This window comes from Rhodophyticola sp. (assembly GCF_965284195.1).
Taxonomy (GTDB): Bacteria; Pseudomonadota; Alphaproteobacteria; order Rhodobacterales; family Rhodobacteraceae; genus Rhodophyticola.
On record NZ_CBDIRM010000001.1, the window covers coordinates 1,514,908 to 1,626,516 of the forward strand.

110 protein-coding genes, 5 tRNA genes, 1 other RNA gene and 3 pseudogenes (2 of these 119 cut by a window edge) are annotated in these 111,609 nt (G+C 64.8%); 46 read left to right on the forward strand and 73 right to left on the reverse strand.

The genetic code is table 11. The features are described 5' to 3' along the window. The 4 genes in view from ACQ651_RS07520 to ACQ651_RS07535 are tightly spaced (at most 16 nt apart) and all read right to left on the reverse strand, a layout consistent with a single transcriptional unit that may run on beyond the window. On the reverse strand, positions 1-374 hold the 5' end (the start) of the coding sequence (locus ACQ651_RS07520) for a dimethylsulfoniopropionate demethylase (protein WP_430448946.1). It extends 736 nt beyond the left edge of the window; the window shows 374 of its 1,110 coding nt (coding positions 1-374); it begins with the start codon at positions 372-374; its stop codon lies off the left edge, out of view. Further along, positions 365-886 (reverse strand): DinB family protein, encoded by a 522-nt coding sequence (locus ACQ651_RS07525; protein WP_430448947.1) that lies wholly within the window; start codon positions 884-886, stop codon positions 365-367. Before ACQ651_RS07525 ends, ACQ651_RS07520 begins: the two co-directional genes overlap by 10 nt. Then, entirely contained in the window at positions 883-1,599 is a 717-nt protein-coding gene (locus tag ACQ651_RS07530; RefSeq protein ID WP_227286560.1) for a DUF1326 domain-containing protein, read from the reverse strand. The genes ACQ651_RS07525 and ACQ651_RS07530 overlap by 4 nt, the downstream gene beginning before the upstream one ends. Positions 1,600-1,615: 16 nt before the next feature. After that, positions 1,616-2,332 carry a DUF2182 domain-containing protein gene (locus tag ACQ651_RS07535; protein WP_430450316.1) on the reverse strand — a complete coding sequence of 239 codons (717 nt, stop codon included), beginning with the start codon at positions 2,330-2,332 and terminating at the stop codon, positions 1,616-1,618. A 140-nt stretch (positions 2,333-2,472) separates the two neighbouring features. Here ACQ651_RS07535 and ACQ651_RS07540 point away from each other — a divergent pair, with 140 nt between their 5' ends. Together ACQ651_RS07540 and ACQ651_RS07545 are read left to right on the forward strand one after the other, a co-directional pair. After that, positions 2,473-3,210, forward strand: coding sequence for a FadR/GntR family transcriptional regulator (locus ACQ651_RS07540; protein ID WP_430448948.1), 738 nt, complete (start codon positions 2,473-2,475; stop codon positions 3,208-3,210). Positions 3,211-3,299: 89 nt separating this feature from the next. Then, positions 3,300-4,343, forward strand: coding sequence for an extracellular solute-binding protein (locus ACQ651_RS07545; RefSeq protein WP_430448949.1), 1,044 nt, complete (start codon positions 3,300-3,302; stop codon positions 4,341-4,343). A gap of 141 nt (positions 4,344-4,484) precedes the next feature. On the opposite strand, the gene gcvA is transcribed toward ACQ651_RS07545, so the two are convergent. After that, entirely contained in the window at positions 4,485-5,399 is a 915-nt protein-coding gene (gcvA, locus tag ACQ651_RS07550; protein WP_430448950.1) for a transcriptional regulator GcvA, read from the reverse strand. Positions 5,400-5,725: 326 nt separating this feature from the next. Between gcvA and ssrA the strand changes: the two genes are divergently transcribed. From ssrA to ACQ651_RS07585, 7 genes are all read left to right on the forward strand, one after another. Next, positions 5,726-6,080: a transfer-messenger RNA gene (gene ssrA, locus ACQ651_RS07555) on the forward strand. A 200-nt stretch (positions 6,081-6,280) separates the two neighbouring features. Next, on the forward strand, positions 6,281-6,649 hold the full coding sequence (locus ACQ651_RS07560; RefSeq protein ID WP_121897841.1) for a DUF4345 family protein: 369 nt from the start codon (positions 6,281-6,283) through the stop codon (positions 6,647-6,649). An 81-nt stretch (positions 6,650-6,730) separates the two neighbouring features. After that, positions 6,731-7,237, forward strand: a complete 507-nt coding sequence (locus ACQ651_RS07565; protein WP_227286568.1) for an SspB family protein — start codon at positions 6,731-6,733, stop codon at positions 7,235-7,237. A 92-nt stretch (positions 7,238-7,329) separates the two neighbouring features. Continuing rightward, positions 7,330-7,908, forward strand: coding sequence for a class I SAM-dependent methyltransferase (locus tag ACQ651_RS07570; protein WP_227286569.1), 579 nt, complete (start codon positions 7,330-7,332; stop codon positions 7,906-7,908). Positions 7,909-7,995: 87 nt separating this feature from the next. Further along, positions 7,996-9,387: a class II fumarate hydratase gene (fumC, locus tag ACQ651_RS07575; RefSeq protein WP_430448951.1), complete on the forward strand. Its 1,392-nt coding sequence runs from the start codon at positions 7,996-7,998 to the stop codon at positions 9,385-9,387. After that, positions 9,384-9,563, forward strand: a complete 180-nt coding sequence (locus ACQ651_RS07580; protein ID WP_430448952.1) for a DUF4169 family protein — start codon at positions 9,384-9,386, stop codon at positions 9,561-9,563. Before fumC ends, ACQ651_RS07580 begins: the two co-directional genes overlap by 4 nt. Next, positions 9,560-9,778 carry a ribbon-helix-helix domain-containing protein gene (locus ACQ651_RS07585; protein WP_227286571.1) on the forward strand — a complete coding sequence of 73 codons (219 nt, stop codon included), beginning with the start codon at positions 9,560-9,562 and terminating at the stop codon, positions 9,776-9,778. The genes ACQ651_RS07580 and ACQ651_RS07585 overlap by 4 nt, the downstream gene beginning before the upstream one ends. Positions 9,779-9,824: 46 nt before the next feature. On the opposite strand, the gene ACQ651_RS07590 is transcribed toward ACQ651_RS07585, so the two are convergent. The 3 genes from ACQ651_RS07590 to ACQ651_RS07600 are packed head-to-tail and all read right to left on the reverse strand — an operon-like array spanning position 9,825 to position 13,191. Next, positions 9,825-11,165: a cytochrome P450 gene (locus tag ACQ651_RS07590; protein WP_430448953.1), complete on the reverse strand. Its 1,341-nt coding sequence runs from the start codon at positions 11,163-11,165 to the stop codon at positions 9,825-9,827. Continuing rightward, positions 11,162-12,397, reverse strand: coding sequence for a hypothetical protein (locus ACQ651_RS07595; protein WP_430448954.1), 1,236 nt, complete (start codon positions 12,395-12,397; stop codon positions 11,162-11,164). Before ACQ651_RS07595 ends, ACQ651_RS07590 begins: the two co-directional genes overlap by 4 nt. A 41-nt stretch (positions 12,398-12,438) precedes the next feature. Beyond that, positions 12,439-13,191 carry a cytochrome c biogenesis CcdA family protein gene (locus tag ACQ651_RS07600; RefSeq protein WP_227286574.1) on the reverse strand — a complete coding sequence of 251 codons (753 nt, stop codon included), beginning with the start codon at positions 13,189-13,191 and terminating at the stop codon, positions 12,439-12,441. 95 nt (positions 13,192-13,286) lie between these two features. Here ACQ651_RS07600 and ACQ651_RS07605 point away from each other — a divergent pair, with 95 nt between their 5' ends. After that, the gene (locus tag ACQ651_RS07605) at positions 13,287-13,514 is read left to right on the forward strand and encodes a sulfurtransferase TusA family protein (protein WP_227286770.1); all 228 of its coding nucleotides are present in this window, start codon (positions 13,287-13,289) and stop codon (positions 13,512-13,514) included. A 69-nt stretch (positions 13,515-13,583) separates the two neighbouring features. Here the strand turns inward: ACQ651_RS07605 and ACQ651_RS07610 are convergent, their stop codons facing one another. The 8 genes from ACQ651_RS07610 to ACQ651_RS07645 form a co-directional block, all read right to left on the reverse strand. Next, positions 13,584-14,666, reverse strand: a complete 1,083-nt coding sequence (locus ACQ651_RS07610; RefSeq protein ID WP_121897849.1) for an ABC transporter ATP-binding protein — start codon at positions 14,664-14,666, stop codon at positions 13,584-13,586. 8 nt (positions 14,667-14,674) lie between these two features. Then, the gene (locus tag ACQ651_RS07615; RefSeq protein WP_227286575.1) at positions 14,675-15,475 is read right to left on the reverse strand and encodes an ABC transporter permease; all 801 of its coding nucleotides are present in this window, start codon (positions 15,473-15,475) and stop codon (positions 14,675-14,677) included. After that, on the reverse strand, positions 15,472-16,356 hold the full coding sequence (locus tag ACQ651_RS07620) for an ABC transporter permease (protein WP_430448955.1): 885 nt from the start codon (positions 16,354-16,356) through the stop codon (positions 15,472-15,474). Before ACQ651_RS07620 ends, ACQ651_RS07615 begins: the two co-directional genes overlap by 4 nt. A 65-nt stretch (positions 16,357-16,421) precedes the next feature. Continuing rightward, the gene (locus tag ACQ651_RS07625; RefSeq protein WP_227286577.1) at positions 16,422-16,742 is read right to left on the reverse strand and encodes an antibiotic biosynthesis monooxygenase family protein; all 321 of its coding nucleotides are present in this window, start codon (positions 16,740-16,742) and stop codon (positions 16,422-16,424) included. Positions 16,743-16,989: 247 nt separating this feature from the next. Then, positions 16,990-17,499 carry a 30S ribosomal protein S9 gene (gene rpsI / locus ACQ651_RS07630; protein ID WP_375552182.1) on the reverse strand — a complete coding sequence of 170 codons (510 nt, stop codon included), beginning with the start codon at positions 17,497-17,499 and terminating at the stop codon, positions 16,990-16,992. 2 nt (positions 17,500-17,501) lie between these two features. After that, positions 17,502-17,963, reverse strand: a complete 462-nt coding sequence (gene rplM, locus ACQ651_RS07635) for a 50S ribosomal protein L13 (RefSeq protein ID WP_121897853.1) — start codon at positions 17,961-17,963, stop codon at positions 17,502-17,504. A gap of 177 nt (positions 17,964-18,140) precedes the next feature. Then, positions 18,141-18,497 carry a DUF5368 domain-containing protein gene (locus ACQ651_RS07640; RefSeq protein WP_227286579.1) on the reverse strand — a complete coding sequence of 119 codons (357 nt, stop codon included), beginning with the start codon at positions 18,495-18,497 and terminating at the stop codon, positions 18,141-18,143. A gap of 18 nt (positions 18,498-18,515) precedes the next feature. Next, on the reverse strand, positions 18,516-19,841 hold the full coding sequence (locus ACQ651_RS07645) for an NAD(P)/FAD-dependent oxidoreductase (protein WP_430448956.1): 1,326 nt from the start codon (positions 19,839-19,841) through the stop codon (positions 18,516-18,518). A 169-nt stretch (positions 19,842-20,010) separates the two neighbouring features. On the opposite strand from ACQ651_RS07645, the gene speD reads away from it, so the two are divergent. Continuing rightward, positions 20,011-20,388 (forward strand): adenosylmethionine decarboxylase, encoded by a 378-nt coding sequence (speD, locus tag ACQ651_RS07650; RefSeq protein WP_430448957.1) that lies wholly within the window; start codon positions 20,011-20,013, stop codon positions 20,386-20,388. Between the two features lie 3 nt (positions 20,389-20,391). Here the strand turns inward: speD and ACQ651_RS07655 are convergent, their stop codons facing one another. Continuing rightward, positions 20,392-20,814, reverse strand: coding sequence for a PaaI family thioesterase (locus tag ACQ651_RS07655; RefSeq protein WP_375552180.1), 423 nt, complete (start codon positions 20,812-20,814; stop codon positions 20,392-20,394). A gap of 65 nt (positions 20,815-20,879) precedes the next feature. Here ACQ651_RS07655 and ACQ651_RS07660 point away from each other — a divergent pair, with 65 nt between their 5' ends. The 3 genes and pseudogenes from ACQ651_RS07660 to ACQ651_RS07670 form a co-directional block, all read left to right on the forward strand. Further along, entirely contained in the window at positions 20,880-21,674 is a 795-nt protein-coding gene (locus tag ACQ651_RS07660) for an enoyl-CoA hydratase (RefSeq protein ID WP_430448958.1), read from the forward strand. Between the two features lie 73 nt (positions 21,675-21,747). Beyond that, positions 21,748-22,467: a hypothetical protein gene (locus ACQ651_RS07665; RefSeq protein ID WP_430448959.1), complete on the forward strand. Its 720-nt coding sequence runs from the start codon at positions 21,748-21,750 to the stop codon at positions 22,465-22,467. Positions 22,468-22,622: 155 nt separating this feature from the next. Continuing rightward, positions 22,623-22,774: pseudogene (locus ACQ651_RS07670) on the forward strand (IS5/IS1182 family transposase); the annotation flags it as partial. Positions 22,775-22,786: 12 nt separating this feature from the next. Here the strand turns inward: ACQ651_RS07670 and ACQ651_RS07675 are convergent. The 3 genes from ACQ651_RS07675 to ACQ651_RS07685 all read right to left on the reverse strand — a co-directional run bounded on the left by ACQ651_RS07675 (position 22,787) and on the right by ACQ651_RS07685 (position 26,285). Beyond that, positions 22,787-24,259, reverse strand: a complete 1,473-nt coding sequence (locus ACQ651_RS07675; protein WP_430448960.1) for a carboxypeptidase M32 — start codon at positions 24,257-24,259, stop codon at positions 22,787-22,789. A 5-nt stretch (positions 24,260-24,264) separates the two neighbouring features. Beyond that, the gene (gene ctaA, locus ACQ651_RS07680) at positions 24,265-25,392 is read right to left on the reverse strand and encodes a heme A synthase (RefSeq protein ID WP_430448961.1); all 1,128 of its coding nucleotides are present in this window, start codon (positions 25,390-25,392) and stop codon (positions 24,265-24,267) included. Positions 25,393-25,550: 158 nt separating this feature from the next. Continuing rightward, positions 25,551-26,285 (reverse strand): RNA methyltransferase, encoded by a 735-nt coding sequence (locus ACQ651_RS07685; RefSeq protein WP_227286587.1) that lies wholly within the window; start codon positions 26,283-26,285, stop codon positions 25,551-25,553. A gap of 99 nt (positions 26,286-26,384) precedes the next feature. Between ACQ651_RS07685 and ACQ651_RS07690 the strand changes: the two genes are divergently transcribed. Then, positions 26,385-26,999, forward strand: a complete 615-nt coding sequence (locus ACQ651_RS07690; protein ID WP_227286589.1) for a thiamine phosphate synthase — start codon at positions 26,385-26,387, stop codon at positions 26,997-26,999. Here the strand turns inward: ACQ651_RS07690 and ACQ651_RS07695 are convergent. From ACQ651_RS07695 to ACQ651_RS07705, 3 genes are all read right to left on the reverse strand, one after another. Further along, on the reverse strand, positions 26,980-27,804 hold the full coding sequence (locus ACQ651_RS07695) for a lysophospholipid acyltransferase family protein (protein WP_430448962.1): 825 nt from the start codon (positions 27,802-27,804) through the stop codon (positions 26,980-26,982). The two genes, ACQ651_RS07690 and ACQ651_RS07695, sit on opposite strands and share 20 nt — an antisense overlap. Then, positions 27,801-28,574 carry a GNAT family N-acetyltransferase gene (locus tag ACQ651_RS07700; RefSeq protein WP_375552175.1) on the reverse strand — a complete coding sequence of 258 codons (774 nt, stop codon included), beginning with the start codon at positions 28,572-28,574 and terminating at the stop codon, positions 27,801-27,803. Before ACQ651_RS07700 ends, ACQ651_RS07695 begins: the two co-directional genes overlap by 4 nt. A gap of 147 nt (positions 28,575-28,721) precedes the next feature. Continuing rightward, the gene (locus tag ACQ651_RS07705; protein WP_121897866.1) at positions 28,722-28,907 is read right to left on the reverse strand and encodes a DUF3553 domain-containing protein; all 186 of its coding nucleotides are present in this window, start codon (positions 28,905-28,907) and stop codon (positions 28,722-28,724) included. A gap of 15 nt (positions 28,908-28,922) precedes the next feature. On the opposite strand from ACQ651_RS07705, the gene ACQ651_RS07710 reads away from it, so the two are divergent. Further along, entirely contained in the window at positions 28,923-29,534 is a 612-nt protein-coding gene (locus ACQ651_RS07710) for a histidine phosphotransferase family protein (RefSeq protein ID WP_227286592.1), read from the forward strand. On the opposite strand, the gene ACQ651_RS07715 is transcribed toward ACQ651_RS07710, so the two are convergent. The 3 genes from ACQ651_RS07715 to ACQ651_RS07725 are packed head-to-tail and all read right to left on the reverse strand — an operon-like array spanning position 29,531 to position 31,579. Continuing rightward, complete coding sequence (locus ACQ651_RS07715) at positions 29,531-30,052, reverse strand: gamma carbonic anhydrase family protein (protein ID WP_227286593.1); 522 nt, start codon at positions 30,050-30,052, stop codon at positions 29,531-29,533. The genes ACQ651_RS07710 and ACQ651_RS07715 overlap by 4 nt on opposite strands. Continuing rightward, positions 30,049-30,699: a guanylate kinase gene (gene gmk, locus ACQ651_RS07720; protein ID WP_227286594.1), complete on the reverse strand. Its 651-nt coding sequence runs from the start codon at positions 30,697-30,699 to the stop codon at positions 30,049-30,051. The genes ACQ651_RS07715 and gmk overlap by 4 nt, the downstream gene beginning before the upstream one ends. 4 nt (positions 30,700-30,703) lie before the next feature. After that, positions 30,704-31,579 (reverse strand): YicC/YloC family endoribonuclease, encoded by an 876-nt coding sequence (locus ACQ651_RS07725; protein ID WP_430448963.1) that lies wholly within the window; start codon positions 31,577-31,579, stop codon positions 30,704-30,706. 212 nt (positions 31,580-31,791) lie between these two features. On the opposite strand from ACQ651_RS07725, the gene ACQ651_RS07730 reads away from it, so the two are divergent. Further along, complete coding sequence (locus tag ACQ651_RS07730) at positions 31,792-32,421, forward strand: PAS domain-containing protein (RefSeq protein WP_227286596.1); 630 nt, start codon at positions 31,792-31,794, stop codon at positions 32,419-32,421. Between the two features lie 129 nt (positions 32,422-32,550). Here the strand turns inward: ACQ651_RS07730 and ACQ651_RS07735 are convergent, their stop codons facing one another. Further along, positions 32,551-33,924, reverse strand: a complete 1,374-nt coding sequence (locus tag ACQ651_RS07735) for a class II 3-deoxy-7-phosphoheptulonate synthase (protein ID WP_430448964.1) — start codon at positions 33,922-33,924, stop codon at positions 32,551-32,553. A 169-nt stretch (positions 33,925-34,093) separates the two neighbouring features. Here ACQ651_RS07735 and ACQ651_RS07740 point away from each other — a divergent pair, with 169 nt between their 5' ends. Continuing rightward, positions 34,094-35,083 carry a GlxA family transcriptional regulator gene (locus ACQ651_RS07740; protein WP_227286599.1) on the forward strand — a complete coding sequence of 330 codons (990 nt, stop codon included), beginning with the start codon at positions 34,094-34,096 and terminating at the stop codon, positions 35,081-35,083. Positions 35,084-35,119: 36 nt separating this feature from the next. Here the strand turns inward: ACQ651_RS07740 and ACQ651_RS07745 are convergent, their stop codons facing one another. Genes ACQ651_RS07745 through ACQ651_RS07755 form a run of 3 tightly spaced genes read right to left on the reverse strand, consistent with a single transcriptional unit; the run spans position 35,120 to position 38,575 of the window. Next, a complete protein-coding gene (locus tag ACQ651_RS07745) occupies positions 35,120-35,395 on the reverse strand; it encodes a hypothetical protein (protein WP_227286601.1) in 276 nt (91 codons plus the stop codon). Beyond that, positions 35,392-38,193, reverse strand: coding sequence for a glutamine-synthetase adenylyltransferase (locus tag ACQ651_RS07750; protein WP_430448965.1), 2,802 nt, complete (start codon positions 38,191-38,193; stop codon positions 35,392-35,394). Before ACQ651_RS07750 ends, ACQ651_RS07745 begins: the two co-directional genes overlap by 4 nt. 22 nt (positions 38,194-38,215) lie before the next feature. Then, a complete protein-coding gene (locus ACQ651_RS07755; RefSeq protein ID WP_227286604.1) occupies positions 38,216-38,575 on the reverse strand; it encodes a nuclear transport factor 2 family protein in 360 nt (119 codons plus the stop codon). Between the two features lie 77 nt (positions 38,576-38,652). Between ACQ651_RS07755 and ACQ651_RS07760 the strand changes: the two genes are divergently transcribed. Further along, positions 38,653-39,123, forward strand: coding sequence for a YbaK/EbsC family protein (locus ACQ651_RS07760; RefSeq protein ID WP_227286606.1), 471 nt, complete (start codon positions 38,653-38,655; stop codon positions 39,121-39,123). Positions 39,124-39,171: 48 nt separating this feature from the next. Here ACQ651_RS07760 and lpxB read toward each other — a convergent pair whose 3' ends face one another. The 13 genes from lpxB to pyrH all read right to left on the reverse strand — a co-directional run bounded on the left by lpxB (position 39,172) and on the right by pyrH (position 51,413). Then, entirely contained in the window at positions 39,172-40,344 is a 1,173-nt protein-coding gene (gene lpxB, locus ACQ651_RS07765; RefSeq protein WP_430448966.1) for a lipid-A-disaccharide synthase, read from the reverse strand. Next, the gene (locus ACQ651_RS07770; protein WP_227286608.1) at positions 40,341-41,123 is read right to left on the reverse strand and encodes an LpxI family protein; all 783 of its coding nucleotides are present in this window, start codon (positions 41,121-41,123) and stop codon (positions 40,341-40,343) included. The genes lpxB and ACQ651_RS07770 overlap by 4 nt, the downstream gene beginning before the upstream one ends. Before the next feature lie 4 nt (positions 41,124-41,127). Beyond that, on the reverse strand, positions 41,128-41,928 hold the full coding sequence (gene lpxA / locus ACQ651_RS07775; RefSeq protein ID WP_227286610.1) for an acyl-ACP--UDP-N-acetylglucosamine O-acyltransferase: 801 nt from the start codon (positions 41,926-41,928) through the stop codon (positions 41,128-41,130). Further along, positions 41,925-42,401 (reverse strand): 3-hydroxyacyl-ACP dehydratase FabZ, encoded by a 477-nt coding sequence (gene fabZ / locus ACQ651_RS07780; protein WP_121897880.1) that lies wholly within the window; start codon positions 42,399-42,401, stop codon positions 41,925-41,927. The genes lpxA and fabZ overlap by 4 nt, the downstream gene beginning before the upstream one ends. Positions 42,402-42,521: 120 nt before the next feature. Further along, a complete protein-coding gene (locus ACQ651_RS07785) occupies positions 42,522-43,190 on the reverse strand; it encodes an OmpH family outer membrane protein (RefSeq protein ID WP_227286611.1) in 669 nt (222 codons plus the stop codon). 12 nt (positions 43,191-43,202) lie between these two features. After that, the gene (gene bamA, locus ACQ651_RS07790) at positions 43,203-45,515 is read right to left on the reverse strand and encodes an outer membrane protein assembly factor BamA (protein WP_430448967.1); all 2,313 of its coding nucleotides are present in this window, start codon (positions 45,513-45,515) and stop codon (positions 43,203-43,205) included. Positions 45,516-45,695: 180 nt separating this feature from the next. Then, a complete protein-coding gene (locus ACQ651_RS07795) occupies positions 45,696-45,833 on the reverse strand; it encodes a hypothetical protein (protein ID WP_199709316.1) in 138 nt (45 codons plus the stop codon). 133 nt (positions 45,834-45,966) lie between these two features. Further along, the gene (gene rseP / locus ACQ651_RS07800) at positions 45,967-47,298 is read right to left on the reverse strand and encodes an RIP metalloprotease RseP (RefSeq protein WP_227286613.1); all 1,332 of its coding nucleotides are present in this window, start codon (positions 47,296-47,298) and stop codon (positions 45,967-45,969) included. 1 nt (position 47,299) lies between these two features. After that, positions 47,300-48,478, reverse strand: a complete 1,179-nt coding sequence (dxr, locus tag ACQ651_RS07805) for a 1-deoxy-D-xylulose-5-phosphate reductoisomerase (protein WP_430448968.1) — start codon at positions 48,476-48,478, stop codon at positions 47,300-47,302. A 9-nt stretch (positions 48,479-48,487) separates the two neighbouring features. After that, the gene (locus tag ACQ651_RS07810; RefSeq protein WP_430448969.1) at positions 48,488-49,279 is read right to left on the reverse strand and encodes a phosphatidate cytidylyltransferase; all 792 of its coding nucleotides are present in this window, start codon (positions 49,277-49,279) and stop codon (positions 48,488-48,490) included. A 14-nt stretch (positions 49,280-49,293) separates the two neighbouring features. Continuing rightward, entirely contained in the window at positions 49,294-50,031 is a 738-nt protein-coding gene (locus tag ACQ651_RS07815; RefSeq protein WP_227286616.1) for an isoprenyl transferase, read from the reverse strand. A gap of 37 nt (positions 50,032-50,068) precedes the next feature. Continuing rightward, positions 50,069-50,632: a ribosome recycling factor gene (gene frr / locus ACQ651_RS07820; RefSeq protein ID WP_121897885.1), complete on the reverse strand. Its 564-nt coding sequence runs from the start codon at positions 50,630-50,632 to the stop codon at positions 50,069-50,071. 49 nt (positions 50,633-50,681) lie between these two features. Then, entirely contained in the window at positions 50,682-51,413 is a 732-nt protein-coding gene (pyrH, locus tag ACQ651_RS07825; protein ID WP_227286617.1) for a UMP kinase, read from the reverse strand. Positions 51,414-51,541: 128 nt separating this feature from the next. Between pyrH and miaA the strand changes: the two genes are divergently transcribed. The 7 genes from miaA to ACQ651_RS07860 all read left to right on the forward strand — a co-directional run bounded on the left by miaA (position 51,542) and on the right by ACQ651_RS07860 (position 60,953). Continuing rightward, the gene (miaA, locus tag ACQ651_RS07830) at positions 51,542-52,411 is read left to right on the forward strand and encodes a tRNA (adenosine(37)-N6)-dimethylallyltransferase MiaA (protein ID WP_430448970.1); all 870 of its coding nucleotides are present in this window, start codon (positions 51,542-51,544) and stop codon (positions 52,409-52,411) included. 81 nt (positions 52,412-52,492) lie between these two features. Continuing rightward, on the forward strand, positions 52,493-53,281 hold the full coding sequence (locus ACQ651_RS07835) for a helix-turn-helix domain-containing protein (RefSeq protein WP_227286619.1): 789 nt from the start codon (positions 52,493-52,495) through the stop codon (positions 53,279-53,281). 216 nt (positions 53,282-53,497) lie between these two features. Further along, entirely contained in the window at positions 53,498-55,141 is a 1,644-nt protein-coding gene (locus ACQ651_RS07840; RefSeq protein ID WP_375552161.1) for an ABC transporter substrate-binding protein, read from the forward strand. Positions 55,142-55,275: 134 nt separating this feature from the next. Continuing rightward, complete coding sequence (locus ACQ651_RS07845; protein WP_430448971.1) at positions 55,276-56,364, forward strand: ABC transporter permease; 1,089 nt, start codon at positions 55,276-55,278, stop codon at positions 56,362-56,364. A 16-nt stretch (positions 56,365-56,380) separates the two neighbouring features. Continuing rightward, a complete protein-coding gene (locus ACQ651_RS07850; RefSeq protein WP_227286625.1) occupies positions 56,381-57,805 on the forward strand; it encodes an ABC transporter permease in 1,425 nt (474 codons plus the stop codon). Positions 57,806-57,932: 127 nt separating this feature from the next. Continuing rightward, positions 57,933-60,020, forward strand: a complete 2,088-nt coding sequence (locus tag ACQ651_RS07855) for an ABC transporter ATP-binding protein (protein ID WP_227286627.1) — start codon at positions 57,933-57,935, stop codon at positions 60,018-60,020. A gap of 90 nt (positions 60,021-60,110) precedes the next feature. After that, positions 60,111-60,953 carry a DUF1206 domain-containing protein gene (locus ACQ651_RS07860; RefSeq protein WP_430448972.1) on the forward strand — a complete coding sequence of 281 codons (843 nt, stop codon included), beginning with the start codon at positions 60,111-60,113 and terminating at the stop codon, positions 60,951-60,953. 181 nt (positions 60,954-61,134) lie between these two features. On the opposite strand, the gene ACQ651_RS07865 is transcribed toward ACQ651_RS07860, so the two are convergent. The 6 genes from ACQ651_RS07865 to pdxH all read right to left on the reverse strand — a co-directional run bounded on the left by ACQ651_RS07865 (position 61,135) and on the right by pdxH (position 67,723). Further along, complete coding sequence (locus ACQ651_RS07865; protein ID WP_227286630.1) at positions 61,135-61,485, reverse strand: GrlR family regulatory protein; 351 nt, start codon at positions 61,483-61,485, stop codon at positions 61,135-61,137. Between the two features lie 159 nt (positions 61,486-61,644). Then, positions 61,645-65,346, reverse strand: coding sequence for a vitamin B12-dependent ribonucleotide reductase (locus ACQ651_RS07870; RefSeq protein ID WP_430448973.1), 3,702 nt, complete (start codon positions 65,344-65,346; stop codon positions 61,645-61,647). 475 nt (positions 65,347-65,821) lie between these two features. Then, positions 65,822-65,898: transfer RNA gene (locus ACQ651_RS07875), tRNA-Pro, on the reverse strand. 49 nt (positions 65,899-65,947) lie between these two features. Further along, complete coding sequence (locus tag ACQ651_RS07880) at positions 65,948-66,418, reverse strand: DUF192 domain-containing protein (protein ID WP_227286633.1); 471 nt, start codon at positions 66,416-66,418, stop codon at positions 65,948-65,950. A 1-nt stretch (position 66,419) separates the two neighbouring features. Continuing rightward, on the reverse strand, positions 66,420-66,941 hold the full coding sequence (locus tag ACQ651_RS07885; RefSeq protein WP_227286634.1) for a cold-shock protein: 522 nt from the start codon (positions 66,939-66,941) through the stop codon (positions 66,420-66,422). Between the two features lie 176 nt (positions 66,942-67,117). Then, positions 67,118-67,723 (reverse strand): pyridoxamine 5'-phosphate oxidase, encoded by a 606-nt coding sequence (gene pdxH, locus ACQ651_RS07890; protein ID WP_227286635.1) that lies wholly within the window; start codon positions 67,721-67,723, stop codon positions 67,118-67,120. 153 nt (positions 67,724-67,876) lie between these two features. Between pdxH and fabI the strand changes: the two genes are divergently transcribed. Next, positions 67,877-68,689, forward strand: a complete 813-nt coding sequence (gene fabI / locus ACQ651_RS07895) for an enoyl-ACP reductase FabI (RefSeq protein ID WP_227286637.1) — start codon at positions 67,877-67,879, stop codon at positions 68,687-68,689. A gap of 2 nt (positions 68,690-68,691) precedes the next feature. Beyond that, positions 68,692-69,198, forward strand: a complete 507-nt coding sequence (gene gpt, locus ACQ651_RS07900) for a xanthine phosphoribosyltransferase (protein ID WP_121897900.1) — start codon at positions 68,692-68,694, stop codon at positions 69,196-69,198. A 74-nt stretch (positions 69,199-69,272) separates the two neighbouring features. On the opposite strand, the gene aroB is transcribed toward gpt, so the two are convergent. Then, on the reverse strand, positions 69,273-70,391 hold the full coding sequence (gene aroB / locus ACQ651_RS07905; RefSeq protein ID WP_430448974.1) for a 3-dehydroquinate synthase: 1,119 nt from the start codon (positions 70,389-70,391) through the stop codon (positions 69,273-69,275). Beyond that, on the reverse strand, positions 70,388-70,954 hold the full coding sequence (locus ACQ651_RS07910) for a shikimate kinase (protein ID WP_227286641.1): 567 nt from the start codon (positions 70,952-70,954) through the stop codon (positions 70,388-70,390). Before ACQ651_RS07910 ends, aroB begins: the two co-directional genes overlap by 4 nt. Before the next feature lie 107 nt (positions 70,955-71,061). Between ACQ651_RS07910 and ACQ651_RS07915 the strand changes: the two genes are divergently transcribed. From ACQ651_RS07915 to ACQ651_RS07930, 4 genes are all read left to right on the forward strand, one after another. Continuing rightward, complete coding sequence (locus ACQ651_RS07915; RefSeq protein ID WP_286193429.1) at positions 71,062-71,196, forward strand: hypothetical protein; 135 nt, start codon at positions 71,062-71,064, stop codon at positions 71,194-71,196. Then, complete coding sequence (locus ACQ651_RS07920; RefSeq protein ID WP_430448975.1) at positions 71,186-72,703, forward strand: hypothetical protein; 1,518 nt, start codon at positions 71,186-71,188, stop codon at positions 72,701-72,703. Before ACQ651_RS07915 ends, ACQ651_RS07920 begins: the two co-directional genes overlap by 11 nt. Position 72,704: 1 nt before the next feature. Beyond that, positions 72,705-73,655: a tyrosine recombinase gene (locus tag ACQ651_RS07925; RefSeq protein WP_430448976.1), complete on the forward strand. Its 951-nt coding sequence runs from the start codon at positions 72,705-72,707 to the stop codon at positions 73,653-73,655. A gap of 108 nt (positions 73,656-73,763) precedes the next feature. Further along, positions 73,764-75,062: an HlyC/CorC family transporter gene (locus ACQ651_RS07930; protein ID WP_227286645.1), complete on the forward strand. Its 1,299-nt coding sequence runs from the start codon at positions 73,764-73,766 to the stop codon at positions 75,060-75,062. 34 nt (positions 75,063-75,096) lie between these two features. On the opposite strand, the gene ACQ651_RS07935 is transcribed toward ACQ651_RS07930, so the two are convergent. Further along, positions 75,097-76,362 (reverse strand): DUF2254 domain-containing protein, encoded by a 1,266-nt coding sequence (locus tag ACQ651_RS07935; RefSeq protein WP_430448977.1) that lies wholly within the window; start codon positions 76,360-76,362, stop codon positions 75,097-75,099. Between the two features lie 110 nt (positions 76,363-76,472). Here ACQ651_RS07935 and ACQ651_RS07940 point away from each other — a divergent pair. Together ACQ651_RS07940 and ACQ651_RS07945 are read left to right on the forward strand one after the other, a co-directional pair. After that, positions 76,473-78,893 (forward strand): annotated as a pseudogene (locus ACQ651_RS07940) (GcvT family protein). 91 nt (positions 78,894-78,984) lie between these two features. Further along, positions 78,985-79,557, forward strand: a complete 573-nt coding sequence (locus ACQ651_RS07945; protein ID WP_430450317.1) for a nucleotidyltransferase family protein — start codon at positions 78,985-78,987, stop codon at positions 79,555-79,557. Positions 79,558-79,618: 61 nt separating this feature from the next. Here the strand turns inward: ACQ651_RS07945 and ACQ651_RS07950 are convergent, their stop codons facing one another. Together ACQ651_RS07950 and ACQ651_RS07955 are read right to left on the reverse strand one after the other, a co-directional pair. Continuing rightward, positions 79,619-81,271: a Hint domain-containing protein gene (locus ACQ651_RS07950; protein ID WP_430448978.1), complete on the reverse strand. Its 1,653-nt coding sequence runs from the start codon at positions 81,269-81,271 to the stop codon at positions 79,619-79,621. Beyond that, positions 81,243-82,961, reverse strand: a complete 1,719-nt coding sequence (locus ACQ651_RS07955) for a calcium-binding protein (RefSeq protein WP_430448979.1) — start codon at positions 82,959-82,961, stop codon at positions 81,243-81,245. The genes ACQ651_RS07950 and ACQ651_RS07955 overlap by 29 nt, the downstream gene beginning before the upstream one ends. Before the next feature lie 321 nt (positions 82,962-83,282). Between ACQ651_RS07955 and ACQ651_RS07960 the strand changes: the two genes are divergently transcribed. Next, positions 83,283-83,519, forward strand: a complete 237-nt coding sequence (locus ACQ651_RS07960; RefSeq protein ID WP_430448980.1) for a hypothetical protein — start codon at positions 83,283-83,285, stop codon at positions 83,517-83,519. Between the two features lie 197 nt (positions 83,520-83,716). Here the strand turns inward: ACQ651_RS07960 and ACQ651_RS07965 are convergent. The 5 genes from ACQ651_RS07965 to ACQ651_RS07985 all read right to left on the reverse strand — a co-directional run bounded on the left by ACQ651_RS07965 (position 83,717) and on the right by ACQ651_RS07985 (position 88,272). Further along, positions 83,717-83,801: transfer RNA gene (locus tag ACQ651_RS07965), tRNA-Leu, on the reverse strand. Positions 83,802-83,898: 97 nt separating this feature from the next. Next, positions 83,899-85,266 carry a TRAP transporter large permease gene (locus tag ACQ651_RS07970; protein ID WP_227286654.1) on the reverse strand — a complete coding sequence of 456 codons (1,368 nt, stop codon included), beginning with the start codon at positions 85,264-85,266 and terminating at the stop codon, positions 83,899-83,901. Beyond that, positions 85,263-85,847 carry a TRAP transporter small permease gene (locus tag ACQ651_RS07975; RefSeq protein ID WP_227286656.1) on the reverse strand — a complete coding sequence of 195 codons (585 nt, stop codon included), beginning with the start codon at positions 85,845-85,847 and terminating at the stop codon, positions 85,263-85,265. The genes ACQ651_RS07970 and ACQ651_RS07975 overlap by 4 nt, the downstream gene beginning before the upstream one ends. Before the next feature lie 33 nt (positions 85,848-85,880). Then, positions 85,881-87,134, reverse strand: a complete 1,254-nt coding sequence (locus ACQ651_RS07980; RefSeq protein ID WP_227286657.1) for a flavin-dependent oxidoreductase — start codon at positions 87,132-87,134, stop codon at positions 85,881-85,883. Between the two features lie 85 nt (positions 87,135-87,219). After that, on the reverse strand, positions 87,220-88,272 hold the full coding sequence (locus ACQ651_RS07985) for a TRAP transporter substrate-binding protein (RefSeq protein WP_227286658.1): 1,053 nt from the start codon (positions 88,270-88,272) through the stop codon (positions 87,220-87,222). A gap of 256 nt (positions 88,273-88,528) precedes the next feature. Here ACQ651_RS07985 and ACQ651_RS07990 point away from each other — a divergent pair, with 256 nt between their 5' ends. Then, on the forward strand, positions 88,529-89,107 hold the full coding sequence (locus tag ACQ651_RS07990; protein WP_227286660.1) for a YqaA family protein: 579 nt from the start codon (positions 88,529-88,531) through the stop codon (positions 89,105-89,107). After that, positions 89,104-89,583 carry a disulfide bond formation protein B gene (locus ACQ651_RS07995; protein ID WP_430448981.1) on the forward strand — a complete coding sequence of 160 codons (480 nt, stop codon included), beginning with the start codon at positions 89,104-89,106 and terminating at the stop codon, positions 89,581-89,583. The genes ACQ651_RS07990 and ACQ651_RS07995 overlap by 4 nt, the downstream gene beginning before the upstream one ends. A gap of 4 nt (positions 89,584-89,587) precedes the next feature. On the opposite strand, the gene ACQ651_RS08000 is transcribed toward ACQ651_RS07995, so the two are convergent. After that, positions 89,588-90,022 (reverse strand): Lrp/AsnC family transcriptional regulator, encoded by a 435-nt coding sequence (locus ACQ651_RS08000; protein WP_375552141.1) that lies wholly within the window; start codon positions 90,020-90,022, stop codon positions 89,588-89,590. A 117-nt stretch (positions 90,023-90,139) separates the two neighbouring features. Between ACQ651_RS08000 and rocF the strand changes: the two genes are divergently transcribed. Together rocF and ACQ651_RS08010 are read left to right on the forward strand one after the other, a co-directional pair. After that, complete coding sequence (rocF, locus tag ACQ651_RS08005; RefSeq protein WP_430448982.1) at positions 90,140-91,072, forward strand: arginase; 933 nt, start codon at positions 90,140-90,142, stop codon at positions 91,070-91,072. Beyond that, on the forward strand, positions 91,069-92,121 hold the full coding sequence (locus ACQ651_RS08010) for an ornithine cyclodeaminase (RefSeq protein ID WP_227286664.1): 1,053 nt from the start codon (positions 91,069-91,071) through the stop codon (positions 92,119-92,121). Before rocF ends, ACQ651_RS08010 begins: the two co-directional genes overlap by 4 nt. 65 nt (positions 92,122-92,186) lie before the next feature. Here the strand turns inward: ACQ651_RS08010 and ACQ651_RS08015 are convergent, their stop codons facing one another. Beyond that, positions 92,187-92,456 (reverse strand): usg protein, encoded by a 270-nt coding sequence (locus tag ACQ651_RS08015; protein WP_227286665.1) that lies wholly within the window; start codon positions 92,454-92,456, stop codon positions 92,187-92,189. Positions 92,457-92,651: 195 nt separating this feature from the next. Between ACQ651_RS08015 and gyrA the strand changes: the two are divergent. From gyrA to gluQRS, 5 genes and pseudogenes are all read left to right on the forward strand, one after another. After that, positions 92,652-95,406 (forward strand): annotated as a pseudogene (gyrA, locus tag ACQ651_RS08020) (DNA gyrase subunit A). A gap of 530 nt (positions 95,407-95,936) precedes the next feature. Beyond that, on the forward strand, positions 95,937-96,554 hold the full coding sequence (locus ACQ651_RS08025) for a DoxX family protein (RefSeq protein WP_227286667.1): 618 nt from the start codon (positions 95,937-95,939) through the stop codon (positions 96,552-96,554). Between the two features lie 132 nt (positions 96,555-96,686). Continuing rightward, positions 96,687-98,060, forward strand: coding sequence for a methylenetetrahydrofolate--tRNA-(uracil(54)-C(5))-methyltransferase (FADH(2)-oxidizing) TrmFO (gene trmFO, locus ACQ651_RS08030; RefSeq protein WP_430448983.1), 1,374 nt, complete (start codon positions 96,687-96,689; stop codon positions 98,058-98,060). Between the two features lie 22 nt (positions 98,061-98,082). Continuing rightward, positions 98,083-98,694, forward strand: coding sequence for a class I SAM-dependent DNA methyltransferase (locus ACQ651_RS08035; RefSeq protein ID WP_430448984.1), 612 nt, complete (start codon positions 98,083-98,085; stop codon positions 98,692-98,694). Further along, complete coding sequence (gene gluQRS / locus ACQ651_RS08040; RefSeq protein WP_430448985.1) at positions 98,691-99,581, forward strand: tRNA glutamyl-Q(34) synthetase GluQRS; 891 nt, start codon at positions 98,691-98,693, stop codon at positions 99,579-99,581. The genes ACQ651_RS08035 and gluQRS overlap by 4 nt, the downstream gene beginning before the upstream one ends. Positions 99,582-99,616: 35 nt before the next feature. Here gluQRS and hisI read toward each other — a convergent pair whose 3' ends face one another. Continuing rightward, entirely contained in the window at positions 99,617-99,973 is a 357-nt protein-coding gene (hisI, locus tag ACQ651_RS08045) for a phosphoribosyl-AMP cyclohydrolase (protein ID WP_227286672.1), read from the reverse strand. 68 nt (positions 99,974-100,041) lie between these two features. Between hisI and ACQ651_RS08050 the strand changes: the two genes are divergently transcribed. Continuing rightward, positions 100,042-100,494 carry an iron-sulfur cluster assembly scaffold protein gene (locus tag ACQ651_RS08050; RefSeq protein WP_430448986.1) on the forward strand — a complete coding sequence of 151 codons (453 nt, stop codon included), beginning with the start codon at positions 100,042-100,044 and terminating at the stop codon, positions 100,492-100,494. 221 nt (positions 100,495-100,715) lie between these two features. On the opposite strand, the gene ACQ651_RS08055 is transcribed toward ACQ651_RS08050, so the two are convergent. The 5 genes from ACQ651_RS08055 to ACQ651_RS08075 form a co-directional block, all read right to left on the reverse strand. Further along, positions 100,716-100,847, reverse strand: coding sequence for a hypothetical protein (locus tag ACQ651_RS08055; RefSeq protein ID WP_267898149.1), 132 nt, complete (start codon positions 100,845-100,847; stop codon positions 100,716-100,718). A gap of 97 nt (positions 100,848-100,944) precedes the next feature. Continuing rightward, a complete protein-coding gene (recG, locus tag ACQ651_RS08060; RefSeq protein WP_430448987.1) occupies positions 100,945-103,041 on the reverse strand; it encodes an ATP-dependent DNA helicase RecG in 2,097 nt (698 codons plus the stop codon). Further along, complete coding sequence (gene ligA, locus ACQ651_RS08065; RefSeq protein ID WP_430448988.1) at positions 103,034-105,316, reverse strand: NAD-dependent DNA ligase LigA; 2,283 nt, start codon at positions 105,314-105,316, stop codon at positions 103,034-103,036. Before ligA ends, recG begins: the two co-directional genes overlap by 8 nt. A gap of 98 nt (positions 105,317-105,414) precedes the next feature. Further along, the gene (ctrA, locus tag ACQ651_RS08070; protein ID WP_227286680.1) at positions 105,415-106,128 is read right to left on the reverse strand and encodes a response regulator transcription factor CtrA; all 714 of its coding nucleotides are present in this window, start codon (positions 106,126-106,128) and stop codon (positions 105,415-105,417) included. Between the two features lie 118 nt (positions 106,129-106,246). Then, positions 106,247-106,522: a DUF1153 domain-containing protein gene (locus ACQ651_RS08075; RefSeq protein ID WP_227286682.1), complete on the reverse strand. Its 276-nt coding sequence runs from the start codon at positions 106,520-106,522 to the stop codon at positions 106,247-106,249. Positions 106,523-106,656: 134 nt separating this feature from the next. On the opposite strand from ACQ651_RS08075, the gene mnmA reads away from it, so the two are divergent. Further along, on the forward strand, positions 106,657-107,802 hold the full coding sequence (gene mnmA, locus ACQ651_RS08080) for a tRNA 2-thiouridine(34) synthase MnmA (protein WP_430448989.1): 1,146 nt from the start codon (positions 106,657-106,659) through the stop codon (positions 107,800-107,802). 181 nt (positions 107,803-107,983) lie between these two features. Here the strand turns inward: mnmA and ACQ651_RS08085 are convergent. The 6 genes from ACQ651_RS08085 to ACQ651_RS08110 form a co-directional block, all read right to left on the reverse strand. Then, positions 107,984-108,060: transfer RNA gene (locus ACQ651_RS08085), tRNA-Asp, on the reverse strand. 37 nt (positions 108,061-108,097) lie between these two features. Continuing rightward, positions 108,098-108,174, reverse strand: a tRNA-Asp gene (locus ACQ651_RS08090). Positions 108,175-108,409: 235 nt separating this feature from the next. Next, complete coding sequence (locus tag ACQ651_RS08095; protein ID WP_227286685.1) at positions 108,410-109,366, reverse strand: DMT family transporter; 957 nt, start codon at positions 109,364-109,366, stop codon at positions 108,410-108,412. A 220-nt stretch (positions 109,367-109,586) separates the two neighbouring features. Next, on the reverse strand, positions 109,587-110,525 hold the full coding sequence (locus ACQ651_RS08100) for a pirin family protein (protein WP_430448990.1): 939 nt from the start codon (positions 110,523-110,525) through the stop codon (positions 109,587-109,589). 268 nt (positions 110,526-110,793) lie between these two features. Further along, positions 110,794-110,869 (reverse strand) — tRNA-Val (locus tag ACQ651_RS08105). Between the two features lie 178 nt (positions 110,870-111,047). Continuing rightward, a protein-coding gene (locus ACQ651_RS08110) for a histidine phosphatase family protein (RefSeq protein WP_430448991.1) crosses the window boundary here: on the reverse strand, positions 111,048-111,609 show its 3' portion. It continues 29 nt past the right edge of the window; only the last 562 of its 591 coding nucleotides appear in the window; its start codon lies off the right edge, out of view; the stop codon is at positions 111,048-111,050.

Here is a 111,609-nt window from a genome sequence, read left to right on the forward strand (position 1 = left end):
TCGCTGTCGGCAATGGAGATCCACCACCGATCCTCGGCCAGCTTCACGGCCACCGGATCGTTCAGCATACCGCCCGTTTCATCGACGATGGGCACGTAATAGCATTGGCCGGGCAGCATCCCGCGCAGATCGCGGGGCGTCAGCATCTGCATCAGACGGGCCGCATCGGGCCCGCGCAGTTCCACCTGTCGTTCGCAGGCGACATCCCAGATCTGCACCGCCTCTTTCAGATGACGGTAATCCTCTTCGACACTGCGGAAAACCGTTGGCAGCAGCATGCGGTTGTAAACCGAATACGCTGTCACGCCCGCCGCTTCGACACCGTCGGAAAACGGCGTGCGGCGGATCCGGCGGGAGGGCGAAATCAGCGCCATTCCGGTATCTCCCCGGGCATGTAGGGCAGATCGGTGGGCTCGGTTGCGCAGCCCGCGGCGGTCAGCATCGCGTGGACCTGGCCCCGGTGATGGGTCTGGTGGTTGAATATCTGCATGACGCAAAGGGCGCGGCTGCAGGTCATCTGGGTGCCGGTCGACCCCGAGATCCAGCTCAGATCGCCCTCAAGGTCGCCTTGCCCGATGGACCATGCCCAGGATGCGATCCGCGCGTCGAGCTTCGGGCGTTCCGCCATCAGGGCGGGCCAGTCATAGGCCTCCGCCGTTGCCTGAGAGGTATCAACCTTCACCGGCCCCGGCCCGCCGTCGAACCGCGCTATCCAGAGCATGTCTCCCCACAGCAGATGGCTGAGCGTGCCTTCGATCCCGCCGAAGAACGCGCCGCGATCCCGGCGCCGCGCCTCGGGCGAAAGCGCGTCGGCCGCCTGAAACATCCATTGGTTCTGCCAGGCATTGTAGCGCGCCATGGTCTGGCACCATGCGGGGGTGATCATCTGCCCCCACCCGCGCTGCCGCCCCAGTCAATGGGACAGATTTCCGCCGATTTCCCGCCGAAATCCCAGATCCGTCCGAAATCGCGCACCTTGGACTTCAGGCCCACGGCCGCGATGATATCCGGGCCCATCCAGTATTTCGAGTTGGAGATCATCACCGGGTGATCCGGGCTGGCGCCATCGATCATCTCGATCTCGCCCTGGATCTTGCGGCCCACATACAGCCCGCGTTTCCTGCCCTCGCGCACGATCTCCACCTTCTCGCGCTCGGCCCCGACGATGTCGGACACCAGCATGGTGAAAAGGCCCGTCGTGCCCCCCGCCGCGCCCGAGAAGATCTGCAGGATACCGTTATAGGCCTTGCCGCTGGCGCGCTCGTCCACATAGGCCGCGACCTTCCAGCCGCCTTCGGCCATCCGCCCCGGGATCTCGACCATCAGGCCCACATTCAGGCCCGAAAGATCCTCGCCCTCGTAATGCCCCTCGTCGATGGCGATGGCCATCCAGGCGCGGCAATCCCCCTCCGTCGGGGGGTGTTTGCCAAGCGACACCACGCAGGGGCAAAAAACCGTGCAGGAGCAGTTCAGGAACAACTCCCCCTTGATCGCCCAATCCGTGGGTCGCATGCGCCGCCGCTTCGGATTTTCCATGCGCTGGTCGATCCGCTGGCTGATCGGCAACCGATCCGCATCGGGGCGTTTTCTGGCGGGCATCGGGTCTCTCCCTCTTCTATCCTTGAAACAACGGGCTGGCGATCACGGCGATCCCGCTCAGGATCAGAAGCGCGCCAAGCGGTCGGGTGACGTGGTGGCCGATCTGCGGCAGCTTCTCCAGCACCATGAAGAACGTGGCGAGGCCCATCCAGAGCAGGTTCATCACGCCACCGGCGAAGCCGAGCGCCATGAAGCCCCAGCAACAGCCCACGCAGAATACGCCAAGCCCCAGCCCCATGCGCAGCCCCCCGGCGGCTCCGCGGCGCCAATGGCCCAGGAAATAGCCCATCGGCGAATGGCAGACGCCGTGACATATCTCCTTGGTGCGGGTGAACTGGAACAGGCCCACGGCAAGCAGCAAACCGCCGGCGACCAGCGGCGAACGGGCGATCCCCAGCATGTCGATCACACCGCCGAACAGCAGCGCCAGCTGAACGCTCGTGATCACCGCCGCGAAGCAGAGCCAGACAAGGAAATAGCCCGCGAGCACACCGATCCAGCCCATGCGGGTGCCATCGGCGCTGAGGATCAGGTCGTCATAGGCGCGCAGGGTCGGCACCATGGTGGGCAGCATCATCGCGGCCATCATCACCGCCCACATCCCGAAAAGCGGCCCGAACTCCGCCATCGGCATGGCCATGTCCATCCGCGGATCCATCGCCGCCATGCGGGCGGCCATCTCGTTCGGGCGGCCCAGCAGATCGAGCCCCATGCCCGTGGACATGGAATACATGATCCACCACGCCCCGAGGATCAGGGCGAAAACCCCGAGCCAGAGCGTGGTTCGAAACGGAATGCGGGTCAAATCTGCCCCTCCCAAAGAGCGAGACTCAGCTTGCCAACCTTAATGTCAGACCTTTAAATGTCTGACAAATGAAAATCGATCCGAACAGCACCGCCGATCTGTCGGCCCAGATCGCCAAGGCGATCCGCGATGCGATCGTCTCCGGCGCGCTCATCGTCGATGCGCGTCTGCCGTCGGAGGCGGAATTGGCCGAGCAGTTCGAGGTGTCGCGCCCGACCGTGCGCGAGGCGCTGAAGCGGCTGGCCGCGCAATCACTGATCCGCACCCAGCGCGGCGCCTTTGGCGGGGCCTTCGTGAACCGGCTGAGCTACGAGGAGGCCTATGGCCAGCAGATCACGACCTCCACGCTGCTGTTGTCGATGAACTCGGTCGGGTTCGAAACCGCCTGCGAGGCGCGGTTCGCGCTGGAGCGCGCCTGCGCGCCCCTGTCGGCGGAGCGGCGCAGCGCCGATCATCTGGCGACGATGCGCGCCGAGATCCACCGCCAGTCGCAGCCCGGCCTGACGGACGAGGCGTTCTGCGCCTCCGACGTGGCGTTTCACCGGGCGCTGGTCGATGGCGCGTGCAATCCGGTCCTCAGCTACCAGCTGGCCGGCGCGGTCGAGGCGATGCAGCCGCTGATGAACATGATCACCTTCACCGCCCGGTCCCGCGGCGCTATCGTGGAGCTGCATACCGGCATCGCCGACGCGGTCGAGGCGCATGATGGCCCGCGCGCCGTGGCCGGGCTCGCGTCGCTGGAGGCCCATACCCAGGATCTGGCCCGCACCGTCATCACCGCGCGCGCCAGATCCCGCGACGGCTGAACCCGCTCTTTGCTCTTGCGAGCGACCGTGCGCTTTCCTAACCTCTGCTCTGGTTTTTCACCTCTTTCATCTCATGAGGACCAGACACCATGACCCACCGATTTCTGCTTGGCACGGCGACCGCGCTTGCGTTTGCCCTTCCCGCCTTTGCCCAGGATGATGACCTGCTGGTCTTCGATTACTCGGGGTTCGAGGATCCGAGTTTCCACCAGCCCTATATCGATCAGCATGGGGAAAGCCCGACCTTCGTGTTCTTCGGCGACGAGGACGAGGCGTTTCAGCGGCTCGTGTCCGGGTTCCGCTCCGACGTGACCCATATCTGCGCCGGATCGGTACCGCGCTGGCAGGCATCCGGGATCATCGAGGCGTGGGATACCGGCCGGATCCCGGCTTTCGGCGATCTGGACGGCAGTCTGCTGGGCGAGGACGTGATGGCGGGAACGGCGGAGCTGTTCTTCCTGCCGACGGATTACGGCTCCACCGCGGTCACCTACAACACCGATGAGGTGACCGCCGAACAGGTGGCCTCGCTGCAGGTGTTCAACGATCCCGCCTTTGCGGGCCGCCTGTCGATCCCGGACAATGTGGATGATGCCTATGCGCTGGCCTATCTCGCCACCGGGGTGAGCGACTGGTCCGATGTGAGCGACGCTCAATTCGAGGCGGCGACCGATTGGCTGCGCTCCATTCACGAGAACCTGCGCACCTACTGGACCGATCCGGGCGAGCTGGGCCAGCTGATGGGGTCTGGCGAGGTGCTGGTTGCCTGGGCCTGGAACGAAGTGCCGGTGGCGCTGGCCGATGAGGGCTTCCCCGTCGGGTTCGAGCGCAACACCACGGAAGGAACCTCCGTCTGGCTCTGCGGCTACGTGAACATGGCCGACGGCCCGGGCAGTGAGGACAAGACCTATGATTACGTGAACGCGCTTCTGGATGTCGCCTCCGCCCAACCGCTGATCGAAGGCGGCTTCGGCTCGGCCAACACGGTGGCGCTGAACGCGCTCGGGGCCGAGACGCTGGAGGCCAACGGTCTGGGTGAGGTCACGGTGCCGGTTCTTGCACAGCTTCCGATCTCGAACGAGCAGCGCCAGCGTCAAGCTGAAGCGTTCGAGCGGATCAAGGCCGGGTTCTGATCCGCCGCTGACAGGGCGAAAAGGGCGTCGCGCAACCGCGGCGCCCTTTATCCTTTGGCCCGGTCGCCTTCTTTGGCCCGGTCATCGGCGCGGGCGCAACCGCCTGCCCAATGCGCGGCGCCCGCCTGTCAGGTCACAAGCTCAGCCATGCGCCGCAAGCGCGTTGTCGGCTTCCGCCTCGGCCAGGATCCACTGGCGAAAAGCCCGTATCTTCGGCATGTTGCGCCGCGCGGTCGGATAAATCAGCCAGTAATGACCGCCATCGGTGCTGACCCGGTCGAAGGGCTGCACCAGACGCCCGGTTTCCAGCTCGTAGCGAAAGAACCTCGGCGTCAGCATCGCAACGCCCTGACCGGACAATACCGCCCTGACCTCAAGCGTCTGCGCCCCGAGATGGCTGCCCACCCGATCCGACAGACCGTCGGTCGCGACGCCCGCCTCGGCCAGCCAAATCTTCCAGAACGGATCTGCCGGGTCGATGAGTTGCAGGTTCAGAAGATCCGCGGGGCTTTCGATCGGGCCTTCCGCCTCAACAAGCTCAGGACTTGTGATGGGCGTGAATTCCGACGGGAACAGCGCATGCGCCACCACTCCCGGCCAGTCACCCGTGCCATAGCGGATCGCCAAATCGATTTCATCCTGAGCGAAATCGATAAGCTTCGGATCGGATTCCACGCGCACGGCCAGATCGGGATGGGCCATTTGGAACCGCCCGATGCGGGGCGCCAGCCAATTGGTCGCAAACGTGGGCAGCGCGCTGATCGCCAGCGTTCGGTTCAGGGCGTCCTGATCGGCGCCATAGGTTGCGCGCAACCTGTCGAACGCCTCGATCGTCGGGGTGGAAAGCTGGCGGCCGATCGCGGTCAGCGTCACCTTGCGGGCCTGCCGCAGGAACAGGGGCGCGCCGATCCGCTCCTCCAGCATCTTGATCTGATAGCTGACCGACGCCTGGGTCATGCCCAGCTCCGCCGCCGCCTCGGTGAAGTTTTCATGGCGGGCGGCGGCCTCGAACACCCGTATCGCCGCAAGCGGCGGCAGCCTGACGACCTTCTTCATAAGCCCACCTTATCCATGAGACGGTCCGTTCAATTGGTAACAGATGCTTTCCCGTATCATATTCAGTTCCAGAGATTGAAACCACCTATATCAGAGGTATCGCACATGTTTCTCCGAGACCTATCAACCCACGCCGCCAGAACCGCCCGGCGGATGCGCCGCTCCCTGACCGGTCACATCAGGCACACCCCCTCGCAGGATCTGGGGGATCTGCCGCCGCATATCCGGCGCGATATCGGGATCGACACAAGTCGGGGGCCCTTCCGTCCGCTGGACCGCCGCTGACACCTTGCCCGCGCGGCGGGCAAGTCTTTCCCCTGTCGAGCTTGCTTGAAATCCGGCCCGCGAACCCCCATAGTCAGAGTGTTCCGGCAACGGGACTATGGACATAAACGCGCTCGCAATAAGCGGATCGGACCCGGGGGCGGTACCCGGCGGCTCCACCAAACCTCGCTCATTTGGCGATCATGGGGCCGAAACAGGATCGACGAACGTCTAAAGGGGTTAGCTTTGTCCCGGTGAGGTACCACCGTTATCGGTCCGAAACGTACAGTTGCAAATGACAACCGTGCTCCGGCAATGGCTCTGGCAGCGTAAGCTGCTTAAGTCGCCGACTTTAAGCCCTTGCGCCTAGCAGCGTAAGGCGGGGTTCGCAGGCACCTGGCAACAGAAGCCTGCACTTCCCTCCCCCCTTCCTCGCTCCTCCTTCATCTGTCTTGCCCATGCGGGCGGGCCATCCGGCGACGCCTCGCTCCATCGGGGAGCCGCCCTGCGGATGCCCCTCCGATCCCGGCCCTCGCGCGATGTTTTTTCAACTGCAAGTGATCCATCCCGACACCCCGCCCGTTTAAGTGGAAACTTGGCAATGCAGGGAGAGCCATATGCTTGGCGCACTGACAACGGTCGATATCGTCAACATGCTGGTGGCGTTTCTGACGATTGGTCTGGGTCTCACCGGCTGGCTGGCCCCCCGCTGGACGATGGACCTGCTGGATATGCGTGCCGGGCCCAGCAACATGGCCTATACGGAGATTTCCGCCGCGTCGGGCTGTCTCTTCGTCGGGCTGGCCGGTGGTGCGCTCCTGCTTAACGAACCCCTCGGCTGGCTGGTCATGGGCTTTGCCTATGCGGGCGCGGCAATCGGGCGGATCACGTCCATTTTCCGCGACGATGCCGGATCGCGCCAGAGTTGGACCTTTTTCGGTTGCGAGGCATCGCTCGCGGCATGGCTGGTTCTGGCCAATATCTAGCGGCGGCGCAAAGCCCATCGGCTTTCAATCCGAAACGAATCTTCTATGGTGAAAGGGCATATGCCGCCAGCCGGGGAAGAAATGCCAGACACACCGCCGGACACCATCGCCTATGGCCGCCTGATGCACCGCGCGATGCGGGGTCTGATCCAGACCGTCTTGCAGGATGTGGCCGATCACGGCCTTCCCGGCGAACATCATTTCTTCGTCACATTCGACACCCGGCACCCCGAGGCGGATCTGGCCCCCTGGCTGATCGACCGCTACCCCGAAGAGATGACCATCGTCATCCAGCACTGGTATGACGGGCTCGAGGTCGATGACGAAGGGTTTTCGATCACCCTGAATTTCGGTGACAACCCGGAATCCTTGCGCATTCCCTTCGATGCGATCCTGACTTTCGTGGACCCGTCGGTGGAGTTCGGTCTGCGGTTCGAGACAAGGGGCGCCAAAAGCGACGACCCCGAAGACGACCCGCCGCCGCCCGATGGCGACGCGCGCCGGACCCGCGCCGACGATACCGCAGAACCCCCGGCGGTTCGCGATGCCGAAGTGGTCAGCCTGGACCGGTTTCGAAAACCTCACTGAATGCCCCCCGCGCCCGAGCTTTGATCTTGCCTGACGGGCGCATTCATGACTTGTGACCGGCAACGCCTTTCAGCACCCGAGGACGTCCCCCGATGGCAAGCGATTTCCGGCTTTTCATGACCCAGCTTCTGAAACGGCCGCATCAGGTCGTGGCCCTTGCGCCCTCTTCCGAGGGGCTGGCGCGCGAGATGGCCGCGCGGGTCGATCCGGCGGCCGGGCCGGTGATCGAGCTTGGTGCGGGCACGGGCAAGATCACGAGGGCGATCCTTGACCGGGGCCTGCCGCCGGAACAGCTTCATTCGATAGAGATGAACCCGGTGTTCTGCGATCGCCTCCGCGCGGCGTTTCCGGGCCTGAACGTCTATCAGATTTCCGCAGGCGATGTGGGCACCCTGCCGGTCGAAGATGCCCAGGCCGTGATCTCGGGCCTGCCGCTTCTGTCGATGCCGGTTGCCCTGCAACGCGCGATCCTGACCGGCACGGTCACCAAGGTCCGGCCCGGCTGTGACTATGTGCAGTTCACCTATGGCCCGAAGCCGCCGGTGACGCCCGTTATCCGCGAAGAACTGGGTCTCAGCTGGGATATCAGCCACAAGATCTGGTGGAACATGCCCCCCGCCCGGGTCTACCGGTTCCGCCAGGCGACGGCAGAGGCGAGTGCCGCGTCCTAGGCGGGGCGCGATTCTTGCCGTTGCACCCGGCCCGCTGCCCGGGCTATCCCCTGCCCTGCGACATGCGAAACCCCGGAGGACGACCTGATGACCGCAACCCGCACCGAAACCGACAGCTTCGGCCCGCTGGAGGTTCCCGCCGACAAGTACTGGGGCGCGCAGACGCAGCGCTCGATCCTGAATTTCCCGATCGGTTGGGAAACGCAACCGGTGGCCATCGTCCGGGCTCTGGGTGTGATCAAGCGCGCCTGCGCGGAGGCCAACAAGGCCTCGGGCAAGCTGGATGCGAACCTGGCCGATGCCGTGATCGAAGCGGCGCAGGAAGTGATCGACGGCAAGCTCGACGACAATTTCCCGCTGGTCGTCTGGCAGACCGGATCGGGCACCCAGTCGAACATGAACGCCAATGAAGTGATCGCGAACCGCGCCATCGAGATCCTCGGCGGCGAGATCGGCAGCAAGTCGCCCGTCCATCCGAACGATCACTGCAACATGGGCCAGTCTTCGAACGACACCTTCCCGACGGCGATGCATATCGCCACGGCGGTCACGGCCCATGAGGTTCTGATCCCCGGTCTGGAAAAGCTGCACGCGGCGCTGGAGGAGAAGGTCAGGACCTTCGACGGGATCATCAAGATCGGCCGGACGCACACGCAGGACGCGACGCCGCTGACACTGAGCCAGGAATTTTCCGGCTACACCCATCAGGTGGCGATGGGCATCCGGCGGGTGAAAGCGGCACTTGGCGCGATCTACGAACTGGCGCAGGGCGGCACCGCCGTGGGCACGGGTCTCAACACCAGCCCCGGATGGGCCGAAGAGGTCGCGGGCAACATGGCCCGGATCACCGGCCTGCCCTTCGTGACCGCCCCCAACAAGTTCGAGGCGCTGGCCGCCCATGACGCGATGGTGGAAATCTCCGGCGCGCTGAGAACGGTCGCCGCGTCGCTGTTCAAGATCGCCAACGATATCCGCCTTCTCGGCTCCGGCCCGCGCTGCGGCCTGGGCGAGTTGATCCTTCCGGAAAACGAGCCCGGCTCCTCGATCATGCCGGGCAAGGTGAACCCGACCCAATGCGAGGCGCTGACCCAGGTCTGCGCCCATGTGATGGGCAATGACGCGGCCGTGGGTTTTGCCGGGTCGCAGGGCCATTTCGAGCTCAATGTCTACAAACCGATGATGGCGTATAACGTGCTGCAAAGCATGCAGCTTCTGGGCGACAGCGCGGTGGCCTTCACCGACAATCTCGTGGTCGGGCTGCAGGCCGACGAGGTGCGGATCGACAAGCTGATGCGTGAATCGCTGATGCTGGTGACGGCGCTGGCCCCCACCATCGGCTACGACAATGCCACCAAGGTCGCAAAGACCGCGCACAAGAACGGCACCACCCTGAAGGAGGAGGCCATCGCGCTCGGCTTCGTCGACGAGGAGACCTTCGAGGCGGTGGTCCGGCCCGAAAACATGGTCGGCCCCAAATGAGCGAGATCGTCAACCTGAACAAGGCCCGCAAGATCTGCAGCCGGGCGGAGAAGAAGGCGGTGGCGGACGCGAATGCCGTCAAGCACGGGCGCAGCAAGGCCGAGCGGATGCTGGACGCCACGCGGGACGCGCAGGCGCGCAAGCTGCTTGACGATCACGAGCGCGAAACCGAATGAACGCCCGGCCCCGCAAGCGGTCCCTGACCTTGCGGGGCCATCGCACATCCGTGTCGCTGGAAGATGCGTTCTGGGAGGAATTTCAGCGCATCGCCCTGGCCCGCGGGCTTTCGGTGAACGAACTGGCCGCCGAAGTCGACGAGGCGCGAGGGCTGGAAAGCGGGCTCGCCTCGGCGATACGGGTCTATGTGCTCCAGACCGTCGCGGGGCGTTGAGCGCGCGCCCCAAAGCACCGGCGCAAACCCATAGGCAGACGGCAGCTTACCGCCGTGTCACGCGCAGGACGATCCCGTCGCGGGCCCGCACTGTCAGATAGGCCACGGGCACCGGGTCGCGCCCCGCGACGCGCTCGAAGCGGAACGCACGAACCAGCATCGAGAGCAAAAGCGGCCCTTCGACCATCGCGAACCCCGCGCCCGTGCAGACCCGCGCACCGGCGGAAAAGGGGATATAGGCCTCCCGCATGCAGCGCCGCCCATTCTCGGTCTGCCAACGCGCGGGATCGAAGCCGTCGGGATTGTCCCAGATCCGGTTGTGCCGATGCAGATGCCATGGGGAGATCACCAACTGGCTGCCGACCCGGATATCCCTGTCGCGGAACCGTTCCGGACAGGTGGTCTCGCGCACCATCATCGGCACCGGCGGATAGAGCCTCAGCGCCTCCCGGAACACATCGCGGCTGAGTTTCAGCCTGGACATCACGGAGAAATCGGGCCCGTCCAGCATCTCCGCCTCCCCGGCCAGCCTTTCCTGCCAGTCGGGGTACATCGCCAGAAGACAGAGCGCCCAGCCAAGCGCGCTGGCGCTGGTTTCATGACCCGCGAGAAAGAAGATCGCCACCTGATCGACCATTTCCTCGGTCGAGAAGGTTTCGCCGGTCAGCGGGTCAGCGGTTGTCATGATCTTCGTGGCCAGATCGTCGGGCGCGGTTCCCGCCTCGATCTCGGCCATGCGCGCGGCGGTCAACTGGGTGATCAGTGCGCGGATCGACCGGGCCGTCGCCCGGGTTCTGGCCCTGTGGCCGCGCGGCATCCAGCGCGGCAAGCTCAGGAAAGCGGCGGCGTTCAGGATCGGCTGCGTGCGCTGATACTCCCGAAACTCGGCAAAGACGCGCGCGGCGATCTCGTTCTCGATCGGGAGCGAGAAAAGCGTGCGAAAGATCACATCCGCCGCCGCATGGCTCATCTCGGGCTCCACATCGAGGATGCCGTCAGGCATCCGCGCCACCGCGGCCTCCCCCGCGGCCCAGATCGCCGGGAACGTGTCGCGCAGGCGCCCGCCTTCGAAGGCCGGGTCGATGATCCGCCGCTGGCGCTTCCAGGTCTCGCCATTGGTCAGAAACACCGAATTGCCCAGAAGCGGGCGCAACCCCTCCCCCACGCGGTCGGATTTCGGGAAATCCTCGGGGCGTTCCTTCAGGACCGTTTCGATCAGGGCCGGCTGGTTCAGCAGATAGGAGCGGAAGAACGGCGTGCGGAACTCGGCCATCCACGCGCGGTAGAGCCGCGCCGGCTGCGCCGACAGGATATCGTCGCGGAACAGCCGCAGATAGCGCAGCAGCGAAACCCGGTCCGGGCGGGGCACCGGTTTCGGCGGGATCATGCGGCCACGCTCGTGAACCGGTTCACCGCGCGCTCGATCCGGCTTCTGGACGGCGCGCGCCCGGCAAACCGGCTGTGCAGGCTGCGCGGTCCGGCGGTGATCCGGAAATAGTCATAATCCCGCGGCCGGTCGAACGCGTTGAGATACTGGAAATGCAGCTCGAACAGCCGCCAGCGAAGCGCCTTCCACCGCGCCGGGCTGAGCGTTTGGGTGAAGGCCGCCGAGATCACGAGGGGCCAGCGTTTCTCCGCCGGGGCGACACCGGTCACGGCCACCGGATCGCACAGCGCAAAGGCGCAGCCGTCACCGGGTGCGGTCACATCGACCCATGTGATCTCCACGCGCGTGCTCAGAAAGGCCAGATCCGCGCGCAGCCTGTGCGCCTTCGGCAGGAAGGACACCATCGGGATCACCTGCCCGAGGCTCAGCAGCGCCAGACGCGGGCCCCGATCCGGCACCCGGCCCGCGCGGATCAGATCCGCGAGGATCGACACCGCGATATAGGCACCCGAGGAATGGCCCACGATCAGCACCTCGTCCACATCCCCGCGCAGCGCCCTCTCGATCCGGTCGGCAAACTCCGCCATCCGTGCTTCCTGCGCCGGCGGGTAGGCGCCGCCATAGCGCGCGGAAAAGGCGTAGTCATGCATCAGGTAATAGGCCAGAAACCGGCCATCCTGCCGGCGGAACAGATCCAGCACGGCCCAGACCATCACCAGCCCCAGCACCAGACCGAAAAAGGACAGCGGTATTCCCAGAACCCGGACACCCAACCATTCCACCGCAAGCGCGGTCGCAAGCCCGACGCCCAGCGCCAGAAGCAGTTGAACAAGCAGGAACACGACCGGATATAGCGCGGCGATGACCGGCCCCTTGCGCAGCCGCATCAGCCGGAACAGCGCGCCCGACCCGATATAGGCCCATGCCGTGCGGACAAGCTGGCCATAGGTGGCCAGGATCCCCTGTTTCATGGAGGCCCGCACGATGTCGGACCAGTACATGACCTCGACATCGGTTTCGACGGTCTGCCCTTCCATGACGGCCTGCACATGCCAGCCGAACCTGCCGTCCGTCCGCTTGGGTCCGAGCGCGATCTCATAGCCCGAAACGGCGGCCTGCGCCGCCGCCTCGCGGCGGTATCGTTCGCGGTACTTGCGGGGAGGCACGGGGTCATAGCCGGGGATATACATCACCCGGCGGCGGTGGACCTCTTGGGGGGACGGGTCGCTCATCAGCCCTGCCTAGATCTGGAGTTGGGCCAACCTATGGCAATTCAGCCCAAAAGGCCAAGCGCCGGGAAGGTTTCCAGCAGCCAGAACGCAAAGGCCGAAAACGCCCCCGTCATCAGCGCCACGCCGACGCCGACCAGCAACAGCCCCATGATCCGTTCGATCGTCTTCATGTGGCGTTTCAGCCGCGTCATCAGCCCCATCGCCCGTTCGATGAAGGCCGCGGCCAGCAGGAATGGCAATCCCAGACCGACGGCATAAACGCCCAGAAGCGCCGTGCCCCGTTCGACGCTCGATTCCGTGGCCGCGATTGACAGGATCGCGCCCAGTTGCGGCCCGATGCACGGTGTCCAGCCAAAGGCGAAGGCCAGCCCCAGAACATAGGCGCCAAAGGTCGAACCGCCGCGGTCGCCCGCATCCATCCGCGCTTCCCGGTCCAGGATCGGAATTCGGAAGATACCCAGAAAATGCAACCCGAAGACGATGATCACGGCACCTGAGATTTGCGCCAGAAGTATCTGATTTTGAAGAAAGAACTGCCCGAATATCGACGCGGTGAAGCCAAGGAACAGGAACACCGTCGACAGGCCCAGAACAAAGAACAGCGCCGCGACCACGGCCTTGCGGCGCGCGGCACCCGCGGCGGCCATCTCGTTCATCGAAATGCCGCCCATATAGGCAAGATAGGGCGGCACGATGGGCAAGACGCAGGGGCTGAGAAAACTCAGCACGCCCGCGGTCAGCGCCACAAGCATCGCCGGCAAGAGCGACGCATCGAAGAGATCGATTCCGAACATGTCTCCTGCCTATCCCGGTCGGGCGCAAAGGTCACGTGCGCTGCGGTCACATATCCGTGGACAGATGCACGGCGGCGATTTATGCCGCATATCCGATGGAGTTCGATCTGGATATCGATGCGCGCGGGCTGTTGTGCCCGCTTCCCGTTCTGCGGCTGCGCAAACGCATGGGCCCGCTGAAGGCGGGTCAGGTCGCGCGGCTTCTGGCCGATGATCCGGCTGCATTCGTCGACGTGCCCCATTTCTGCGCCGAACAGGGGCACGGCTTTCTGGGGACAGAGGATCTTGACGGTGCGACCGCCTATCTGGTCCGAAAGGGCTGACAGCCTGATCCGTGGCGAGCGAAACCCCCTGCAAGCTGGCCTCTTGCAGGGTCCCGATCTACCGCCGTTTCAGCAGAACAGCACCATGGCACGCGCATCCCAGGCCAGATCGGCGCGGTCCCCACGGTCCAGCACCCGCCGGCCCGGCATGTTCCGCATCGAAACCTGGACTATGTTCGGGGCGCCATCCAGACGGATGTCGTAATAGGTCATGTCGCCGTAATAGGTCCGCTCCTCGACCACGCCCTGCGCCACACGTTCGGCGTTTTGCCCATCGAAGAGCAGTGTCATGCTTTCCGGTCTGAGCCCGATGCTGATCTCTCCGCCGGTTCCCATCGGGCATTGATCGGGCTCCAGTATCGCGCGGCCTAGGCCCGGTACCTCCACCTCGACCGACGGGTTGCCGGCCTCGATCAGGCGGGCGGGCAGGAAGTTCATCATTCCGATGAACTCGCCCACCTTGCGGCTGGCGGGGCGGCGATAGAGGTCCTGCGGCGGGGCCAGTTGGGCGATCCCGCCCTCGAACATCACGGCGATCCTGTCGGACATGATCAGAGCCTCTTCTTGATCATGGGTCACCAGAATGAAGGTGATGCCGACCTGCCGCTGCAGCCGGCGCAGCTCGGTCTGCATCTGCTCGCGCATCTTCTTGTCGAGCGCCGAAAGCGGCTCGTCCAGCAGCAGCACCTTCGGCTTCAGGATCAGTGCGCGCGCCAGTGCCACGCGCTGCCGCTGCCCGCCGGACAGCGCATGGGCCGCGCGGCCGCCATAGCCGCCAAGCCCCACCATCTCCAGCGCCTCGCCAACGGCCGTCTTCTTCTCCGCCCCGCTCATGGGTGACTTGCGCAAGCCGAACCCCACATTCTCGGCCACGCTCAGATGCGGGAAAATCGCATAGCTCTGAAACACCATGTTGGTAGGCCGACGGTTCGGCGGAACGCCGTCCATGTCCCGCCCGTCCAGCAGGATGCGCCCGCCAGAGATATCCTCGAACCCCGCGATCGCCCTCAACAGCGTGGTCTTGCCGCAGCCCGACGGGCCAAGCAGCGAAAAGAACTCGCCCTGCCCGATCTCGGCGTCTATGCCGCGCAGCGCGTGATACTCGCCATAATACTTCTGCACCCCCTCAAGGGTGATGATGGGGCCGCGCATGGTGTCGCTCACAAGAACCCTCCGGTGTCGTCAAGGCCCGCCCGGCGCAGACCCCGGCGGCGGAAATACTCGGCCGTGACCAGCAGCAGAATGGACAGAACCACCAGGATCGTCCCAAGCGCCATGATCACCGGCAACCGGCCGGGGAAGCGCAGCTGCCCCCACAGATAGACCGGCAGGGTCGGTTCGTTCCCCGACAGGAAAAAGGCGATGATGAACTCATCCAGGCTGATCGTGAAACAGATCAGCAGCGACGCGACGATCCCCGGCATGACCAGCGGAAGGGTCACCAGCCGGAAGGTCGAAACCGGTGTCTCGCCCAGATCCACCGCGGCCTCCTCCAGGCTTTTGTCCATATTCGCGAAACTGCCGTTCAGGATGGCGATCGAGAACGGCGTGCAGATCAGCACATGGCCCGCGATGACTGTCCAGATCGAGGGTGACAGGCCCACCTGCAACATCGCCACCAGCAGCGAGACCGCGACGATGATTTCCGGCAGGACCAGCGGCAGCATGACGAAGCCGAGGATGCCGCCCTTGCCCGGAAAGCTGTGGCGGTTTCCGGCACGCGCCGCGAAAAGACCGAAACAGGTGGCCAGAATCGCCGTGGTCACCGCGATGAAGATCGAGTTGACTGTGGCATCGTGCAGCGCCTCGGTCCGGGCCAGTTCCACGAACCAGTTGACCGTGAAGCCCTGCAACGGGAAGGCGATGATCGTGCCGTCATTGAAAGCGAAGAGCGGCAGCAGGATGATCGGCGCATAGAGAAACACCAGATAGGTGATGGCGTAGACCTTCAGCCCCCTCATCTGCCGCGCGTCCAGCGACGGGTGACGAAGACCAGCAGCAGCGAGATGACCGTAACGCTCAGCATCGCGATCACCGCCAGCGTCGCCCCCATGGGTGCGTTGTTCAGGCGCATGAACTGGGTCTGGATCATGTTGGCGATCATCGTGCCGCCGGAGCCGCCGACCAGACGCGGCGTCACGTAATCGCCGATCGTTGGAATGAACACGATAAGGATCGCGGCCAGGACGCCGGGCATGGCCAGCGGCAGGGTCACACGGAAAAACGTCGCGACCCGGCTTTCGCCCAGATCGCGCGCGGCCTCCAGCAGACTGCGGTCGATCTTTTCTAGGCTGACGAAGATCGGCAGGATTGCGAATGGTGCGAATGCATGGGCCAGGGTGATGATGACCGCATTGGCGTTGTAGAGGATCCAGCTCAACGGCTCGTCAATGATCCCGAGGCCCATCAAGGTGCCGTTCACCGGCCCGTCGAAGGCAAGGATCACGCGCCACAGGAACACCCGGATCAGGTAGCTGGTCCAGAACGGGATGGTGATCAGGAACAGCCAGAGCGACTTGCGGTCCGGGCGCACGTGGAAACTGACGAAATAGGCGATGGGAAAGGCCAGAAGCACGGTGACCACCGTCACCGCACCGGCAATGCGAAGCGAACGGAACAGAAGTTCCGAATAGAGCGGATCCGACAGCGCCTCGCGGTAGTTGTCCAGCGTGAAGGTCCGGTCGATGGTCAGGAAATCCTGCGTCCAGAAACTGAACAGCAGGATCGTTCCCAGCGGCGCGGCCAGCATCGCAAGCGCATAGATGAATGGCGGAGCAACCAGCGTCAGACCCTTGCCGCTGTCTGTCCGAAAAGCTCTGCGCAGCCGCGCGGTCTGACTCATCGAGGTCCCGTACCCCCTGCCCGGTTCAGGAACCAAGGTTTACGACAAGCGCAGCCGCGCGCAAGCTATTCCTCGACGCTCAGCGCCTGAACACTGTGCAGGATCTCAAGCTGCGGCGGGCCGTCATACATCTCCGCATTCCCCTTGGCGCCCTTGTGTGCGGCGCGGAAGGCCTCGGATTTGGTCCATGCGACGAAGCTGTCCTCGTCCCGCCAGACGGTGTGGGAGATGTAAAGGCGGCTGTCGTCATCCGCCGCACCTTTCAACAGGTTGAAGGATTGAAACCCATCGACGGTCTTCAGATGGCTGTCCCGGGTTTTCCAGACCGTCTCGAAGGCCTCCTCCTGACCGAGCTTCACCCTGAAACGGTTCATCGTCAGATACATAAGCGGCATCCTTTCTTCGCTTGCGTAAAAAAACCGACCGCCTCTGGGACATTGCGCAGCGCAATGCGATTGCCTCGATCAAGGTCATGTGCGGTGTATGTAGCGGCATCCGACGGGAATGAAAATGCGCGTCGGACAGATGGCCCGGCGATATCGCCCCGCCGCCTCGCCCGAAAGCGCACCGGGTCCGGAAACGGCAAAAGGGCCACCCGGTCGGGTAGCCCTTTGCCATGAGATGTCGCCGAATTCAGCGCTTGGAGAACTGGAAGCTCTTCCGCGCTTTTGCCCGGCCGAATTTCTTGCGTTCCACCACGCGGCTGTCGCGGGTCAGGAAGCCTGCGGCCTTCAAGGCGCCGCGCAGCCCCGGTTCGTAAAGCTGCAACGCCTTCGAAATCCCGTGTTTCACGGCACCGGCCTGGCCCGAGAGGCCGCCGCCCTTGACCGTGGCCATGACGTCGAACTGGTCCTCGCGACCGGCAACCGTGAACGGCTGGCGGAGGATCATCTGCAGAACCGGACGCGCGAAATACTCGCTTTGATCCTTGCCGTTGACCACGACCTTGCCGGAGCCCGGCTTGATCCAGACGCGGGCAACCGCGTCTTTCCGCTTGCCGGTGGCGTAGGAGCGGCCAAGCGCGTCGCGCACCGGCTCGCGGGTGATTTCGGGGTCCGGGCTGGCGGGAGCCTCGGGGGCGGGAACGGCGCCGTCTTCAACGGCCCCTTTCAACTCGTCGAGCGATGTCAGTGTCTCGGCCATGCTCATGCGCTCCGCGTATTTTTAGGGTTCATGGATTTCACATCCAGCACGACAGGCTCCTGCGCCTGATGGGGATGCTCGGCGCCGGCATAGACGCGCAGATTGGTCATTTGCTGACGGCTGAGCTTGCCGCCGGGCAGCATTCGCTTCACCGCCTGGGTCACCACACGTTCGGGATGATCGCCTTCGAGGATCTGGCCCGTGGTGCGGGATTTGATCCCGCCCGGATAGCCGGTGTGCCAGTAATTGGGTTTGTCGCGCTTGTTGCCCGTCAACTGCACCTTGTCGGCATTGATGACGATCACGTTGTCGCCCATATCCATGGAGGGCGTGAAGCTCGGCTTGTGCTTGCCGCGCAGCCGGGTGGCGATGATCGAGGCAAGCCGGCCCAGAACCACGCCCTCGGCGTCGATCAGGATCCACTGCTTGTCGATATCCGCCGGAGTGGCAGAAAAGGTTTTCATATTCGGTGTCCTTTGAAGACGTCGTCTTGGGGCACATCATCCGGTGCCCGCGGGATGGGTGTCTTCTAAAGGAGTTACGCGCCGCGTCAAGGGCCTTTGTTTCGCTAAAATGCTTGCGAAACAAAGGCTTGTTATTAAGGTATTATTTTACCCCAGAACATTTCGGCGTCACCCGCCCTATTCCGCCGGTCCCGGCCCCTTCAGGACCGATTGCACGGTATAGACCAGGATCGCGGCGCCCACCGCGCCCAATGTGGCGATGCCGAGCACAAGGATCAGGTCGATCGGGCCGCCGATATCTCGCAAATGCGATTTGGTGATCGCGAACACGAACCAGACCGCGGCCACCGCGCCTATGGGCATGAAAAGCTGCGCAAGCAAGAACTTCCGCCAGCTGACCGACCGGTCGCGGATCAGCACGAAGACATAGGCCAGCGTGATGATCACCGCCAGCACGACAAGGCCCCAGAACAGGCCGCGGCCGAACATCTCCTCGAACACGGCGATGAAGGTTCCGATCGTCGGGTTTTCCATGGTCTTTCCCCTTCTCTCTCAGGCCCGGCCACGCAGCATGGCGTTGTAAGTGGCTTTCAGGCCGATCTCCTTGATCAGCCAGCTGACCCACAATTCCTCAAGCGGCGCGATGATGCCCGGGAAACTGGGAACCAGATCGTTGTTGTAATCGAACTCGATCAGCATCGCGCGGCCCACCCGCGTGATCAGCGGACAGGAGGTATAGCCGGTATAGATATGGTCCGTCTGCCCCCCGGCGATCTGCGCGATCAGCTGGTCCTCGACCACGGGCACCTGCCATTTCACGCTGGCCGCGGTCTTGCCCTTGGGTACGCCGGCCACGTCGCCAACCGCAAAGACGGTGTCGTAACGGGTATGGCGAAGCGTGTATTGATCGACCTCGATCCAGCCCTGTTCCCCGTTCGCCCCGGTCTGCCAGGACAGTCCGCTGTCGCGCACCACCTGCGCCGCACGCATCGGCGGAATGACATTGGTGAAATCGAACGCGATCTCTTCGCTGCCGCCATCGGGGGTGCGGAATGTCGCGACCTTCCGGCCCGGGTCAATCGCCGTCATCACCCGGTTGTAGCGGGTGTCGAAGCCTTGCCGGTCATACAGCATGCGGACCTTCTCGTTCACGATGGGGACGCCGAAAAGCGAACCGGAATGGGCGCAATAGATAATCTCCATCCGGTCCCGGGTGCCTTTGCGGCGGGCATAGTCATCGGTCAGGAAGGTGTATTTCAGCGGTGCGCCGGCGCATTTCATTTCCGTCGCGGGCCGGGTGAACAGCCCCACGCCGCCCTCGTCGGTGAACCGGTCCATCTCGCGCCAGGTCGCTTCCGCCTCTTCGGGGCCCGCATAGACCGAGCCGATGCCGTTCTGGCCGATCAGATCGCGGGACATCCCCTCGATCCCCTCGTAATGCAATTCCAGCCCCGAGGCGACGATCAGATAATCATAGTCCAGCCGGTCCCCGGTGGACGTGGTCACGCGCCGCGCTTCGGGGTCGATGCCGGTCGCCGCGCCCTCGATCCATGTGATGTCGCGCGGCAGCCAGTCCGCCGTGGCCGAGACGGAGTATTCCGCCGGACGCAGCCCCGCCGCGATCAGCGTGAAACCCGGCTGATAAAGATGCCGCTGGCGCGGGTCGACGATGGTGATCTGCGCGCCGTCGATCCGGGTGCTGAGACGGTTGGCAAGGGCCGTGCCCGCCGCCCCGGCCCCGATGATCACGATCCGGGCGCTGCTCTGGATGGTCTGCGCCTCGGCGGCGGGCGCGGCCGGCAGCGCACTGATGGCCCCGCCTGCGGCGATCAGGCCCAAAAGCCGGCGACGTGTTTCGAAATCGGGTTGGTCAGGCATCTGTCCTCTCCCCCAAGGCGCAGTGATTGGTTTCCGGCGCTATAGTATACGGCGACAACCATTAACATTGACATAGATCAAACCGGGCAAAACCGCTTGATCCGACTCGGGCGCCTGACTAGCCAGAACGGACCGCACCGCATCCAGATCCCGAGAGGCCGGCCCCGCATTGCCCGACACACCCTCCCAGAGCTTCGGCACCCATCTTCTGATCGAACTGACCGGGGGCACGGGCCTGGATGATGCGGCGCGCGTGGAACAGGCGTTTCGCGAGTGCGTGGCGGCCTGCGGGGCGACGTTGCTGCACCTGCACACGCACCGGTTTCAGCCCCACGGGATCACCGGCGTCGCCATGCTGGCCGAAAGCCACATCACCGCGCATACATGGCCCGAAATCGGCTATGGCGCGTTCGACGTGTTCATGTGTGGCACCGCCACGCCCTGGCCCGCGGTCGACGTCCTGCGGCGCGCCTTTTCGGCCACCGACATTCGGGTCAGCAAGATCGAAAGAGGCCCGGGTGGGGCCAAGAACCTCGCGGCGGAGTAACCCTCAGCGCTCGGGCGGAATCGAGTAGGTCAGCGTCGCGCGCGCCACCGGTTTGTCGCCGCCTTCGGAATAGATCAGGCAATCGCCCACCGCCAAAGCCCGGCCCAGCTTCAGAAGTGTCGTATGGCCGATCAGATCCGCGCCCGCCACGGGCTTGCGCATGAAATCGATGGAGCAATTCGTGGTCACGGCCAGCGCCTTGGGCCCGATCATCGCCAGAACCGCCAGATAGACGCCCACATCGGCCAGCGAAAACATCGTCGGGCCCGACACGGTCCCACCCGGGCGCAGATGCTGCTCCGTGACCAGAAGGCGGACACGCGCGGTGCCCTCGCCCAGCTCTTCGATCCGGAAGATATCGGCAACCTGCGGGAATTCGGTTGCCAGAAACGCCTGCAGCGCCTCCTTGTCCATCGCCAACGCCATTGCGCCACCCCCTTCTTTCGCCCTAGGCTTCGCGGGTTTTCTGCGACTTGGCAAGGGAGTGTGACGTGGCCGAGCAAATCTTGATTCGGGAAGATATCGGCGCGATCACACGCCTGACACTCAATGCGCCCGGCAGCCTCAACGCCCTGTCGGATGCGATGCTGGCGCGGCTGAAAGAGGAGTTTTCAAGCCTGATGCAGGATACCGGCCAGCGCGTGGTCGTTCTGCGTGGCGCGGGCAAGGCTTTCTGCGCCGGCCATGACCTGAAGGAGCTTCGCGCCAAGAGACAGGAGGCCGACAAGGGCGCGATCGCGATCCGCGACCTGTTCGATCGCTGCGCCGAGGTGATGCAGATGATCCCGCGCCTGCCGCAGCCGGTCATCGCGCAGGTCCATGGCATCGCCACGGCGGCGGGCTGTCAGCTTGTCGCCTCCTCCGATCTGGCCGTGGCGTCCGACGAAACGCGCTTTGGCGTGAATGGGGTGAATATCGGGCTCTTCTGCTCCACGCCGATGGTGGCGCTGTCGCGCAATGTGCCGCGCAAGCAGGTGTTCGAGATGCTGACCACGGGCCGTTTCATCTATGCCAATCGCGCCGCCGAACTGGGCCTGATCAACAAATCCGTCCATTCCGAGGCGCTAGAAAGCGAAACGATGGACCTTGCCGAAACCATCGCCGCCAAACTCGGCAGCGCCGTGACGGTCGGCAAGCGCGCCTTTTACGAACAGCTGGAACTGCCGTTGAACGCAGCCTACGCGATGACCGGCGCGGTCATGGTGGAGAACATGCTGAATGATGACACTGCCGAAGGTATCTCGGCATTTCTCGAAAAACGGATCCCGGACTGGTCGCAAGGCTGATACACAGCGGCAAGGGCCATGAGGCCCGGAACAAGCCGGCGGACGACCGGCAGCACGGATCGGGACACAATACATGACATACAGACTATTGCCGGCGCTCGCGCTGGCTTTCTTTGGCGCGGCCGCGTCCGCGCAAAGCTTTGATGGCGCAAGCATCGTGCTGGAACAACAGCAGTATGACGACGGAGGGGGCTTTACCGTCACCTCCCGCGAAATCGGGGCAGATATCGCGTTCGCCTTCAACGGCGGGTTTGGCGCGCAACTGGGCTTTGCCCATTCCTCCGAAACCGACAGTTCCGACCCGTCTCTGGATTTCGAGTCGAACAATTCCTATGCACTGCATCTTTTCTACGATGCGTCGGACGCGGTTCGGCTCGGTGTACTGGCCGCCGCCGACACGTTCAACGATGGCGACCAGTTCCTCGGGGTGGAGGGGGTTTTCCTCAATGACAGGGTACGGGCCGAGGCGCGGATCGGGCGTTTCGTCTCGGATGTGGAGCCTGCAAATCTCTACGAACTCCACGGGTCCTATACGCTGACCGACAGGGTTCGCCTGCTCGGCATGCTGCGCCGGGTCGATTTTGACGACAGCCTCGGCCACTACAATCTGGGCTCGCTCGGCATCGGCTTTGGTGTGACCGAGAGTGCGGAGCTTTATGCCATCTACGCCCGCCACGAAAACGATTTCGGCCCCGCCACCGGTGTCTATAACGGCGACGTGGTGAGCTTCGGGTTGCGCGTGACCTTCGGGCCGCAAAACGACCGGATGTTCACCTACACACAGTTCTATTGAGCGCCTGAACACGGGCGGTGCGGTAGCAGGACGACCCTGCCGCACCGACACCCACGCGCCCACGCTTGCGGGGGCACCGGGGATCAGGGTCAGGATTGATTGATTTTCTCCGTACGGCATGACTCACGGGTCAAAAGTGCCCTGCCAAGCCCATGCGAGCCGACAAACGCAGATACCAGCGGCGCAATCGCATCGAAATCATGTTCGGTAGGCTCAAGGATTGGCGACGTGTCGCAATCTGCCATGACAGATGTCCCAAGGTCTTCCGCTCTGCAATCGCTCCAGCCGCAACCCCATCTATTGGCTGCCGGTCCAGACCCTAGAACCCGTAGATCGCCCCGAACTTCGCGTCCAGATACTCCAGAAGCGGCTCGACGCCGACCGGTGCACCCGTGGCGTGCTCAATCGTCTCGCGCGGGGGGCGCAGCCCGCCATGGCGCTGCAACCTGTCTCGCAGCCAGTCAAGCGCCGGGGACGGATCGCCCGTGGCTAGCGCAGCGTCCAGATCCGGCAGATCGCGCCGCAGAGCCTGATGCAGGCACCCGGCATAGACATTGCCAAGCGAATAGGTCGGGAAATACCCGATCAGCCCCGCCGACCAATGCACATCCTGCAAGACGCCGTTCGAGGGCTTGTCGACCGCCACCCCGAAATCGGCCAGAAACCGGTCGTTCCAGGCCGCTTCCAGATCCTGCACGGCCAGATCCCCCGCCAGCATCGCGCGCTCCAGATCGAAACGCATCAGGATATGGAGGTTGTAATGCACCTCGTCCGCTTCGGTCCGGATATGGCCCGGTGCCACGCGGTTGACGGCGGCGTGAAACGCCTCCTCCCCCTGTACGTTCAGCGAACCGAACCGGTCGCGCATCCGGCCATAGAGCCAGCCGGTGAAGGCCCGGCTTCGGGCAAGCTGGTTCTCGTAGATCCGGCTCTGGCTTTCATGCACGCCCATCGACACGCCCTGTCCGAGGGCGCTGAGCACCAGATCCGGCGCGATGTTCTGCTCATAGCAGGCATGCCCGACCTCATGGATCGTGGAATAGAAGCAGCCAAACGGCTCCGCCTTGTCGACCCGGGTGGTGATCCGCACGTCATGGCCGCTGCCGGAACTGAACGGGTGCACCGCCTCGTCGATCCGGCCGCGGTTCAAATCGTAACCGAAGGCGCGGGCAAGCTCCTCCGCCAGGGCCAGTTGCTCGGCTTTCGGGAACACACCCTTGAGCGGCGCCGGGTCATGGCCGCTTTCGGCCACCGCCGCGCGCAGGGCTACAAGGCGCGGGCGCAGCGCACCGAACATCTCGTCCAGCGCCGCGCCGGTCATGCCCGGCTCGTAATCCTGCAACAAGGCGTCATAGGCATCGCCGCCGCCCGAGAGCGCCGCGGCTTCCTGCTGCCGCAAGGACAGGATTTCCGACAGAACAGGCAGAAAAGACGCCACATCCTCGCTGGCACGCGCCCGCGCCCATTGCCCGTGGGCAAGTGCCGTGGTCCGCACGATGGCCGCCGACAGATCCGCGGGCACTTTCGCCGCCCGGTCATAAGCCCGCCGGATCAGCCTGACATGGGCCTTCTCGGCCTCGGTTTCGGGGTTGGCCGCCGCCAACCAGTCGGCCACCCGCGGATCGACCCGGCGGCCATGCAGCACGGCCTCCAGTGCGGCCAGTTCCTCACCGCGCTGCTCCACCGCCCCTTCGGGCATCACGGTCTCCTGATCCCAGCTCAGCCGCCCCATCACCTGGGCCAGCGCCTCAGTCTGGCGCTGAAACGCCAGAAGCTCCGCCATCGCGCTCATCTGTCCTATCCCCTTATCGATTGTGGCAGCGGGTAGATGCTCAGGAACCGCGCGCGCAGCACCAGAACCACCAGCACCACCGCCCCGAACTGATGCAAAATCGCCAGATGCCACGGTGCCGAATGCATCACGGTCACGATCCCCAGAACCATTTGCCCGAACAGGATCACCGCCAGCCAGTCGAAGGACCGCCGCGTGCTGACAAGCGCCGAACGTCGCGCCGCAAACCAGGCCCCGATGCCGAAGAGAACAAGCAGATAGCCCACGATCCGGTGGAAGAACTGAACCGTCCCGTCATTTTCGAACAGGTTGCGCCAGACCGGATCCAGCGCCCACATATCGGGCGGGGTGAAACCGCCCGCCATCAGCGGCCAGTCGACATAGTTGCGGCCCGCATCGATGCCGGCCACCAGCGCCCCGATCACTACCTGCAGAAACGTCAGATGGAGGAGCCCCGTGGACATCCCCTTCAGGCGCCGGTCGCCGTTGCGTCGCGCCTGCATCAGCGCTGCTTCCTCCCGGCCAAGCGCCATCACATACCACGCGATCAGCCCCAGGATCACGAAGGCCAGCCCCAGATGCACCGCCAACCGGTAGGAGGCGACATCGAGCATGCCCGCCTCCAGCCCGGAGGAAACCATCCACCAGCCGATCGCACCCTGCAAACCGCCAAGCGCCCCGAGCAACAGCAACCGCCCGGTCCAGCCCACAGGCATCCTGCGCGTCGCGAGAAAGCCCACGAAGCCAAGCACCCAGACCAGCCCGATGACCCGGCCCAGTTGCCGATGGCCCCATTCCCACCAATAGATCACCTTGAACTCGTCAAGGCTCATCCCGCGGTTCTGAAGCTGATACTCCGGGATCGCCCGATAGGCGTCGAACTCGGCCTGCCAGTCCTCCGCGCTGAGCGGCGGCACGGCGCCCGTTACCGGGGCCCATTCGGTGATCGACAGGCCACTGTCGGTCAGCCGGGTCAGCCCGCCAACCGCGATCATCACCACGACCAGCGCGAAGAGCACCATCAGCCAGACCCGCACCAGCGCGCGCCCACGCCCGCGCCCGCCGCTGACCCCGCCGGGCACCGCCGCGGGTTTCTGCGTCTCCGTCACCTCTTCGAAAATACTCCGGCTCATGCCGCCTGCCCCGCCTCCATCGACCTTCCGCCAGAGCTATCGCAAGCGCCGCGCCCCTTCAAGCGACGGCGGCATCCTGTCACGGACTCCACGGCGCCTTGCATTGTGCCACACGGATCGAGGTGCAGCCCGAAGCGCCGCGGGCGCGCGCCCCGCGATCAGCGCGACTTGCCGGCCCAACGCACCATCTGCCGCAGGATCCCGTGCAGGATCTGCACATCCGCGCGGGTCAGCGGCAACCGCCCCCACATGTTGCGCAGGTTCACCTTCATCCCCTCGGCCTTGGTTTCGGGAAAGAAGAAACCGGCCGCCTCCAGTCTCTGCTCGAAATGATCGCCGAGCTTCTCCAGTTCCAGACCGGTCGCGAAATCGGTGCCCGCCATTTCCATCACTTCCGGCGGCACCTCGGCCCCGGTGCGGCGCCATTCATAGGCCGTCAGCAAGACGCATTGCGCCAGATTCAGCGATGGAAACTCCGGGTTCACCGGCACCGATATGGTCGCGTCCGCCAGAACGATATCCTCGTTCTCCAGCCCCGCGCGCTCGGGGCCGAACATCACCCCGACCTTGCCGCCTTGGGCCTGAATGGCGCGCGCCTGTTCCATCGCGCGCTCCGGCGTCACGATCGGCTTGGTCAGGCCGCGCGCGCGCGCCGTGGTGGCGAACACATAGGTGCAGTCGCGGATCGCCTCCGGCACGGTGCTGCACAGCCCCGCCTCGTCCAGCAGCCGCCCCGCCCCGCTGGCCAGCGCCACCGCGCGCTCGTTCGGCCATCCGTCGCGGGGCGCCACCACACGCATCCGGTCCAGCCCGAAATTCCACATCGCCCGTGCCGCGGCACCGATATTCTCGCCCATCTGCGGACGAACCAGAATAAAGACAGGATCGCTCATGCCGCCCGTCTAGTGCCGCACCGGTCGTCGCGCAATCCCCCCCCATTGTTCGGCCGGGCCGAACCCGCTATCACCCCCGCCAGACCGAAGGACAGCGCCATGACCGAAACCCCGCAGCTTTACCTGATCACGCCCCCCGTTTTCGACCCGCAGGCCTTTGCGCCGCGGCTGGCGGCCGTGCTCGATGCGCATCCCGTGGCCTGCCTGCGCCTGACGCTGGCCACCACCGACGAAACCGACGTGACCCGCGCGGCGGATGCGCTGCGCGAGCTGGCCCATGCCCGCGACGTGCCGCTGGTCATCACCGCCCATCTGCAACTGGTCGAGAAGCTGGGGCTCGATGGTGTGCATCTGACCGATGGGGCCCGTTCGGTCCGCAAGACCCGGAAAGAGCTGGGGGCCGATCCGATCGTTGGCGCCTTCTGCGCGGTCTCCTCCCATGAGGGGATGACCGCGGGCGAGGCGGGGGCCGATTACATCGCCTTCGGCCCGGCCGGCGACAGTGCGCTTGGCGACGGCACGCGGGCCGGGCAAGAGCTGTTCGCCTGGTGGTCCGAGATGATCGAGCTTCCGGTGGTCGCCGAGGGCGCACTCGATGCGGGGCTGATCGAAACGCTTGCCCCGGTTGTCGATTTCTTCGCCATCGGCGAGGAGATCTGGCGCGAGGACGATGCCGCCGCCAGCCTCAGCCGGCTCACCGCTCCGCTTCGCTGAGCCCCGCGCGCACCGCCGTTTCGCAGGCCAGCGCCAGCGCCTTGCGGTCGGGTATGTCGGCCACCGCGATGTGCGGGTGGTAGATCACCACCACCCGCCCGTGGGCCCGCGTCGCCAGCATTCTCAACAGGTTCGGGCCAAAGCCCATATCGCCCCACCAGCCATAGAAGTGCGGCGCCTCGCCCGCCGGGGCGACATAGCGCAGCGTGACGGGCTGGATATGCAGGATGTCGCGCAGCCGGTCGGCATGGAAGGCCGCGAAAAGCGTCGATTTGAAATCCAGCACCCGCTGCCCGTCGGTGCTGGTGCCTTCGGGAAAGAACAGCAGCCTGTGACCGGCGGCCAGGCGATCCTCGAAAAGGGCCTGCTGCGCCCTTGCCTCACCCCTGCGGCGATTGATGAAAAGCGTTCCCGTCCCGCGCGCCAGCCAGCCGATGCCACCCCAGCCACGGACCTCGGATTTCGCCACGAAGTAAAGCCGCTTGTTTGCGTTCAGAACGAAGATATCCAGCCAGCTGACATGGTTGGACACGAAGGCGCCGCGCGCGTGCATCGGCGTGCCGATCACCTGTCGCCGCAGACCCAGTATCCGGCAGGCCCAGATACAGACAAACTGCGTGATCCACGGGGTGATCGGCCGATCCATCCCCCAGATCGGCGCCTCCACAAGGCGCAGCACAAGGAGCAGGGGAAAACAGACCGCCAGAAGCAGCAGAAGGGCCGCGCCGCGCAGCCCCACGCGCAGCCACCCCGCCGGACCGATGGCCGGGTCCTTCGGCGGCGGCACCCCGGCCCATGTGATCACGCGACCGCTCCGCGGGTGTAGATATCGCGATGCCGGGCCGACATCCGGCCGGTGTCCAGGACCAGGCAGATGTCGATGCAGTTGAAGGGCCGGTCGATGAACGCCCCCTCCCCCACGAAGCCGCCCAGACGCAGATAAGCCTTGATCAACGCCGGGATCTCGCGGGTGGCGGCGGGCCGGTCCAGATCCGCCGCCGCCATCAGATCCATCCGCTGGAACGCGGCCTCCCGGGCGCGCACGCGCAACTCCGCCGGGGCCAGATGACGGTGATGCAGGAACGACAGGGGCTGTGCCAGCGGCGCGGGGTCGGTCCCGTGAAACGACGCGACCCCGAACATCACTTCGATCCCGTGATCGGCCACATAGGCCGCCAGCCCGTTCCAGAGATGCATCAGCGCCGTGCCGCCGCGATACTCCCGATGGACGCAGGAGCGCCCAAGCTCCAGCAGCCGCCGACCGGAGGATTTGAGCGGGTCCAGATCGTACTCGTCCTCGGAATAGAACTGACCCGCCGCGCGCGCCTGATCCGAGCGCATCACCCGATAGACACCGACGACCTTGTCATCTGGGGGACGGCGATGATCCAGCAGCAGCAGATGGTCGAAATGGGGGTCGAACCGGTCCCGCTCCAGCCGCGCCTCGTGATCGACAAGCGCCCCGTCGCCGCCAAGTTCGGCCACGAACACCTCATATCTCAGGCGCTGCGCGGCCCGCATGTCGGCCGCGTCCTGCGCAAGACGCAGCTCAAAATGGCCATCATCGATCTGCATGCCTCTCCTCACAGCGTCCCGGGCGCGGTTTACCAAAGCCCCGCTTGAACGCAAGCATCCGCCGCGATCGGCGCTTTGCCGCCGAGCCGGATGATGTTAGCGTTCCGTTAACCAGGCGGTTTCTAGAGTACCGGCTGCCACCGAAATTCACGAAAGGATGTCGATGACCAGCCCCACATGTGCGCCATCAATCACAACCTTTCCCTCATGTTCGAAATTCACCGTGATCTTGCCGCCGATATTGGACTGCACCTGTCCCAGGCCCCAATCGGGACGGTCCGGATGGCGCACCAGCATTCCGGGCTCCAGGATCGCATTCAGATCGTCTGACATATCGAGGCTCCGCTGATGGACGACAGAAAGATATTTCCGCCCGAGGATCTGGCCGCACTGGTCGGCTCGCGGCTCTGCCACGATCTGGTCAACCCGCTCGGCGCGATTGGAAACGGCGTCGAGCTGCTGGCCATGACAGGCAGCGCCGATGGCCCTGAGATGGCGCTGATCGGCGATGCGGTCAAGGATGCACAGGCGCGGATCAGGTTCTTTCGCATCGCCTTCGGCGCGGCGGGCGCCGAGCAGGAGATCAGCCGGCGCGAAACCGACGAGATCCTGACGGCGCTTTTCGCCACAGGCCGCCTGCGGGTGACATGGCACCCGGACACCGCTTTGCCCCGGATCGATGTGAAACTGGCGTTTCTGATGCTGAATTGCACCGAAACCGCCCTGCCCATGGGCGGCACCGTCGAGATCCGACGGCACGACGAGCAGCTGGAACTGGTCGCGGAAGGCCCGCGCGTCAACGCGGACCGGGCCCTTTGGCAATTGCTGGAACACCCGGGCCAGACGACCGATGTGCGCGCCGCGGAGGTCCAGTTTCCGCTGTTGCGCGACGCAGCCTTTGGCGTCGGGCGTGCGCCCCGCGTGACGATCGGCGATGCCGGGCTGACGATCACCCTTTAGCCAAGCGGGGCCAGTCCGGCGCGGAAACGCCGCATGTTCTGCCGGTAATGTTCCGCGGAGGCCAGAAGACCCGCACGCGCGGCGTCATCCAGCTCCCGCACGACCTTTCCGGGTGCGCCCATCACAAGGCTGCCATCGGGGATGATCTTGCCTTCGGTCACCAGCGCGCCGGCGCCGATCAGGCAGCCCTTGCCGATCACCGCGCCGTTCAGCACCGTCGCGCCCATCCCGATCAGGCTGCCATCGCCGATGGTGCAGCCATGCAGCATGGCCTTGTGCCCGATGGTACAATCCGCGCCGATACGCAGCGGGCAGCCCGGATCGGTGTGAAAGACGCAGTTTTCCTGAACGTTGGATCCCGCGCCAACCCGGATTTCCTCGTTATCGCCGCGCAGGGTGCACCCGAACCAGATGCTGGCCCCCGCCTCCAGAACCACGCGCCCGATCACATTGGCGTCCGGCGCGATCCAGGTGTCTTCGGCGATCTCCGGGGCGATCCCGTCCAGCGCATAGATCATGTCAGCCCCTCCTCGAACTGGTCGTGCAGCATCCGCACATGGCCCTGAAGGCCCGGCTGCTGCGCCTGTTTCAGCCGCTCGGCCTCCACGATCTGCTTCAGCCGGGCTTCGGTCGTGTCCAGATCGTCGTTGATCAGCACATAGTCGTAGCCGTCCCAGTGGCTGATCTCGTCCCAGCTTTTCTGCATCCGCTTTGCGATGGTCTCGGGCGTGTCCTGCCCGCGCGCCTCTAGGCGCCGTCTCAACTCGTCGATGGAGGGCGGAAGGATGAAGATCGACAGCACGTGATCGCGAAGCGCGCTGGTCTTGATCTGCTGCGCCCCCTGCCAGTCGATATCGAACAGCACATCGCGCCCCGCTTCGATGGCCTCGGCCACCGGCGCCACCGGGCTGCCGTAGAAATTGCCGAAGACGAAGGCATGTTCCAGCATCGCGTTCTCGGCGACCATCTTCTTGAATGCCGCCTCGCTGAGGAAATGATAATGCTCGCCATCCACCTCTCCGGGCCGCGGGGGCCGGGTCGTGGCGGAGACGGAAAAGCTCAGTGACGGGTCCCAGTCCATCAACCGGCGCGCCAGGGTCGATTTGCCCGCGCCGGAGGGCGACGACAGGATGATCAGCAATCCGCGGCGGGTCTGGGGGGCCATCCGGCTACTCCACGTTCTGAACTTGTTCGCGCATCTGATCAATCCGCACTTTCAGGTCAAGGCCGATCCGCGTCAGCTCCGTATCGGCGGATTTGGAACACAGCGTATTGGCCTCGCGGTTGAACTCCTGCATCAGGAAATCAAGCTTTCGGCCCACCGGCCCCTCTGCGCTCAGCAGATCGCGCGCCGCGGTGACATGGGCGCGCAGCCGGTCGATTTCCTCGGTCACGTCGGCTTTCACCGCCAACAGCGCCAGTTCCTGCGCCAACCGCGCGCTATCGACGGCCTCGGCCGCCGCGATCAGCTTGGCGACATTGGCGCGGAACGCGTCCGCGATGGCATCCTGACGGGCCGCGGCGCGCGCGGCTGCGGCCTCAACCAGCGTGACGATCTCGTCCAACTGCCGGTCCAGCACACCCAGCAGCGCGGCCCCTTCGGCGGCGCGCATCTGGTGAAACGCGGCCAGAAGCCGTTCGAAATCATCCAGAAACACACGGGCGTCGGGCGGATCGGGCTCGGCGCCCCGGGCATCGAAAACGCCGGGCATCGCCAGAATGTCGGCCGGGCGCGGTGCGGCCACGACGATGCCCGCCGCCTCGGCGGCACGGGTGGCCTGCGCCATGGCCGCAAGCGCGGCCTGCAGGGCGGTTTCGTCGACCGATTGCGCCGTCGATCCGTCAGTCCGGGCCAGCCTGAGCGTCAGGTTGATGTTGCCGCGGCCCAGAGCCTTGCTCATCCGGTCCCGCAAGGGCGCCTCCAGCGCGCCCATCCGGTCCGGCAGCCGCAGCCGCAGATCCAGCCCCTTGGCATTCACGCCCCGCATTTCCCAGGACCAGACCAGCCCCGGAACGGCCCCTTCGCGGGCCGCGTATCCCGTCATCGAGTTAACCATTTAAGAATTTACCCCCATGCAGGCCGTATTTTATTCAGTTATTAAGAAATGGTTAAGTATTACACGGCTAGCGTTAACATATTCGATGTCAGCATCACAACGCGCTCATCCCTGCGGCATTCTCCGAAATGCGCATGACCCGATCACGGATGCAGCGGCGGCCGCCCGAATGCGGTAGCACCCGGCAACGCAAGGACAGCATGACCTACCCGATAATCAGCGATGTCATCACCTACTGGGATCGTCTGCGGGCAGACCGTGACATGCCGGATCGGGCAGAGATCGATCCGCGCGAAATCTCCGATCTGCTCAGCTACATGTTCATCCTCGATCGCACCCGCCCCGGTGTCGTGCGGTTCCGCCTGTCCGGCACCCATCTGAACGAACTGATGGGGATGGAGGTACGCGGCATGCCGGTGCGGGCCCTGTTCGAACTGCCGGAACGCGAGCGTCTGATGGCAAATGTGGAACGCGTCTTCACCGGGCCCTCGGCCGTGCACCTGCATCTTGAGGCCGGCGGCCAGGGCCGCTCTGCGCTGACGGGGCGGATGGTTCTGCTGCCGCTTCGCGGCACCGACGATACGATCAGCCGCGCGCTCGGCGTGCTCACAACCGAGGGGCTCATCGGGCAGCCGCCGCGACGGTTCCGTGTCGCGCGTGCCGATGCCACACCTCTCCTGTCCGGCCAAGCGGTTCTGGACGCGGTCTTCGACGCGGATCGGAAAAATCCCGGATTGTCGGAAGCCGCGGAACCGTTCCGGGGGGCCGGACCGCGCCACATGCCAGGAAAGCGGCCAAGGCTCTACGTCGTGAAGGGCGGCAAGCCATAGTCGCGACGCGCGGGGCCATTAACCCATATGCCGGATCGATCGCTGGAAACATGCTTAATAGCGCCACCCATCCGGACCCCTGATGCGCGGGGTCCGGACGTGGCTTTCAGCCGAGCGGCGACGCGGGCTCTAACCCACCGCGCGGGTCGCCTCACGTCCGGCAGACAGCTCCTCGGCCACCAGAAAGGCCAGTTCCAGCGACTGGCTGGCATTCAGGCGCGGATCGCAGGCGGTGTGATAGCGCGACGACAGATCCTCGTCGGTCACCGCCCGGACACCTCCGGTGCACTCGGTCACGTCCTTGCCCGTCATCTCGAAATGGACGCCGCCCGGCACCGTACCCTCGGCCCGGTGGATGGCGAAAAACTCCTGAACCTCGCGCAGCACGCTGTCGAAGGGCCGGGTCTTGTAGCCGCTGGCGGATTTGATCGTGTTGCCATGCATCGGATCGCAACACCAGACGACATTGGCGCCCTCTTCCCGAACGGTTCTGATCAGCCGCGGCAGATGATCGGCCACGCTGCCGGCTCCGAACCGCGCGATCAGGGTCAGACGCCCGGCCTCGTTTTCCGGGTTCAGCCGCGCCATCAGCAGTTTCAGATCCTCCGGCGTCGTCGTCGGCCCGCATTTCAGGCCGATCGGGTTCTGCACGCCGCGGGCAAATTCCACATGCGCACCGTCGGGCTGGCGCGTCCGGTCGCCGATCCAGATCATGTGCCCCGATCCGGCAATCGGCAGGCCGCTGGTGGAATCGATCCGGGCCAGAGCCTCTTCGTATTCCAGAAGCAAAGCCTCGTGCGAGGTATAGAAATCGACCGTCGACAGCTCATGATTGGTGTCCGAGGTCAGGCCCGCCGCGGTCATGAAATCCAGACTGTCCTGAATCCGCCCCGCCATATCGCGATAGCGTTCGGCATCCTCCCCGTCGGTGAAGCCGAGCGTCCAGGAATGCACGCGGTGGATATCGGCGAACCCGCCGGTCGAAAACGCGCGCAGCAGGTTCAGCGACGCCGCCGCCTGGGTGTAGGCCTGCAACATCCGGCTCGGGTCCGGGTTCCGCGCCTCGGGCGTGAAATCCAGCTCGTTGATGATATCGCCGCGGTAGCTGGGCAGTTCGATGCCGTTCTTCACCTCGGTCGGGGCGGAGCGCGGCTTGGCGAACTGTCCGGCCATCCGGCCCACCTTCACCACCGGCACCTTGGCGCCATAGGTCAGCACCATCGCCATCTGAAGCATCACCTTGAACGTGTCGCGGATCGCATCGGCGCTGAACTCGGCAAAGCTTTCGGCGCAGTCCCCGCCCTGCAGCAGAAACGCCTCGCCACGGGCCACGGCGCCAAGCTCGGCCTTCAGCCGCCGCGCCTCTCCGGCAAAAACCAGCGGCGGATACTTTGCAAGCTGCGCCTCGACCGAGGCCAGCGCCACCTGATCGGGATAGTCGGGCATCTGCACCCGCGGTTTCGCGCGCCAGTCCGATTTGCTCCAGCTTTGTGCCGCTGTCATGACAGCCTCCTTTGAAAACACGGCCCCGCTTATAGGGGCGACCGGCCCGGCATCCAATGGCCTATTTTAAGGTTACCGGGGATTGCCACGGATGGAAAATGATGGTTTCGCTACCAGACCGGGTTCCATCGGCATGGCATCCGGTCGGGAGGAAAGAAAGGACCGGCGTATGGCCAGCCTGAAGAACGGCGTGCCGAGCCAGCCGAAACGCTATGTGTTCGTGCTGCTTGACCAGTTCACGATGCTTTGTTTTTCCTGCGCGGTCGAGGCGCTGCGCATCGCCAACCGCATGGCCGGCGAGCAGCTCTATGACTGGTCGCTGGCCGGAGAGGGCGGCGAGATCGCCTATTGCAGCGCCGGGATCGGCTACAAGCTCGATCACGATCTGGAGGAGGTGGGGCGCGACGATATCGTCCTGCTCTGCGGCGGCATCGACGTGCAGGCCGCCACCACCAAACGGCTGCTGAACTGGCTTCGGCGGGAGGCGCGCAAGGGCGCCGTCATCGGCGGGCTCTGCACTGCGGGCTATACGCTGGCGCGCGCGGGGCTTCTGGATGGCAAACGCGCCACGATCCACTGGGAAAACCAGGACAGTTTCACCGAGGAATTCGAGGATGTGGCGCTGACGAAATCGGTCTTCGTGATCGACGGCAACCGGATCACCACCGCAGGCGGCACCGCTTCGATCGACCTGATGCTCAAGATCATCGCCACCGATCACGGCGAAGACCTAGCCAATCTGGTTGCCGATCAGTTGATCTATACGTCCATCCGCACCGATCAGGACACGCAGCGCCTGTCGATCCCCACCCGCATCGGCGTGCGGCACCCCAAGCTCGGGCAGGTGATCCGGATGATGGAGCAGAATATCGAGGACCCGATCAGCCCCTCGGTTCTGGCTTCCGAAGTGGGGATGTCGACCCGCCAGCTGGAGCGGCTGTTCCGCCGCTATCTCAACCGCTCCCCCAAGCGATACTACATGGAACTCAGGCTGGCCAAGGCGCGCAACCTTCTGATGCAGACCGATATGAGCGTGATCAACGTGGCGCTGGCCTGCGGGTTCGCCTCGCCCTCCCATTTCTCGAAATGCTACCGGGCCCATTACGACACCACCCCCTACCGGGAACGCGGCAGCCACGCGACGCGCGAAAAGGTATAGTCCCGACCGGCCTTTGCGGAGGACGGAGCCGTGGTGTTACGCGCCCGGCACCCGTGCCGCGCGCCCGCCCCGGCGTCTGGCGGCGGGCGAGGCCTCCAAGCCCTCGCGCAGGACCTGGGTCATCGGGTGCGTGTCATGCCCGGCCCCGTGGCGCTCCAGCAAGGTGGCAATCGCCGCGCGCGGGTCGGGCGCGGACAGGCTCAGCGCCCAGTCCATGAAAATCGACCGGCATTCGGGCGCGGTGATCCCCTCGATCAGATAGGCCTCGCGGATCAGCCCCTTGGGGTCGTTGATGTCGCCCGGTTTGCTCATCTGTCCTCTCCCGGTTCGGCGGTGTTCCTGTTCAGCACGGCCTCGACAAGTCTTGCGGCCTCGTCGCGGGCGCCGTCAAGGGCGCGGGCCAGTTCCGCGACCGTCTCCGCCCCCGCCGTGCGGCACAGGAACCCGCGCCCGCCGGCGCCGATCCTGTCCAGATCCAGCGGCCCGTCGGTCAGGAGCCGCGTGGCCTGCTGGACCCGGGCGAACAGGCGCTGCGCCGATGTCAGCGCCGCCACCTCATCGGCGCCCAGCCAGCCCGCCGCCTGCCCCGCCGCGATCTGGCCCGCCACGTCGCGGGCCGGCGCGCCCGCGCGCAACGCCGCGGCCTGCGCCAGAAGCTCGATATCCTGACTGCCGCCGGGGCCATCCTTGACCGCCCAGGTGCTGCCCACTCGGCCGGCCGCCTGCAACCGGCTGCGCATCTCGCGCGTATCGGCCAGCAGCCGGTCGGGCGCGGGGGCGCGCGCCAGAACGTCCAGCCGCACCGCCTCGATATCCGCCAACAGGCTTGCGTCGCCCGCCACCGGGCGGGCACGGGTCAGCGCCATATGCTCCCAGGTCCAGGCCTCCTCCATCTGATACTGCCGGAAGGCCTCCAGACCCGTGGCCACCGGCCCCTGCCGCCCCGAGGGTCGAAGCCGCATGTCCACCTCATAGAGCTTGCCTGCCGCCGTTGGCGCGCTGAGCGCGGTCACCAGCGCCTTGGTGGCCTTGGCGAACCACGCCCGCGGGTCGAGCGGGCGGCGGCCTTCGGTGATCTCCACCCCGCCGGCATCGTAGATCACGATCAGATCCAGATCGGAGCCCGCGCTGAGCCGGCCCGCGCCAAGGCTGCCCATCGCCAGCACCGCGCCGCCACGCCCTGGCGCAGGCCCGTGGCGGGTGGCCAGATCGGCGCAGACAGCGGGCCAGAGACCGGCCACCACCGCATCGGCTAGCGCGGAATACTGTGCGCCCGCATCCTCGGCCGTGATCAGCCCGCGCAGGTGATGCACCCCGATCCGGAAATGCCATTCCTTCTGCCAGCGTCGGGCCGCGTCCAGCTGCGCCTCGTAATCCAGCCCGTCCAGATGGGTGGACAGCCCGGCCGCAAGGACCTCGGACTTCGGCCACGGCTCGAAGAAGGAGCCACCCAGAACCGCATCCAGAACGCCGGAATTGCGCGACAGATACTGCGCCAGCGCGGGCGCGGTGGCGCAGATATCGACCAGCAGATCGACCAGCGGCGGGTTCGCCTTGAAGAGCGAGAAGAGCTGCACGCCCGCCGGCAGCCCGCGCAGGAACCCGTCGAAATTTCCAAGCGCCTCATCCGGGCGCGCGGCGCGCTGGAACCGGGCCAGAAGATCGGGCTTCAACTGCGCGAAGATCTCCTGCCCGCGGGTCGACCGCAGGGCAGGATATCCGGGCCAGCGGTCCACGATCTCGCGCGCCGTATCGCTCAGGCTCACCTCCGCGACGGCGGCCGGTCCGGGGGCGAAAAACGGCTCCGTCAGACGATCGACGGCCTCCAGCCGCGCCTTCAGCCCCGCCTGAAAGGCGGCGGTGTCTCCCTGCCCGCAGAACCGCGCCAGCCGGTCGAAGCCGTCGGGCGAATTGGGCAGATCATGGGTCTGCGCATCGGCGATCATCTGCAACCGGTGCTCCACCTCCCGGTGGTGGCGGTAATGCCCGCTTAGCGCCTCGGCCACGGGCGCCTCGATCCAGCCCTTGGCGGCCAGCGCCGCCAGCGCCGGCACCGTTTCACGCGCCCTGAGCTCCGGGTCCCGGCCGCCGGCCACCAATTGCCGGGTCTGGGCGAAAAACTCGATCTCGCGAATGCCGCCTGCGCCCAGCTTCATGTTATGCCCGTCCAGCGTGATCGGCCCGTGAAGCCCCTTGTGGGACCGGATCCGCTGCCGCATCTCATGGGTGTCCTGGATCGCCGCGAAATCCAGATGCTTGCGCCAGACAAAGGGCACCAGCACTTTCAGAAACCGCTTGCCCGCGGCGATGTCGCCGGCCGCCGCGCGCGCCTTGATATAGGCGCCGCGCTCCCAACTCCGTCCCTCAGCCTCGTAATACCGCTCCGCCGCGGCCATCGAGATGCAGACCGGCGTGACCGATGCATCGGGCCGCAGCCGCAGATCGGTGCGGAAGACATAACCCTCGGCCGTGTTTTCCGACAGGGTCGCCGCCATCCGCCGGGTCGCGCGGATGAACCCGGCCCGCGCCTCCATCTCGTCGGCGGGGTCGAAGCGGGTTTCGTCGAACAGGCAGATCAGATCGATATCGGAGGAATAGTTCAACTCCCCCGCGCCCATCTTGCCCATCGCCAGCGCCACCATCCCGGCCCCGCTGGCCGCGTCATCCTCGGTCATGCCCGGCAGCTTGCCGCGCCTGATCTCGGCCCCCACATGGGCGACCAGCGCGGCCTGCACAGCGGCATCGGCGAAGTCGGTCAGCGCGCCGGTCACCTCTTCCAGCGACCAGATCCCGCCCAGATCGGCCAGCGCCGTCAGCAATGCCGCGCGGCGCTTCTGCTGGCGCAGATCCCGACCGAGCGCCGGACCCTCCAGCGCCGATGTCGCGGCAAGGATCTGCTCCTGCGCGGCCTCCGGCGTACCGGCCAGCGCCGCCGCAAGCCACGCGCTTTCCTGCGCCATCAGCCGGGCCAGATAGGGGCTGCACCCCGCGGTCCCCTCGATCAGCGGGCGCAATTCACCCGGCAGATCCGGCAACAGGGCCAGCGCCTCGGCCCCTCTGTCGGGATCGAAGGCAATCGGGTGGCGGGTCAGGCGGGCGACGAAGCTCATGGCCCTTGATGGCGCGCGCGGCTCAGCCCGTCAACGCAAGCGGGGTGTCCTGGCTGAAGACGTTGATCCAGCCGGCGCCCTCGCGGCGCCAGACCGAGCTGACCAGCATTGCCTCCCACCCGCCGGCGGGCCGCTGGAAATCGGCGCGATACGCGTAAAGCACGTGATCGGGCCCAAGCCGCATCAGATGTTCCTCGCCGATCCGGTAGGCGGCAACACTCGGTCCATCGGCAAGTTGCCCGGCATGGGCGGCCCGATCCGCAAAGCCGGACGGGTAGACCCCAAGGAAATCCGCGCTCAGACAGGCCGCATCGGCACTGGGGTCCCCGGCTTTCAGCGCCTCCCAGACGGCGCGTTCGGCATTTCTGATTTCGTTGTCCATCGCCATCTCCGCGCCTCGTCTTGCTGCCCGCGACGATCCTTGCAATGGTCGCCTCCGGCAGACAAGGGACAAACCGGATGAGCAAGAGCCTGAAACGGGTGAAACGCGCATTGGCCGAGGCCGGCGTACAGGAAACCGTGCTGGAGATGCCGGCGACGACACGCACGGCCGCAGAGGCGGCGGAGGCCGCCGGGTGCGAGATCGACCAGATCGCCAAGTCGATCATTTTCCGGGCCGAAACCAGCGGACAGGCCGTGCTCTTCATCACCGCGGGCGGCAATCAGGTCGATGCCGGCAAGGCCAGTGCGCTGGCGGGTGAGCCCCTGGGCAAGGCCGATGCCACGCTGATCCGCGCACAAACCGGCTTCGCCATCGGCGGCGTGGCCCCGATCGGCCATCTCAACCCGATCCGCGCCTGGTTCGATCCGCGTCTTCTGGATTTCGCGCAGGTCTATGCCGCGGCCGGCACGCCGCGCCATATCTTCCCCGTCGCACCCGGTCTTCTGCAACAGCTGAGCGGGGCCGATCCGGCCGACTTCACGGGCTGACCCCGCCCCGCGCGCGCCATCGCCGTCGGCCATTTCGGCAGGCTCGGATCAGATCACCCGCAATACGGATCGCGCGGCGCGCAGGCCCGGCGCCTCGCCGCCCCGCCCGAGCAGTTGCATGCTGCGCGTGGCGGCCGCCTGCTGCGCGGCCCGCGCCTCCTCATCCTCCAGCAGCGTCGAGAGCGCCCCGGCGATCGGTTCCGGCAGGCATTTCTCGGCCAGAAATTCGGGCACCGTCCGGGTGCCCGACACCAGATTGACAAGGGTCACCGTGTCGACCTTCAACATCGCCCGGATCACCTGTTTCGACAGCCAGCTCATGTCATAGGCGATGACCATGGGCGTGGCCGCAGCCGCCAGTTCAAGACTGACCGTGCCCGAGGCGGCAAGCGCCACATCCGCCGCCATGAAGGCCGCGCGCTTTTCGGCCTGATAGGCGTCGGGCGTCATCGCCGTCGGGTCGAGGATCACCGGCGCATCCGGCCAGTCGGCCACCTTTTCGGCCAGAAGACTGGCCACCGCCGGAACGGTCGGCACCACCATCCGCACCTGCGGATGGGTGTCCTGCACATGCCGCAACGCCGCGCCGAAGACCGGGGACAGACGCGTCACCTCGCCCCGCCGCGACCCGGGCAGCACCAGAACCAGCGGCGCGTCCGAGGCGATCCCGTGGGCCGCGCGGAATGCGCGCGCCTCCGCCTCGCTGGCCAGCGGTTCGGTCGCCACCGGGTGGCCCACGAAATCGCAGGTCATGCCGGCGGCCTCCATCAGCCGCGGCTCGAACGGGAAAAGCGCCAGCACATGATCGATGGATCTGGCCATTTTCTGCGCCCGCCCGCTGCGCCAGGCCCAGACCGTCGGCGCAACGTAATGGATCGTGCGCATGGCTTTCGCGCGGGCCTTCACCTTGGCCGCCACACGCAGCGAAAACTCCGGAATATCGATGGTGATCAGGGCGTCGGGCCGCATCGCCACCACACGGTCCGCGGTTTCGGAGACCCGTTTCAGAAGCCCCCGCAGCCGCGGCAGGATCTCGGCAAGCCCGATAACGCTCAACTCCTCCATCGGAAACACCGTTTGCAGGCCCTCGGCCTGCATCAGCGGCCCGCCGATCCCGTGAAACTCCGTATCCGGCTGCAACGCCTTCAGCCCTGCCATCAATGCCGCCCCCAACCGGTCGCCCGAGGGCTCGCCTGCGATCAGGAACAGCCGGACGGTCATGGCGTGGCCCATATCGCGACATCGCGCGCCTCGGCCTCGGCCAATACGGCGCCGCGCTCCAGAAGCAATACGCCGCCTGCGGCGATCTCGATCCCCGCAAGCCCGGCATTGGCCGCACCCCGCACCGTGTCGGGCCCGATGACCGGCATGTCGACACGCAGATCCTGCCCCGGCTTGGGCCGCTTGACCAGAACCCCACGCGAGCCGGGCCGGGTCCGGCCCACGAAATCCAGCATCGCATCGGTGCCCTGCAACGTCTCGATCCCCAGAACCTGGCCTGCGGCCACGATCGCGCCCTGCCCCACATCCAGCGGCCCCAAGGCGGCCAGAACGGCGCGGGCGCGGGCGGCATCGGCCAGCTGGCGCTCGGTCGGGATACCGGCAAGCCCGCCCTCCCCGGCCACGAGGTCCGGGCGCAGCTCATGGGCCGCGCGCACCGCGAACCCCTCCTCTTCCAGAAGCGAGATCACGCTGCTCAGCAGCCCGTCATCCCCCTGCCCGATGGCGGCCATCAGCCGCGGCATCAGCGCGCTGGTTTCCTCATCAAGCGCGGAGGGGTCGAACCGCGGGCGCGACATCGCACCCGCCAGGCAAAGCTCGTCGATCCCCTCGGCCCGCAATGTCTTGAAAAGACGTCCTAATTGTTCGAACCGGGCCGGGATAACCGGGGCTCCGCCACACGTGATTTCCACACCTTCGAACGCCACCAGATGCGCCGGCCCCGCCTTCAGGAGCAGTGCCGGCAAGGTGCCGGCCCCGGCAATGATCGCACGCGTCATCGCCCTATCCCGGCGTCAGAAAGGAACGGTCGGTCGCCGACAGCACGAAATCCGCGATCTCCCGCACATATATGCTGTCGCCGCAGGTTTCCGGTAGGCGTCGGGCGCGATCCTGAAACGCGCCTTCGCCCTGGGCCAGCGCCTGAAACGCGGCCCTGAGCGCGGTGATGTCCTGCCGGCTCACGCCCTTGCGTTTCAGCCCCACGAGGTTCAGCCCCTGCAATTCCCCGCGTGGCGAATGGACCAGCCCGTAGGGGATGACATCATGGGTTACCATCGTGACCGCCCCGATGATCGCCCCGCGCCCGATCCGCACGAATTGATGCACCCCCGACAGCCCGCCGATGATCACGTCATCCTCGACCACGCAATGCCCCGCGAGCGATGCGTTGTTGACCATGACCACGTTGTTGCCGACCTGCGCGTCATGCGCCACATGAGAGCCGGCAAGGAAAAGCCCGTCATCGCCCACCCGGGTCACGCCGCCGCCGCCCGCGGTGCCGGTGTTCATCGTGACGCCCTCGCGGATGCGGTTGCGCTTGCCGACGATCAGCCGGGTGCGCTCGCCTGCGAATTTCCGGTCCTGGGGGATATCGCCGATATTGGCGAACGGAAAAATCACCGTGCCCGCCCCGATCTCGGTCCAGCCGGTCACCACCGCATGGGATTTCATGGTCACACCTTGGGCCAGCGTCACCTCGGGGCCCACCACGCAGAACGGGCCGATCTCGCAATCCGGCCCAATCACAGCACCCTCCTCGATCACGGCGGAGGCGTGTATTCTCGCCGATGCGTCGATGCTCATGGGGCGGCCTCGGCGGGCAGATCCATCATCGCGGTGAACTCGGCCTCGGCCGCCATCTCTCCGTCGACGGTGCCCTTGCCCAGAAACTTCCAGACCTTGCCGCCCGGTTTGCCCCGCGTGACGCTGACCGACAACTCCAGCACATCGCCGGGGGTCACCTTGCGGCGGAATTTGCACTTGTCGATCGCCATGAAATAAACCAGCAGATCCTTGTCGGCCATATCCATGCTGACCCCTACCATCACCGCAGCGGTCTGCGCCATCGCCTCGATGATCGTGACGCCGGGCATGATCGGCGCACCGGGGAAATGCCCCTGAAAATGCGGCTCGTTGAAGGTGACGTTCTTGACCCCGACGGCGCTTGTGAAGGGCTCGATCTCGCGCACCTTGTCGATCAGCAGGAACGGATATCTATGCGGAATGATCCGCTGGATCAGATGAATATCGGCGGTCGTGGGGGTGTCGGCGCTCATGGATGCCGGTATCCTTTGGTGTCGTTGCCTGCCTTGGTGCGGATCGGCCCATGGGCATGGGCTGGCGCGCATGCCACCGTGGTAGCAACTCGGCTCCTGCGCGGCAAGGTCGCTTGGCGCCTAGGGATCCGTCTGCGGAGACGATGCCTCCGGCGCGGGGCGCGGCAAAGGCGGGGACGGATCGGGCAGCGGCAGCAAGACCGCGTCACCGCCATCACCGATCTCCGCATTGACACGTGCCAGCGCGTCGGCGGTGATGTCGACGCTTTCCGCCGAAAGCAGGACGGCCCGGTTGTCCATGATCACAGCCGCCCCGCGCTCCCGCACCAATTCCAGAAGGATCGGAAAACTCAGCTCGAAAAACCGCTGGCGCGCGTCATCGGCCTGATCGCTCAGCGACTGCGCCTTGGCTTCCTGCGCCGCGCGGATCTCGCCGACGCGGGTATCGAACTCTTCGGCCAATATGCGAAAGGCGACCGGGTCCATCTGGGGCCGCTGCTCGGTCAGGCGGAGTTCCTCTTCGGTCAGTTGCGCCTCGATCTGCCGGTTTTCCGCGGCCAGACGTTCGCCCGCCGCCTCCAATTCACGCTGAACGCGCGCGCCATAAAGCGAGGTGGAAAACAACCGGTCCTGATTGAGCACCAGAATGCCCTCCGGCGCGGGCGTGGGCACCGACGGGGCGGAAAGCTGCTGCGCCAGCGCAGGCGCGCCTGCGGGCCCCTCCGCAAACAGCATAAGCGCGACCGCCAGGGTCGCGCTCAGCCAGGGCCTGCTGCGCCAAAGCGCCATGCCGCCTCTCCTTCAGAAACGCGCCTCGATCGTCAGATCGAATTCACGGGTCTGGTCATAGGGCTGGGTTTCCAGCGCCCGGCTGAAGTTGAAGCGCAAGGGCCCGATCGCCGTATCCCAGAAGATCGAGAAACCGACGGAGCTGCGGAAATGGATGTCGTCATCCACAATCGCACCACCGGCGCCCACCACATCATCCAGCCCCCAGACCGTGCCGATATCATAGAACACACCGCCCGAAATGCCGTATTCGTCCGGCAGTCCCAGAGGGAAGGCCGCCTCGAACCGGGCCACGGCGAAGTAATTGCCGCCCAATGCATCATTGTTGACCGCGTTGGTGTCACGCGGGCCCAGACCGCGCGGCTCGAAGCCGCGCATCTGCCGGCTGGACAGGAAGAAACGATCGGTGAAGCGGCTGTTGCCGTCCAGCATTTCAAGCGCACCGCCCTCGATGGTCGCGCGCAGCGTCACCTCTTCGCGGGCAATGCCCCTTTCCGCAGATGCAAGCGCCGTGGTGCGAATGTACTCGCTGTCGCCGCCAAGACCCGCCAGTTCCTGGTTGAACCGCAGCAGGACGCCTGCATTGGGGTTGAGGCCCGTATTGCGGGTGTCATAGCTGAATCCGTAGCCCAGGGAGGAGGTGACGCGCGACCCCTCCTCGCGCTGCAGGATCGGCGAACTATCGGTCGGCACGTTCAGAATGCTGTCTTCCGAGATACGATAGAAAACGCTCATTCTGCCATATTCGCTGATCGGGAAGCCAAGCGAGGTTCGCAGCCCGATATTCTCGGTGTCGAAGGCGGCGTTTTCCTGATTGGTCTCGCTATAGAAAACATCCAGACCAAACGACAGATCCCGTCGCAGGAAGGCCGGCTCCACGAAGCCGAAATTGAAGGCCCGGCTGTCCTGAGCGGTGCTGAAGGAAAACTCGACCGCCTGCCCCCGGCCGAGGAAGTTCTGCTCGGCGAAGGAGACGGCCAGACCGGTCCCGACATCGCTTGAGAAACTGACCGAAAAGCCAAGCGAGCCGGTCGGCTGCTCCTCCACATCGACATCGACGATCACCGAGTCGGGCGAGGTGCCCTGACGGCCCTCCACCTGCACATCGGAGAAATAGGCCAGCGCCCGGATCCGCTCCGAAGCCTGCCGGATCGCGCGCGGATCGAACGGATCGCCCTCGACCGTGTCGAACTGCCGCCGCACCACCCGGTCCAGCGTCGTGGCATTGCCTTCGATATCGATCCGCTCGACGAATACACGCTCGCCGCGCACCACCGCAAATTCCACATCCAGCGTCAGATCCGCATCGTTGCGGGTGATGCGGGGCTCGACACGGATGAACCGCAGACCCTGCCGCGTCGCGAGGTTTTCCATCCGGCTGATCGTGTTGTCGATCAGCCGGGGGCTGTAGGTGTTGCCGCTGCTGATGCGGATCACGTCGCGATATTCGTCGATATCGATCTCGGGCAGGTCGCTGACCACGGTGATCTCGCCGATATCGAAGCTCTGGCCCTCGCGGATGTTGAAGGTGATAAAATAGGCATCCCGCCCCCGCGCGAGTTCCGACGTCACGCTCAGGACTTCGAAATCGACATATCCCCGATCCCGGTAGAAATCGGTCAGCAACTGCTGGTCGAAAGCGATCCGATCGGCCACGAAGCTGTCACGGCGGATGATGGCGCGGAACAGACCGGCCTGCGTGCTTTCCAGCACACGGCGCAGGCGCCGGTCGGAAAACTCGCGGTTGCCGACGAAGGAGATCCGCTCGGTCTCGACGACCCGGCCCTCGGTCACTTCGAAGACCAGATCGACGCGGTTGTCGCTGCGGCGGATGATCTGCGGCGAGACGGTCGCCGTCAGCCGGCCTGCCTGGCGATAGGCATCGTTGATCGCGGCCGCATCCTGCTCGGCCACGGAGGGGGAATAGACCCGGCGCGGCTGCGAGGTCAGCAGCGGCAGCAGATCATCGTCGTTGAGACGGCGGTTGCCCTCGATACTGATCCGGTTGATCGTCGGATATTCCTGCACGATGATCACCAGGGTGGAGCCGCGCGGGACGACTTCGACGCTTTCGAACAGGCCGGATTGCTGCAGCCGCTGCTGCGCGTCATTGACCTGCCCCGCAGATACCGCCTCGCCGGGATTGATATTGGCGTAGGTCAGGATCGTACTGGCCTCGATCCGCTGATTTCCCTGAACATCGAACTGGCTGAAGCGGAAATTCTGCGCCGCGACCGGCCATGCCAGCAGGGCGACCAGGGCTACCGCCAAAAGGGCCGCAACCGCGCCCCGCCAAATCGATGCGTTCTCTGCGCGACTGCTCATCGAATCCTGCCCCGTTTCTGATCCGTATCCTCCGCTCCTGCCTACCGAAGCCGAGGGACGTTGTCAAAACGATCCATTACAGCCGGTGGGGGTTATCCACAGGCTGTGTCACAATATATACACAAGGGACGTGTTCGGGGACGTGTCGCGGCGGCCCGTCAGGGCGCGCAATCGGCCGGATCAGTAAACCGTCGCGTAAGACATCAGCCAACCGGCAATGGTCAGGGCGCCGATGATCATCAGCGGAACCAGCAGACGGTCCACATTGATCTGCATGAAAAAGCTGATGCCGCGATATCCGTCGGTGATCAGTTTCATCGTCTCCGGCCTCTCTGTGTGCCACACCAAGGGGCACTTGCCCCGTCATGGTCAGAAGATCGGCTTTGAATATGGCGCAATTTGGGCGCCGGATGGGCGCTTTGGTGATCCGCCGCCCTTAGGCATCCTACCCTTATGGGCAGAAAATGTCATTGGTCAGCGCAAAGAGCATCAAGGCCAACAGCAGCGTCAGACCGATGGACATGAAGACTTTCAGGGCCTTGTCGGAAGGCGGCTTGCCCGCCACCGCCTCATAGGCGTGAAAGATCAGGTGACCGCCGTCCAGAACGGGAATCGGAAAGAGGTTCAAGAGGCCCACCGCCGTGGACAGGACCGCGATGAACCAGATGAAATTCTCGATCCCCTGGCTGGCGGCCGCGCCGCTGGTTTCGGCAATACCGATGGGACCTTGCAGGTTGCAGCTGGAAATCGCGCCGGTGATCATGTGCCACAGGCCCGAAAGCGACGACTGGATGATGAAGCCGGTCTGGCTGACGCCGAAGCCTGCCGCCTCCCAGAGGCCCACAGGCTCGGTCACCGGCTCGAAGAACAGCCCGCCCGTGATCCCGATCAGCCAGCGGGTCTCGAACCCGCCTTCGGCCAGCGGCAGATCCATCCGCCTTGGGCTGAGCGTGACCTCCATCATCTCGCCCGCGCGCCAGACATCCAGCGCAAGCGGCGCGCCCTCCGAGGCCTCGACCGCATCGCGCAACTGGGAAAAGGCGTAGATCGGCTGCCCGTCGATTGCGCGGATCACATCGCCCCGCTCAAGCCCCGCGTCGATCGCCGCCGATTGCGGGGTCACCGCCTCGATCACCGGAATCAGGGGGAAGCTCGCCTCCACCTGCATCGCCCGGCCATCGCGCTCGATGTCGTAGGTCAGGCTTGGCGCGGGGGGCAGCGTCTCGCGGCTCAACTCATAGAGATCGGCCAGACCGTCCACCGGCTCACCGGCCACCGCGGTGACCAGATCGCCCTCCTGCAGCACGGCGATATCGGCGGGCAACATCTTTGCCGGGCCGATCCGTGCCTCCTCCACCGCCTGCCCCGATACCAGCACGACGCCCGCGAAGATCAGGATCGACAGGATGAAGTTGAAGATCGGTCCCGCCGCGACCGTCGCCGCGCGTGCCCAAAGCGGCGCGCCATGCATGGAGCGCCGGCGTTCGGCCACGTCGAGCGCATCTATCGCCGCCCCGTCCTTGCCCGAGGCCGCATCCGCATCGCCCAGAAACTTCACATAGCCGCCAAAGGGAAGCGCCGCGATCTGCCAGCGGGTGCCGTGCCGATCGACCCGGCTGGTCAGGACCGGACCGAAGCCGATGGAAAACACCTCCGCATGGATGCCGGACCAGCGGCCCACGATGTAATGTCCGTATTCGTGGATCGCGACGATGATCGACAGCGCCAGAATAAAGGCCAGGATCGTGAACGCGACACTGCCGAACTGGGGGATGAATTCCATACTATTTGCGTCCCTGCATTTTTTTGACCTGCTCTTCGGCCTCTACCCGTGCCAGATGGTCTGTTTCCAGCACCGTCTCAAGGGTGTCTATGGCATCAGTTAGGCGAAACCGGCCCGAAATCCCGTCAAGCGTGGCCTCGACCACGCCGGCCATATCCATGAAACCGATCCGCCGGGCCAGAAATCCGTCCAGCGCGATCTCCTTGGCCGCGTTGAAGACGGCGCCCGCGCGACCGCCGGTTTCCATCACCGCCCGCGCGATGCCGAGCGCGGGGTAGCGCGTGTCGCAAGGCGCCAGAAACTCCAGCGTCGCCAGTTCCGCCAGATTGATCCGCGCGACCGGCAGATGCCGGCGGTCTGGCCAGTGCAGCGCATAACCGATGGCATGGCGCATGTCCGGCGCACCCAGATGCGCCATCAGCGCGCCGTCGCGAAACCCCACAAGCGCATGGATGATGGATTGCGGATGCACGACCGCCTCGATCTGATCCGGGCGGACACCGAAAAACTCCTTGGTCTCGATCAGCTCCATCGCCTTGTTGAACATCGACGCGCTGTCGATGGTGATCCGCTGCCCCATGTCCCAGTTCGGATGCGCCCCGGCATCCGCCACCGTCGCATCGGGCAACGCTTCCACCGGCCAGTCGCGCAAGCCCCCGCCCGAAGCGGTGATGACGATCCGTTCCACCGCCGCCATGTCCTCGCCGACCAGCGCCTGAAACACCGCCGAGTGCTCGCTGTCCACCGGCAGGATCGTCGCGCCATGGGCGCGCCCTTCGGCCAGCAGAAGCGGGCCTGCGGTGACCAGACTTTCCTTGTTCGCCAGCGCCAGCGTGGTGCCATGCCGCAAGGCCCGGAACCCGGGCGCAAGCCCCGCCGCGCCCACGATCGCCGACATGATCCAGTCCGCGGGCCGGTCCGCCGCTTCGATCAGCGCGGCCTCCCCGGCGGCGGCGGCGATCCCGGATCCGGCGAGCGCGTCGCGCAGCGCGGGCAGTTCCTCCTCATAGGCGGTCACCGCGATATCGGCACCGACGGCGCGCGCGTCGCGCGCCAGCTGCGCCACGTTCCGCCCGCCGGTCAGCGCCACCACGTCATAGCCGTCGGGCGCGCGCGCGATCAGATCGAGCGTGTTCTGCCCGATGGATCCGGTGGCTCCGAAAACACTGACCTTTCGCATGGACACTCCCTAAAGCGGCGGCGGCGGGAACACGATCAGGCTTTCGACCAACAGCAGCAGAAGCGCCGCGCCAAGCATCCCGTCGAACCGGTCGAACACGCCCCCGTGCCCCGGCAGCAGGGTCGAGCTGTCCTTGACCCCCATCCGCCGTTTTACCGCACTTTCGGCGATATCGCCCATCTGGCTTGCCATGCTCAGCGCAACGGATATTCCTATCAGCTCCACCCCCGTTCCGGTTGTCTGCATGAACGCCGCGCCCACTATCCCAGCGCTGACCCAGCCCGCCACCGTGCCCGACCATGTCTTCTTGGGGCTGACGCGCGGCCAGAATTTCGGACCGCCGAGAATCCGCCCGGCGAAATAGCCCAGCACATCGGTCGCGGCGACGACCAGCACCAGCCACAGCATCCAGGTCAGCCCGAAATCCTCGCGATGGACCAGAAGACCGAACCCCGCGAACATGATGAGCGCGGTATACATGATGTAGAGTGTGCGGTTCTTGTCCAGAAGCCCGATGCCCGCGATACTCGCCAGAAGCAGGAGCGGCAGGCCCAGCCCCACGGGCAGCAGCTTTGCCGCAAGCAGCAGCCCGGCGGCCAGACCGCCAAGCGCAATCGCACGCCGCGGGCCGCCGCCCAGCATCCGCACAAGCTCCCAGACCAGCGTGCCGACGATCAAAAGGACAAGCCCGATAAACCACCAGCCGCCAGCCCAGACCGCCGCCAGCCCCACAATCGCCATCGCAACGCCCGTGACCATGCGAACCGCAAGGTCGGAAAAGCTGTCGCGACTGAAATTCATCGACCGCGCCGGGATCAGGCCGGCACCGCGCCGAAACGTCGCTCGCGATTGCAGAAGCGGCGCAAGACCTTGTCGAACTCCGCAGGCGTGAAGTCGGGCCAGAGCGTGTCGATGAACTCGTACTCCGCATAGGCCGACTGCCAGAGCAGAAAGTTGGAGATCCGCGCCTCGCCGCTGGTCCGGATCACCAGATCGGGGTCGGGCAGCAGGCAGGTATCGAGGTATTTCGGCAGCGTCTCGTCGCTTACATGGCGCGGGTCGAGCTTGCCTGCGGCCACGTCATGGGCAAGCCGCCTTGTGGCGCGCGCCACCTCGTCCCGGCCGCCATAGTTCAGCGCGATGGTCAGATGGGTGCCCGCATTGCCGGCCGTCAGTAATTCCAGATTGTCCATCATGTCGACCAGCGACGGCTCCAACCGCACCCGGTCGCCGATGAACCGCACCCGCACATTCTCGTCGATCAGCGATTGCGTCTCGCGCCGGATGTAGCGCTTGAACAGCTTCATCAGCCCCGCCACCTCGGTCTGGGTCCGCTTCCAGTTCTCGGTCGAAAAGGCAAAGATCGTCAGGTATTCCACACCCAGATCCGGGCAGGAGCGCACGATCTCCTTGACCCGCTTTGCGCCTGCGTGATGGCCCACCAGCCGTGGCCGCCCGCGCATCTGCGCCCACCGGCCGTTGCCGTCCATGATGATCGCCACATGGCGCGGCGTCTTGTCCTTGTCGGCGGTCTCGGGGCTCGATCGGGCCATGGGCGGCTCCTCAATTGTCGGGAATGTCGCTCGTTACTCAGACTTGCATGATCTCGGCTTGCTTGGTTTCCAGCGCCGCATCGACCCGCGCGATATGGCCATCGGTCAGCTCCTGCACCTCGGCCTCCCACAGCTTCTGGTCGTCCTCCGACATGCCGTCGGCCTTCGCCTTCTTGATCTGATCCATCCCGTCGCGCCGCACATTGCGGATCGCGACCCGCGCGTTTTCGGCATAATGCGCCGCAACCTTGGTCAGCTCGCGCCGGCGTTCCTCGTTCAGTTCGGGGATCGGCAGCATGATGATCGTGCCGTTCAGCTGCGGGTTGATGCCCAGCCCGCTTTCGCGAATGGCCTTCTCCACCTTGCCGACCATGGATTTGTCCCAGACGTTGATCGTCACCATCCGGCTTTCGGGCACGTTCACCGTGCCCACCTGATTGATCGGGGTCATCTGGCCATAGGCTTCCACCTGCACCGGCTCCAGCATCGCCGCCGAGGCCCGGCCCGTGCGCAACGAGGCGAATTCGGTCCTCAGATTGGCAAGCGCCCCGTCCATCCGCCGCTCAAGGTCGGCTACATCAATTTCAATATCGTCGGACATGTCCCTGCCCCGTTCTTATCAACGCGTGTTAGTCAGTACTTCTAAGCCCTTACTGGACTTTTGTATAGGTGCCTTCCCCGGCCAGAATGCCCTTGAACCCGCCGGGTTCATCCAGCGAGAACACGATGATCGGCACATCGTTTTCACGGGCCAGCGCGATGGCGGAGGCATCCATCACGCCCAGATGCTGGGCCAGAACCTCGTCATAGCTGATCTGCTCATAGCGCACCGCATCGTCATGTTCGACCGGATCCTTGTCATAGACCCCGTCCACCTTGGTGCCCTTGAAGATCGCCTCGCATCCCATTTCATTCGCGCGCAGCGTGGCGGCCGTATCGGTGGTGAAATACGGATTGCCGGTGCCCGCGGCAAAGATCACCACGCGCTTCTTCTCCAGATGGCGCACCGCGCGGCGACGGATATAGGGCTCGCAGACCTGATCCATCGGGATCGCGCTGATCACGCGGGTGAACACGCCCAGGCTCTCCAGCGCCGACTGCATCGCCAGCGCGTTCATTACCGTCGCCAGCATGCCCATGTAATCCGCAGTCGTGCGCTCCATCCCCTGTGCGGAGCCCTGAAGCCCGCGGAAGATGTTGCCGCCGCCGATCACCATGCAGATCTCCACCCCCAGATCATGGACTGATTTGACCTCCTGAGCGATCCGCTCCACCGTGGGCGGATGCAATCCGAACCCCTGGCTCCCCATCAATGCCTCGCCCGAAATCTTCAGCATCACGCGGTTATAGGCAGGGCGGGTCGCGGGTGTTTCGTCTGGCATGAGATCCTCGGAGGCGGCCGCTGGCGCGGCAGGGTCATTGAGATTGCCGCAACATGGCGTAAAAGGGCTTTGGGTTCAACGCCCGTCTCGGCCCCATTGCGTCTACTTCAAGAACGACCCGCAAGATATTGATCGATATAAAAACTCTCTCGCCGGAATGCCCCGTTCTGATCGCCGGACCCACGGCGTCCGGCAAATCGGCGCTGGCACTGTCCATCGCCGAGGCGCAGGGCGGGCGCATTCTCAACGCCGACGCGTTGCAGGTCTATGACGGCTGGCGCGTTCTCACCGCGCGCCCGGGGCCCGACGAAGAAGTCCGCGCGCCGCACGCGCTTTACGGCCACGTCCCGTTCGAAGCGGCCTATTCCGTGGGTCAATGGCTCCGCGATCTGGGCCCGCTTCTGGACGGTCCCCGCCCGATTATCGTCGGCGGCACGGGCCTTTACTTCCGCGCCCTCACCGAAGGCCTGGCCGAGATCCCGCCGACACCGCCCGCGATCAGGGCCGAGGCCGATGCCCTGCCCGACGCGACGCTTCTCTCCGATCTTGATGCGGCCGATCCGGTGCTTGCCACCCGCATCGACCGGCAGAACCGCGCCCGCGTTCAGCGTGGCTGGGAGGTCTGGCGCGCCACCGGCCGGCCGCTGTCGGAGTGGCAGGCCGGAACCGCGCCGCCGCTCCTGCCGCTGACCCGGACCCAGCCGCTCCTGCTCGATGCGGATCGGGACTGGCTGAATGCGCGGATCGAAACCCGTTTCGATCTGATGCTGCGAAACGGCGCGCTGGAGGAGGCCCGCGCCAATCTGCCCCGCTGGCCACGGGCCGGGGGCAGCGCCAAGGCGATCGGCGCGCCCGAGTTGATCGCGCATCTGCGCGGCGAGTTGTCCCTTGAGGCCGCGCGCGATGCGGCGATCATCGCTTCGCGCCAATACGCCAAACGGCAGCGCACATGGTTCCGCGCGCGCATGTCGGGCTGGCGACATATTGCCCAACCATAGGCAAAATCCTGCACAGATACTGAGAATTATAGGAAAACCGCGGCTTCCCTTTCACTTTTGCGATCATTAGGCTCATCGGCGATGTCCGACTCCTACGCCGTCACCTCTTTGGGCCAATTGCGCATGCGCCCCACCTGGCGGGTGGAGACGCTGCACTCCAACACCCGCCATCATCTCTATTGGATCACCCGCGGTCAGGGCCGCGTCTCGGTCGGCTGCATCACCCGCGGCTACGGACCGAACACGGCGGTTTTCGTGCCCGCCGGCACGGTCATGTCGCTGGAATTGCCGCAACAGATCCAGGGTCTCTTGCTGCATATGCCGCCCGATCCGCTGGCCGAATTGCCTGCTGATCCGTTCCATCTGCGGATATCCAATATCGAGGCGCAGGCCAGTCTGACCGGTCATATCGAACGCATCGAACGGGAAATCGCGGCGCAGGCCCCCGCGCAGGATCGCGCGCTCAGAGGGTACGGGCTACTGGTGTCGACCTGGATCACCCGCGAGCTTGGCCGGCAGGAAGGGGCGATCCTGCGCGACAGGGCCCACCATCTGGTGGAGAAATTCGCCCGCCTCCTGTCGATCAGCTATCATACCGGCGCGGGTGTCGCCGATTATGCAGACCGTCTGGGCGTGACGCCCACCCATCTCAGCCGGGTCTGCAAGGAAGCCTCCGGCAAACCGGCACATGCGCTGATCCACGAACGCCTGATGCACGAAGCCCGCCGCCTGCTGGCCGATACCGACAAATCCGCGCGGCTGATCTCCGAAGAACTCGGGTTTTCCTCGCCCGCCTATTTCACAAGGGCCTTTTCCCAGTCCACAGGACGCACACCCACCGCGTTCCGAAGCTCTCCGCGGCGCAATTAACTGCGGGACGGATTATTTTCCCGCGATGTCGCTTTTGCAGTCGATGTCGGTTTCAGACCTTGATACTGTCGCAAAAGTTACATCAATGGACGGTCCTGCCCATTGACGCCCGGGTTGGAATATTGCGCAATATCCCCTGCGGCGTTGTAAGAAATGTCGAAAGGCATCGGCAGGCCGCCCGGATAAATTCAATCACACCGTCACAGGGAGACAAGGATGACGCACCCGACCAAAACTGGCACACGGGTACACCCCGCCGCCAAGATGTATGCCGATGAGTATCGGGAGGGCAAACTCAGCCGTCGCGAGTTCCTCGTCCGCACCTCCGCATTGGGGGTGGCCACCGCAACCGCATATTCGATGATCGGCCTGAACCCGGCACAGGCGATGAGCCATCGCCAGACCCCGCCCATGGGCGGAACGCTGCGCATCCAGATGGAGGTGCGCGCCCTGAAAGACCCCCGCAGCTATGACTGGTCGCAGATGGCCAATGTCAGCCGCGGGTTCCTCGAGTATCTGGTGGAATACAACGCCGATGGCTCGTTCTCCGGCGTCCTGCTCGACAGCTGGGAAGTCAATGACGACGCCACCCAGTATACGCTGCGGCTTCGCCCCGGCGTGAAATGGAACAACGGCGACGATTTCACCGCGGCTGACGTGGCCGCCAATTTCGAGGGCTGGTGCGATGCCAGCGTCGAGGGCAACTCGATGGCTGCGCGGATGGGCCAGCTTGTCGACCCAGAAACGCAGCGCGCCATCGAAGGCGGGATCGAGATCGTCGATGATCTGACCGTGCGGCTGAACCTGCCCGCGCCCGACATCACGATCATTCCCGGCGTGGCCGATTACCCGTCGGCGGTGCAGCACCGCGATCTGATCGGGACCAATCCGCTTGATCACGGCGTGGGCACCGGCGCCTATCGCATCACCAATTACGAGGTGGGCGTTCAGGCGACGCTGGAGAGAAACCCCGATCACGAATACTGGGGCGAGGCCTATCTGGACCGGATCGACTTCATCGACCTCGGGCAGGATCCGGCCGCTTGGCTGGCCGGCGCCGAGGCGGGCGAGTTCGACATGACCTACGAAACCGTGGGCGAATTCGTCGATCTCTTCCAGGCCATCGGGTGGGAGCAAAGCGACGTGGTGACCGCCGCCACCGTGGTGATCCGGCCCAACCAGAACAACGCGCCTTACGATAATCTTCAGGTGCGCAAGGCAATCGCGCTCGCGGTCGACCCGCAGGTCTGCCTCGATCTGGGCATCAACGGTCAGGGGGAGCTTGGGGAGAACCACCATGTCTGCCCGATCCACCCCGAATATGCCGAACTGCCGCCGATCACGATCGACAAGGACGCCGCCTTCGCGATGTTGCAGGAATCGGGCCATGCGGATTTCGATTTCGAGATCGTGTCAATCGACGACGATTATCGCCGCAACACCACCGATGCGGTGGCCGCCCAGCTTCGCGATGCCGGCTTCAACGTCACGCGCACGGTGATCCCCGGCTCCACCTTCTGGAACGACTGGACAAGCTATCCGTTCAGTTCGACCAACTGGAACCACCGGGAACTGGGGGTGATGATCCTGGGGCTGGCCTATCGCTCGGGCGTGGCCTGGAACGAAAGCGGCTTTGCCAATGCGGAGTTCGACGCGCTGCTGGATCAGGCGCTGGCGATCCAGAATGCCGATGCCCGGCGGGAGATCATGGTTCAGCTGCAAACCATCATGCAGGAGGAGGCGGTGACGCTTCAGCCCTACTGGCGGTCGCTCTTCCGGCATCACGTGCCCGGCGTGATCAACGCCGACATGCATCCGAAATTCGAGATCAACGTGCATTACCTCGGCATGGACGCGTGACGCGGAGCGGGGCGGCCCCAAAGGCCGCCCCGCCCTCTCTCTGCGGGGCCCCATGGCCCGCCCCATCCAGCCAACGGGCCCGTCAATGAGGCCCGATATCCGGCCGCCGTGGCCGAAAACCGACAGGGAACCAAATGGGACTATTCATCCTCAAACGGCTCGGGGTCATGCTGTTGACCGCGCTCTGCCTGACCTTCGTGGTCTTCTTTCTGACCAATCTCTACCCGAACCTCGAAAAGCTCGCGAAAACCCAGGGCAATGCCCGGATGACCGATGCCGAGGTGTCCAGCTGGCTGGATAACAACGGCTATGGCGCGCCGATGCTGGTGCGCTACGGAGAATGGCTGGGGGTGATGCCGGGCTGGACCCGGACGGATGAGGAAACCGGCGAGATCCGGGGGCGCTGCATCGATTTCGGCGACGATCCGGCCGAGGCGCCGCGATTCTGCGGCATGTTGCAGGGCGATCTGGGGTATTCCACAGTTTCCGATGACGAGGTTTCCAATATCGTCGGCGGGCGACTTCTGCTTACCGGCAAGCTGATGGGCTGGGTCCTGATCGTGATGATCCCGTCGGCGCTGGTCGTGGGCGTTCTGGCGGGCATGCGCGAAGGCTCCCGTCTCGATCGAACGCTGTCCACTGCCTCCATCGCCACGACGGCCACGCCGGAATATGTCTCGGGCGTGATCTTCATCGTCCTTCTCGCCTCCTCCACCGCGGGGCTGTCGCCATGGCTGACGGAAAACGGCTGGATCGAGGGGCGAACGCTCTTCCTCGGCTCCGCCCGATCCGCGATGGAGGATATCACCTTCTGGAACTTCACCCTGCCGGTGATGACGCTGGCGCTTTACGGCATGGGCTATATCGCGCGAATGACCCGGGCCTCCATGGCCGAGGTGATGACTGCGCAATACATCCGCACCGCGCGGCTGAAGGGCGTGAAATTCAGAACCATCGTTCTGAAACACGCGCTTCGTAACGCGCTGATCGCGCCCTTCACCGTCATCATGCTGCAGATCCCGTGGCTTCTGACCGGCGTGGTGATCGTGGAAACCCTGTTCAACTATAACGGCTTCGGCTGGACGCTCGTGCAGGCGGCGTCAAACAACGACATCGAGCTTCTGATGTCCGTTTCCATCGTGGCGGTGATCGTGGTGCTCGCCACACAGCTGATATCCGATATCGGCTATGTGTATCTGAACCCGCGCATCCGCATTTCTTGATAAGGAGCCCTGAGACATGGACCCGATTACCTGGACAGGCTCCCTTGGCCCCTTCCTCAACCCGCTGATGCTGGCCGCGATCGCGGTCTTCGTTCTGGGGTTTTTCGCGCAGCTCGTGCTGAACTTCGCGGGCGTGCAGCCCGGCGAGGTGCAGATCAACCCGGACCACACGCTGAGCGTCGCACGCTCGCCGAACGACTACGCGCTGATGGCGATGAAATACGCCGTCCTTCTGTTTCTGGCCTGCGTGGCCGTGTTCATTGTCGGCGGCATCGTGCAGCCCTCTCTGGAACAGAAGGGCATCATCGGCGCCATGGGGCAGCGTTTTCTGCCGGTCTGGATCGCGATGATCCTGATCTTCGCGCTGTCTGTCACCTTCAAGCGCAGGCTTGGTCTCTACGGCAAGCTTTTCGACAGCCCGATCGGCATGGTCGGCTTCTTTCTCGTGATGTTCTGGATGCTGACCGCGATCTTTGCCGGTCTCGTCGCGACCCATGGCGCCATCGATGTGGTCAGCCAGATGCGGAACGAAGTGCCGGGCAGCTTCATGCCCGACCCGGACGAGGGCGAATATCTCGTGTATCTTCTCGGTGGCGACAATCTGGGGCGCGATGTGTTCTCGCGGATGGTCTTCGGCGCCCGCGAGGTGCTGAAAATCGCCCCGGCGGCGACGCTTTTCGCCTTCATGGTCGGCATCACCCTCGGTCTGCCCGCGGGCTATTTCGGCGGCAAGCTCGACACCGTGCTGACCTTCATCGCCAATCTGGTTCTGGCCTTCCCGGTCATCCTGCTCTTCTACCTGCTGGTGACGCCGGAAATCGTGGCCTCGGGCATCCCGACCTACATGGCGGCGGTGCTGTTCCTGTTCCCGATCATCTTTTTCGTGATCCTGTTCAACAGCCGGTTCTTTACGCAACCGTTCACGCGGAACATCTATATCTTCCTGACGGTGCTGATCGGCGGCTGGCTCTATCTGGGCCTTGCGTGGAACTCCGACCCGCTTGGCATCATCTCGATGCCGGGCAACATCCTCATCGTGTTCGTCTCGGTCGTCTTCGTGAACTCGCCCACCGTGTTCCGGATCGTTCGCGGCATCGTGCTGGATATCAAGACCCGCGATTACGTGGCCGCCGGGCAGACCCGCGGCGAAGGCCCCTGGTACATCATGCTGTGGGAGATCCTGCCCAATGCGCGGGGGCCGCTGATCGTCGATTTCTGTCTCAGGATCGGCTACACCACCATCCTTCTGGGTACGCTTGGCTTCTTCGGGCTGGGCGTCAGCCCGGAAAGCCCCGACTGGGGCTCGACCATCAACGAAGGCCGCCGTCTCCTCACCATCTATCCGCACCCCGCCCTGCCGCCCGCCATCGCATTGATGACGATGGTGCTGGGCCTCAATCTGCTGGCCGACGGGTTGCGCGAGGAGAGCTTGAGGGACTGACCAAGATCGCGCGCGCCCACCGGCTCACCGACCGGAGACGGGCGCGCCGCCACACGGAATGTGCACCGGGTGCGCGTGCATGCAAATCATACGAGGCCGAACTGGCCCGACAGGGAGAAGAGTATCGATGGCTGAAGACACCGCTTATGACGGGCCCATTCTGGAGATCGACAAATTGTCGATTTCCTTTTTCACGCGGCTGCGCGAAATCCCCGCCGTGATGGATTTCTCCGCCAATGTGATGCCGGGCGAAGCGCTTGGTCTGGTGGGGGAATCCGGCTGCGGAAAATCCACCGTGGCGCTTGGCGTCATGCAGGATCTGGGCGTAAACGGCAAAATCGTCGGCGGCACGATCAAGTTCAAGGGCCGCGACCTGTCCGAGATGTCGCCCGAGGAGTTGCGCGATATCCGCGGATCGCAGATCGCGATGATCTATCAGGAGCCTATGGCATCGCTCAACCCGGCCATGAAGATCGGCAAGCAGCTTGCCGAGGTGCCCGTCATCCACGAAGGCATCAGCGAAGAAGAGGCGATGAAACGCGCCCGACAGGTGGTCGAGGATGTGAAGCTCCCCGATCCCGACCGCATCCTGAAAGCCTATCCGCACCAGCTTTCCGGCGGACAACAGCAACGCATCGTGATCGCCATGGCGCTGATGTCCAAACCCTCGCTGCTCATCCTCGATGAACCCACCACCGCGCTAGATGTGACGGTGGAGGCCGCGATTGTCGAACTGGTCAAGGATCTGGGCAAGAAATACGGCACCTCGATGCTGTTCATTTCCCACAATCTGGGGCTGGTGCTTGAAACCTGCGACAGGATTTGCGTGATGTATTCCGGCGAGGCGGTCGAACGCGGCTCCATCGAGGATGTGTTCGACGAGATGAAGCACCCCTACACGCAGGCGCTGTTCCGCTCGATCCCGCTGCCCGGCGCCGACAAGAACGCCAGCCCGCTGATCGCGATCCCGGGCAACTTCCCGCTCCCCCATGAACGGCCAAACGGCTGCAATTTCGGCCCCCGCTGCGACTATTTCGAGGCCGGGCGCTGCGATGCGGGCCCGATCAGCATGGCTCAGGTCGAAGGGAACGACCGCCACGCGACCCGCTGCCTGCGGTTTCAGGAAATCGACTGGTCCGCGCCGCCTACCCTTGCCGACAAGAAGGAAAAGGGTGTCATTGGCGATACCGTGCTGAAGGTCGATAATCTCAAGAAATATTATGAGGTTGCGGCCAATTCGATGTTCGGCGGGGCCGACAAGAAGGTGGTGAAGGCCAACGAGACCATCAGTTTCGAGGCGCGCGAGTCCGAAACTCTCGCCATCGTCGGTGAAAGCGGCTGCGGCAAGTCCACGCTGGCCAAGGTTCTGATGGGGCTGGAAACCGCCACCGAAGGCCAGGTCATGCTCGACAACCTGTCGATCGAAAGCACCGAAATCCAGGATCGCGACACCAGGACCGTCTCCTCCATCCAGATGGTGTTTCAGAACCCGTTCGACACGCTGAACCCGTCGATGACCGTGGGCCGGCAGATCATCCGCGCGCTGGAGATATTCAAGATCGGAAACACCGAGGCCGAACGCCGGGTCCGGATGCTGGAGTTGCTCGATCTGGTGAAACTGCCGCGCGAATTCGCCGACCGGATGCCGCGCCAGCTCTCCGGCGGGCAGAAACAGCGCGTCGGCATCGCGCGTGCCTTTGCCGGCGGCGCGCGCATCGTGGTCGCCGACGAGCCGGTCTCGGCGCTCGACGTGTCGGTGCAGGCCGCCGTGACCGACCTGCTGATGGAGATCCAGCGCAACGAGAAAACCACCCTGCTCTTCATCTCGCACGACTTGAGCATCGTCCGCTATCTCTCTGATCGCGTTATGGTTATGTATCTTGGCCATGTGGTGGAACTGGGCTCTACCGATCAGGTCTTTTCGCCGCCCTATCACCCCTATACCGAGGCGCTGCTTTCCGCCGTGCCGATCGCCGATACCTCCGTCGAGAAAAAGCATATCGTGCTTGAGGGAGATATCCCCTCGGCCATGAACCCGCCCTCGGGCTGCCCGTTCCAGACACGCTGCCGCTGGAAATCCGAAGTTCCGGGCAATCTTTGCGAGACCGAGGTACCGCCGCAACGGAAGATGGCCGCAGGCCACGAGATCAAGTGCCATCTGGCCGACGATATCCTTGCCCAGATGGATCCGGTGATCAAGATCGCGGCCGAGTAGCGACACGGGATAGCGACACGGGGAGCCCCGCCCGGGCGGAACACAAACAGGGCCGGTGCGTTGATCTTCATCTGACGGATGGAGATTTCAGTGCCGACCCAGAGCTTCCAATGGGCGCTCCCCATCATGAGAGCGGGCTATGCCGGGCGGGGGATCGTCTATATTGTCGTGGCCGGCCTGTCGCTTTGGGCGATCTTCCGGGGCGGGGACGCGGAAGGCACCGGCTCCGCGTTTTCCACGCTGAGCGCGTCGCCCTTCGGCTGGGTGCTTCTGGCGCTGATCGTTCTGGGCATGGCCGCCTATGCGATCTGGCGCATTCTGGACGCCGCGATGGACCTTGAGGATTACGGCACGGACGCCAAGGGCCTGATTGCCCGCGCGGGCATGGTCGTCACCGGCCTTGTTCACAGTGCCATCGGTGTGCTTGCCGTCAGCCTGATCATCGGGGCAAGCCGGTCTGGCGGCGGGATCGAACATGCCGTCGTGGCGGTCCTGCGGATGCCCGGCGGCCGATGGATCATCGCTTTCGCCGCAATCTGCACCCTTGGGGCCGCCCTCTACTACCTGCAAAAAGCCTTGCGCCGGACCTATCGCGACAAGTTGCGGGCCAGCCACTTCACCCGCAACTGGGATTGGGCGATGCAGGCCGGTGTCGCGTCGCAGGGCGTGGTTGTCGGCGTGATCGGCGGATTTCTGGCCATGGCCGCGCTCCGCGCCGACAGTACGCATGCCGGCGGCATGGGCCAGGCTTTCGACTGGCTGGGCCAGCAGCCATTCGGCCAGGCGCTCGTAATCCTGCTCTGCCTCGGTCTGCTCGGCTTTGCGTTCTTCTGTTTCGTGAATGCGGGGTATCGCATCATCCCGCGGATCGCCGAGCCCGGCACGGAATCGCTTGGGGAATTTCTCAAACGCAAGGCTCGCGCCGCCACCTGATCCGCAGCAGGTAAAGAAAAAGGGGGAGCCGAGGCTCCCCCAGTTTCGCTGTTCAGGCTCACTCTTTATGTACCGCCCGGTTTCTGCCTGCGGCCTGAACCGCGTCAGGGGCGAGCGCACCCGCCCCGTGTCTCAGGTCTCCGCTCCCGGGCAAGGGCGCGGGAAACCCGATTTCGTTCAACTAGCTCTTGGTCCCTTCGTCTTCGTGAAGATCCAAGCGAACGGTCAACTGGAACATCGGAAAACCGGCCACGGCCCCTTTGAAAATACCCCGGCCATGTATCACGCGTCCCTTCAGGTCGATTTCAAACTGTTCGATATCGCCGAAGACCGACTCCATCGTCTTGTCATGCTGTGTGACTTTCACATGCCCCACCACATCATCGCCCTGTTCTTCCAATTGCCCCTCGTAGAAGTACCCAATGTCACCACCTGAAATCCGGTGACCCTCAATCATCACTGTGCCTCCTCCGAAAGCGCCGAGGCTGCTTTCAAAGGACACCACATATGCTCCGTCAATGAGTTGTGGCACTCTCTCATCTCCTGTTTGTCGTGTCGTGCAGCCCCCACTAGAATATAGAATTGATTACTTCGTGCAGTTCCGTACGTATTCTAGGTCCCTTGTTTGGCCCCGAAACCTCGGGTCCGCTGTTGGCTTGGGCGCGGAGTGATCACGCCCAGACCGCTCTTGTCAGCTACAGCCCGAGGTTGCCCCACAGGTGGTGCACTTCATGCAGGTGCCATTGCGGACGAGGGTGTAGTTTCCACACTCGCCGCAGGCTTCGCCTTCATAGCCCTGCATTTTCGCCTTGGTCCGTGCGTCCATGCCCACGGTTCCGGTTGCCACGGCTGTGGTGCTTGAAATGGTCGCGACCGTGGTGGTCGTTTCCGATGTTTCGGGCACCAGCGTCTGAAGCGCCGCAATCGGGTCACCGTCAGGCGCCATCGCGCCCGCCTGTGCTCCGCCCTGCAGCACGACCAGTTCCTGCGGCACCCGCTTGCGCAGATACCCGGTGGAGCTGATCTGTTTCAGAACCGCCAGAGATTTCGACGCGGCGCTTTCGCTGACCGGCGCCACATTCGACACGCCTTCCTCCACACCGCGGCCGACACTGTCGAAGCTTTCGCCTTCCGGCTTCACATGGGCCAGATCGGTCCGGTCCAGATAACTGACCGCCAGTTCGCGGAAGATATAGTCGAGGATCGAGGTCGCATTCTTGATCGAGTCGTTGCCCTGCACCATGCCCGAAGGTTCGAACTTGGTGAAGGTGAACGCATCCACGAACTCCTCCAGCGGCACGCCGTATTGCAGGCCCACACTGACCGCGATGGCGAAATTGTTCATCATCGCGCGGAAGCCGGCACCTTCCTTGTGCATGTCGATGAAGATCTCGCCCAACTGGCCGTCGCCATATTCGCCCGTGCGCAGATAGACCTTGTGGCCGCCGACGATGGCTTTCTGCGTATAGCCTTTCCGCCGCTCGGGGAGCTTTTCGCGATGGGCGCGGATCACCTCCTTGATCACCACCTTCTCGATGATCTTCTCGGCGAGAACCTGCGCCTTCTCCATCGTGTTGCCGCTTTCCAGAATTTCCGCGGCCTCGTCGTCATCCTCGACCAGTGCGGCGGCCAGCGGCTGCGACAGCTTGGAGCCATCACGATAAAGCGCGTTGGCCTTCACGCCGAGGCTCCACGAAAGCTCATACGCCTTCTGGCAATCCTCGATGGTCGCGTCATTCGGCATGTTGATCGTCTTCGAGATCGCGCCCGAGATGAAGCTCTGCGCGGCGGCCATCATGTAGATATGGCTGTCGACCGACAGGAACCGCTTGCCCTTCTTGCCGCAGGGGTTGGCGCAGTCGAAGACGCTCAGATGCTCGTCCTTCAGGAACGGTGCCCCTTCCAGCGTCATCGTCCCGCAGACATGGTCGTTGGCCGCGTCGATATCGGCTTTCGAGAAGCCCAGATGCCGCAGCATGTCGAAGGTCGGATCGTTCAGCTTGGCCGCCGGAATGCCCAGGGTCTTGGTGCAGAACTCCTCCCCCAGGGTCCACTGGTTGAACACGAACCGGATGTCGAAGGCCGATGGCAGCGCCTGTTCGATCTTCTCGATCTCGGCGGGGCCGAACCCGTGCCCGATCAGCGCGGTATGGTTGATCCCAGGTGCGTTGCCCATGGTTGCGTGTCCGACGGCGTAGCTGATGATCTCCTCGATCTGGGAGGAACTGTAGCCAAGCGTCGTCAGCGCGCCGGGCACCGACTGGTTGATGATCTTGAAGTAGCCGCCACCGGCCAGTTTCTTGAACTTCACCAGCGCGAAATCGGGTTCGATCCCGGTGGTGTCGCAATCCATCACCAAACCGATGGTTCCGGTCGGTGCGATCACCGTCGATTGCGCGTTGCGGTAGCCGTGCTTTTCGCCCAACTCCAGCGCCTCGTCCCACGCCTGCTTGGCCAGCGCGATCAGGGACTGGTCCGGGCAATTGCCATGGTCCAGCGCGACCGGCTTCACCGCCAGCCCCTCATAGCCATCGGTCCGGCCATAGGCGGCGGTCCGGTGGTTCCGCATCACGCGCAGCATGTGCTCCCGGTTCCGCTTGTAGCCTGCAAACGGGCCCAGTTCCGACGCGATCTCGGCAGAGGTGGCATAAGCCACCCCGGTCATGATCGCGGTCAGCGCTCCACACATCGCCCGGCCTTCGGGGCTGTCATAGCCATAGCCCATATTCATCAGCAGACCGCCGATATTGGCATAGCCAAGGCCGAGGGTCCGGAAGTCGTAGGAAAGCTGCGCGATTTCCTTGGACGGAAACTGCGCCATCATCACGCTGATCTCCAGCGTCAGCGTCCAAAGCCGCGTGGCATGCATGTAGCTCTCCGCGTCGAACCGGCCTTCATGGTAGAAGGTCAACAGGTTCATCGACGCCAGATTGCAGGCGGTGTCGTCAAGGAACATGTATTCCGAACACGGGTTGGAGCCGCGGATGGCACCATCGCTCGGGCAGGTGTGCCACGAATTCACCGTGTCGTGGAACTGGATGCCCGGATCGGCGCAGGCCCAGGCCGCGTGGCCGACCTTTTCCCACAGATCGCGGGCCTTCACGGTCTTCGATACGGTACCGTCCTTGCGGTTGATCAGGTCCCAGTCCGCATCCTCCTCGACCGCCTTCAGGAACGCGTCGGTGACCCGGATGGAGTTGTTGGAGTTCTGGCCCGAAACCGAGCTGTACGCTTCCGAATCCCAGTCCGTATCATAGGTGGGGAACTCGATGGCGGTGTGGCCCTGCTTTGCATAATCCAACACGCGCTTGATGTAGGTTTCGGGAATGGCCACTTTTTTGGCCTCCCGAATTGCAGATTTCAGACTTTCGTTGGCGCCCGGGTCCACCGCATCCTCAAGCGCGCCATCCCAGGTGCGGATCGCGTCGAAAATGCCGTTCAGCATCTTTTCATGCATCTTGGAGCCAGCGACGATGGAGGCCACTTTCTGCTCTTCGATCACCTTCCAGTTGATGAATTCCTCGATGTCGGGATGGTCCGCGTCGACGATCACCATCTTGGCGGCGCGGCGCGTGGTGCCGCCCGATTTGATCGCGCCCGCGGCCCGGTCGCCGATCTTGAGAAAGCCCATCAGGCCCGACGACTTGCCACCGCCCGAAAGCTTCTCGCCCTCGCCGCGCAGAAGCGAGAAATTGGTGCCGGTGCCCGAGCCGTATTTGAACAGACGTGCCTCGCGGACCCACAGATCCATGATGCCGCCTTCATTCACCAGATCGTCCTGAACGCCCTGGATGAAGCAGGCATGAGGCTGCGGATGCTCGTAGGACGAGGTGGATTTCGTCAGCTTGCCGGTCTTGTAGTCCACATAGTGGTGGCCCTGCGCGGGGCCGTCGATGCCATAGGCCCAGTGCAGACCGGTGTTGAACCATTGCGGGCTGTTGGGCGCGGCCATCTGGCGGGCCAGCATCAGCTGCATCTCGTCGAAATACGCGCGCGCATCCTTCTCGGAGGTGAAGTATCCGCCCTTCCAGCCCCAATACGCCCACGCCCCGGCAAGACGCCGGAAGACCTGCTTGGCAGATGTTTCCCCGCCATAGCGTTGGTCCTCCGGCAGAGCCTCCAGCGCCTTTTCGTCGGCCACGTGGCGCTGCAGGAACGAGGGAACGCCCTTTTCCTTGACCGGTTTCAGCGCGGCGGGCACGCCGGCCTTGCGGAAGTATTTCTGCGCGATCACATCGGATGCGACCTGGCTCCAGCCGGCGGGCACTTCCACCTCGTCCAGCTTGAAAACCGTGGTGCCGTCGGGATTGCGGATCTCCGACGAGGTGATGGTGAAGTCCAGCCCGGCATATGTGTCTGCGCCTGCGGTCGTGAATCTGCGTTCAATTTTCATCGCTGCCTCTAGCTAACCTGTTCCCCTGAACGGTCTTGCCGGTGTGGTCCCGGCGCGTACCGTCCTCTCTTCGCGGTGGCACAAACCTCCCGCCCGGGCCCAATGGGCCCGATGCCATGCTTCTGATCCGCATGCGCATTAAAGAAAGCTGGTCTGTCCCGTGCCGCGCCGCCCGCACTATATGTTGTGCTGATCAACCCGGCCCACACAACCTGACGTATGATCGCCCCTTGGGTCAACGCATTTTTTACGGATTTGTGACGGTTTTTTGGGTTGCAATTGTCGCGACGCAGCCCGCGCCCGTCCAGCGCGTGATTCAGGCCCGTCCGGCACCGCGATTGCCATGACGAAAAAGCTCAACAGCCATAGACCGTTATGCAGCGGCGCTGAGCAATCGGGTGAAGTCGCGCCATGTTTCGGCCACAAATAGATGACCGCGGCACCCAGGACACAGTATCTTGTGGATTGTTGAGAATGGTCGGGGCGGCGAGATTCGAACTCACGACCTTCTGTACCCAAAACAGACGCGCTACCAGGCTGCGCTACGCCCCGAACGACGCCTCGTCTATCCCGGCAGGCGCGCCTTGGGAAGCCCCCCGTTTCACTCCGCGGCGCAGGGCCAGGCGGCCAGATCCTGTGGCAGGCCCGGATGGCGCAGTTCCGCCCCCTCGCGGATCCCGATCCGCGACGACAGACCGCCATTGATTTCCAGCACGGCCAGCACGTCGGGCCCGCCCGGGATCGGGGTCCGGTCGAGGGGAATCGCATTTTCATGCACCCGCGTCACCATGCCGGTCTGATCCATGAAGATCATATCCAGGGGGATCAGCGTGTTTTCCATCCAGAAACTCACGCGCTGCGGCTGCTCGTAGATGAAGATCATGCCCGCGCCGCTCGGCATGCTGGGGCGATGCATCAGACCGACGGCGCGTTCCTGCGGATCGTCGGCCACCTCGACCCGGAAACTGGCGGTCCCGAAATCGCCGCGCAGATCGACCCGGTCCGGCCGGCATTCGGCCAAGGCCATGTCCGCCGACAGAAGCAGTGCCAGAAGCGCCGCGAATACGCGCATCTCAATCCTCCTGGACGTAATCCCAGCTCCGCACTTCGGCTGCCATCTTGCCACGCGGCCCGTCCACCACACGGATCGAGACGGCTTCACCCGGTTGCAGATCGGCAAGGCCGAAGCGGCGCAGCACCTCGATATGAACAAACACATCCGCAGAATGCCCGAAGATATTCACGAATCCAAAGCCTTTCGCCTTGTCGAACCATTTGACCCGGGCCGCCAGAAACGGCGCATCGGGGCTCAGTTCGGCAATCGGCCCGGCGACCGGGTCGTCGGGATCGCTTTCGGGCGGCTCGATCTCCAGCACCTGCTGGGCCTGTGCGCCGCGTTCGGTCTGTTGCACCAGAACCGTGATTCGAGCACTGTCCGCCACCGACCCCTGCCCGAAATTCCGCAACACATTGGCGTGAAGAAGGATATCCGGCCCGCCGTCTTCGGCCACAATGAAACCGAAGCCTTTCGCCACATCAAACCACTTCACCCGCCCAACAACCGGTTTGGTCGTATCGCTCCGCTCATCCGACATTTAGGATGGTCCTCATTCTCAAATGGACCGTAAATGGCCTGTCCCAATGTCAGGCTTGCCGTTTGTGACATCCGGTGCAAGCGAAATTTTTATATATAAAACAAATGGATGACATTTCGCGCATCGCGAAAATGCAAAAAGGTTAATAAAACTAGACAAATCCGGGAGGATGTCGGTCAGGGGTTGAGACGGGCGATCTGCCAATCCGCACCCGGCCCGGCGCGCGTCCAGCGGAACCGGTCATGAAGCCGGAACGCCCCGTCGGCCCAGAATTCGATCTCCACGGGACGGATGCGAAACCCGCCCCAGAAGGGCGGCCTTGCCGGTGCGGTGCCGTGCTTGGCCGTCACCCGGGCAACCTCGGCCATCAGTGTCGTGCGGCTGTCAAGCGGCTGCGACTGGTCCGAGGCCCAGGCCCCAAGCCTGCTTTTCAGCGACCGCGACCGGTAATAGGCGTCCGCCTGCGGGCCCTCCTCCCGCTCGACAAGGCCGCGAACACGGACCTGCCGGCGCAGGGATTTCCAGTGCATCACGAAGGCGGCCTTGCCCGAGGCGGTCAGCTCCCGGCCCTTGGTGCTTCCGTAATTCGTATAGAAGACAAACGCATCGGCCTCGATGTCTTTCAGCAGGACCATCCGCGCATTGGGCAACCCGTCCTCATCCACGCTGGCCAGCGCGATGGCGTTCGGATCGTTGGTTTCGGTAGTCTCGGCTTCGGAGAGCCAGCTGCGTACAATCTCGAACGGGTCGTCGCCCGCAAATATTCCGGTTCGGTCGCTCATCCGCCCTGCCCTTCCCTGCCGCGCCTGATGCGGCGCAAGCTAGCGCCGGTGCCAAAGCGCGGCAAGCCAAGCACCCGCATTCTCTTGAAGCGCCCCGATCAATCGCCTAAACCCAGACTATAGTCAGATAAAACAGGCCGGACGGGAGCAGTAATGGGGTTGATGAGCGGGAAACGCGGGCTGATCATGGGGCTCGCCAATGACAAGTCCATCGCCTGGGGTGTTGCGAAGGCGCTGGCCGCAGAGGGCGCGGAACTGGCCTTTTCCTATCAGGGGGATCAGTTGCTCAAGCGCGTCACACCGCTTGCGGCCGAGCTTGGCAGCGACATCATCCTTCCCTGCGACGTGGGCGACGCAGACAGCATGGACGCGCTGTTCGAGGCGCTGAAAAACACCTGGGGCAGCTTGGACTTCGTCGTTCACGCCATTGGTTTTTCAGATAAAAACGAACTTCGGGGACGGTATGTCGATACGTCGGCCGAAAACTTCGACATGACCATGAATATCTCCGTCTATTCCTTCACGGCGATCTGCCAGCGCGCCGAAAAGATGATGCCGAACGGGGGCAGCCTGCTGACGCTGACCTATTACGGGTCGGAAAAAGTCATGCCCCATTACAACGTTATGGGCGTGGCCAAGGCGGCGCTGGAGGCCAGCGTGATGTATCTGGCCGAGGATCTGGGCCGCGACGGCATCCGCGTGAATGCGATCAGCGCGGGCACGATCAAGACATTGGCCGCCTCCGGCATCGGAGATTTCCGCTATATCCTGAAGTGGAACGAGAACAACTCCCCGCTGCGGCGCACGGTGAGCCAGGACGAGGTCGGCAAATCCGCGCTCTATCTTCTGTCAGATCTGTCCAGCGCCGTGACCGGCGAGATCCACCATGTGGATGCCGGCTATAACGTGATCGGAATGAAAAACCCCGAAGCGCCGGATATGTCGCTGGAAAAGAAAGGCCACTGACCATGGTCACACCGCTGCCGCATGAAAAGGGGTTCCACATATCCTGGGATCAGATCCATCGCGACAGCCGCGCGCTGGCGTGGCGGCTGGACAAGCGCGGCCCCGGCGCAGGCGGCGCATGGCATGCGATCGTGGCGATCACCCGCGGCGGCATGGCCCCTGCGATGATCGTCGCGCGGGAGCTCGACATCCGGCAGGTGGCGACGATCTCGATCAAATCCTACGACCATCAGACGCAAGGCGAGCCGAAGGTCCTGAACCGCCCCGACCCCGAATTGATGGGCGACGGCGAAGGCGTTCTGGTGATCGACGATCTGGTCGATTCCGGCAAGACGCTGGAGGTCGTGCGCACGCTCTATCCAAAGGCGCATTTCGCGACCGTCTATGCCAAACCCAAGGGTGAGCCGATGGTGGACACGTTCATCACCGGGGTCAGCCAGGACACCTGGATTTTCTTCCCCTGGGATATGGCCCTGCAATATGTGGAGCCCTATCGCGGCACGGACTGACGCTCGACCGGAGTGATGCGCGGGTTACTGAGCGCCCGTCCGATGCCTCTTTCCCTGCCGCCCGTAACGCGCCTCTAGCCCCGCGCGGACAGCGCTTCGGACAGCACGCCGCGCAGCAGATCAGGTGGCACATCCGCCGTCACGAAAGCCTCTCCGATACCGCGGACCAGGATCAGGCGCAAATGCCCATCCACGACTTTCTTGTCCTGCGCCATCAGTGCCAGAAGGCCATCGGCATCCGGCAATTCGCCCGCAATATCAGACAGGTCTCGCTTCATCTTCATGTTCGCCAGATGGGCCCGCACACGGCTCGGCTCTTCCTGCGCGCAAAGCCCCATGCGGGCCGAGAGATCGAAGGCCAGCGCACAGCCGATCGCCACGCCCTCGCCATGCAGCAACCGCTCGGAATAGCCCGTTGCCGCCTCCAGCGCATGGCAGAAGGTGTGGCCGAGATTGAGGAGCGCGCGCTCTCCCTGCTCGGTCTCGTCACGGGCGACGATATCGGCCTTCATCTGCACCGCATGGCGTACCGCCTGCTGCCGCACCCCGATATCGCCCGCGGCCAGCGCCGGACCGTTCGTTTCCAGCCAGGCGAAAAACGCGGCATCCCCAAGCAGCCCGTATTTCACCACCTCGCCGTAACCGGCCAGAAAGTCCCGCGCCGCAAGGGTGCCAAGCACATCGATATCGGCCAGCACCAATGCCGGCTGATGGAAGGCACCAACCAGATTCTTGCCGTGGCGCGTGTTGATCCCGGTCTTGCCGCCGACGGAACTGTCCACCTGCGCAAGAAGGCTTGTCGGCACCTGCACAAAACGCACGCCGCGCCGCAGGATCGCCGCCGCAAAGCCCACCAGATCACCGATGACGCCGCCGCCGAAGGCCACCACCATGTCTCGCCGCTCGACTTTCTGCTCCAGCAGCCATTCGACAACGCGGGTCAGATATTGCCAGCTCTTGGTGGCCTCCCCCGGGGGCAGGCTCAGCGCCTCCATCTCCACGCCCTCGGCGACGAGGCCGGCGCGCAGGGCGGCCAGATGCAGCCCGGCCACGGTCTCCTCCGTGATCACCCAGACCTTCGGCCGCGACAGGACCGGCGCGATTTCGGCCCCCGCCCGGCCGATCAGACCCTGCCCGATCCGCACGTCATAGGCCCGTGCGCCCATGGCAACCCGCACCGTATCCACGCTCATCCCGCCGCCTCCACCACGCCTTCGGCCAGCAACCGCGCCAGAACCTCGTCGGTCGTCCGCGCGATGGACCAGGCAGGCTCGACCTTCACCTTCATCGCGGCGGTGGCATAGGCGGGCGTGCGCGCTTTCAGCAAACCGGCCAGCGTGGCGCGCGGATTTTCCGTCTGCAGCAGGGGCCGCGTGTTCTTGTGCCGCACCCGCTGCCAGAGCAGATCCAGATCCGCCTCCAGCCACATGACGGCGGCGCGCGCCGAGATCATCTCCCGGTTCTCCTCCGACAACCACGCCCCGCCGCCGGTGGACAGGACACAAGGAGGGCTCTCCAGCAGCCGCGCGATCACCTGCGCCTCCTTCTCGCGGAAAAACGCCTCGCCGTCGCGCTCGAAAATCTCGGCGATCGACATCCGCGCGCTCTCCACGATCTCGGCATCGGAATCCTGCAAATCCACCCCCAGGCGGCCCGCCAGCGCGCGGCCGATCGCGGTCTTGCCGGCACCCATCATGCCCACCAGAACAACCGTTCTGGCCAATCGCAACCGGCCCTTTGGCATGGTTTCGCCCATTGTCAAAAAAGTGTCCTCCAGGCTGGCGTAATTCCGCCCGAAAAGGCTTATAGTGAAAGTGAAGCGGCGGCAAACGCCGATAAGACAAGTAAAAACGAAGGGCATAAATGGGGCGGTTGATCAAGCTTTTGGCTGTATTGGTACTATTGGCGGTGCTGGCGCTGGTGGGCTATTCCTATTCCGGTCTGATCATTCCCGAAACGCGGGAGATAACCCTGCCGGTGGTCCTCGATGCGGATTAGGGCGGCCCTTTGCGCGCTGGCTCTGGCGGGCGCTCCGGCGCTGGCCCAGACCGAGAGTACCGACGCGCCGTTTTCCGGGCCGGACTGGCTCTCCGACACGATCACACGGCCCCATGCCAATGTCGCCACATCGGCCGCGCCGCAGACGATCACGGTGATGCCGCTTGGGCAGGTGCGGCTCGACGCGGTAGGCATTCTGCCGTTTTCAAGCACCGGTCTGCCGCCGGATCTCTGGGCCGACAGTGCGCCCGAGACGCTGGCGCGCCTGTTGCTCTCTCAACCCGCCGAGGGGCTGCCCGCCATTCTCGGCTTTACCCAGCAACTGGCCTTGGCCGAGCTTGATCCGCCCCGCGACGCAGGCACCGACGCGGTGCTGTTTCTGGCCCGGCTGGATCTGCTGTTGGGCCGCGGCGCCCTGGCACCGGCGCGGGCGCTGATGGAACGGGCCGGGCCCTCCGACCCGCGCGTGTTCCGCCGCTGGTTCGATGTCAGCCTGCTGACCGGTCAGGCCGACCGGGCCTGCGCCGCGATGCGGGCAAGTCCCGACATCGCGCCCACATTCCCGGCGCGCATCTTCTGCCTTGCGCGAAGCGGAGACTGGCCCGCTGCCGCGCTTTCGCTCGGCACCGGCGAGGCGCTTGGCTACATCACCACGGCAGAGGCCGATCTGATCGCCCGCTTTCTCGATCCGGAACTGTTCGAGGGGGAGCCGCCCCTGCCGGTTCCCGCCGAGATAACGCCGCTGCATTACCAGATGCTGATTTCCCTTGGCGAACGCCCGCCCTCGACCGGCCTGCCGCTGGCCTTCGCCCATGCGGATCTGGCCGATCTGGCGGGCTGGCGGGCGCAGCTTGACGCCGCCGAACGCCTGATGCGCTCCGGCGCGATCGAGCCGGAGGAATGGCTGGTCATCTACACCGCGCGGGTTCCGGCCGCCTCTGGCGGGGTGTGGGACCGGGTGGCCGCACTTCAGGCCTTCGATGCGGCACTTCTGGCGGGCGATCCGGTGGCCGTGACCACGCGGTTGCCCCAAGTCTGGGCCGCGATGCAGCAGGTCGGGCTGGAGGTGCCGTTCGCAAGGCTCTATGCCGACCGCCTGCTCCGTCTGCCGCTGACCGGGGAGGCCGCGATGCTGGCCCGCCGCGTCGGGCTCCTGTCGCCGCTCTACGAGGCCGTGGCACAGGGCGCGGTCCCGCAGGACGCCTATGAGCGGCGCCTTTTCGCCATCGCCCGGGGGGAGGCGCCGGGGACGCCACCGACCGGGTCCGATGCCGTGACCGCCGCCGTGGCCGTGGCCTTCGCAGATGTCACCCCGCCCGAGCGGTTCACGCGGCTCCTGACGCTCGGGCGCACCGGGGAGGCGTTGCTGCGCGCCGCGCGCACCCTTGGCGACGGCACCGGAGATGTGGATGACATCGCCGATGCGCTGCGCCTGTTCCGCGCCCTCGGGCTGGAGGACACGGCGCGCCGGGCGGCCCTGCAACTCCTGATCCTGGACCGGACCTGAAATGGCCGACGCCCTGCAGGATACGCGCTGGATCCAGTCCTTCATCGAGGCGCAGGCCGCCGAACTGAACGCGGCCCGCAACACGCAGCTGGCCTATACCCGCGATCTGGATGATTTCCGCCGCTTTCTCGGCCTGCGCGACACCGACCTGCTCTCTGCCACGCGCGCCGATATCGAAGCCTATCTGACCGCGCTCGATGCCCGGGGGATGGCGCGCGCCACACGCGCCCGGCGGCTCTCCTCCATCAAGCAGCTTTACCGCTTCGCCTATGAAGAGGGGCTGCGCTCCGACAATCCGGCCCAGTTGATCAAGGGGCCGGGCCGGGACAGACGCCTGCCCAAAACCCTGACGGTGGACCAGGTGGACCGGCTGCTCGACGCCGCCGAAACCCATGGCCGCAGCCCCGGCGACCGGCTGCGAAACGCCTGTCTCATGCAGATGCTCTATGCGACCGGGATGCGGGTCACCGAGTTGATCTCGCTGCCGGTCTCCGCCGCGCGGGGCGACCCACAGATCCTGCTGATCAAGGGCAAGGGCAGCAAGGAACGCATGGTGCCCCTGTCGCCGCCGGCCCGGCTGGCACTTGCGGCATGGCTTGAGCATCGCGACGCCGAGGAGGAGCGCAAGGCGGACGAAACCGGCACGCCCGTCTCCCGCTTCCTGTTCCCCTCGCACGGGAAATCCGGCCATGTCACCCGGGTGCGGTTCTTCACGCTGGTCAAGGAAATCGCGGTGGCCGCCGGCATCCCGCCGGGCGACGTGACGCCCCACACGCTCCGCCACGCCTTTGCCACGCATCTGCTGGCCGGCGGGGCCGATCTCCGCTCGATCCAGACGCTTCTGGGCCATGCGGATATCTCCACCACCGAGATCTACACCCATGTGCTGGACGAGCGGCTGAAATCCCTCGTGTTCGACCATCATCCGCTGGCGAAGCCCCGCCCGCGATAGCGACGAGCCGCCGGGCGCGAAACCGGCCCGCTTCGGCCATGCAACACCCGCCGCTCCGCGCCAAACGCCGCTCTTGAAGAACCCGCATCCGCACCCCATAACCTGCTCATGGACGAGACCCCCCTTCTGGACACAGCTTTCTGGACCACCGCCGCTGCGATCATCGGCCTTCTGGTGCTGTCCGCCTTCTTCTCCGGCTCCGAAACGGCGCTGACCGCCGCGTCGCGGGGCAAGCTGCGCTCGCAGGCCGACCGGGGCAACAAGGGCGCCGAGCGGGCACTCCATCTGACCGAAGACAGCGAGCGGCTGATCGGATCGGTCCTGCTTGGCAATAATCTGGTCAATATCCTCGCGGCCTCTCTGGCGACCGCGCTCTTCACCCGCGTCTTCGGCGAAAGCGGCGTGGCGCTGGCGACGCTGGTGATGACCCTGCTGGTGCTGATCTTCGCCGAGGTGCTGCCGAAAACCTACGCCATCACCAATGCCGAAACCGCCGCCGCGCGGGTGTCGCCGGTGATCCGTGTCGTCATCTTGCTGTTTTCGCCGGTGGTGCGCATGGTTCAGGTTCTGGTCCGGGGCGTCCTGCGCGTCTTCGGGGTGCAGACCGACCCGGATAGCAGGGTGCTCAGCGTGCATGAGGAAATTGCGGGCGCCATCACCCTTGGCCATTCCGAAGGCGCGGTGGGCAAGGAACACCGCGACCGTCTTCTTGGCGCGCTCGATCTGGGCGACCGCACGGTGGAGGAGATCATGCTCCACCGCTCCGCGATCGAGATGATCGACGCCGATGCCGACCCCGAGCAGATCCTCAGCCAGGCGTTGCAATCGCCCCACACCCGCCTGCCCGTCTATCGCGGCGAACAGGAAAACATCATCGGCCTGATCCACGCCAAGGATCTGTTGCGCGCGATGGACCGGCTGATGCGCGGCGACGACGCGCCGGGCCTTGGCGAGTTCGATATCGCGCAAGTGGCAATGAAGCCCTATTTCGTGCCGGAAACCACCACGCTGGACGACCAGATGCGCCAGTTCCTGCGCCGCCATACGCATTTCGCCCTCGTGGTGGATGAATACGGCGCGTTGCAGGGCCTGATCACGCTGGAGGATATCCTCGAAGAGATCGTGGGCGAGATCACCGACGAATTCGACGTGGAAGAGACGATCAACCTGACACAGGGCCCGGACGGGAACTATCTGGTCGATGGCGGCATGACGATCCGGGACCTGAACCGCGCCACCGACTGGACGCTGCCTGACGAGGAGGCCAATACGGTGGCCGGTCTGGTCATTCACGAAGCGCAGTCGATCCCTGTCGAGGGGCAGTGTTTCAGTTTCCACGGGTTCCGCTTCGAGGTGGCCGCGCGTGAACAGAACCGCCTGACCCAGCTCAAGATCCGCAAGCTCTGAACGGGTCGGGCGCCCCGGAAAGGCCGCCTGCCCGCTATGACGCGGCTGCCTCCCTGATCGACATCGCCGCGGCCAGCCGCTCCCGATCGCCGTCATTTTCAAGCGCGCCATTGGCGCGTGCAAGGCACCGCAGCGCCGCCTCCCGCGCGGCGGCCGCCACGGCCGGGTGACCGATCCGGACGATATCGGCAAGGCTGCTCTGCAGCGCCAGATGCACCTCCACCGCCTCATTCGCACAGCGCGCGATCGGATCGAAACTGGCGTAGAACAGCTCCTCCGGCATCAACGGCTCGATCCAGACCCGGTCATGCTCGGGGGTGTCGGGCTCCTTCGATGGCCCCGCATCGCCGATCACATGGGACAGCCGATGCAGGATATCGATGGCCGTGCCCGGGTCGTTCACCCCCGGCGACAGCGCGCGGGTGGCGATTTCGGACAGGACGGTGACGCAGAAAACCGGATCATGGTCGAAACTGCGCACATCGCTGACCGGGATCGCCGCGCGCACCGCTTCCTCCATCTCCTCATCGGGCGTCGTATCCGCCACCAGCGCCAGCACGTCGCCGCGCTGCACATAGGCCCCGGCCGGGCGCGCCACATAGATCCGCGCCTCCTGCGCGGCGGCCAGATCCTGCAACTCCGCCTCGAATATCTGCTGCACATAACCGGCATCTCCGGCATGAACCGGCACCGCGTCGCGCGGGATCGTGCCTGCGGGATCGGTCAGGCGGTTCGCGCCCTGGGCGGGCTGTTCCACCGCCTGCGCCACGGCCCTCACGGCGCGCACCTCCAGCCGCCGGGCGGTGACCTGAAGGCTGCCCAGCCCTTCCAGATGGGAGATCCAGCGGATGATCGACCAGACGATCGAGGCGATGACCACCATCGTCATCCCGAAGACCACCACCATCTCGCGTTCGCCGAACAGGTCCGCCGCCCGCAGAATGATCGCGATCAGCGCATAGAGATAGGCGCCCAGAAATGTTGCGAGAACCGAATGGGTGACCGTGTCCTCCCGCATCAGCATGTGGCTGCGCGGGGTCCACTGCCCCGCCGCGCGGGCAAACGCGCTCGACATGATCGTCAGCGAGAAGGTGACGACCGCCAGCATCGAAGTCGCGATCACCTGCAGGATCGTGTCGACCGCGTCGGCGCCGATCAGCCGGCCCAGGCTGGCCGGGATGATCGGCCCAAGAAGCGTGGCCACCACCAGCGCCACAACATTCAGCACCGCATAAAGCGTCACCCGCACATAGATGCGGCGCGAAAACTGCCGCAGGCGGCGTATCAGAGAAATCACCATTCCGGCCCGATCACTTTCCCCAAGAATTACGACCTCAAATGTCGCCTTTCGACTTGCCGCGCGGCTGCGCCGGGCGCAACCCTGCACCACATTACGAAACGGAGAGCCTCATGAACACCACCACCCGGGTTTGCGTTATCGGCGGCGGTGTCGTCGGCGCTTCGGTCCTCTACCATCTGACCAAACTGGGCTGGTCGGATGTGATGCTTCTGGAACGCTCGGACCTGACCTCGGGGTCCACATGGCATGCCGCGGGCGGGTTTCACACCCTGAACGGCGATACCAACATGGCTGCCCTTCAGGGCTATACGATCCGGCTCTATCGCGAGTTGGAGGAGCTGACGGGCCTCTCCTGCGGGCTGCACCATGTGGGCGGCGTGACGCTGGCCGACACGCAGGAACGCTTCGACATGCTGAAGGCGGAGCGCGCCAAGCATCGCTTCATGGGGCTGGAGACCGAGATCCTCGGCCCCGAAGAGATCAAACAGGTCGCCCCCATCACCAATATCGACGGGATCCTCGGCGCGCTCTACGACCCGCTCGACGGCCATCTTGACCCGTCCGGCACCACCCATGCCTACGCCCGGGCGGCACGGATGGGCGGCGCGGAAATCACCACGCATTGCAAGGTGTTGGAAACCAATCCTCGTGTGGATGGCACCTGGGATGTGGTCACCGAAAAGGGCACGATCCATGCCGAACATGTGGTCAATGCCGCCGGTCTCTGGGCCCGCGAAGTGGGGGCCATGGCGGGCGTCTATCTGCCGCTCCACCCGATGGAGCACCAGTATATCGTGACCGACGAGATCGCCGAGATCTACGAACGCGCCACCGAACATCCCCATGTGATGGACCCCGCCGGCGAAAGCTATCTGCGCCAGGAGGGGCGCGGGCTTTGCATCGGCTTTTACGAGCAGCCCTGCAAGCCCTGGGCGGTGAACGGCACGCCCTGGAACTTCGGCCATGAACTGCTGCCAGATGATTTCGACAAGATCGAAGACAGCATCGCCTTTGCCTATAGACGTTTCCCCATCCTCGAAACCGCCGGGGTGAAATCCGTGATCCACGGGCCCTTCACCTTCGCCCCCGATGGGAACCCGCTGGTCGGCCCAGTGCCGGGCCTGCGCAATTACTGGTCGGCCTGCGGCGTCATGGCCGGGTTCAGCCAGGGTGGCGGCGTGGGGCTGACGCTGGCGCAATGGATGGTCGATGGCACGCCCGACCGCGATGTCTTCGCCATGGATGTCGCCCGTTTCGGCCGCATCCTCACGCCCGGCTACACCCTGCCGAAGGTGATCGAGAACTACCGGAACCGCTTTTCCGTCGCCTATCCCAACGAGGAACTGCCCGCCGCCCGGCCCTTTCGCACGACACCGCTTTACGACGCGTTCGACCGGATGGGCGCCGTCTGGGGGCAGCAATACGGGCTGGAGGTTGCGAACTACTTCGCCGAAGAGGGCGAAGCCCGGTACGAGACACCGTCCTTCCGCCGGTCCAATGCCTTAGCGGCCACCGCGCGGGAGGTCAAAGCCGTGCGAGAGGCCGTCGGCATCAACGAGTTGCAGAATTTCGGCAAATATCTGGTCACCGGGCGGGACGCGCGCGGCTGGCTCGACCGGGTCATGGCGGGCCGCGTGCCCGCGCCGGGCCGCCTGTCTCTCACCCCGATGCTGAACCGGAACGGCCGGCTGATCGGCGATTTTACGATCTCCTGCCTGTCGGAGACGGAGTTCCAGCTGACCGCGAGCTATGGCGCACAGGATTACCATTTACGATGGTTCGAGAACTGGTTGCGACGGGCGATGTTCATGTACGCAACGTCTCCGATACCAGCTAACCGGCTTCCAGATTGCGGGGCCGAATGCGCGCGCGCTCCTGCAAGAGGTGCACCCGCGCCGATGTCGGCGCCGGGGCGTTTCGCTTCATGGATGTCAAAACGCTCCCGCTCGGGCTTTCCACCGCACTTGTCCAGCGCGTCAGCTATACCGGCGATCTCGGCTATGAAATCTATGTCGATGCGATGGAACACCGCGCACTCTGGGATCTGCTCTGGCAGGCGGGGCAGGCCTTCGGGCATCCGCCCCTTCGGCATGCGCGCGATGATGTCACTCCGGCTCGACAAGTTCTTCGGCTCCTGGCTTCGGGAGTATTCACCGGACTACACCCCGGCGGAAACCGGGCTCGACCGGTTCATCAGCTTCGGGAAGCCCGCGGATTTCATCGGCCGCGCCGCCGCCGAGGCCGAGCGGACGACGGGCCCGGCGCGCAAGCTCTGCGCCTTCGAGGTGGACGCCGCCGACGCGGATGTGAACGCCTATGAACCGATCTGGCTGGATGGCAGCGTGCAGGGGTTCTGCACCTCCGGCGGCTACTCCCACCACGCGGGTAAATCCATCGCCCTCGGCTTCGTTCCGACCGCCCGCGCCGAAGACGGGCTTGAGGTGGAGATCGAGATCCTCGGCGATATGCGCCCCGCCCGGCTGATCACCACACCGCTTTTTGACGCCGATGGCGCCCGCATGCGAGGCTGATCTGCCATAAAGGTCAAGGCGCGCCCTTCCCCGCGCCGGACATTCCCCCGCCGGAGGTTTCGACATCTCTTCATCCGATCCCGTCCTTCTTCTGCTCGCCGCCGGCCGCGCGACACGCATGCGCGGCACGGACAAGCTTCTCGAACCCATCGGTGACGAGCTGCTTCTTGCGGTCATGGGCCGGCGCTGCGCCAGGGCGGGAGCCACCCGGGTCGTCCTCGGGCCGGATCAGCCCGCCCGGCGCGCCGCTCTGAAAGACATTCCCTGCGAGATCGTCGAAGCGCCCGAAGGCGCGGGCATGGCCGCCTCCATCACCGCCGGGATCGCCGGCATCGCCGCGTCGGCCGCACTGATCGTTCTGGCGGATATGCCCGAGATCACCGCCCATGAGATGCACCTGATCCTGGCGCTTCATGCAAAAGTGCCGACTGCGATCCTGCGGGCCGCGGGCGAAGACGGCACACCCGGCCACCCGGTGCTTTTCCCCGCCGACCTCTTTCCCGCGCTGCAAAAGCTCACAGGCGACACAGGCGCGCGCGCAGTCCTGAAAGCCCATGCAAACCGGACCCATCTGGTTCCCCTGAAGGGCCGGCGCGCATTGGTCGATCTGGACACGCCCGAGGAATGGGCCAGCTGGCGCGCGGCGCAAAAGGGCGGCCTCTAGAAAGACCGCCCTTGTCATTCTGATCGTCAGGCCCGAAAGGCCACAAAGAACGCCGCCGCACCTACCGCGTCAGCAGCTTGGCCTCATGGCTTTTCAGGGCGCGCCGGGCCGCCACATAGCTTTCGCGGCCCGCCGGGGTTTTCAGTTCGGGGAAGATCTCCAGGATCTCGGTGCGCGCGCCATTGCCCATCGCCCCGAGGGACTGGTCGCCCGGCTGGAAGCTTTCGGTCCATGCCCCGTCGGCCAGCACGACTTCGTGGTGGTCGAACATGAAATGCACATAGGTCGCGCGCAGCGGGTCCAGCCACTGAACCGCGCCATGGTTGACCAGATGCTTGGCCGCCACCAGCACCTCGCTTTCCTCGAAGTAAAGCTGCGTGCGGTCGCCCGAAACCAGCATCCGGTGCTGCGGCGACACCATCATGTCGCGCTCCGGCAGGCCATCGCCAAGCGCGCCCGCCTTGATCAGGATCGGGCGCAGATAGGGCGCGCGGCGCAGTTCCGACCGGTTCAGGGTACGGGTACCGATCCAGCGGATTTCCTGAATGCCGTTGTCGCGGGTGATGATCTTGTCACCCTCGCGCAGGGTCTCCACCGGAACCTCACCCTTCGGCGTCGCGATGCGCGAGCCTGGCGTGAAGCAGGGGATGACATTCTCGATCTCCTTGAATGTCAGCGTGCCGGTCACGTTCTCGGCCGCATATCCATTGCCGTCGAAGAAGGTCACCGTGCCGGATTCACCCGGGGTGCCGCCGGCGTCGACCGCATCGTCGAAATTGATCTTCAGCGGCCCGGCATTGGACAGATCCAGCGTATCGCTATCATCCCCGCCTTCGCCGCCTTCGATGTAATCGCCGACGCCGTCGCCATCCGGGCCGATTGTGAACGTGTCCTTGTCATCCCCGCCGAACATCGCATCCGCGCCCTGCCCACCGATGATGCTGTCATCGCCGCTGCCGCCGGTGATCTCGTCGTCATCGATGCCGCCATCCAGCGTATCGTTGCCCGCGCCTCCATCGATCGTGTCGTTGTCGTCTTCGCCGAAAACAAGGTCATTGCCGCCGCCCGCGTTGATCAGGTCATCGCCGTTGTCGAGGATCGGATCGTTCGGCCCATCGGGGTTCACGTCGGGGATGTTCACCACATCCGGGAAGCCCGGTCCGAGCCCGCCATAGATCGTGTCGTCGCCATCGCCGGAATTGACCGTGTCCGATCCTTCGCCGCTGGTGATCAGATCGGCGCCGTCGCCGGATGTCACCTGATCGTCGTCGAAGCCCGCGTCGATGACATTGTCGCCATCGCCCGCATCGATCGTGTCGCGGTCATCGCCGGTGGTGATGGTGTCGTTGCCATCGCCGGTCGTCACCAGATCGCGGTCGTTCTCGGTATTCTGGTCCTGCGAGCCCGGCACGAAGGGAAACCCGCGATCCGGCAGCGCCGAAAGCGACCCGTCGGAGGTGTTGATCAGATTGTCGCCGTCGGTATCGGTGACGGTGTCATTGCCCGAACCGCCATTGATGGTGTCGGCATCCGCACCGCCGTCCAGACTGTCATTGCCCGAACCGCCGGTCAGCGTGTCTTCGCCCGCGCCGCCCATGATCGTGTCGTCGCCCTCGGCGCCGCCCATGCTGTCATTGCCCGCGCCGCCGTCGATGACGTCATCGCCGGTATTGCCACGCAACTCGTCATCGCCGTCGCCGCCTCGAAACGACATCGTCCCCCGCGCCGCCGCGCAACAGATCGTCGCCGCCATTGCCGAGGATCAGGTCGTCCCCGTCCCCGCCGTCCAGCGTGTCGCTGCCCGCAGCCCCGTCATCGACAAGGCCGATCGTGTCGAAATACACATCCGTGACGTTGACGCCGCTGTCGCCGCCGCCGTTCTGGGAATGGGTGATCTCGATCCGGTCGACCGGGCCGGGAATCTCGACCAGGATCGAATAATTCGCACTGGTGTCTGCCTGATAGCCGCCATTGCTGTCGGCCGTATCGGCGCCGGGCACGCCATCGGTGTCGGACAGGGTCAGCCGGCCACCGGCGGTCAGCGAAACCTCGATCGGCATGTTGTCCTTGTCGAAGGCGCGGATTTTGACCACACCATCGCCGTCGATATCGTTGACCCGGAAGGAGACGTTCTCCACCTCCTCCGAGAAATCCAGACGGTAGGTCGCAAAATCGCCGGAATTGTCCAGATCGCTGCTCAGCGAGCTGTTGTCGTCAACCGGATCGCCATCGCCCTGAATACCGGCGATGTTCTGATCGTTGCTGGCAAATTCCGTGTCCACACCGCCCCGCTCGGACAGGACCGAGAAGGTCACGTCGACGCTGCCGGTGTTCTGGGTGAACCCGGTCAGATCGTCACCATTTTCGATCGGCGGCGCGCCGTTCGGGTCGGGCGCCAGATCCCATTCGAATTTCTCGCGCGTTCCGGTCAGGGGCTGGCCGGTATTGTCATCGCCGATCAGTGTGTCGTTGCCCGCGCCGCCATCGACGCTGTCATCGCCGCTGCCGGCGTAGACCAGATCGTCACCGGCCCCCGCCTCGACCGTATCGTTGCCCGCGCCGGCCACCACGGTGTCGGCATCCGTGCCGTCCACGACCGCGTTGTCGATCAGATCGGGCGGCGTGTCCGGGTCGCCGGTATAGCCTGCGTCGATCAGATCGTCGCCGCTGGACCCCTCGACGATCATGTCGCCGGTTTCGGCAAGCACATCGGCATCGAAGATCGCCACATAATCGATCGCGCCGTCGAAATAGTTGCTGTAGCGGCCGTCATCCGCCTCGCGCGCGCCGAAGGTGAAGCTTTCATCGTCATTGTCGGTAATGTCGAAGGTCAGCCCGGTCGTGCTGCTGGAAACTTCGGTGCCGGCGCCGGTGGTGACATTCTCCACCACAAGCCGGTTGCCAGTGCTTTCGTCCCAGACGTAATAGGCCTTTACGGTGTCGCCTTCCTCGAAGAAGCCCGGCCCGGTCGACAGGATCGAGTCGATGCCGGGCACGCAATGCATGACCTCCACCGCCCCGTCCTGGGTCACGCGAAGCTCGAAGAAGCCCTCCCTGCCGGCGTCGTTCAACTCCCCGCGGTTGACGATCGTATCGGGGCTTGAGCCCACATGGTGATCTTGGGTGAACTCCACGACAAGCGTGCCACGATCCAGATCGAAGGGGGTGTCATTGCCCGGGAACTGCGATGTGCCGTCGCCGTTTGACAAGGTGCCGCCATTGACGTCGAACAGACCGGAACTGCCGTTGGTGTGAAGCTGGTCGCCCGAGATCGTCGCCCCGCCCTGGGTATGTCCGTTCTGGGCGAAACCGTCATCAAGACCCGTGTCGCGCGTTTCGGAGCCGCTGCGGAAGTCCCAAAGTCCAACCAGGTTCGCGGCGAAAGACTCATTAAAATTAGTCACACTCGTACACTCCGTCTCTTCGTGACGCCGGCCTGTCAGTTCAACAGGCGCTGCGTTCTGCAATTTCTGCCGAGCGATGCCGAAACCCTTGGGCAGCGCGCACATTCCCGCCATGAACCGAAGGAAGAGGTCCGCTATCCACGGATGACCCGGCCGTTGGGCACGCCAAACGGCATCGGATCCACGCGCCACGAGTTGCAGATCACAACCCTGCGGCACGCACATCTCTTCGCATCGCGATGACGCGGTATGTGCGGCCGCCCCCGTGGCCTTGAACAGACATCGCCCCCCAGTTGGGCTCCCGGTTTGGTTAACCCGAAGATGCCCGCTCCAGAAGCGAAAAATGTTCTAAAAGTGTCGAAGTCATGGCTGGACGGCCTGTCGGCTCATCTTGCCGGCATGACGGAATCCGGCATTGCACCGCCGCTCGTTTTTTCCTTCCGATCGAGTGCGTTAGGTCGGAAGGCCCTTGAAAAACTGGTGATCGAGCGAAAATCCGCCGGTTTCGGACGTGCTTTCAACCGTCTCTGTCAGGCGGACAGACTATCAATTTTCTGATTTATTGTTTCAGTTTCGGAAATACTGATTTGCCGCCGCACGGAAACAATGTGTCAACCGTAATCGAAATCAGGCGGGATTGTGGCATGAATACGCCGGCTGAAAACCTGTCTAAAAGGTCAGGTTCGGGCCGGCTGCGCTGCAGCGAAACGCGGAAACCGGCGAATCGCCCGGGCCGGAACCATCTGCGATTGGGCTGGTACCCGAGGTCGGACTCGAACCGACAAGCCTTGCGGCGGGGGATTTTGAATCCCCTGCGTCTACCAATTCCGCCACTCGGGCCCAGAAATCTCCGTCTAGCGCCGCGCCGAAGCAAGGTCAACGGGGGAACATGGCCCCCCGATTGCCCTCCGGCGCAGGCGCATTCCGGCACCCCTGCCTAGAACATCACACCCACCAGCCAGAGGGTGATGCCCGGGAACGCCACCAGCACCACAACCCGGATCAGGTCCGACGCGACGAAGGGGGCGACGCCCGCATAGGTCCGCACGATCGGGATGTCGCGCGCCATCGAATTGATGATGAAGAGGTTCATCCCCACCGGCGGCGTGATCAGCCCCACCTCCACCACGATCAGCGCCAGGATCCCGAACCAGATCGCCGCCTCCTCGGGCGTCAGGGCATACCCCAGGATATTGAATTCCAGCGCCTGGATGATCGGAAAGAAGATCGGAATGGTCAGCAGGATCATCGACAGGGAGTCCATCACGCAGCCGAAGATCAGATAGGCGACAAGCATGATCGACAGCACCAGAAGCGGGGCAAATCCCTGCGTCGTGATCCATTCCACCAGTTGCGCGGGCGCCTGGGTGAAGGCGAGGAAGGAGTTGAACAGCTGCGCGCCCAGCACGATGAAGAAGATCATCGCCGTGGCCTGCGCGGTGGCCAGAACCGAGTCCAGAAATCCCTTCCATGTCAGCCCGCCGGTCGCCAGCCCGTAAAGCCCCGTGGCCACGGCCCCGACGGCGGCGCCTTCGGTCGGCGTGAACAGCGCCTGAACGCCCTCCTGCGCCCAGTTCCAGTCCGCCGCGATACCGCCCATCACCAGCCCGAAGATCACCACGACGGGCCAGATGCCCGCCAGCGTCCTGAACCGCTGCGCCATCGGCACCCGGTCGGCGGTCGTGGCCGCGCCCGGGCGGATCCGGACATAGATCGCGACCGTCAGCATGTAGCCGATTGCCGCCAGAATACCCGGGATCAGCGCCGCCACGAACATCTTCACGATGTTCTGCTGCGCAAGGATCGCGTAGATTACCAGAATGATCGACGGCGGGATCAGGATGCCAAGCGTGCCGCCCGCCGCCAGAACCCCGGTCGACAGACTGTCGGAATAGCCGCGCTTGCGCATCTCCGGCAGCGCCACCTGCCCCATGGTCGACGCGGTGGCCAGCGACGAGCCGCAGACCGCGCCGAAGCCCGCGCAGGCGCCCACGGCGGCCATGGCCACGCCGCCCTTCCGGTGACCCAGCCAGTCGGACGCCGCCTGAAACAGCGCCCCCGACATGCCCGATTTCGTCGCGAACTGCCCCATCAGCAGGAACAGCGGCACGATCGACAGATTGTAGTTGGAAAACGTGTCATAGGTCAGCGATTTCAACTGGCTGAGCGGCGCCGAGGGCCGGCCGAGCACAACCCAGATGCCCACGAAACCGGTCACCGCCATCGCCACGCCAATCGGCACGCGCAGGAAAATCGCCAGCAACATCAATGCGAAGGCGATCATCGCGAGTTCCAGGCCGGTCATGCTGCGGCCTCGTATCCGGCGGAGACCCAGTTGATGGATCGCCAGACCGTGTAGAGCGCGACAATGAAGAAGAGCGCCGCGCCAAGCACCGAAAGCCCGTAGGGGATCCAGGTCGGGATCTCCAGTTCATAGGTCGTCTCGGGGAAGAACGGCCGCGGACCGAAGCCGAACCACGCCCGCAGCCCGTCCGAGCCATAGGGAAATTTCTCTCCGAACCCCAGCCAGATCCGCCACAGGATCACATAGGCCACGACCGCCAGCAGGATATCCCCGACCAGCCCGGAAAACGCCTTCACCCGGGGGTGCATGTTCTGCACCACGATATCCACCGCGACATGGCCGCGCTTGAGCTGGCACCACGGCAGGAACGCAAAGACCGCAATCGCGCATCCCGCCTCCACCAGTTCGTAATCGCCCTTGATCGGTGAAAGCCCGAACCCGTCAAGCGCCCGCCCGATGATCGAGACGCAGACCATCCCCGCCACTGCCGCCAAAAGGAAGCCGCCGAAATAGGCCAGCCCCCGGGCCATCCGCTCCATCACGCGGCCTGTCGCCGCCTCCCATCTGGGTGCCAGTGCCATTATTGTCCCTATCTCTCTCGTGGCGCGCGGCCGTTACATCTCTATCAGCGACGGGCGCGCATTCAGCGTCTCCACGTCGAAGCCCGCCAGCGCCTTGTAGCCTTGCGCCACCCGGGCCAGTTCCTCGGCGCTCATCACATCCCCGATCGTCTCGAACCCGTCCGGCGCGCGCGCGGCCACCACATCCAGCACCTTGTCCGGCCCGTCTCCGCGATTGGCCAGAACGATCTTGTTCACATCCTCGCGCCGGGCCGCGTCATAGGCGGCCAGCGCCTCCGGCGTGCGGCCACGACGCATGACTTCGCGGGTCAGCACGCGGGCATCCAGTATCGCCTGGCTGGCCCCGTTCGAACCGATGGGATACATCGCATGGGCCGCGTCGCCAAGCAGCGTCACCCGCCCGAAGGACCATTGCGGCAGCGGGTCACGGTCCACCATCGGATATTCCCAGATCCCTTCGGCATTGGCGATGACCCAAGGGATATCCAGCCAGTCGAACGACCAGTCCGCGAAGTGCGGGGCAAAGTCGCCAAGCCGCCCCTCGCGGGTCCAGTCCTGCCGGTTCCAGTCCGTCCCCGGCGGCAATGCCAGATCGGCGACCCAGTTGATCCGCACCGTTCCGTCGCCATTGTCCTCGATCGGATAGCAGACGAATTTCCGGTCCGCCGTACCCGCCATCGCCATCGACCGCCCGCTCAGGAACGCAGGACCATCGGTGATGCCGCGCCACATCATCGTGCCACGCCAGACCGCGCCGCCCTCGTCGGGATACAACTTCGCCCGGGCGGTGGAGTTGATGCCGTCGCAGGCCACCAGTATCTCCCCATCCAGATCGTCCCGCCGCGCCCCGGTGGTCCGGTCGATCAGCCGGGCGCGGATGCCGTGGGGGTGCTCCTCCCAATCCGCAAGCGCTGTGCCGGTCTGCACGATGTCCATACCCGCGCGGGCCTGCAGGCTGCGCAGCAGCAGAAACTGCAGCTCCCCGCGATGGATCGAGTATTGCGGCCAGCGATACCCGGCCTCCGTGCCCCGCGGCTCCGACCAGATCGGATTGCCCTGGGCCGAGAAATAGGCCACCTCGCCGGTGCGCAGGCCGATCCGCTCAAGATCCGCCTCCAGCCCCAGTTCATAAAGCTCACGCACCGCATGGGGTTGCAGGTTGATGCCGACGCCCATCGGCTTCAGGGCACTCACCGCCTCCACGACGCGAAACGGAATGCCCTGCTGATGCAGCGACAGGGCCAGTGTCAGCCCGCCAATCCCCGCGCCTGCGATGATCACCGTCATGGCCCCGCGTTGCCCCCGCTATCCGTCATGTCAGGAAAAGGAAAAGGCCTCGGGCGGCGCACAATGCGCGCCCGAGGCCGGTGGATCAGTTGGCCGTATCGTGGCGGGCCACGGCTTCGCGCGCGAACGCGACCATCGCCGCCCCGTCGAGGCCAAGACCGTTCATCTCCTCGATCCAGGCCGCCGTCACCTCGTCGCCCACGGCGCGCAGTTCGGCCACCACGTCATCGCTCAGCGTCACGATGGTGTTGCCGCGCGCGGTGATGGCCTCCTCGGCGATCGTGTCGCCCCGGTCCATCGCCGCCCCCGCCGCAGCCGAGGTGTCGATCCCGGAATTGGCGTCGATGATCGCGCGCAGGTCATCCGGCAGGCTGGCATAGGTGTCGTTGTTCATGCCCCAGATGAAGAAGGTGTTGTAAAGCGCCCGGTCGCCGCCGATCTGGGTGTGGCTGTCGGCAAGTTCCTCCACCCGCAGGGCCGGCACCACCTCCCACGGGATCACGCCACCATCGACCACCCCGCGCGACAGGGCTTCGGGAAAGGCCGGAACCGGCATCCCCACGGGCGTGGCGCCCAGACGCTCCAGAAGTGCGTTCGCCTGACGGGAGGGGCCGCGCAATTGCAGCCCGTCGAAATCGGCAATCGCCTCGATCGGGGCGCCGGTCTTGTGGATCACCCCCGGCCCGTGCACATGCACCGCCATCACGTGGATATCGGCAAACCGGGTGTCCATCATGAACTCTTCGGTGAACTCCCACGCAGCACGGCTGCTGTCCTCGGCATTCATCGATGTCATGAAGGGCAGTTCCATCACCTCCGCTTCAGGGAAACGCCCGGGCGTGTAGGCGGGCAAGGCCCAGCCGCAGTCGATCACCCCGTCGCGGATCTGGTCGTAAAGCGCCGGCGGGGCACCGCCCAGCTGCATCGCGGGATAAAGCTCCACATCGATCCGGCCGCCCGACTGCTCTTCGATCGCCGCGGCCCACGGCTCCATGAAAAAGCGCGGCACCGATCCCATCGGCGGCAGAAAATGCTGGCAGCGCAGCGTGACTTCCGCCTGCGCCTGCGCCATGCCGGCCTGGCCCATCGCCCCGATGCCAAGGGCCACAAGCCCGATGGCCGCTGTTTTCAGCGTCATGTTCATTCTGATCCTCCCTAAATCCGGCATCATGCCAAATTCCCTTGTCTCGTCGCGAAGACTAAGCCCCAGCTTCCCCGCAGCGTCAAAGCTTTTCGCGGGCGATCGTTCCAAACGCAACGACCGGGGCCGTTCGCCTCCCCGGAAGTATTCTTAACCAGTCGGTCGGGTTTGTCATCAGCTTTTTTGCACCGGGCGTGTTGACCTGTCCGGGCCGATGCGGCATCGCGCCTGAACGGTTCCGGAAAGGACGGCAATGATCGGAAAGCTCTATTTCTGGACGATGCGAATGGCGGGGCACCCGCATGCGCTGCTGGTGTTGGCGGCCATTTCCTTCGCCGAAAGCTCCGTTTTTCCGATCCCGCCCGATATCCTGATGATCCCGATGATCCTGGCCGCGCCCCATCGCGCGTTCCTGATCGCGGGCGTCTGCCTCGTCGCGTCGGTTCTGGGCGGGTTGGCGGGCTACGGCATCGGCTATTTCTTCTACGAGCAGTTGGGCCAGCCGATCCTCGCATCCCTCGGCAAGGCCGATGCGATGGCCGAATTCAACACCCGCTTCAACGATCTGGGCTTCTGGCCGGTGCTGATCGCCGGGCTGACGCCCTTTCCCTACAAGGTCATCACCATCATGTCGGGCTGGACCGGGCTGCCGCTCGGCACCTTCATCGTCACCTCGATCATCGCGCGCGGCATGCGCTTCTTCATCGTCGCCGCATTGCTCCGGCGCTACGGCGCACCTATTCGTGATTTCATCGAGCGGCGCCTCGGCTTGATGTTCACTCTCTTCGTGATACTGCTCCTTGCAGGGTTTTACGTGGTGAGGTTCCTGTGACGCGGCGAAGTCTGATCCTTCTGTCCGGGCTCGGCTCGGCGGCGCTGCTGCTGGCGGCGTTCGGGTTTCAGCATATCGGCGGTCTGGCCCCCTGCGCGATGTGCCTCTGGCAACGCTGGCCCCATGCCGCGGCCATCGCCATTGCCGCTGTCGGGGCGGCCGTTCCCGCGGCGGCCATCGCCGTTTTGGGGGGGCTCAGCATGGTGGCCAATGCCGGGATCGCGCTCTTTCACACCGGCGTCGAACGCGACTGGTGGGAAGGACCGCAAAGCTGCACCGGCGCGGCGGGCCAGGATCTGGGCGCGATGTCGGCAAGCGATCTTCTGGCCACCGATACCGGACCCAGGATCGTTTTGTGCGACGAGGTCACATGGGAAATGCTCGGCCTCTCCATGGCCAGCTGGAACGGGCTGGCCAGCGTGGCGCTGGCGATGATCTGGTTTGCCGCCGCCATGCGCCGCCGCACCGCCGGATAGGCCCCTATCTGCGCCGCGCGCCGGTCTGCGTGGTCAGCAACAGGCTGGTTTCGCTGGTCTCCACCCCCTCCATGCGGCGGATGTCGAACAACACCCGGTCCAGCTCTTCCAGCGTTTCGGTGCCAAGCTCCACGATCAGATCCCATTTGCCGTTGGTCGAATGCACCGCCTGCACCGCGATCAGCCCCACAAGACGCCGCCGCACCCGCTCCGCCCCCGGCCCCGAAATCGCCAGCATCATCAACCCCCTCACCGCCGCCTGCGCCAGATCGGCCTTGGTCAGCACGGTGAAACCGGCAATGTCGCCGCGCGCCTGCATCTTGTCGATCCGCGTCCGCACCGTCGCGCGCGACACGCCAAGCAGCGCCGCCAGATCCGACAGGGAGGCGCGGCCATCCCGCTTCAACGCGGCCAGCAGATCCTGATCCATTGCATCCATTCGTCACCTATAACTGACATTTCGGCAGTATAGCCTTCAACTTGAGCAATCTGATCCCTGTTGTCCAATCCGATTCGACAGATACTCAGAGGCAAACGCGCAATGAACGGATCTCACATGCTCCTGCCTCCCTGCCTTTTGCTTGGCGCCCCCGTCGACAGCGGCAAACGCCGCGCGGGCTGCCTGATGGGCCCCGATGCCTATCGGACCGCCGGATTGGCCGCCGCACTCGGCTCGCTCGGGCGCGAAACCCGCGATCTGGGCAATCTGGCCCCCGCCCCGCGCCGCGCTGTGTCCGCCGCCAACCCCGCCCTTCACAGTCTCTCCGAGACCGTCGCCTGGACCGAGGCGCTGACCGACGCCGCGCGGGACGCCATGGCGGAGGGGTTTCCGATCTTTCTGGGCGGCGATCACAGCCTCTCGCTTGGCTCCGTCGCGGGCGTCGCGGCCCATGCGGCGACCCGAAACCGCCCCCAGTTCCTGCTCTGGCTCGATGCGCATGCGGATTTCCACACGCCCGAGACGACCACCTCTGGCAATCTGCACGGCACACCGGTTGCCTATGTGACGGGGCAGCGCGGCTTCGACGCCTTTCCGACGCCCCCTGCCCCTGTCGCGCAGGAGAATGTCTGCATCCTCGGGCTGCGCTCCGTCGACCCGCAGGAAAACGCGGCGCTCGGACAGTCCGATATCGCTGCCCATGACATGCGCGCGATCGACGAACACGGCATCGCCCCGCCGCTTCGCGCCTTTCTGTCCAGGGTCGCGGCGGCAAACGGCTTCCTGCATGTCTCTCTCGACGTGGATTTCCTTGACCCGTCCATCGCGCCCGCGGTCGGCACCACGGTTCCCGGCGGCGCGACCTTCCGGGAGGCGCATCTGGTCATGGAAATCCTTCACGATTCCGGGCTTGTCACCTCTCTCGACCTTGTCGAACTGAACCCGTTTCTGGACGAGCGCGGGCGCACCGCCTCGCTGATGGTCGATCTCACCGCCTCTCTCATGGGCCGTCGCGTCTTCGACCGCCCCACACGGAGCTTCGCCGCATGAGCCTGCCCCAACCCTCCGAGCGCGCCTTCGTCCCCTTCGTTTCCGTCGCGGCGATGATGACGCTGATCCATCAGGTCGGGCTCGACCGCATGCTGCGCGATCTTGCCGACTATATCGAGGATGATTTCCGGCGCTGGCCGCTCTTCGACAAGACGCCGCGCGTGGCCTCCCATTCCACAGATGGCGTGATCGAGCTGATGCCCACATCCGACGGGGCGCTCTACAGTTTCAAATATGTCAACGGCCACCCCAAGAACATGAAGGACGGCCTGCAAACCGTTACCGCATTTGGGCTTCTGGCCGATGTCGCCACGGGCTATCCGATGTTGCTGAGTGAAATGACATTGCTGACCGCGCTGCGCACGGCGGCGATGTCGGCCATGGCCGCGCGCCATCTGGCGCCACGGGACGCCACCACGATGGCGATGATCGGCAATGGCGCGCAATCGGAATTCCAGTGCCTCGCCTTCCGGGCGATCTGCGGCATCCACACGGTGCGTCTTTATGATGTGGACCCCGCCGCAACCGCCAAGGCGATGGCGAACCTCAGGGATCAGGGCCTCACCCTCATCCCCTGCAAAACCCCCGAAGAGGCGATGGAAGGCGCCCAGATCGTCACCACCTGCACGGCGGACAAGCAGTTCGCCACCATCCTGACCGACAACATGATCGGCAGCGGCATCCATATCAACGCGATCGGCGGGGATTGCCCCGGCAAGACCGAGCTGCATCGCGATATCCTGCTACGGTCCGAGATCTTCGTGGAGTTTCCGCCGCAGACCCGGATCGAAGGCGAAATCCAGCAACTGGACGACGATCATCCGGTGACCGAGCTTTGGCAGGTGATCGCGGGGACGGCCCCGGGCCGCACCGCGCCCGCCCAGATCACGCTGTTCGACAGTGTCGGCTTCGCGATCGAGGATTTCTCCGCCCTGCGCTATATCCGCGACCGGCTGGAGGAGACCGGGCTTTACCAGCAGCTCGACCTGCTGGCCGACCCCGACGATCCGCGGGATCTGTTCGGCATGCTCCAGCGCGCGCAGCCCTGACGCAGGGACCGCCGCGCCTGGCGGTGGGCCAGCCTGCACCGGGCGGCGCGGCAGCCCTTGCCCCGTCAATGCAGCGGGAACTCTCCCACCACGTTCCGCCATTCTCCCGGCGCGATCATCTTGCGATGGGTGAATCGCACCGAATGCAGCGGCCCGTCGATCTCGCCCTGCCAGAACTCGATGAATCTGAAAAGCCGCGGGTAATCCGGCGCCAGATCATAGTCCTGCCAGACGAACGTGTTGAGAACGCTTTGGAAATCCGGCATGCGATAGACCATTTCCGCCGTGGTCAGCCCATAGCCCTTCAACATCAACTCGGTCTCGGTTTCTGCCATCAGGCACCTCTCTTGTTGCCCTTGCCTGCCGCCAGCTTGCCATGACTTCGTAAACTTTCAAGAAAAACAGTTTGTTAGCAAAGCGCCTCCCCGGCTGACAAGCGGGCGGCGCATCCCCCATTGCACCCCATATGCAGTTGCAGTTATACTGAGCGGCAACAAAATATAGACGCAGCCAAAAGCGAGCATATCCGCGTGACTGACACGCCAGAACCCCCTGAAAACATGGACGAAACCGCGCCGGAACGCCCGGAGTATTCCGGCCCGTCCATCGATATATCCGAAGAAATGAAAACCTCCTTCATCGATTATGCGATGTCGGTGATCATTTCAGCCGTGCGATTCCCGACCTGCGGGACGGTCTGAAACCGGTTCACCGCCGCATCCTCTATGCGATGCACGAAACCGGCAACACGCATGAAAAATCCTATCGCAAATCCGCCCGTCCGGTGGGCGATGTCATGGGGAAATACCACCCCCATGGCGACAGCGCGATCTATGACGCGCTGGTGCGGATGGCGCAGGATTTCTCCATGTCGCTCCCGCTCCTGGACGGTCAGGGCAATTTCGGCTCCATGGACGGCGATAACCCCGCCGCGATGCGCTACACCGAAGTGCGCATGGACAAGCCGGCCGCGTTCCTGCTGAGCGATATCGACAAGGATACGGTCGATTTTCAAGACAATTACGACGGCAAGGATCAGCGAGCCCACGGTCCTGCCCGCCCGCTTCCCCAACATGCTGGTCAACGGCGCGGGCGGCATCGCGGTGGGCATGGCCACCAATATCCCGCCCCACAATCTGGGCGAGGTGATCGACGCCATGTCAGGCACTGATCGAACGCCCGGATCTGAGCTCCGAAGAGCTGATCGAATATGTCCCGGCCCCAGATTTCCCCACCGGCGGCATCATTCTGGGCCGTTCCGGCGCGCGAAAGGCCTATCTCGAAGGCCGCGGCAGCGTCATCATCCGCGCGAAAGCCCGGATCGAGGAGATCAGGAAAGACCGCTATGCAATTGTTCTCGATGAGATTCCCTATCAGGTGAACAAGGCGTCGATGATCGAGAAGATCGCCGATCTGGTGCGCGAAAAGAAGATCGAGGGCATCAGCGCGGTTCAGGATGAATCCGACCGTATCGGCGTCCGCGTGGTGATCGAGCTGAAACGCGACGCCACGCCCGAGGTCGTGCTGAACCAGTTGTTCCGCTTCACCCAGATGCAAACGCATTTCGGATGCAACATGCTGGCGCTCAATGGCGGGCGGCCCGAACAGCTGACGCTGCGCGGCTTCCTCACCGCGTTTCTGGATTTCCGCGAAGAGGTCGTCGCCCGGCGCACCGCGTTCGAGCTGCGAAAGGCGCGCGAGCGGTCCCATGTGCTGTGCGGCCTTGCCGTCGCTGTCAGCAATGTGGACGAAGTCGTTGCCACCATTCGAAAATCCGCCGATGCGGCCGAGGCGCGGGAAGCCCTGATGACGCGCCGCTGGCCCGCCGGAGAGATCGCCGACTACATCCGCCTGATCGACGATCCGACCCACAAGATGAATGACGACGGCACCTATAACCTGTCCGAGACGCAGGCCCGCGCGATCCTCGATCTGCGCCTGCAGCGCCTGACCCAGATCGGCGTCAAGGAAGTGACCGACGAGCTTCAGGAGCTGGCCGGCAAGATCAAGGATTACCTGGCCATCCTCGCCTCGCGGGAGCGGATCATGGCCATCATCGCGGCGGAACTGGCCGAGGTGAAGGAACAATTCGCCGTCCCGCGCCGGACCGAAATCGTCGACTGGTCCGGCGACATGGACGACGAGGACCTGATCGAACGCGAGGACATGGTCGTGACCATCACCGCGGGCGGCTATATCAAACGGACGCCGCTTGCCGATTTCCGCGCGCAGAAACGGGGTGGCAAGGGCCTCTCGGGCGGCGCGCTGAAAGAGGACGACGTGGTGACGTCCCTGTTCGTGGCCAATACCCATACGCCGCTTCTGTTCTTCACCTCCGACGGTATGGTCTACAAGCTGAAGACATGGCGCCTGCCGCAGGGCTCGCGCGCGTCCCGCGGCAAGGCGGTGGTCAATATCCTGCCGATCCCCACGGGCGTGGGCATTGCCGCGGTGATGCCCGTCGACCGGGATGAAGATCACTGGGACGAGTTGCAGATTGTCTTCGCGACAACCGCCGGCGATGTCCGTCGCAATCAGCTCAGCGATTTCACCAATGTGAAATCCAACGGCAAGATCGCGATGAAACTGCCCGAGGACGGATCCGTCCAGCTGGTCAATGCCCGGATCTGCACCGAAGACGACGATGTGATGCTGGTCACCAATGCCGGGCGCGCGATCCGGTTCCGCACCACCGATGTGCGTGTGTTCAAGGGGCGCGATTCAACCGGTGTGCGCGGCATTCGCCTGCCCGAGGGCGACCGGGTCGTCTCCATGGCCGTGATACGCCATTTCGAGGCAAGCGCCGACGAACGCGCCGCCTATCTCAAGATGCGCCGGGCCGTGGCCGGGCTGACCGACGAGCAGGACCCCTCCGACGAGGAGGAGGAAGCGACGGGCAATCTGGCGCTGGCGCAGGATCGCTATGCAGAGATGTCCGCGGCGGAGGATCTGATCCTGACGATCACCACGGGCGGGCTGGGCAAGCTCTCCTCCTCTCACGACTATCCCGTGCGCGGGCGCGGCGGCCAGGGCGTGGCCGCCATCGACAAGGCGATGCGCGGCGGCCCGCTTGTGGCAAGCTTCCCCGTGGAGATGGACGACCAGATCATGCTGGCCACCTCCACCGGCCAGTCGATCCGCGTTCCGGTGGACGGCATCTCCTTCCGCTCCCGCAGCGCCGGTGGCGTCAAGGTGTTCAACACCGCGCCCGGCGAAGAGGTCGTGAGCGTCGCCTGGATCGCCGATCAGGGCGCGGAGGATGAGGCGGAGGGTGAGACGGAATAGGGCAGGATATGGGCAGGACTCCCCACCGCCCCATAACCCGAATCACTTGCCTCATCCGGCGCCGATTCCCGCCCCGAAACGGGCTTTCCCGGCGTTTTGGCCCGCTGGCACGGAAAACCGGCTTTCAACAACTGTTGCATATTTGCGAACAATAACCTGACCAAAAGGACAGGTTCCGGTCCGTTCGAACGCCCTATTGTCTGTCAGAACACTGCGTTTCCGAATTGGAACAGGCCAAAGCTTGACCCAAGCCCCCTGTTTCGGTCATGACCATGGGTGAGAGACCCAGAAAACATTGACCTTGCGGCCCCGTCCGGAGCAAGAGAACACAATTCTGGCCCATTTACCGACCATTTCCGCCGCGGAATGGCCGGTTTTTCGTCGTGGAAATACTTCAATTTCCGCACAATTTTCCCGCAAAGCCGCCACAGTTCGAAATCACCATCAACCCACTGGGACCGAAAGGTTGGGGGTGAGGACGGTGCAAAGTTCCCTCGGAGCACACGTCCACAGCAAAAGCGGGCATGACCATGAATACTCACACTGCAGACCGGATCACACTGAACAGTACCGCACAAAACCTGCTGCGGATTGTCATTGCGTCATATTTCCTTGCCGTCGGGTTGAACCTGATCCCCGGCACAAGTCTGACACCGCTCCTGGCACAGGTCGCGCCCGAACAACTGGCCGCACCCTTGGCCTCCCTTGTGGTCTTCAGCCTGGCCTTTCTCGTCATGATCGGGCTCTACATGCGCCCGGCCGCTCTCATTCTCGGCATGATGACCTTCCTGTCGAGCTATCTCACGATGCTGGAACTGGGCGTCGCGGATGAACTCGGTGCCTTCTGGCGCGATCTGGTTCTGGTCGCCGCGCTGATGCTGACCTATGCGGAAAATGCACCGCGCGACTACCGGATGCGCAAGATGATCCGTCACAAGGTCACGCCGCGCCGGGTTGTTCTGGCCGAAGGCCGCGCCAAGACCGAACGCCCCGCCCCCATCGCGCCGGCTGTCGAACCTGCCGCCCCCGCGCCGATGCCCGAAAGCGAAGTGATCCCCTTCGTCGCCCGGCACCACAGGGCCCGGGTCGCGGCGGCACAGGCGGAAAACATCTTCGCCGATCTTGAGGATACCGCCATCGCAAGCTGACCTCCCTTCCCGAAACCGCTTGCTGAGAAACGCCATCCCCAGTGTCCCGGGGGTGGCGTTTCCATGTCCGGGGGGGAGGCGCGCGCATCGCGGGGGTTTTCAACACGGCGCCGGGCCGCTACATCCCGGTCGATGACCCAGTCCTTGCATATCATCGGCGGCGGCATGGCCGGATCCGAAGCCGCCTGGCAGGCCGTTCAGCGCGGCGTGCCCGTCACCTTGCATGAAATGCGCCCCAAGACCGGCACCTTCGCCCATCGAACCGGCGATCTGGCCGAAATGGTCTGTTCCAACTCCTTCCGCTCCGATGACAGCGAGCAGAACGCCGTCGGCCTGCTGCATTGGGAAATGCGCGCCGCGGGCGGGCTGATCATGGAGATGGCGGACCGGCATCGCCTGCCCGCCGGTGGCGCGCTCGCCGTCGACCGGGAGCCGTTTGCCGCCGCCGTCACCGAGCGGCTGCGCGACCATCCCCTCGTCACCCTCTCGCAGGACGAGGTCGCAGCACTCCCCGCCTCCGGCCCGACCATCGTGGCCACCGGCCCGCTCACCTCCGGCGCGCTTGCCGGCGCCATCGCCGCGGAAACCGGGCAGGACAGCCTTGCCTTCTTCGACGCCATCGCGCCGATCCTCTATTTCGACTCGATCGACATGTCCAAGGCCTGGATGCAGTCCCGCTACGACAAGGGTGAGACGGAGGAGGAGCGCACCGCCTATCTCAACTGCCCGATGGATCGCGACCAGTACGAGGCTTTCATCGACGCGCTGCTGGCCGCCGACAAGACCGAGTTCAAGCCCGGCGAGGCGTCGTCCGCCCCCGACACCACTCCCTATTTCGACGGCTGCCTGCCGATCGAGGTGATGGCGGAACGGGGTCGGGAAACGCTGCGCTTCGGGCCCATGAAGCCCGTCGGCCTGACCAATCCGCACCAGCCGGACGTGAAGCCCTACGCGGTCGTGCAACTGCGCCGCGACAACAAGCTGGGCACGCTCTACAACATCGTGGGCTTCCAGACCAAGATGAAGTACGGCGCGCAAACCTCTGTTTTCAAAATGATCCCGGGGCTTGAGAATGCACGGTTCGCGCGGCTTGGCGGCATCCATCGCAACACATTCCTCAACTCCCCCACGCTTCTGGACGACCAGATGCGGCTGCGCAGCCGTCCGCATATCCGCTTTGCCGGCCAGATCACCGGGGTGGAGGGGTATGTGGAATCCGCCGCCATGGGCCTTCTGGCCGGGCGCCTCGCCGCGGCCGAGATCCTTGGCGAGCGGCTTCCCGCGATCCCCCAGGTGACTGCGATGGGGGCTCTGATCCATCACATCACCGGCGGGGCCGAGGCCAGGACCTTTCAGCCGATGAATGTGAGTTTCGGCCTTTTTCCCCCGGTCGAGGGGCTGAAAGGCGGGCGGCGCGGCCGCAAGGACCGCTACAAGGCCTATACCGACCGCGCCAAGGCTGCCTGGACCGACTGGCTGGCCGCGACACGACTGGACGCCGCCTGACCCGCGCTGCTAGCCTTGGCCCATGACCGGGAAATTTCTGAAAAAGACCTACGGGATCGAAGGCACCCCCGCCGTGCGCGCGCATTACAACGAATGGGCCGCAAGCTATGATGCCGAGGTGGCCGAAAACGGCTATGCCACGCCCGCGCGCTGCGCGGCGGCGCTCAAGGCCAGCGGCCTGCCCCCGGAGGCGCCGATCCTCGACATGGGCTGCGGCACCGGGCTGGGCGGGCTCGCGCTGCGGGCCGAAGGCTTCACCAAGCTCGACGGCACCGACCTCTCGCCCGGCATGCTGGCGCAGGCGCGCGCCCGCGGCATCTACCGCCATCTCTTCCCCGCGACCGAGGGTGCGCCCGACATTCCCGCCGGCACCTACCGGGCGGTGTCCGCGATAGGCGTCATCGGCTCGGGCGCGGCCCCGGCCAGCCTGCTCGATACCTGCCTCGGCCTGCTGGACCCGGGCGGCTATTTCGTCTTTTCGTTCAACGATCATACCCTTGCGATGCCGGAGTTCACCGATCATATCGCGCGCTGGAAAACCGCCGGAACCGTCCGTATCCTGGTGGAGGAACACGGGCCCCATCTCCCGGGTCTCGACATGAGTTCCACCGTCTATCTTCTTGAAAAAAATTGACCTTCCGTACACGCTTTGCCCCGTCACCTACGGGGCCCCTGCATCTTGGCCATGCCTATTCCGCGATCCTCGCCCATGACATGGCCCGTACGGCGGGCGGTGCGTTCGTGCTCAGGATCGAGGATATCGACCGCGACCGCGCCCGACCGAAATGGGAAGACCAGATCTATGAGGATCTGGCCTGGCTCGGTCTGGACTGGGAAAGGCCGGTCTGGCGGCAATCGGACCATACGGAACGCTACGCGGCCGCCCTTGACGATCTGTGGCGCGCGGGCCTGCTTTACCCCTGCACCTGCAACCGCCGTGACATTCTGGCCGCGGCCAGCGCGCCCCAGGAGGGGGCCGCGCCCCTGACCGGCCCCGATGGCATCCTCTACCCCGGCACCTGCCGCGACAAGCCGGGCCCGGGCCCGGGCCAGGACCCGCGCCCCGACGGCGTGGCGCTGCGGCTGAACATGGCGGCGGCGATCCGGCGGGTCCTGCACCAAGGTCGCGCTGCGCATCTGGCTTTCCAGGAAACCGGGCGCGGCCCCGATGGTCAGCACGGGCAAATCGGCTTTCCGTCCGAAGATCTGACGGTGCTGGCCGGCGATATCGTCCTCTCCCGCAAGGATTTCATCGGCTCCTATCACCTCGCGGTCGTGCTGGACGACGCCGCCCAGGCCATCACCCATGTGGTGCGCGGCGAAGACCTGTTCGACGCAACCGCGATCCATCTCCTGTTGCAACGGCTGCTGGATCTGCCGACGCCGGTCTATCATCACCACCGGCTGATCCGCGACGATCAGGGCAAGCGCCTGGCCAAACGCGACGACGCGCGCGCGATCCGAACCTATCGCGACGAGGGCGCCACGCCGCAGGATATCCGCGCGAAGATCAGGCTGTAATACATTACTCTTGCTGTAAAAATGATCTTCACGCCTCAATCCGGCGCCATCAGCTCCACCTCGTCGCCGTCCCGCACCGCGGTGTAGAAACACACCCGCCGGTTGGTATGGCAGGCCGGACCCTCCTGCCGCACCAGCACCAGCAGCGCGTCGCGGTCGCAATCCACCCGCATCTCCACCAGATGCTGCACATGCCCGCTGGTTTCGCCCTTTATCCAGAACGCCTGCCGCGACCGCGACCAATAGGTCACGCGCCCCGTCGCCAGTGTCCGGGCCACCGCGTCGGCATTCATCCAGGCCAGCATCAGAACCTCGCCGGTCTCCGCCTCCTGCGCGATCACGGGCAAAAGCCCGTCGGAATTGTAGCTCAGCGTGGCCGGGTCAAACCGCATCGTCGCACCTCTTTGCAAATCGGACGGGCGCCGCTACCTATAGGCAAGACAGGTACGAAAGCAACGCCATGACCGCCGAAACCGACCTCATCAAGCTCTATTCGCAACGCATTCTGGCGCTGGCCGCCGACATTCCCCATGCGGAGCGTCTGACCTCCCCGATGGCCACCGTCAAGAAACGCGCGCCGCTCTGCGGCTCGACGGTGACGGTGGATCTGGATGTGGAAGACGGTCGGATCACGCGCTTTGGTCAGGACGTGAAGGCCTGCGCCCTCGGGCAGGCCTCCGCCGCCCTGATGGCGCAGAACATTCTGGGCCGCAATCAGGTCGAGGTGCAGGCCGCGCGCGATGCCCTCAAAGCCATGCTGAAGGAAGACGGCCCGCCGCCCGGCCCGCCTTTTTCAGGCTATGAGGTGCTGGAACCCGCCCGCGATTACAAGAACCGCCACGCCTCGATCATGCTGTCGCTGGAAGCCACGCTTCAGGCCATGGCGGAGGCGCAACAGGCGAACTGCGCCTGAGCCTCCGCGCAGGAGCGTCACCGCACAACCCTTTCGTATATGACAAAAAAACCGCCGCACCCCGGGGCAACGGGGGCGGCGGAGGATGCGTGTCTCATGGTCAGGGCCGGGGATGTCGCTCCAGGGAAAAAGCACATCCGTCAGGCAGTTGAGCCGGGCGCAGATGGGGATATCACGCGCGGCATCGGCCTCTGACAGACCGCAGGCAGTCTCGGGAAAACTCAGATCAGTCCGGGCAGGTGAAACAGGCCTACCGTCAGACCGGCCAGAAGCAGCACACCAATGCTGTCATAAAGCAGCGTGTCACGGGATCGGGCGAGGATACGGGCGGCTTGGGTGATCATGTCGTTCATCCTGTCTCAACCTTTTGTTGACCCTTTGTTCTCATTTTCCGGCCGCTCTGTAAAGAACTTTTTGAGAACATACGTGAACAAAAGCCGATTTTGGTGATTAACCGACTGAAATCAGGCGAATCGCTTTGTCCTGCTCCAGCAGCCACAGCAGCACGCGCATCGACTGGCCGCGTGGGCTTTTCAGAACCGGGTCGCGTTCCAGAAGCGCGCGCGCGTCGCTTTGCGCGATCGCCATCAATGCGGTCTGGCTTTCCAGATCGGCCACCCGGAACCGCGGCAGCCCCGATTGCGCCGTGCCGATCAGGTCGCCCGCCCCGCGGATCGCCAGATCCTCCTCGGCGATCCGGAAGCCGTCCTCGGTTTCGCGCAGCACGCTCAGCCGGCGCTTCGCGCTCTCGCCCAGAGGGCTGCGATACATCAGAAGACAGGTGGAGGCCGCCGCCCCCCGGCCCACGCGCCCGCGCAGCTGGTGCAGCTGCGCCAGCCCGAAAATCTCCGCCTGTTCGATCACCATGATCGAAGCATTGGGCACATCCACCCCCACTTCGATCACCGTGGTCGCCACCAGAACGCGGGTGCGCCCGGCCTGAAAATCCTCCATCGCGCGGGTTTTCTCGGCGGGCGGCATCTGCCCGTGAACAAGGCCCACCACCCCCTCGCCCAACTCCGCCCGCAGCGTCTTGAACCGCTCTTCGGCCGCCGTCGCCTCGTAAACCTCGCTCTCCTCCACCAGCGGGCAGACCCAATAGGCCTGGCGCCCGTCGGCGACCGCATCGCGCAGATGCTGCACCACCTCGGCGATCCGCGCGGCCGAAATCAGCGCGATCTTCACCGGGGTCCGGCCGGGGGGCTTTTCGTCCAGCACGCTGATATCCATGTCGCCATATTGCGCAAGGCTCAGGGTGCGCGGGATCGGCGTCGCCGTCATCACCAGCATGTCCGCCGCCCGCCCCTTGCGGCTCAGCCGGATCCGTTCGCGCACACCGAACCGGTGCTGTTCGTCCACGATCGCCAGTCTCAGATCGGCAAATTCCACATCTTCCTGAAACACCGCATGGGTGCCCACCAGAATCCGGATATCGCCCCGCGCCAGGGCGGCCAGCTTCGCGCGCCGCTCGGCGCCCTTGTCCGCCCCGGTCAGCATCTCGATCACCACGCCCGCGGTTTCCGCCAGCGGTTTCAGATTGGCATAATGCTGCCCGGCGAGGATCGAGGTGGGCGCCATCATCACGCCCTGCCCGCCCGCCTCCACCGCGATCAGCAGCGCCATCAACGCGACCAGCGTCTTGCCCGCGCCCACATCGCCCTGCAGCAGCCGGCTCATCCTGACCGGCGCGCCCATATCCGCCGCGATCTCGTCTATCGCGCGCAACTGCGCCCCGGTCGGGCTGAACGGCAGATGATCCAGCACCTTTTGGCGCAAACTGCCATCCCCGACGGAGGCGAATCCCTTCACCTTGCGCACCGACAGGCGCGCCAGCCCCAGCGTCATCTGATGGGCCAGCAATTCGTCATAGGCCAGCCGCTCCCGCGCCTTGGCGCTGCGCGACACATCCTCCGGCCCCTTCGGGTTATGGGCCTGCGCCAGCGCGTCGGGCCAAGCCGGCCAGCCCTTGCGCTTCAGCAATTCCAAGTCGATCCATTCGCCCAGATAGGGCGCCCTCGGCAGGGCGGAGGCCACGGCCTTCGCCATGCCCTTCTGCGTCACGCCCGCCGTCAGCGGATAGACCGGTTCGAAGCCCGGGATCTGCGCCGCCTCCTCCGGCGGCACGATATGGTCCGGATGCGCCATTTGCGCGACGCCGTCGAACAACTCGACCCGGCCCGAAACCACCCGCCGGCTGCCGGTGGGCAGGATCCGCTCCAGATAATCGCCCTTGGCGTGGAAGAAGACGAGCTGAAACACGGTCTCCGCGTCGCTCACCTCCACCCGGTAGGGCCCGCGGCCGGCCGGTTTCCGGTGCCGCCCGACCGTCACCTCCACCGTCGCCATCCCCGGCAGATCCACCTCGCGGATCGTGCGCTTGCGGCTGCGGTCTATCCCGCCCACCGGCAGGGTCAGCAACAGATCCTTGGGCGTTTCGATATGCAGGCCACTGTAATGCTTGGCGGTTTTGGGGCCGATACCCTCAAGGGTCTCCAGACCCGCGAAAAGCGGGAACAGGATCTCGGGCCTGCCGCGCGCCTCAGGCATCGCCGCGCGCCGCCCGGCCCCCGCCCTCGCCGATCAGCGCCAGCCAGCCATCCTCGTCGATCGTCTCGATGCCCAGATCGGCGGCCTTCCTGGCTTTCGATCCCGCTCCTGGACCCGCCACAAGCAGATCCGTCTTGGCAGAGACGGAGCCCGCGACCTTCGCGCCCAAGGCCTCCGCCCGCGCCTTGGCCTCGGCCCGGGTCATCTTTTCCAGCGTCCCGGTGAAGACGACGGTCTTGCCCGCAACCGGGCTGGCGGCGGCATCCCGGATCTCCATATCCGCGATCTCCAGATGCGCGACCAGCCGTGTGATCGAGGCCCGCTCCCGCGCCTGATGAAAGGTGGTGACCAGCGACACGGCGACGGTCGGGCCGATCCCGTCGATGCCCACCAGATCGTCCCACGCCTCCCGCGCCGCCGGGTCCAGCCCGTCCCACAGGGCGCTGCGGGTGGCGGCCAGATTGGCGCGGCGGCCCTCCGCTTCGGCCTGCCGGCGTTCCGCCAGAACCGCCTCTTCGGCCGCGCGCTGGCAATCGGCGGCGGGCCCGGCGGCATCGACGGCGGCCAGGAACGCCTCCCAGCTCACGTAATGCCGCGCCAGATCGGCGGCCGCGACCTCGCCCACATGGCGAATGCCAAGCGAAAAGATCAGCCGCGCCAGCGGGATACGGCGCTTGTCGCGGATCGCCGCGAACAGATTGCCGGCCGATGTCTCGCCCCAGCCCTCGCGGTTCCTGAGCTGTTGCAGGCCGCTTCCGAACCGCGCCTCAAGCTCGAAGATATCCGCAGGTTCCGCGATCCAGCCATCCTGATGAAACTGCTCCACCTGCTTCGCGCCCAGCCCTTCGATGTCGAAGGCCGCGCGGGACACGAAATGCTTCAGCTTTTCAACGGCCTGCGCCGGACAGATCAACCCCCCGGTGCAGCGACGCACCGCATCGCCTTCCTCGCGGACCGCGTCCGAGCCGCATTTCGGGCACAGCATCGGGAAGTCATAAGGCACCGCGCCGTCGGGCCGTTTCGACAGATCCACATCGGCCACTTTCGGGATGACGTCGCCGGCGCGGTAGACCTGAACCCAATCCCCCTCGCGGATGTCCTTTCCGTCGCGGATCGGCTTGCCGCGCGCATCGCGCCCGGCGATGTAATCCTCGTTGTGAAGCGTCGCGTTGGACACGACCACACCGCCGACCGTCACCGGCGTCAGGCGGGCAACCGGCGACAGCGCGCCGGTGCGGCCGACCTGGATCTCGATCTTTTCCAGCCGGGTCCATGCAAGTTCCGCGGGGAATTTATGCGCAATCGCCCATCGCGGCGTGGTCGATCGGACCCCAAGGCGGCGCTGCAACTCCAGATCGTCCAGCTTGTAGACGACCCCGTCTATGTCATAGCCAAGCGTCGCGCGCGCCTGTTCGATCGCCGCGTAATGGGCCAGCAATTCCGCGGTGCTGTCGCAGCGGCGGGTCAGGTCATTGGTCTGGAAGCCCAGCGCCTTCAGCCGTGCTATCGCCCCCGTCTGCGTCTCGGCAAGCGGCTCGGAGACCTGCCCCCAGGCATAGGCGAAAAAGCGCAGCGGCCGGGCCCGGGTGATCGCCGGGTCCAGTTGGCGCAAGGATCCCGCCGCCGCGTTGCGCGGATTGGCGAAACTCTTCTCGCCCGCCTCCGTCTGGCGCGCATTCAGCGCGGCGAAATCCTCGTGGCTCATATAGACCTCCCCGCGCACCTCCAGAAGCTGCGGCGCGTCGGGCAGGGTTTCGGGGATATCGGCAATGGTGCGGGCATTGGCGGTGACGTTCTCGCCCACGGCGCCATCGCCCCGGGTGGCAGCCTGCACCAGCGCGCCGTCTTCGTAACGCAGCGACAGGGACAGACCGTCGATCTTGGGCTCCGCGGTAAAGGCGAGCGGCGCGGTGTCGTCAAGGCCCAGATAGCGGCGGATGAAGCTCACGAACTCGCCCACATCTTCCGCATCGAACGCATTGCCGAGCGACAGCATCCGCTCGGCATGGGCGATCTTGGAGAACCCATCGGACGGGGCCGCGCCGACCTGATCGGTGGGGCTGTCGGCGCGTTTCAACTCGGGAAAGGCCGCTTCCAAAGCGGCGTTTTCCCGTTTCAGCGCGTCATATTCCGCGTCGCTGATCTCGGGGGCGTCGTTCTGGTGATAGGCCGTGTTGGCCGCCGCGAGACGCGCCGCCAGCTCCGCCAGCCGCGCCTCCGCCTCGGATCTGGAAACGCCCTTTACACTGTCCGGCCCTGTCGAGAGGTCACTCATTCGCCGCTGGTCCCCCGCCCGCAATCACTGTCAAAGTGATAGGAGGCGGCCGCCCTCAGGTCCAGCCCGCGATCGCATGCGCCGGGCGTCGGCCGCGGTCAGGCGCTGGCGGCAATCTCTTCCGTGCCGATCTCCGGCTGCGGGTCGCGCAGCACATAGCCGCGACCCCAGACCGTTTCGATATGGTTGTCGCCGCCGGTCGCTTCGCTCAGCTTCTTGCGCAACTTGCAGATGAACACGTCGATGATCTTCAGTTCCGGTTCATCCATGCCGCCGTAAAGATGGTTCAGAAACATCTCCTTGGTCAGCGTCGTGCCCTTGCGCAGGCTCAGCAGTTCCAGCATCTGGTATTCCTTGCCGGTCAGATGCACCGTGCGGCCCTGCACATCCACCGTCTTGGCATCCAGGTTGACCGAGATCTCGCCGGTCTTGATCACCGATTGCGCATGGCCCTTGGAGCGCCGGATGATCGCATGGATCCGGGCCACCAGCTCTTCGCGATGGAAGGGTTTGGTGAGATAGTCATCGGCCCCGAACCCGAAGCCTTTCAGCTTGTTTTCCGTATCGTCCGCCCCCGACAGGATCAGGATCGGCGTGTCGATCCGCGCCAGACGCAACTGGCGCAGAACCTCATGGCCGGTCATGTCGGGGAGGTTCAGATCAAGAAGGATCAAATCGTAATCATAAAGCTTCGCAAGATCGATCCCTTCCTCGCCCAGATCCGTCGAATAGACGTTCAGATTGGCGTGGCTCAGCATCATCTCGATGCTCTTTGAAGTGGTGGGATCGTCTTCGACCAACAGAACGCGCATCAACTCTCTCCGATTCTCAATCCGGCGTTGGCACTACCCTGAGGCGAAATGGTTAATTACAAGTTACCCTGTTAAATAGTTCCGCACGGTAATGACAATTGATGCCGCCTGAATCCGATTACTGGCGGTAACGTTGCAACGCCGTGGCACGCAGCGCTGCTTCTCCGTGATTGGCAACCGCCTCCTTCCAGGATATTAACTCTTCTTCGGACAAGCTCCAAATGTCCATCGCTTCCGTGGCGGAAATCAGCCCATGCTCCACCGCGCGCACCACGGCGGCCTTGCGGCTGGCCACCCAGCGGCGCGTCGTGGGGCTCGGCAAATCGGCGCGGGTCATCTGCGTGCCGTCTGGCAGGGTCACTGCATGCGGCCCCTTTATGCGTCGGATATACATCACGGGTCCTCTCTCACCTCGTATTCCATGGCAGATTTGCCCCAAACTGCTTAAAGAGGGGTAAGCGGCAGCCTTGTGGATAGGATGCATTTTCCTATATTGCGCCCGAACCCGCCGATCGGAGCCCGCACCCCATGCCCCTCGACACGCCCCCGTCCGAGCTGAACTCGCTCGGTCTGCCCAAAGCCCCCGCGGATACCCGCGTCGTCGTCGCCATGTCGGGCGGGGTCGACAGTTCCGTCGTGGCCGCACAGCTGGCGGAGGAAGGCTATGACGTGGTCGGCGTGACCCTGCAGCTTTACGATCATGGCGCGGCGCTGGCCAAGAAAGGCGCCTGCTGCGCGGGCCGCGACATTCACGATGCGCGCCGCGTCGCGGAGGAGATGGGCTTTCCCCATTACGTGCTGGATTACGAAAACACCTTCCGCGAGGCGGTGATCGACGAATTTGCCGACAGCTATCTGGCGGGCGCCACGCCGGTGCCCTGCATCCGCTGCAACGAACGGGTGAAATTCAAGGACCTGCTGGAAACCGCGAAGGATCTGGATGCCGATTGCATGGCCACGGGCCATTACATCCAGCGCAAGATGGGCCCCGCCGGGCCCGAGCTGCATTCCGCCGCCGATGCCGCGCGCGATCAATCCTATTTCCTGTTCTCCACCACGGCGGAACAGCTCGATTATCTGCGCTTTCCCCTCGGCCATCTCGCCTCCAAGGCCGAGACGCGGGCGCTGGCCGCGCGATACGGGCTCGGCGTGGCCGACAAGCCCGACAGCCAGGACATCTGCTTCGTGCCCAACGGCGACTACGCCGCGGTGATCGAGAAACTGCGCCCCGGCGCGGGCGAGCCCGGCGATATCGTCGATATGGAGGGCCGGGTTCTGGGCCGGCACACGGGCGTCATCCACTACACCATCGGGCAACGGCGCGGCCTTGGCCTCGGCGGTCTGGCCGACCCGCTTTACGTGGTCAAACTGGACCCGGACACGCGCCGCGTGATCGTTGGCCCGAAAGACGCGCTCTCCACCCGAACCATCCCCGTGCGGGAGATCAACTGGCTGGGCGACGCGCCCTTCACCTCCCGGCCCGAGTGGCACATGGGCGTCAAGATCCGCTCCACCCGCCCCCCGCGGGAGGCGATCCTGCGCCCGATATCGGAAACCGAGGCGGAGGTCGAACTGCTCACCCCCGAACAGGGCGTCAGCCCCGGGCAGGCCTGCGTCTTCTATGCGCCCGAAGGCTCCCGCATCTTCGGCGGCGGCTGGATCTGGCGCGGCTAGGCTCCTGCTTCAAGCGTGAAACGACATCGCAACACCCGGGCGCGAACCGACGGGCCGGTGATCTCATGCCCTCCCCACGCCTGAGCATGGCCCGCCGCATGGCCTGCCGCGCGCGCAGAATACCACCCATGACGCCGAGAACAGGCCAGCACGGAAGGGGTGTGTTGAGTGGGGGGAAACGTGGCGCGGTTGACGGGGCTCGAACCCGCGACCCCCGGCGTGACAGGCCGGTACTCTAACCAACTGAGCTACAACCGCGCGCGACGCAACGGCCCCTGACCGGGCGGGATGGTGGTGGCGCGGTTGACGGGGCTCGAACCCGCGACCCCCGGCGTGACAGGCCGGTACTCTAACCAACTGAGCTACAACCGCTCACCATCCGCCGGACCAAAGGCCCGTGGCGTGACGCGTGGTCTATGCTGTGCTTTGCGCCCCGTCAAGCGGGCAGAGACGCAAAAACGCCCCGCATCGATCCAAGGTTTAGGCCATCGCGGCCGTCCGGCGAAACCGAAGCGCCCGGCCGCCGGATCGGACCTGCGGGCGCGGCCGGATTGCGCGGCCCGCCGCCCAATGGCGTGCGCCCCGCCCCGGCGCGAAAACGCGGCATCTACCGCGTGCCGAGCTTCCGTTCGCGCCAGAACACGTAAAGCCCCGCCACCGCGATCAGAACGATACCCGCCCAGACATGGGCCTCCGGCACCTCACCGAAGACCATCCAGCCCCAGAAAATCGCCATCGGCAGGGCGGCGTATTCGAACGGCGCGATGGTGGCCGGATCTCCCAGCCGGTAGGCTTGGCTCAGGGCATAGCCGATGCAACCGCCCAGAACCCCGATCAGCACGAAAAGCCAGATCTCCGCGGTCTCCGGCCAGACCCATGCCCGCAGCAGGAACACCAGACTTTCATTGCTCACCCCGTCGGCGAAACGCCCGTCTCCCGCGACAAGGAAAAACCCCGCCCCCACGGTCAGAAATGCCAGATGGATGTAGACCGACATCGCCGCCGCGCTGGACCCCGCGCCCAGCTTGCGCGTCAGAACCTGCATGCCCGCATAGCCCAAGGCCGCCAGAAGCGGCAGGGCCGCGGCCCATCCGATCCCCTCGCCCGCGTCGGCCCATGGGCGCATCATCACGATGACCCCCAGAAACCCCACCAGAACCGCGCCCAACCGGCGCGGGCCCACCGTTTCGCCCAGAACCGGGATCGACAACAGCGTGATGCAAAGCGGCGCGATGAAGAAAAGCGCCGTCGCCGTGCCAAGCGGCATCACCGCAAGGGCCGCGAAAAAGGTCATGTTGGCGAACACGATCAGCGACGCGCGCAACAGATGCAGCCCCGGCCTGCGCGTCCGGAGCAGGTGAAAGCCGCCCTCCATCCGCACGAAGGCCAAGGCCATGCACAGGCCGATGGCCGACCGGATGAACACCATCTGATGCAGCGGGAAATCCTCGGACAGAAGCTTGATGATCATGTCGTTGACCGAGATGAACAGCATCGCCACCAGGATCAGGCCGATCGCCACCTGGCCCAGTCCGATGCCCCTGTCCCGATCCGCGCTCAGCATCCCCGCCCCTCCCGTCGTCATCACCCGGGCTACACCGATACCCGCGCCGGCGCCAGCGCCGCGCGGCGATGCCGCCACGCGCCCTGCGCCGGTCCGCGAAACCGGCGCGCGGGGTCATGGAGTTTCGCCCCCGGCGGATCGGACGCGCAAGACGACGGTCCGCCGGAGGCCGGCAAGCGCCGCGGCCGGAACCCCGACGCCACCCATGGCGCGCAACGCCCTACCGGCTCGGCAAGGGAATGAACTCCTCATCATCGCCCGGCGGCAACTGAAACCGGCCATGCTGCCAGTCGCCCTGCCGCCACGCCTCCTTCGCCTCGTCGATCCGCTCTTTCGAGGACGCCACGAAATTCCACCAGATGTAGCGCGGCCCCTCCAGCGTCTCACCACCAAGGATCATCACCCGCGCGCCCTGTGCGCCGGCCGTCATCGACACCCGGTCCCCGGGGCGGAACACCATCATCTGCCCGGCCTCGAACCGTTGCCCGGCAATCTCCACCGCGCCCGTCACCACATAGGCCCCGCGATCCTCGTGATCGTCGGGCATCGGCAGCGTCGCGCCGGGCTGCAACACCGCATCCGCATAGAACATCTCCGACGCGGTTTCGACCGGGGCGCGCTCGCCATAGGCATGGCCCAGGATCAGGCGCAGCTCCTTGCCCTCGCCCTCCATCATCGGCAATTTGGATTTGCCCGCATGCACGAAGCCCGGCGCGCCATCCTCGGCCCCTTTCGGCAGCGCGATCCATGTCTGGATGCCCGCCAGCGTGTAGGGCGCCTTGAGCATGTCCTCGTCGATCCGCTCGGAATGGGTGATCCCGTGGCCCGCGGTCATAAGGTTCACCGCGCCGGGTTCGATCCACTGATCCGTGCCGAGGCTGTCGCGGTGGTGAAACTTGCCCTGATAGAGATAGGTGACCGTCGCCAGCCCGATATGCGGATGCGGGCGGATATCCACCCCCTGCCCGGTCACGAACTCCGCCGGACCCATCTGGTCGAAGAATATGAACGGGCCGACCATCTGGCGTTTCGGCGCCGGCAGGGCCCGGCGGACTTCGAAATCCCCCAGATCGCGGGCGCGCGGGACGATCACGGTTTCGATCGCGTCGACACCGTCTCCGGTGGGGCACTCTGGGTCAAGGGCGGGGTTCCAGCTCATCTCGGGGCCTCCTTCTCGGGCAACTCGCGTTGCAGGATAGGTAGGGTCTCCGGTGGGGTTTGGGCAGGGTGTTCCACCCACAGATAATGTGCGCCTGCGCACGAAAGGTACGATTCAAATCGAAAGCTATGCGAAATTGCTCAGATCTGGATAGGCCGCCAGGAAATCTGCCCCTGTGCCGGTCTGCTTCGAACCGCACGCGGGTCTTCCGACCCGACGCATATTCCGCGAGGCACAAAGGGAACCGCGGCAAGTCGTGGAAAGGAGATGGTGGGTGATGAGAGACTCGAACTCCCGACATCTTCGGTGTAAACGAAGCGCTCTACCAACTGAGCTAATCACCCGCCCGCGCCGCTCTAGCAAATAGCCGGGGGCGGACGCAAGCGCGGTTTCATCCCGGCCGCGTCTCTCGGGCGGATGCGCCCGCAGCTTGCGGCCGCCTCCCGAGATCTCCGCCGCGCCGGATGCGGCCCATGGCCCCCCTCCCCGACATGAACCCGAAGCCGCCGAGACCTCCCCCCCTCAGGAGCCCGGACGCAGAACCGTCTCCACGCCGTTCTCGATTGCGAAAACCACGCCCTGCTCGTGATCCAGCCAGGCCATTTCGTCAAACTCCAGCCCCAGAAGCTGCCCGCGCAGAACCGATGACGTGATGCCATGGGTCACCACCAGCGCGGGGCCCGACAGATCCCCCAGAAAGCCGGAGACGCGGGCGGCAAGGCTGGCATAGCGCTCTCCGCCCGGGGTGTTCAGGGACAGGGCGAACACGGTGTCATGGGCGGTGTAGATCCCGGGCCAGCGGGGCGCGATCTCCCCATGGGTCAACCCCTGCCACGCGCCCATATCCACCTCCGCCAGCCGCGCGTCAAGGCGCACCGGGCCGTCATGGCCCGCGCAGTTCGCCGCGATCTCCCATGTGGCGCGGGCACGGCCCTGCGGGCTGCAATGAACCGCCAGATCGGCATGCGCCGCCAAGATTTCCGCCACGATCCGGCCCTGGGCCGCAGCCTGGGCACGGCCCCTGTCGGTCAATGGCGCATCAAGCCTGCCCTGAACCCGGCGGTCCAGGTTCCAGGTCGTCTCG

Coding starts and splice junctions, on each gene's coding strand:
- ACQ651_RS07755 (WP_227286604.1), bottom strand. CDS start 38,575: ATGGACAACGAAATCAGAAATGCCGAACGCGCCGTCTGGGAGGCGCTG.
- ACQ651_RS07920 (WP_430448975.1), top strand. CDS start 71,186: ATGCGGATTAGGGCGGCCCTTTGCGCGCTGGCTCTGGCGGGCGCTCCG.
- ACQ651_RS07525 (WP_430448947.1), bottom strand. CDS start 886: ATGATCACCCCCGCATGGTGCCAGACCATGGCGCGCTACAATGCCTGG.
- rplM (WP_121897853.1), bottom strand. CDS start 17,963: ATGAAAACCTTTTCTGCCACTCCGGCGGATATCGACAAGCAGTGGATC.
- ACQ651_RS07925 (WP_430448976.1), top strand. CDS start 72,705: ATGGCCGACGCCCTGCAGGATACGCGCTGGATCCAGTCCTTCATCGAG.
- ACQ651_RS07725 (WP_430448963.1), bottom strand. CDS start 31,579: ATGACGGGATACGCGGCCCGCGAAGGGGCCGTTCCGGGGCTGGTCTGG.
- fabZ (WP_121897880.1), bottom strand. CDS start 42,401: ATGAGCGCCGACACCCCCACGACCGCCGATATTCATCTGATCCAGCGG.
- recG (WP_430448987.1), bottom strand. CDS start 103,041: ATGCCTGAGGCGCGCGGCAGGCCCGAGATCCTGTTCCCGCTTTTCGCG.
- ACQ651_RS07770 (WP_227286608.1), bottom strand. CDS start 41,123: ATGACGCGTGCGATCATTGCCGGGGCCGGCACCTTGCCGGCACTGCTC.
- ACQ651_RS07815 (WP_227286616.1), bottom strand. CDS start 50,031: ATGGCCCGATCGAGCCCCGAGACCGCCGACAAGGACAAGACGCCGCGC.
- ctaA (WP_430448961.1), bottom strand. CDS start 25,392: ATGAGCCGGAGTATTTTCGAAGAGGTGACGGAGACGCAGAAACCCGCG.
- ACQ651_RS08015 (WP_227286665.1), bottom strand. CDS start 92,456: ATGGCAGAAACCGAGACCGAGTTGATGTTGAAGGGCTATGGGCTGACC.
- ACQ651_RS07570 (WP_227286569.1), top strand. CDS start 7,330: ATGGCAAGCGATTTCCGGCTTTTCATGACCCAGCTTCTGAAACGGCCG.
- ACQ651_RS07740 (WP_227286599.1), top strand. CDS start 34,094: ATGGCCAGCCTGAAGAACGGCGTGCCGAGCCAGCCGAAACGCTATGTG.
- gmk (WP_227286594.1), bottom strand. CDS start 30,699: ATGGCCCCCCAGACCCGCCGCGGATTGCTGATCATCCTGTCGTCGCCC.
- aroB (WP_430448974.1), bottom strand. CDS start 70,391: ATGAGCGTGGATACGGTGCGGGTTGCCATGGGCGCACGGGCCTATGAC.
- rpsI (WP_375552182.1), bottom strand. CDS start 17,499: ATGGCCGAGACACTGACATCGCTCGACGAGTTGAAAGGGGCCGTTGAA.
- ACQ651_RS07655 (WP_375552180.1), bottom strand. CDS start 20,814: ATGGCGTTGGCGATGGACAAGGAGGCGCTGCAGGCGTTTCTGGCAACC.
- ACQ651_RS07745 (WP_227286601.1), bottom strand. CDS start 35,395: ATGAGCAAACCGGGCGACATCAACGACCCCAAGGGGCTGATCCGCGAG.
- ctrA (WP_227286680.1), bottom strand. CDS start 106,128: ATGCGCGTTCTGTTGGTCGAAGACGATCCCACCACTTCAAAGAGCATC.
- rocF (WP_430448982.1), top strand. CDS start 90,140: ATGCTCCTGCCTCCCTGCCTTTTGCTTGGCGCCCCCGTCGACAGCGGC.
- ACQ651_RS07975 (WP_227286656.1), bottom strand. CDS start 85,847: ATGGCACTGGCACCCAGATGGGAGGCGGCGACAGGCCGCGTGATGGAG.
- ACQ651_RS07665 (WP_430448959.1), top strand. CDS start 21,748: ATGACATACAGACTATTGCCGGCGCTCGCGCTGGCTTTCTTTGGCGCG.
- ACQ651_RS07950 (WP_430448978.1), bottom strand. CDS start 81,271: ATGTCGTTTCGAGGCGGCGACGGCGATGACGAGTTGCGTGGCAATACC.
- ACQ651_RS08010 (WP_227286664.1), top strand. CDS start 91,069: ATGAGCCTGCCCCAACCCTCCGAGCGCGCCTTCGTCCCCTTCGTTTCC.
- ACQ651_RS07565 (WP_227286568.1), top strand. CDS start 6,731: ATGCCAGACACACCGCCGGACACCATCGCCTATGGCCGCCTGATGCAC.
- ACQ651_RS07605 (WP_227286770.1), top strand. CDS start 13,287: ATGGAGTTCGATCTGGATATCGATGCGCGCGGGCTGTTGTGCCCGCTT.
- ACQ651_RS07930 (WP_227286645.1), top strand. CDS start 73,764: ATGGACGAGACCCCCCTTCTGGACACAGCTTTCTGGACCACCGCCGCT.
- ACQ651_RS07985 (WP_227286658.1), bottom strand. CDS start 88,272: ATGACGCTGAAAACAGCGGCCATCGGGCTTGTGGCCCTTGGCATCGGG.
- ACQ651_RS07980 (WP_227286657.1), bottom strand. CDS start 87,134: ATGACGGTGATCATCGCAGGCGCGGGGATTGGCGGGCTGACACTGGCC.
- ACQ651_RS07850 (WP_227286625.1), top strand. CDS start 56,381: ATGGACCCGATTACCTGGACAGGCTCCCTTGGCCCCTTCCTCAACCCG.
- ACQ651_RS07685 (WP_227286587.1), bottom strand. CDS start 26,285: ATGAGCGATCCTGTCTTTATTCTGGTTCGTCCGCAGATGGGCGAGAAT.
- ACQ651_RS08075 (WP_227286682.1), bottom strand. CDS start 106,522: ATGTATATCCGACGCATAAAGGGGCCGCATGCAGTGACCCTGCCAGAC.
- ACQ651_RS07810 (WP_430448969.1), bottom strand. CDS start 49,279: ATGAATTTCAGTCGCGACAGCTTTTCCGACCTTGCGGTTCGCATGGTC.
- ACQ651_RS07880 (WP_227286633.1), bottom strand. CDS start 66,418: ATGCGCGTATTCGCGGCGCTTCTGGCACTGCTTCTGTCGGCGGACATG.
- ACQ651_RS07710 (WP_227286592.1), top strand. CDS start 28,923: ATGGACGACAGAAAGATATTTCCGCCCGAGGATCTGGCCGCACTGGTC.
- ligA (WP_430448988.1), bottom strand. CDS start 105,316: ATGAGTGACCTCTCGACAGGGCCGGACAGTGTAAAGGGCGTTTCCAGA.
- lpxA (WP_227286610.1), bottom strand. CDS start 41,928: ATGAGCATCGACGCATCGGCGAGAATACACGCCTCCGCCGTGATCGAG.
- ACQ651_RS07885 (WP_227286634.1), bottom strand. CDS start 66,941: ATGTCGGATGAGCGGAGCGATACGACCAAACCGGTTGTTGGGCGGGTG.
- bamA (WP_430448967.1), bottom strand. CDS start 45,515: ATGAGCAGTCGCGCAGAGAACGCATCGATTTGGCGGGGCGCGGTTGCG.
- pdxH (WP_227286635.1), bottom strand. CDS start 67,723: ATGAGCGACCGAACCGGAATATTTGCGGGCGACGACCCGTTCGAGATT.
- ACQ651_RS07760 (WP_227286606.1), top strand. CDS start 38,653: ATGAGCAAGAGCCTGAAACGGGTGAAACGCGCATTGGCCGAGGCCGGC.
- ACQ651_RS07915 (WP_286193429.1), top strand. CDS start 71,062: ATGGGGCGGTTGATCAAGCTTTTGGCTGTATTGGTACTATTGGCGGTG.
- ACQ651_RS08055 (WP_267898149.1), bottom strand. CDS start 100,847: ATGAACGACATGATCACCCAAGCCGCCCGTATCCTCGCCCGATCCCGT.
- ACQ651_RS07625 (WP_227286577.1), bottom strand. CDS start 16,742: ATGTATCTGACGATGAACCGTTTCAGGGTGAAGCTCGGTCAGGAGGAG.
- ACQ651_RS07585 (WP_227286571.1), top strand. CDS start 9,560: ATGAACGCCCGGCCCCGCAAGCGGTCCCTGACCTTGCGGGGCCATCGC.
- fumC (WP_430448951.1), top strand. CDS start 7,996: ATGACCGCAACCCGCACCGAAACCGACAGCTTCGGCCCGCTGGAGGTT.
- ACQ651_RS07530 (WP_227286560.1), bottom strand. CDS start 1,599: ATGCCCGCCAGAAAACGCCCCGATGCGGATCGGTTGCCGATCAGCCAG.
- ACQ651_RS07580 (WP_430448952.1), top strand. CDS start 9,384: ATGAGCGAGATCGTCAACCTGAACAAGGCCCGCAAGATCTGCAGCCGG.
- fabI (WP_227286637.1), top strand. CDS start 67,877: ATGGGGTTGATGAGCGGGAAACGCGGGCTGATCATGGGGCTCGCCAAT.
- ACQ651_RS07600 (WP_227286574.1), bottom strand. CDS start 13,191: ATGTTCGGAATCGATCTCTTCGATGCGTCGCTCTTGCCGGCGATGCTT.
- rseP (WP_227286613.1), bottom strand. CDS start 47,298: ATGGAATTCATCCCCCAGTTCGGCAGTGTCGCGTTCACGATCCTGGCC.
- frr (WP_121897885.1), bottom strand. CDS start 50,632: ATGTCCGACGATATTGAAATTGATGTAGCCGACCTTGAGCGGCGGATG.
- mnmA (WP_430448989.1), top strand. CDS start 106,657: ATGCCCCTCGACACGCCCCCGTCCGAGCTGAACTCGCTCGGTCTGCCC.
- dxr (WP_430448968.1), bottom strand. CDS start 48,478: ATGCGAAAGGTCAGTGTTTTCGGAGCCACCGGATCCATCGGGCAGAAC.
- ACQ651_RS07960 (WP_430448980.1), top strand. CDS start 83,283: ATGCCCGCTCCAGAAGCGAAAAATGTTCTAAAAGTGTCGAAGTCATGG.
- ACQ651_RS07590 (WP_430448953.1), bottom strand. CDS start 11,165: ATGATCCCGCCGAAACCGGTGCCCCGCCCGGACCGGGTTTCGCTGCTG.
- ACQ651_RS07645 (WP_430448956.1), bottom strand. CDS start 19,841: ATGCCTGACCAACCCGATTTCGAAACACGTCGCCGGCTTTTGGGCCTG.
- ACQ651_RS07750 (WP_430448965.1), bottom strand. CDS start 38,193: ATGAGCTTCGTCGCCCGCCTGACCCGCCACCCGATTGCCTTCGATCCC.
- pyrH (WP_227286617.1), bottom strand. CDS start 51,413: ATGCCAGACGAAACACCCGCGACCCGCCCTGCCTATAACCGCGTGATG.
- ACQ651_RS07675 (WP_430448960.1), bottom strand. CDS start 24,259: ATGAGCGCGATGGCGGAGCTTCTGGCGTTTCAGCGCCAGACTGAGGCG.
- hisI (WP_227286672.1), bottom strand. CDS start 99,973: ATGCGGTTTGACCCGGCCACGCTGAGCTACAATTCCGACGGGCTTTTG.
- ACQ651_RS08035 (WP_430448984.1), top strand. CDS start 98,083: ATGACCGGGAAATTTCTGAAAAAGACCTACGGGATCGAAGGCACCCCC.
- ACQ651_RS08095 (WP_227286685.1), bottom strand. CDS start 109,366: ATGCTGAGCGCGGATCGGGACAGGGGCATCGGACTGGGCCAGGTGGCG.
- ACQ651_RS07990 (WP_227286660.1), top strand. CDS start 88,529: ATGATCGGAAAGCTCTATTTCTGGACGATGCGAATGGCGGGGCACCCG.
- ACQ651_RS07855 (WP_227286627.1), top strand. CDS start 57,933: ATGGCTGAAGACACCGCTTATGACGGGCCCATTCTGGAGATCGACAAA.
- ACQ651_RS07535 (WP_430450316.1), bottom strand. CDS start 2,332: ATGTATTCCATGTCCACGGGCATGGGGCTCGATCTGCTGGGCCGCCCG.
- ACQ651_RS08100 (WP_430448990.1), bottom strand. CDS start 110,525: ATGAGCTGGAACCCCGCCCTTGACCCAGAGTGCCCCACCGGAGACGGT.
- ACQ651_RS07870 (WP_430448973.1), bottom strand. CDS start 65,346: ATGAAAATTGAACGCAGATTCACGACCGCAGGCGCAGACACATATGCC.
- ACQ651_RS07735 (WP_430448964.1), bottom strand. CDS start 33,924: ATGACAGCGGCACAAAGCTGGAGCAAATCGGACTGGCGCGCGAAACCG.
- ACQ651_RS07560 (WP_121897841.1), top strand. CDS start 6,281: ATGCTTGGCGCACTGACAACGGTCGATATCGTCAACATGCTGGTGGCG.
- ACQ651_RS07785 (WP_227286611.1), bottom strand. CDS start 43,190: ATGGCGCTTTGGCGCAGCAGGCCCTGGCTGAGCGCGACCCTGGCGGTC.
- ACQ651_RS07705 (WP_121897866.1), bottom strand. CDS start 28,907: ATGTCAGACGATCTGAATGCGATCCTGGAGCCCGGAATGCTGGTGCGC.
- ACQ651_RS07970 (WP_227286654.1), bottom strand. CDS start 85,266: ATGACCGGCCTGGAACTCGCGATGATCGCCTTCGCATTGATGTTGCTG.
- ACQ651_RS08000 (WP_375552141.1), bottom strand. CDS start 90,022: ATGGATGCAATGGATCAGGATCTGCTGGCCGCGTTGAAGCGGGATGGC.
- gcvA (WP_430448950.1), bottom strand. CDS start 5,399: ATGAAGAAGGTCGTCAGGCTGCCGCCGCTTGCGGCGATACGGGTGTTC.
- lpxB (WP_430448966.1), bottom strand. CDS start 40,344: ATGACCGTCCGGCTGTTCCTGATCGCAGGCGAGCCCTCGGGCGACCGG.
- ACQ651_RS07615 (WP_227286575.1), bottom strand. CDS start 15,475: ATGAGGGGGCTGAAGGTCTACGCCATCACCTATCTGGTGTTTCTCTAT.
- trmFO (WP_430448983.1), top strand. CDS start 96,687: ATGACCCAGTCCTTGCATATCATCGGCGGCGGCATGGCCGGATCCGAA.
- ACQ651_RS07690 (WP_227286589.1), top strand. CDS start 26,385: ATGACCGAAACCCCGCAGCTTTACCTGATCACGCCCCCCGTTTTCGAC.
- ACQ651_RS07610 (WP_121897849.1), bottom strand. CDS start 14,666: ATGCGCGGCCCCATCATCACCCTTGAGGGGGTGCAGAAGTATTATGGC.
- ACQ651_RS07595 (WP_430448954.1), bottom strand. CDS start 12,397: ATGAGCGACCCGTCCCCCCAAGAGGTCCACCGCCGCCGGGTGATGTAT.
- ACQ651_RS07545 (WP_430448949.1), top strand. CDS start 3,300: ATGACCCACCGATTTCTGCTTGGCACGGCGACCGCGCTTGCGTTTGCC.
- ACQ651_RS07910 (WP_227286641.1), bottom strand. CDS start 70,954: ATGGGCGAAACCATGCCAAAGGGCCGGTTGCGATTGGCCAGAACGGTT.
- ACQ651_RS07935 (WP_430448977.1), bottom strand. CDS start 76,362: ATGGTGATTTCTCTGATACGCCGCCTGCGGCAGTTTTCGCGCCGCATC.
- ACQ651_RS07845 (WP_430448971.1), top strand. CDS start 55,276: ATGGGACTATTCATCCTCAAACGGCTCGGGGTCATGCTGTTGACCGCG.
- ACQ651_RS08025 (WP_227286667.1), top strand. CDS start 95,937: ATGAATACTCACACTGCAGACCGGATCACACTGAACAGTACCGCACAA.
- ACQ651_RS07700 (WP_375552175.1), bottom strand. CDS start 28,574: ATGCAGATCGATGATGGCCATTTTGAGCTGCGTCTTGCGCAGGACGCG.
- ACQ651_RS07620 (WP_430448955.1), bottom strand. CDS start 16,356: ATGAGTCAGACCGCGCGGCTGCGCAGAGCTTTTCGGACAGACAGCGGC.
- ACQ651_RS07715 (WP_227286593.1), bottom strand. CDS start 30,052: ATGATCTATGCGCTGGACGGGATCGCCCCGGAGATCGCCGAAGACACC.
- ACQ651_RS07730 (WP_227286596.1), top strand. CDS start 31,792: ATGACCTACCCGATAATCAGCGATGTCATCACCTACTGGGATCGTCTG.
- ACQ651_RS07795 (WP_199709316.1), bottom strand. CDS start 45,833: ATGAAACTGATCACCGACGGATATCGCGGCATCAGCTTTTTCATGCAG.
- ACQ651_RS07640 (WP_227286579.1), bottom strand. CDS start 18,497: ATGGAAAACCCGACGATCGGAACCTTCATCGCCGTGTTCGAGGAGATG.
- ACQ651_RS07540 (WP_430448948.1), top strand. CDS start 2,473: ATGAAAATCGATCCGAACAGCACCGCCGATCTGTCGGCCCAGATCGCC.
- ACQ651_RS08050 (WP_430448986.1), top strand. CDS start 100,042: ATGACCGCCGAAACCGACCTCATCAAGCTCTATTCGCAACGCATTCTG.
- ACQ651_RS07835 (WP_227286619.1), top strand. CDS start 52,493: ATGTCCGACTCCTACGCCGTCACCTCTTTGGGCCAATTGCGCATGCGC.
- ACQ651_RS07840 (WP_375552161.1), top strand. CDS start 53,498: ATGACGCACCCGACCAAAACTGGCACACGGGTACACCCCGCCGCCAAG.
- gpt (WP_121897900.1), top strand. CDS start 68,692: ATGGTCACACCGCTGCCGCATGAAAAGGGGTTCCACATATCCTGGGAT.